The sequence below is a fragment of the Niallia sp. Marseille-Q9988 genome (assembly GCF_976954375.1).
On the sequence record NZ_CDRJSZ010000004.1, the window covers coordinates 1 to 115,343 of the forward strand.

Genomic DNA, 115,343 nt, shown 5'->3' on the forward strand with positions numbered 1-115,343 from the left:
GAGGCCACTGAAAAAGTCCTCCAAATGTTCATAATCTAAAAGGTATAGTCCTTCATTATTTGAAGGAACTATCCTTTTTTTATTGTATAATTATAGTATCAATTTCAGTGTGGGTGGATACTATGATTCAAAAACAACAGTCTATGATTCTTTTTAGCCCTTTTATGGCTCTATATGATTTAGTCGTTCCAAAAGATAATCTGTTACGAAAAATTAATGACTTAATTGACTTTTCATTTGTTTATGATGAAATCAAGAAAAATTATTGTTTTGATAACGGTCGAAATGCCATCGATCCTATTCGTATGTTCAAGTATTTATTATTAAAGACGATTTATGACTTGTCTGATGTTGACGTTGTTGAACGTTCAAAATATGATATGTCTTTTAAATATTTTCTTGATATGGCACCCGAAGATTCGGTGATTGAACCAAGTTCTTTAACCAAATTTAGAAAGTTGCGTTTAAAAGACGTAAAACTTTTAGATATGCTTGTTAATAAAACCGTAGAAATCGCTATTGAAAAGGGAATTATCAAAAGTAAAGCTATTATCGTAGATGCCACTCATTCGAAAGCTCGTTATAATCAGAAATCACCTAAAGAAATCCTAATGGATCGTTCGAAAAAGCTTAGAAAAGCTGTTTATAAAATAGATGAAAGCATGAAAGATAAGTTTCCCACTAAAACTTCAACGGATATTTTGGAGGATGAAATGGAGTATTGTCAAAAACTGATTGAGGTGATTGAGAAGGAAGATACGCTTGTTCCATATCCAAAAGTAAAGGAACAACTAAACCTTCTAAAAGAAACGGTAAATGACGATATCGAATATCTACAAATTTCAGAAGATAAAGATGCTAAAGTTGGTCACAAGAGTGAGGATACCTCATTTTTTGGATACAAAACGCACATAGCCATGAGTGAAGAAAGGATTATTACAGCCGCAACAGTCACAACTGGAGAAAAGAATGACGGAAAACAATTAGAAACACTGATTGAAAAAAGTATGACAGCCGGCATGGAAGTTGAGGCAGTGATCGGGGATGCAGCTTATTCGGAAAAAGGAAATATCGAGTTCACAAAAAAGAATGGAATGAAATTGGTAGCCAAATTAAACCCTTCTGTAACACAAGGATACCGTAAAAAAGAAGATGAATTTGAATTTAATAAAGATGCTGGAATGTATGTTTGTAAGGCTGGACATATGGCAATAAGAAAAGCAAAACAGGGCAAAAAAGGAGAAGGTAGAAATCAAGTTCATACGTACTATTTTGATATAGAAAAATGTAAACACTGTCCGTTTAAGGAAGGATGTTATAAGGAAGGGGCTAAAAGTAAAACATATTCTGTAAGCATCAAATCAAACGAGCATACAGAGCAGGCAAAATTTCAAGAAAGTGACTATTTTAAAGAAAAGTCGAAAGAACGATATAAAATAGAAGCTAAAAATAGCGAATTAAAACACAGACACGGGTACAATGTTGCAAAATCCTCGGGTCTATTAGGTATGGAATTGCAAGGTGCCATGGCAATATTTACGGTGAATTTAAAAAGAATCTTGAAATTAATGAGTTAAAAAAGATAGGAATTCATGAGAAAATGGATAAAAAAAGACGACTCTACATTCAAAAAATTTAATGAGGGTCGTCTTTTTTTATGCGGCCAGCTGATTATTTAGAAATGACCTCAGTTTGTCAGTGGCCTCAAAAGTAACTGGCCTCTTTTTCTAAGAAAATTACTTGCTATTTACTTGCCTTGCAGCTTCTCCCAAGCAGATACTGCAATTGGTGTGCAAATGTCACCAACCACACTTAAAAGACCAAGCACAAGCTCTATCACTAGCAACCATCTCCTTTATGTTTATAATACCATAAAATGGCATACCTGAGATGTTGTTATCTATAGAAAAGAAGCAGAAGAACCGTTCCTCTGCTTCTGCCTTGCTCTTATCTCTTAGGGAATGCAACAGCATATTGCTTAGGCATTTCTGTTTCTTTGCGTAGCTGTGCAGCAGCTTCAATTGTCCAATATGGATTACGAAGCATGCCTCTTCCCACTGCAACAAGATCAGCATCTTCATTGCCAATGACAGAGTTTGCTAATTCTGCTGAGTCCAATCTTCCAACAGCGATAACTGGTACACTTAACTCTTGTTTAAAGGCACGAGCTAAAGGAACCTGATAGGCAACGTGTGTGCCAGGTCGTCCCGCTGCAGCAATTGGACCTTCTCCACCTGCACTAACATGGAAAATATCTACGCCAGCTTCTTCATATTTTTTAGAAAATGCAACACTTTCTTCCATATCATATCCGCCTTCAACGTACTCTTTTCCAGAAACTCGCATGATTAACGGCATATCAGCTGGCATTTCTTCTTTAACTGCTTTAATGATTTCCACACCAAACTTCGTTAAATCTTGGCCATATTCATCTTCACGCTTGTTAGTGTATGCAGACTGGAACTGATGAATTAAGTACCCATGAGCCCCATGCAACTCGATTGTATCAAAACCAGCTTTAATCGCACGAACAGTCGCTTTGCGGAATTTTTCTACCATTTCTTCAATTTCTGCAGTAGTTAATTCTCTTGGTGTTTTCGATTTATCATCAAATGGAATAGCTGATGCAGAGACTGGCTGTGGTGCATCTTCTGCCTTTCTGCCAGCATGAGCAATTTGGATACCCACTTTTGCACCGTATTGATGACAAGCATCAACAATTCGTTTTAGTGGAGCAATATGCTCGTCAGACCATAAACCTAAATCGTTATCTGTAATGCGACCGTCCGGTTCTACATCTGTCATTTCAATAATGATTAACCCAGCACCACCGATTGCACGACTTACATAGTGAACATAGTGCCAATCTGTTGCGATTCCGTCCTTTTTCTCCACTGAATATTGACACATTGGAGGCATTACAACACGGTTTTTTAATTCTAGTCCTTTATATGAAAAAGGAGTAAATAAATCCTTCATAACCAAGCCTTCTTTCATTGAAAATTATATTGTTTGTCTAAAAAGGTACCACCAGCTAGAGCTTATTTCAACTATTATGCTTCCCGATAATATGATTTTTCAGAACTATTATGTATAAAAAAATGTAACAAATTCGAATGAGTTTCAAAAGAAAGAAGAATCGAAAAAGCTAATAGTAAAAAATTAATCATTAAAAATATTTATTATCGAAAAATATAGTGCCTAGGTTTTTTCAAAATGAAAATTTTAGGAATCAGTGGAAGCAATAAGAATTTAGCTGATTCTGATGACGGATATGTCGAAAAATATGTCAGATTTTCATTATAGAAGAATAAAGTTATTGATTGAATATTTTGAAAATAAAGAAAATTATATGATTGTTCAACTTTACCGTAACAAAGTATCGCTATATAATAATTTTAATATTCAGACAAATTGATAGGGAATATGACAAAACTAACGATAAAATAACTACATACTAAGAATAATGTGATATTTTCTGACAAAACAACTAGATTATTCCATTAATGTACTAGATAGAAAAAGAAAGATGTAGTAAAAAACAAACTAATACATAAGGAGAATGAGAATGAAAAGGAATCACTTTAGGTATTTTATTTTTAGTATTTTGATGGTCTTATTTTTAAGTGCATGTACTGACGAAAGTAATCCTACAAGTTCTACTGAGGACGATACGACAAGTAGTAATGAGCCAACCCCTGGTGGTACGTTAGTGAGGGCTGCTATTTACGGGGATCCACAAAATTTGGATCCAATGGCCAGGTCTCATGGTACTTCGACATCCATGGTAACTTGGAATATCTTTGAACCACTTATTCGTTATGACGCGGTAGCTGGAGAATTCAAAGCAGGAAATGCGTCGGAATGGGAAATTAGTTCAGATGGTTTAACTTATTCTTTTACCCTTAATTCAGATGTTACCTTTCATAATGGAAGAGTGGTAACTGCCGAAGATTTTAAGTATTCGATGGAGAGAGTAATGAATCCTAAAAATGCTTCTCCCAATGCAGGAAACTTGCAAGCAATTAAAGGATCAAAGGAGTTTATGAGTGGGAATGCAAGCGAAGTAACAGGTATTAAAGTAATAGATGATACGCATATAGAAATTAGTTTAGATAAGCCAGACAATACTTTCCTTTCCGTCTTATCTTTACCATTTACAGCTGCTGTTCCTAAAGAGGTAGTGGAAGAAAAAGGAGATAAATTTGGCGAAGAACCAGTTGGAGCAGGTCCTTTTAAATTTTCTAGTTGGGTTCGAGGTAGTGAAATTGTTTTGGAAAAAAATGTAGACTACTTCGCAGGTGCACCTTATCTAGACAAAGTTGTCTATAAAGTTATGGAAGACCAAACAGCGAGAGATAATTCATTCGCTTCAAGACAATTGGATATGATGGTACTGGGAGATGCTCAGTATGCAAGATATAAAAATGATCCCACTTATGGTGATTTGATAGTAGAAGTACCAGAATTATTTACAAGGAATTTGAAGTTTAATCTTGAAAAAGATGGTCCATGGCAAGATGTTCGTGTTAGACAAGCGATAAACTACGCAATTGATCGAGATACAATTATCCAAACTGTAATCCAAGGGAAGGCTTACCCAGCGGTTGGAGTACTCCCTTCGTCCATTCAAGGCTATAACGAAAAAGTAACTACTTATCAATATGATCCAGAAAAAGCAAAGGCTTTATTAGAAGAAGCAGGATATGGTGATGGATTTACACTAAACATTCTTACGACCTCTCACCCTGCATTCGGCTTGCCAGCAGTAGAGGCATTGAGTGGATATTTAGAAGAGGTCGGAATTACGGTTAAGACAGAGCAAGTCGATTTTGCTGCAATGACAGACCGATTAAACAATGGAGATTTTGAGACGGCGATGTCTTCAAATGGAGGGATGACGCATCCTGTAGAGTTTTTATCTCGTTATTTCCATAGTAAAAACGCTGGTGCATCCGGTAATACAAGTCATTATACCAATGATAAGGTAGATGAATTGCTAGATAAGGCGTCACAAACAACAGATGAATCGGAAATGATTGCATTAGCTCAGGAAGCAGAAGAAATTATTGTAAATGATGCACCTTGGTGGTTCTTTAACTATAACAAGGCAGTAATTGTTCATCAGCCTTGGGTGAAGGGTCTGCAGGAAATGCCGACAGATATTGACTATCAAGACTTAACAAAGGTTTGGATTGATGAAAGTCTAAAATAGTATTCTAGCTAATTAATGATTTTTAAATAAAAAAGCTTTTGAGTAATAGCAACAAACTTTAAGAAAACAGCCAAAATAAATAATGAGAGGTGGACAATGCTAAATTACACGATAAGACGGCTTTTGGAAGCTATTCCAATATGGATTGCAATTACCTTAATTGTATTTATTTTGATGAATATTATTCCAGGTGACCCAGTAGCTCAATTAATGGATGCGAGAAGTGGTGCGTTGGATGAGAATGTGATAAAGCAAATAAGAGAACAGTGGGGGCTTAATGATCCCCTGCCTCTCCAATATTTACATTTTCTTCAAGGGGTAGTTCAAGGTGATTTTGGCACTTCCTATCAATCTAGAAGTTCTGTAACGGAGCTGCTTATGGAAAGAATCCCAGTAACCTTGCAAATCACCGTTCTTGGATTAATCATTGCTATCGTAATCGGAATTACTGTTGGAACCATTGGAGCTTTAAAAAGAGGTACTTGGATTGATTCTTTAGTAAGTTCCTTTTCCGTATCTGGCGTTTCCTTGCCATCCTTTTTTCTAGGATTAATTCTCATGTATCTGTTTGCAGTAAAAATTAGGCTGCTTCCGGCAACAGGCTATGTGGCGGGGGATATAAGGTATTTACTATTACCATCCCTAACCCTAGCTCTTGCTGTAAGTGGTGTAATTTCAAGAATTACTAGATCAGCAATGATTGATATTTTACGCATGGATTATATGACAACAGCTATTTCAAAGGGAATTTCCTCAGGTAGAATTATTATTTTACATGCATTAAAAAATGCAATGCCACCTATTTTAACGATAATTGGGGTTCAAATGGGATTGTTATTATCTGGAGCAGTTATTACAGAAACAATTTTCGGATTGCCAGGTGTAGGCCGATTGATGATCGATGCGATATTGCAGCGAGATTTACCAATTGTGCAAGGCTGTGTTGTTTTTGTTGCTACTGTTTTTTTATTAGTGAACTTACTCACTGATATAGGATGTAGATTAATCGATCCGAGAATCAAAGTAGAGTCTTAAAAAGGATGGAGGAATATAAATGGAGACCGTAAATTCTCCCACAATAAGTGCTGATAGAGGCATACTTATTAAGAAGAAAAAGAAAAGAAGGATGAAATTTTCTTTTTCTTATATTGGAATTGGATTAATGCTTGTTATTGTATTAGGCACATTATTGGTACCCTTTATTTCTTCGTATAATCCAAATACCAATGATTTAACACAGACATTACAAAAGCCTTCTGCGACTCATTGGTTTGGAACAGACCATTTAGGAAGAGATCTTTTTACAAGGGTTTTATATGGAGGGCAGAAATCTCTAATTATTGCAATCGTGGTTCAGCTTTTATCTATATCTATTGGTACTTTATTAGGCTTGCTGTCTGGCTATTTTTCAGGAAAAACAGATAAGGTAATCATGGCAATTACCAATATTATGTTTAGCTTTCCTGGACTGTTATTTGCCATTGCGATTATGGCGGCATTAGGACCAGGGATATTTAACTTAATCCTTGCGTTAGGGATTGTAAGCTGGCCAGAAATATGCCGATTGGTTCGGTCACAAACTCTATCCTTAAAGGAACAGGAGTTTGTGGAAGGTGGTCACGCTCTTGGCGCAAGTATCTTTCGCATTTTATTTCGTTATATTTTACCTAATTGTTATGGACATATTGCTGTTATTGCTACATTAGGTATGGCATCTACCATTCTCGCAGAATCATCGTTAAGTTTTCTTGGTTTAGGTGTACAGCCACCTGATCCTAGCTGGGGATCAATGGTCAATCAAGGAAAGGATTATATGTTTAATGCTCCTTGGTATTTATTTATTCCTGGTGCAGTGATGTTTATTGTCATATTAGGAATAAATTTAGTAGGAGATACATTTAGAGACTATTTTGATCCAAGAATGAAAAATTCACGATAAAAGATAAAGGAGGGTACTGCAATTGGGGATGATACTAGATGTTCAAGATTTGAAAGTAGGATATAACAAGAACGGTGATATAGTTCATGTTTTAAAACAAGTAGACTTTTCTTTAGAAAAAGGAGAGACGCTTGGCATAGTTGGGGAGTCAGGCTGTGGAAAAAGTATGACTTCCTTAGCAATAATGGGACTTCTAAAAAACAAAGGTCTTCTAGCTACGGATGGGAAAATAGTTTGGGAAGGAAAAGATTTGCTAACATCTACAAACACTGAATGGAAAAGTATTCGCGGAAAAGAAATATCAATGATTTTTCAAGAACCGATGACAGCACTTAATCCTTTATTAACAATTGGAACGCAAATAATGGAACAATTAGCTGCACATGATCGATTAAGTAAAAAGGAAAGAATAGAAAAGGCGATTGAAATGTTGAATTTAGTAGGAATCCCTTCCCCTGAGCTACGGATGAAGTCATATCCACATGAGCTTTCTGGAGGAATGCGGCAAAGAGTAATGATTGCGATGGCTATTTCTTGTCAGCCGCGTCTATTAATTGCAGATGAACCAACAACGGCTTTAGATGTAACGATACAAGCACAAATCTTAGATTTACTTGCTGATTTAACAAAAAAACTAGATATGGCGATGATTTTAATTACACATGATTTGGGAGTTGTCGCTAATAACTGTCAAAAAGTTATTGTAATGTATGCTGGTCGAGTGATGGAGGAAGCAAGTAAAGACCAGTTGTTTGAAAAGGCATATCATCCCTATACACAAGGATTATTACAGTCTGTTACTTCCATTGAAGAGAAAATAGACGAATTATATTCCATTCCTGGTCGAGTTCCCATGGCGGATGAGGAGATACAAGGATGTATTTTTCAAGACCGTTGTCCATTTGCTGGCCAAAAATGTCAGATGCAGCAACCGCCACTAACTGAGATAGAAGGTAATCGCAAAGTCAGTTGTTGGAGATACAAGGAAATTGCAGAAGGGGTTGCATCATAATGGAGCATGTTGCCGAGAAAGAAGTGTTATTGGAAATAAAATCGCTTAAAAAGTATTTCCCAGTAAAAAGAGATATTCTTCAAAAATTAACAAGAAAAAATCAAAAGGTCGTTAAGGCAGTGGATGATGTCAATTTTAAAGTTTATAAAGGAGAGACATTAGCATTAGTTGGAGAATCAGGATGTGGGAAGAGTACAACCGGTCGATCTTTATTGCGGCTAATTGAACCAACGGCAGGAAATGTTTATTTTGAAGGAAAGGATATTGTTACCTATTCAAAGCAAGAATTAAAAAATATTAAAAAGGATATGCAAATAGTCTTTCAAGACCCCTTTGCATCCTTACATCCAAGAATGACGGTAGAAGAAATCATTGCGGAGCCTTTATCTATTCATAAAGTTGGTAGTCGAGAAGAAAGACGCAAGAAAGTGGAATATTTAATAGAAAAAGTTGGTTTGTCCCCTCAAATGAAAAAAAGATATCCCCATGAATTTTCAGGAGGACAAAGACAAAGAATTGGGATTGCAAAGGCATTAGCGCTAAATCCTAAGTTTATTATTTGTGATGAGCCTGTATCTGCATTAGATGTTTCTGTTCAAGCACAAGTTATTAATCTCTTTAAAGAGTTACAAAAGCAATTTTCCCTTACGTATCTATTTATCTCTCATGATCTTAGTGTAGTAAAACATGTCTCCGATCGAGTAGGGGTGATGTATTTAGGAAAAATAGTGGAGATTGCTAATACGGAGGATCTATTTTCACGGCCAGCTCATCCCTATACGCAAGCTTTGTTATCTGCAAGACCAGTTATTGATGAGAAAAATAGAATGGAACGGATTGTATTAGAAGGGGAATTGCCGACCCCCCTTAATCCGCCAAGCGGTTGTCGTTTTCATACAAGGTGCCCATTTAAAATGGAAAAATGTATGCAAGTAGAACCGACAGTAAAGGATTTAGGAACTAATCATCAAGTAGCTTGCCATTTACATTCATGAAATACTATTAAAATAATACGAGGTGAACAGATTGTATATTCTAGTTAATGAAGGAATCATTCCAAGAAGTTCTTTTTCCGTTGATATTGAAGATCGAGGCTATCAATTCGGTGATGGAATCTATGAAATGGTAAAGGTATTTGAAGGAGTCCTATTTGAGTGGGAAGCTCATTTGCAAAGGCTTTTTCGGAGTGCTCGGGAGCTAAGGATTACTATTTCGATGAATAAAGAAGAGTTAACGGAGCAGGTTCAGCGATTAATAGCTATTGAGGATTTAAGAGATGGTTATGTCTATATTCAAGTTACAAGAGGGGTAGCCTCACGTATTCATCATTTTCCTGAAGGTGTTTCTTCTGTATTAGTAGCTTATACAAAAGAAGGGAAAGAAGAAAGAAAAGAAGAGCTAGCAGGAATTCGAGTAATCACTACAGAGGATATTCGTTGGCAACGTGTGGATATTAAAAGCCTTAATTTACTAGGAAATGTACTTGCAAAACAAAAAGCGGTGGAAGCAGGCGCTCAAGAAGCTGTTTTTGTTAGAGATGGAATGGTGACTGAATGTAGCAGCAGTAATATTTTCGGCATAAAGGATGGTGTTTGTTTTACACATCCAGCCAATCATTTGATTTTAAACGGAATAACAAGACAAGTTGTGATTCGTTTATTAGAAAAGGTTTCATTAGAGTTAGAAGAATCACCGATGAAATTAGAAGCGTTATATGGAATGGATGAAGTATTTATAACCAATACAGGTCAAGAGGTTGGTCCAGTTATTGAAATAGATGGTAGAAAGGTTGGGAATGGAGATATAGGAGTATATAGCCGCAACCTTTCGATCGAGTTTCAGCGATTAATTGACTCTGTTGTACCAAGCAAACGGTAAATTTGATGTAATTTTAATATGCTTATGCTTGGTGTTTTTTCATAGAGTTATTTAAAGATAAGGAGCCAGCCTGACTAAATGCATGAAAACAGAAAAATATAGGAGGAAATATATGGAGTTAGTAAAAGATTATCCATTATCAAAGAGGTTTCCAGAATTGCCTTTATTATCTGCAGCTAATACGAAAAAGCATTCCGATTTGATTCCATTTGCCTTTGGTCATCCTGCGCAAGAATCATTTGATGTTCCACTATTGTCTCAATCAGCTGTGTCAGCATTACAATTAGATGGTCCAAGGGCTTTGCAATATTCGGGAGGATCCGGTCCTGACTTTGTTTTAAACTGGATCCAACAAAGATCAAAACATGTATCTATTTCAGTAGAAACACAAAATATTCTTGTTACGGCTGGTTCTATGCAAGCTATCGACTTAGCCACGAGAACCTTAACAGATCCTGGTGATCATGTTTGGGTAGAGGCACCGACTTTTTTTGGGGCAATAAGACAATTCTCTCTAGCTGAATTAAAGATTTCCTCTATACCAGTGGATCATAATGGATTATTGACAGACGAGCTCGAAAATAAATTGAAGGAAGCAGTTAAGAATAATGTGCCTATACCCAAGTTTATTTATGTGATGCCAAACTATCATAATCCTACTGGAGTTTGTTTATCGATAGATAGAAGAAAGAAGCTTGCTGAACTTGCCTATGAATATAATTTTTATGTGCTTGAGGATGATGCTTATGTAGAGCTTAGTTTTTCAGGAAAGAAACTACCCTCCATTTATACCTTTGGACCGAAAAGGGTTATCTATTTAAGTACTTTTTCCAAAACAATTGCACCAGGAATTAGAATGGGCTGGGCTTTAGCTGATGATGAACAAATAATCTTGCGAATGAAAATGTTAAAATCCGATGGATCCACAAGTGTCTTTGTCCAAGAAATTATCTCCCATTTCTTGTCAGATGTTAAATTTGACTACCATATGAAAAGAATAAATGAATTATATTGTACTAGAAAAGATGCAATGATTAGTGCTGTGAAGGAATGCTTTGGCAAAGAAGTGACATATACAGAGCCAGAGGGAGGATTCTTCCTTTGGTTAAGCTTTCCCGAAAAAGTAAATACAAGTGAATTTGCAGGTGATGCACTTGCAAGAGGGGTTAGTTTTATTGAAAGTAAATACTTTTATATAGATGGTGCAGAAACAAATCACATCAGATTAAGCTTTACCTTTACAAATGAAGAGGAGATTAAAAAAGGGGTTCAGCGAATTGCAGAGTCGTATTACCGATACAAAAAAAGCATCGAAGTATTAAACGAGGTGTAAAAATGGAAAAAGTAATAGTAGAGAAAAAGCAGCCCAAAGTTTATTTTAGACGAAATGTTCCAGAAGAGTTCTTGTCGAAATACAAAGAAATTTCCCAGGTAATAATTGAACCTTGGGATTTTAAAGGAGAACAACCAATTCCAACAAAGGATTTAGAGGATTGTGATGTGTTATTTACGGTGGGACTGAAGGACGATTTAGAAATTTTAAAGTATGCACCTAATATTAAATGGATTCATTCCGTTAGTGTAGGAATAGATGCGATGTTAAACGAACAAATTAAAAATAGTGATATCGTAATCACGAATTCAAAAGGAGTTACTTCTATTCCAATTGCAGAGCATACTATCGCTTTGATTACATCCTTTGCAAGGGGACTTCCTAAACAGTACAAAAATCAGGCAAGGCAATTATGGACCGATATATCTGTCATTGATTTAGATACATCAACTGTTGGAATCATTGGATATGGAGAAATAGGATACCAGATCGCTAAAAGGTGTAAAAGTTTAGGGATGAAAGTAATTGGCTGTCGTCGGAATTCTAATGGGAAAAGAAGAGAAGATTGTCCAGCAGATTCTGTTGTCGATCTTTCCGAAGTAAATAAAGTAATCGAATGCTCTGATTTTATCGTGCTTGCATTGCCGGCTACAGAAGAAACCATTCATTTTATGGATAAGTCACGATTGAAAAAGATGAAGAAAAATGGCTATTTGATAAATATAGGAAGAGGAAATACTATTGTGGAAAAAGATTTATTAGATGTTCTTAAGGAGGGAGAAATAGGAGGAGTAGCCTTAGACGTCTTTGATAAAGAGCCACTACCTAAGGAACACCCATTTTGGATGCTCGATAATGTCATTATTACTCCTCATATAGCATACAAGTCTGCTAGACATGCAGAAAGAGTATTTATGATGTTTTTGCAGAATTTACAACTCTATTCAGAAGGAAAACCATTATTAAATGTAGTCAATAAACAGCTGGGATATTAGGAATCAGATGATTGAAAGCTATTATCATAGAGGGGAAATAGCTTTCTTAACATTAATGTTTTTTCACTTAGAAAATGAGATAGATTGTATGAGTAAAATGTTTGTGGGTAGAAAATAATTTACCCTCTGGTTTGGTTGGTGGTCGTTAGACCGCCAACCAAACGCAAGCGCGGTAGTATGAGCAAAAATAAAGAAAAAGGGACTTTCTTTTTGTATAGTAGTGTTTGCGGACAAAACATACAAAAGGAGAAAGTCCCTATGAAACAAAATACCATAAAACTACCTACATTAAAAGAAATAGAAAGTGATTTATTTAAAACATTACAGGAAACTTTTTCGGAAGTTCTCGAGGAGCTGTTAACTGGGTATGACAGAGAAATAGCTGAACAACGAGATAAAGGAAGATATCAACTCAAAGATAAGAGAGCGATTCAGATGGACACCTTATTTGGATCTGTTTCAATTAAGCGAAATTACTATTGGGATCGTATCGGCAACAAATATGTCTATTTATTAGATCAATATTTACAGTTTGAGGGCGGTAAAGGATTTAGTCCAGTTGTGGAAGAAATGGCGATGGAATTGGCGGTTACTGGGCCATCATACAGACATGCATCTTCTACGTTAGAAAAATTACTTGGATACTCTGTAGCTAGTCATGAAGCGATTCGTCAACATTTATTACAAACAGAAGTTGTACCGAGCTTGCCAATCGAACCAAAAAGAAAGGTATTATTTATCGAAGTAGATGGCTTATTTATTAAACGGCAAGGTGGTAAGAAGCGCGGACGAGAAGAAAAGATCGCAGCTATCCATGAAGGTTGGTCTATGAATGGAAAGAGAGCCAGTCTTGTGGGAAAACGGCATTTTATTCATAAAGCAGAAGCACCTTTCTGGGAAGAGTTAGAACAATTTTTAATGGATACGTATCATTACGATCCAACTACTCATCTTTTAGCTATCAATGGGGACGGAGCTAGTTGGATAACTGCGTGCAGAGAGTATTTTCAAAAGAAAGCTTTTTTCACGATAGACAGATTCCACGTAGCTCGAGAAATCCAACGTATTTTTAAAGAACATCCTAGATATAAAGCGATACGAAAAAAGCTAGCTAAGTATGATGGAGAGGGATTATTAGTAGAGTTAAATAGTGCAGTGGCGACCCTGGATACAGAGAAAAAAGAAGAACGATTAGAAGCATTAATTAACCAGCTTTCTCCATATCCCGAGGCACTTGGAGACTATAGAATTTGGTTACAGGAACAAGGAATAGATACGAGTGATATGCGTCCGATGGGCAGCGCAGAAGGAACCATGAGTGTGTTTGCCAAGCGTCTGAAAAACGGAAGGGCATGGAGTGAAAAAGGAATAGATGCATTTATTCGATTCATGGTTGGCTTAAAAGATGGATTAGATATTAAAACACTGATCGGAACAATGACGAAACGATTGGAAGAGAAGGAATCAAATCATATAAAACCAAAATACTACCGTGAAAAACTAACCAAAACAGCAGGACAGGCAACAAGACAAAACATTGCCTATTTGAGTCAAACAACAGGAAAGCCACTATATCATGCGTTAAAAGCATTACAAGGATTTTAAAAAGGATTGTCGACGTTTAACTGTAAACTGTATTCTAAAAGGTTATGGATTTTAACAACATAGAAAACGCAGAGTGGATTGGAGCGAAAGGCACTTGACTCCTGCGGGACATAGAGGAAAGGTCGAGACCCCACAGCCGGAACGGCGAGGAGGCTCGACTTCCTCCCCGCGGAAAGCAAGTGCCTGTAGCGGAAAGGAACGGTCTATTGATCCCAAAAAATTTTACGAAAACAGCCTGACTATAAATAGAGTAAGTATAGAAAGCGTTAACAATAGAGATAGCAAACACACTGAAAAAGAGAGAAATTCCGACGATAAAAAATTTCTCCCACAAATACTTGACTCAAACAGATAGATTGATTGATTTGTTATATTTTGAAGAATGATGGATAATATTTCTAATAGAATGTTGACATGTGATTACTTCGAAAATTTTCCTTCATTTACAAAAAATATCAAAATTTGTTGAATCTAAATTCTTTTCTTCATCCATATTTTTATAATAAAATAGTACAAAGAATATAAAATAGTCAGTATAAAGGCAAACTTTCCTGAAAAGGAGGGACGCAAAGTCACAGATCTAAGGCAACAGCTATGATGGCTGGATTACCAGATTATTGGAATGGAGATGAGGAAATGAAATTTGGTGCTATTATTTGTTTTTTTAAAAGACACCATAAATTTAGCTATTACTCCAATAAATGTGTACGATGCGGAAAAAAAAGAAAAGTTTAAATGTTGAATCAGCTATTGGATAATATTTTTTGACAGAGCAAGACTCTATATGGGTCTGGCTCTTTTTATATTAAATAGAACTTGCAAAAACAAATGGTATTAGTTTTTGTGTAAGGAGGTTTAACCAATGAGTACTATTCATCACAAGTTTTTATATCAATTAACTTTTTTGTCAAAGATTTTCCCGGTAAACTGCTTTTCATGAAGAAAAGTATGGAGAAAGGCATTTAAGGCATTTAACTGGTTCAAAGTAAAGGAAGATGATAAAATAGTTCAGTCACTTAACTAAATGCAAGGAATACGTTATATTAATATTAGCTAAATTATTCACAAAAGTAAAAGATAAAAAAAGGATGCTCGTCTCATTTGATGTAGCATTTTGCTAGTACAATGCTGCACTTTATGAAGGGAGAAATTATGTCAATAAGGACGATTATAGCTGATGAAGACAACCGAATGAAAGCATGTATTCGTTATTATCTAAAGGCTTATAAACAAATAGAAGTCATTGATGAATGTAACAATGGAATGGAGTTAGTGGATAAGCTTTTGCAGTGGCAGCCAGATTTAGTTATTACAGAAATAGATTTACCATTATTAAATGGACTTGAAGTGATGAAACGATGTAGTGTACAAAATTTGGATATTCCTTTTATTTTTCTTGCAGATTCTGAAGAATTTGCATTTTCTGCATTTGAATTAGGAGCAACGGACTATCTTGTAAAACCAATAAAGAAATCCCGATTATATAAAGCAACTGAAAAAGCCAAGCGAAAAATAGCTTGGAAAAATAAGAATAAGGAACTGGTTTCTTTTAATAATTTACCAGTTAAATTTAGTAAAGGGATGCATTATATAAAAAAGGAGGACATTCTTTTTATTGAGAAGATAGAAAGGAAATCTTATATATACACAACGGATAAAGTATTTGAAACACAGGAAAACATCGGTGATTTGCTATATCAATTAAATGACACCTTTCTGCTATCACATCGTTCTTATATTATTAATCTAGAAAAAGTAGCCGAGGTTCGTTCTTCCAAAGAATCTTTTATCGCATCTTTTAATGGGGTAGAAAGAGGTGCGAAGATATCAAAGCTAAAAATTAATGAAGTAAAAAGAAGAATGGGCATACAATTAAAAATGTAATTCCTTTTGCCTATTAAATAGGAATCGAATCTAGTTATAGTATGACAAATCGTGGACGTTTATGTCGAAAAATAGGATATTTTGCAGAAGGTTTAAAATGTTGATTATCCTGTTTAAAAAGTACTTAATGGATTCCAAAATGGCTCTATTTATGTCTGAAATGCTACATATTAAATAGACAATTAATGACAAAGTAGGTAAATTTACAGATAGGATAGAAAAATGGAAATAATCATGATTTTTGCCCTATTTTGGAGGAAACCTACGTGGATGAAATAACCGTATTAAAGGATAAAAACTATTATCATGTGTATCAACCGATCTGGAATATTAAAGAGTGGGAAATAATTGGATATGAATCATTATTTCGAATTGCAAATGATCAAGAAATGTCGATTGAAACATTTTTTGAAGAGGCGAGAGAAGAAAATCATCTATTTGAATTAGATACCTTTCTAATCCATAATACAATTGAAAACTTCCAATCTCTTTCACTAAGAAGAAAAAGGCCCCTATTTGTAAATATTTTTCCATCTACCATTTTAAATAAAGAATTTAAAATGTTTGTTTCAACATTAATAAGGAATTTTCCAACGATGAAAGGAAAGATAGTCTTTGAAATAAATGAAACCATTTTAGAAAGAGCATTATGGGATATGCCATTATTTAAGGAAGGACTCTCGATTCTAAAGGCTAATCAGTTTCAAATAGCTATTGATGACTTTGGAAAAGGAGTGGCAAATTTCCAAAGTATTATGGAGATAACTCCTGACATTATTAAAATAGATCGCTATTTTTCAAATAATTTAGCATTTTCACCGGAAAAGCAAAAATTCATTAATCATTTATTAGATATTGCAGATGGAAAGACGAAAATTATCTTGGAAGGAATTGAAGAAGAAACAGATCTAGCAATGACAAAGGTGTTAAGGGTTCCTTTTGCACAAGGTTTTTTGTTGGGGAAACCAGAAATTCTTGTTTAATATACTGGTTTAGAAATAAACAGAAGAATGATCCGACTATCAACTAGCCAATTTAGTGGATGGAACAAAAGAAAATATTATATTATATATGGGAGAAACTAGCGATTTATTCTATCGTCATTGGAAAAGTTACAAAATTAGTTATAATTCATTTAGTGGATTTACAAGAGAGGAGGATTGGAAACGCATCCTGTTTCTTGTGAATTGGAATAAGGATTTATGATGTAAAGATGGTTTGCTCCATTAGTAATTCCTTACCTATACATTAAGTACAAGATGAATGGGAAGTGTTCTTTTATAGAAAGGAGAGAGAATGGAAACGCTAACGATAGCGGTAGCTGATAAGGATTCCGATATAATTGTTTCTATAAGGGAATCTATTGCTATACATTCTAATTTTGAAATAATAGGTGAAACAAAAACTGGTGAAGATTTAGTAGAATTGATTTTTTTAAAACAACCGAATGTAGTTATTGTCGACTATGACTTGCCATCCATCCATTCCACTCTTTTTAACAGCGAATATAAAGAGTTTCTTCCCGCTTTTCAACTAATCCTAATAGGAAGGGATAAGAGCCTTGCAATAGAAGCATTTAATTACTCAGCAGTTGGTTATTTACCAAAACCAATTGACTTTCCGAGATTATTTTCCTGCTTGTATAAAGTAAAAGACTTTCTTTCTATGAATATACAGAATGCAACGGATAATAGAATCCTGATTAAATTAAATAATGGTTTTGTTTACATACAGTTGGAAGATATATTATTCATAGAAATAATAGCAAGGAAAACGATCATACATACAGTCAAGAATATGTATGAAACAACTGATACCCTTCAATCCTTTGTAGACCGATTGCCATGGTATTTTTACCGTACCCATCGCTCCTTCCTGATAAACCTAAAAAAAGTCGAACGCATCGAATTATTTGGTGAATCCTACCTAGGCTATTTTAAAGGAACCAATAAGTCAGCAGGCATTTCAAAATTAAAAATCCGCAAAGTTCATGCGCTTTTGATTAGGTAAGGGTTAGGAAATCCACAGAGAGACGGTTCTACTGAGGAACGTTGTTCAACTAACAATCCCTTCTAATATATATTTTCTTCTACGACGTTGAAATAATTGATCTAAATTATGTAAAAAGTCAAAAGTCTTGGATAAATAGTTCCTATAAAAACCGTCCTTCTATTTCCTCTCCTTTGCGGAATTTGGAAGGTGTGTATTTTTTTTGGCGTTTAAACATTTTGATGAAATAGCTTGGGGTGTCAAAGCCAACTTCCATTGAGATATCGATAATTTTTCTATGGAACCGGATTCATCTTAGGATTAATTTCCGTGATGCTAGCAGATACTGTAGACTTTGGTGAGTGGAAAAATAATGTACGCGCAGCAGGACTGTTAACATCTGCATCGAGCTTTGGTGCTAAATTTGGCATGGGGATAGGCGGTGCTATAACTGCAGCAATCCTTTCTGCAAGTGGTTATGTTGCTAATCAACAACAAACAGCGACCTCTCTACATGCCATAGAATTTAACTTTATATGGCTACCAGCAATCTGTAGTACTCTAGCCATTATCGCACTACTATTTTATAAATTTGACAAACAAGAACAACAAATTATCAGTGAACTACAGAAAAAGAGAGGGGCTTGAGGTGTAAAAAAGGACGAATCTAACTCTAGAAACTCCAGAGGATTCCAGAAGCATGTAGTATCGATCAAAAAATGCCTCACTCCATGGTAGGATAAAATTGGTTTCCCGACCACAATATCTCACCAAGGAAGGAGGCATATCCTATGAAGGACAAAAATAGTATAACATATTCAACGTGTAATGATAAAGACCTCTAGTATTTGCACCAAACTATAATTTTTTCCAAAAAGAGTTAATAACTATTACTCCTTAATAAGAAGATAGATAAAATAAGGTGCTCCTAAGCAGGAGAGCACAAGGCCGACAGGGATTTCTGAGCCAACCATTAGGCTTTTTGCGATTATATCTGATGTTAATAAGAGAAGGGCTCCTATTAAAGCTGCAACTGGCAGGAGACGTTGGTTTTTTGGGCCAACCAGCATTCTTGCTAGATGTGGGGCAAGGAGTCCTAAAAAGGATATCCCACCACCAACAGAAACACAAGCGCCTGAAAGTCCTACAGCAATTAGTAAAAGTAATCCTCGTTCTCTTTCAATGGATACACCAAGCCCTTTGGCGAGATTATCTCCTAGCTGCAATAAATTGATGGATTGAAATTTACTTATAGCAATTGGAACAAGAATTAGTATCCAAGGTAAAAGAGCAAGAACATAGCTCCAACTAGCACTCCATATACTCCCCGATAGCCAAATAGTCGCTTGCGTAAAATCGCGAGGATCCATCATCAATTGAAAAATAATAATCAAGGCACCAAATGCAGCGTTAATTCCTATTCCAACCAATACTAAACGAACTGGTGTAACCCCATCCTTCCAAGCGATAACATAAATTAATGCAGCAGCAATTAATGCTCCAACAAGGGCGGAAAATGGCATAATATAAACAGATAAAGGTCCTACTTGAAAAACACTTCCTTGAATAAAGAAGATATAAAGAATAACGGCAAAACCCGCTCCAGAGTTAATACCAATAATCCCTGGATCCGCTAAACTATTTCTCGATACTCCTTGCAAAATTGCCCCAGCAATAGCCATTCCGATTCCAATTAAAATCGCGATTACTGATCGGGGTAGCCTAAAATTATATAAAATATTAAAAGTTTGGGTGGAGCCTTTGCCTGTAAAGGCCTCGATAATCTCAATCGGACTAATTTTAATTGTCCCCATATTTAGACTAAGAAAGAATACGCAAATAATCGCCACAATAAGAATCGTACTAACGATAAATAATTTAGTCTTACTTGATTTGGAAGGAAACATTATAGACCTCTCCCTTCTCGACGTGCTAAATAAAGAAAGAAAGGAACTCCAATTATTGCGGTGATTGCCCCTAAAGGTGTTTCAAAAGGAGGGTGAACCAAACGGGCGACTACATCGGACAATACTAATAGAAGAGCACCTACGACCGCAGAACAAGGAATGATTAATCGATAATCTGATCCTACAATAAAACGAACGATATGGGGGACAACAAGTCCAACAAACCCGATGGTTCCGCCGACTGCAACGGCAGCTCCGGTTAAAAGCAAGACTACAATGGTGCCTAATAGCTTTACAAAACCGACCTTTTGCCCTAAACCAGAAGCAACGTCCTCTCCTAAGCTTAAGATTGTAATCGATTTGCTAATGAAAAACGCCAAGATCAATCCTATAATTGCTACAGGGATAAGCAATTGGACATTAATCCATTGTACTCCTGCCACTCCTCCTGCATACCAAAAACTAATATCTTTTGCGACATCAAAACGAAGGGCAATTCCTGTTGAAATAGACCCAAGAAGTGCACTAATGGCTGTACCTGCCAGAGCTAATTTCATAGGCGTTAATCCTCTTTTTGAAAGAGCACCAATTAAAAAAACTAAGGCTGCGCCTAAACCTGCACCGACAAAAGCAAATAGCATAATAACTGTATTAGAAACGACAGGGATAAAGGCAAATGCGATAGATACCGTGAACATAGCACCAGAAGTAACCCCCATAATAGAAGGGGAAGCAAGTGCATTTCTCGTCATCCCTTGCATGATTGCACCAGAAACAGCAAGACTTGCGCCGATAAAAGTGGCTGCAAGTGCTCTCGGTAAACGCAAACGATAAATGATTTGATGGGCGGTTGAAGTGCTATCAAAATGAAAAATTCCTTGTAAAACGGTTGATAGATTAATGTCTGCTACGCCTAAAATAATGGACAAACAAATAGAAATTAAAAGGAAAAGGATGCCGATTCCGAGAACTAATGTTGCAGATTTTGGTCTATATATTGTCTTTTTATCACTTTCTAAAGAATGGCTTTTAGTCATGAAGAACCCACTTTCCGGTAAATAGAGATAATAAAATATGTAAATTGACGAATAATAAATTACGATGGTAAACTTATCAACTAATTTTACTATAAAATTAGTTGGAAATCGATGTTAATATTGAAAGTGATAATCGTTTTCAATTATAATCAAGTTATAACCAATTAGGAGGATACATAATGAAAAATCGCAACATGAAATCAATATTATTTATTTGTTTACTACTGGTTATCACTGTTCTAGCAGCATGTGGAAATAATAATAGTCAAGAAGAAAATGACAATACAGAGAACGGATCTTCGGAACGTACACTAACTGACGCGATTGGAAATGAAGTGACGGTTCCAGCAGAGCCTAAAAGTATTATCGGCTCCTATTTGGAAGATGATTTAGTAGCATTAGGTGTGACACCTGTAGCTCAATGGTCTATTCAAGAAGGTAATGGAGTTCAAGATTACCTACAAGAATACTTAAAGGAAGTTCCAACAATTGACTCAACTCTACCATATGAAGCAGTATCTAGCTTTACGCCTGATTTAGTATTAATGTCTTCCGCATCAGCAGTGGAAGGGGCGAAATATGATCAATATGCGAAGATTGCTCCAACGTATGTAGTTGCCAAAGAAAATAATAATGATTGGCGCACAAGATTACAAACAATTGGTGAAGTTGTAGGGAAAAAAGAAGAAGCAGAGAAGGTATTATCAGACTATAACCAAAAAGCTGAAGAGGCAAAAACAAAAATTCAAGAATCCATAAAGGATGAATCAGCTGCAGCAATCTGGCTTGTTTCTAATCAATTATTTATTGTTGGAGAAAATGTATCTAGTGGCGCTGTACTATATGGAGATTTGGGATTGAAGGTACCAGAAGTAGTAAAAGAAATTTCAGCTACAGCTACAGGTAACTGGTCCACCATTTCATTAGAAAAATTAGCACAACTTGATGCAGATCACTTATTCTTAATTAACAGTGACGGAGAAGGAGCAGAATTACTTAAAGATTCCTTATGGTCTAATATCCCGGCTGTGAAAAATGGAAATATCTACGAATATGGACCAGATACAAGCTGGCTATACTCTGGACCAATTGCTAATACGCAAATTATTGACGATGTTGTCGAAAGCTTAGTGAAATAAGAAGAGAGATGAGACAGTTCCGATAATAATCTTTTCTCTTAATAAAAACAGTAGAAAAGCGACCAGGCTATTTCTACTGTTTTTATTTTGTGATGATTTAAACTCAAATATATTTTTAGATGATTTATTTCCTACTTCATTTTAGACAATAACCAGTTGTTATTACCATCTAATCTTAATTGACCGTTAATGGTTGAACTTTCAATAGTCTGTCCATGAAGCTTTCTGTAATCTCGAGGAGACATAGAAAAATGTTTCTCAAAAGTATTGCTGAAATACTGTCTGCTATTAAAACCAGCTTGAAAGGCGATTTCCGTTATCCTTTTATTTGAGTTGATTAGTAAAAAGCAGGCTCGTTCAAGTCTTTTTTTAGATATAAATTCATTAATAGAATAGCCTGTATAATCTTTGAAAAGCTTGTGGAGATAAGACTTATTAATCCCCACTTCTTCGGCTATTTTAGGAACATTGAGGTCGTCTTCTAAATTAGCATGAATGAATGTAATTGCCTTATTAATGTAGCGCATTCCTTTTGCATTATTATCTATGGTAAGTGCGTGAAATAGCTCCAGTATCATTCTTTGAAAGAGAATATTTGTTAAAAAAGTAAATTCAGATGTTTTAGCATGAGTATTGGTCATGAGATTAATTAAATCTTTAATAGCATAGCCTAAACTTCGAGAATCGTTCGATACTATACATATTGGCTTTGTTAATGAAATTTCTTTATATGATTCAGAGGCATTCTTTAGTGGCTCTAAATCAAAGTCACTAACCTCAGATCCAATTGAGAACTCAATATTTAGTACAGTACAGGGTTGGGTAACTAATAATTTATGAGGAATGAAGGAATCAAGGAAAATAAACTCCTTTTCCTTTAATAAAAATGTTTGATCATTTACTGTTATTTCACAACTACCAGTTGTTACATACATAATTTCGCAGGAAGAATGCTGATGTGTGTCCATATTAAAACTTGATAAATTAAGAGCATAAAATGCAGTCAGTCTTGCGTAACGACAATCTTTTCTATAGATACTCATATGATCACCTTTCTAAATAAAAAATGCGACAATATCTTTCTTTTAGCGTTTATTTAAAAAATAGGTTAAGCCTTTTTTCTTCTATTATAATATCATTGTTAATGAAATCGTTATCAAAATATTTTGGGGTGAAAAACATATGACATTTTTAGATTTTGCTAAGACTCCGCCTATGGGCTGGAATAGTTGGGATTGTTATGGTGCTTCTGTTAGAGAAGAAGAAGTGAGAGAACATGCTTTATTTATGAGCAAGCATTTGAAACCGTTTGGGTGGGAGTATATCGTAGTTGATATCCAATGGGCAGAGCCAGAAGCTAAATCGACTAAGTATAATCAATTTTTCCCGTTAAATATGGACGAATATTCAAGGTTAATTCCTGCAGAGAATCGATTTCCTTCCTCTAAGCAGGGTCAGGACTTTAAGGCTTTAGGGGAATATATTCATCAATTAGGATTGAAATTTGGGATTCATATCATGCGTGGAATTCCTCGGCAAGCTGTTCATCAAAATACTGCTATTAAGGGAACAGATAAACGGGATAGAGATATTGCCATGAACAATATTTGTCCTTGGAACTCGGATATGTATGGGGTTAACGTTGATTTGCCAGAAGGACAGCTTTATTATGACTCTTTAATGGAGCTTTATGCCTCTTGGGGAGTGGATTTCATTAAAGTGGATGATATTGCTTATTCAAGATTATATGATGATGCCCATAAAAAAGAGATCGCGGCTATTCGTAAAGCAATAGACAAAACAAAACGACCGATTGTTCTTTCTTTATCACCTGGTCCAGCACAAGTAAAAAATGGAACATTTTTGCAAGATCATGCTAATATGTGGAGATTAACGGATGACTTTTGGGATCACTGGGATGCTTTATATTGTATGTTTGATCGAGCAGCAGAGTGGGTTTCCTATGTTCGAAAAGGAAATTGGCCAGATTGTGATATGTTGCCATTAGGTCATATTGGGATTCGTGCTGTTGATGGAGGCGGGGGAGATAACTGGACAAGGTTTACAAAGGACGAACAGTATTTGTTAATGAGTTTATGGACCATTTTTCAATCTCCATTAATGTATGGAGGAACATTGCCAGATATTGATGGTTTTACTTTAAGCTTATTTACAAATGAAGAAGTATTAAATATGTATCATACCTTAAATTATCGTCGACAAATTTATCGTGATGATAATTGGGTTGTTTGGGAAGGGCGTAGTGACAAAGAGGAATACGTCGCTTTCTTTAATATAGGTGAGGCTAATCTGGATATCCCCAGAGATTTATCTGATAGATTTATAGGGGAGAGTAAAGTAGTGCGAGATTTGTGGGGAAAAAAAGATATTCGATTGGAAGAACAAATAGTAAACGCTCATGGAGCACTATTAATTAGAAAATAAGAAACAGATAAAAAGCCTCAAAGTTATAGACAAAGGGAATCAGAATGAAAGAGCTGTCCCTTTTTTTTGCATTCTGATAATTTGATAGATGTTGATTCAGCAGTTCTTGTATACGTCAATAATATTTTAATTATTTTGATATATTTTTAATAGAAGCATAATAATGGTAAAATCAGATCAATCAGTGAGGAACTCGGAACTTCTATTACTGATTGGTCTTTGGGCAGAAAACAATGTCAGAGAGAAAAAAGAAACTACTTTTCCAAATACTCCCCTAAAAAAGATTCACCGTTACGGTAAAATCGTGGGTCATATATACCAATTCTATTATTATCCTCTACTACTACAACAAATGGTGACCATTGATATAGAGTAGCTGCAGCAGGATTTTCTGCAAATAACAAATCAAGATCAACATTATTGCTAGAGGTAATTCGCTCCACAAATTCAGCATTTGATAGAAGAGAATCATTAATTATATCTACTGTATCACCATTTTTGCCAACAATAGTAAAGTGCCATGGGATAAAGCTGGCGGAAAGTGCTAGATCTTGATAATCTTCTTGATAATATTTGTATAAAATAGAGCCTTGTATAGATTGAAGGGCGATATGGAGCACAATTAATATCCAACCGATGCGGAATAATAGATGTGTCTTTACTTTTGGATAAATCTTAGTCGCGACAAAAGCAAGTAAAAAGATAAACCAGATAACTAAATCAACGATTGGAATTGTTCCAAAGGTTAGTCGAACAGTAGAAAAGGGTTCAAGGTAGCCTGTTCCCCATGCATTAAACACATCACTAGTATTATGGATGAATACGGCAAGAAGTGCGATAAAGAACGATTGGATTCCTTTGATTTTAAAAATATAACGATTGATGATGTAAAACAATAATGCCCATATTGGAGCTAGAAAAACAGAGTGCGTAATTCCTCTATGCCACATTTGGTATTGACCAGTGGTATCCCATAGTTGTGAAATAACGTCAATATCAGGAATTTGACTTGCTCCTATGGAGGTAAGGAGAAGAGCATATTTTTCTTTTTTACTCATTTGTTCCTTATTAACACTTTGGTAAATTCCGACACCGAATAAAGTATGTGTGATAGTATCCATATTTCCCCCGTTTTAAAATGAAAGTAGCTTTTTTATAGTAAAATAGTATCTTTGCTTTTTTTCCTGTTAATAATCTCTTTTGCTAATGAAAATTCGAGGAAGATTGGTGGGAAATTAATTGTCCATAGAGGTCTGATTGGATTACCTACCCATCATTGAGATTAAAGGTCCCTCCACTGATGGGTAGGTTTTTTATAGTTTTTCTAATATTTCAATATATAGCTCATTTTTAGTGGATGTACCCTTATTCATTTTGACTAGATGATGCATCACAATAATAAAAAAGAATAACCACGTAAATAGTTTTACAATGAAATCGAATGTTTCATTTCCCATTACTTCTGTGTTAAATAGTCCCGGATTTTGAATAAGGTATAAAAGGATGCCACTAAATATCGTAGAAAAGATAGCCATAAAGGTAGTGTTAAGAGTGACCGCGTTTCTTTGTGCCTTGAAGTATGCTAGTAATAGTTCTCTTTTTTCCTTATCGATTTTTGTAAATGTCTCTTGGATAAGCTCGAGATTATCGATTAGATTAAACTTTGGCTTGATGTCCTTAAAAAGACTTTGTTCTAGCCTCTTATCCCCAATTCCTCCATTATCCATCCATTCTAAAAGGCTTTTATAATGCTTTTTTTTCCAACTAGTTTCTCTATTAGAGAGTAAATGTAAAAAGCTATCTAATAGAAAAATAATAAAAATGGAAAGTAAAATCGAGAAAATGCCTTTGACAGCGGATTGATTTAACATTTCTGCTGCACCAATTATTGCCAATCCTGAAAATAATACAATAAATATAAAAGTAGCCCATAATATTCTGTTCATTAGATCATCACCAATACATATATGTAATTTAAGTAATATTTAACTTTATTTCCATTATAGCAATTAATTGGATGGAAACATAGGAAGGTTATTCTGCTTTTTATAGAAGAACGAGAAAGTACTGTCTTATATTATTGGAAGGCTATAGTGACGGGGAACTATTATTGATTCTTTGGAAGAGTTGTTAACTTTATTGGGTATTTACTGGTAAGAAGAAAAATGAATTTATACATAAGAGTAAAAGGCTGTGATAAAACAAAATATAGAATGGTTAAAGTCGAACAATCTCTATATAAATAATGGCTAATTTTAGATATTTAGATATGGTTATTTTTGTTTAAAAAAACAAGTCGAGAAACCAATTCGTTCCATTGCGAAACAGACACTAGATGAGTAGAGGAGCAACCTAAGCATTCTCGACTAAAAGGAGACCACTGAAAAACTGCAATATCATTATAATTGTTGGTGGCTGACTTTTAAATTTAGGTATTTCATTTGTTTTCCGAGGCGACAGCTCGCTTTCCATGGGGCGAGCGCCGAGCCGCTTCGTCACTGCGTTCCTGCAGGGTCTCGGACTTTCTCGCTGCTCCCATAGGAGTCGAGCTATCGCCTCTCCAAACCAACTTAATATTTGCTCTCATATAAATAAATCCTTATTTAATTTGGAAAATCTATACTTTTTCAGTGACCTATATAGTCGCAATAAGGAGTCATAAAACGGCTTGAAAGTTGATATTCCAATAATTTCAAGTGGGAGGCATAAGGGAAGCCCTATGGAAAGTGAAGTGCATTCTGTTTGCAGGTGATATCCTAAAATCGTCTTTTCTTAATAATTTATAAACGCAAACAATTATAGGGATTTTTATTAACATCTCCGTATAATTGTTCTCGGGTTTATATTCATTTTGAATCTTATTTCCTAACCCATACATTTTAAGATACGAAATTAGATACAGTTGAATCGTTAATAAAAATTGTAGCATTGTAGAGTGCTAGATTTGATGATAGGTTCTCTCTATTCTTATCTAGAATTCTTTCAATATCGTTTCTCCAGTAATGCTTTAGAAGATCTTTATACTTCATTGCCTTTTGAATAAGTTTCCACTGGGCATCTATTGCTAGCTCAAAAAAGTCATCAAGTTGAATTAACCATTTTATTTTTTCAAGTTTATCCGTAGTTAGTCGGTTTGGATGGCGAGTTTTTAATACAGCTTGTTTAAATAAATTGTATTGAATACAGGAGCTAAGAGGAAGTCTCCGAATTTTTTCTAGATTAATAAAGCTTCCATGATTCTTTTTTGCTAGCTGAATAATATCCTTTGGAATATCAGGATGTATGAAATAAGATTTTACAAGAGATTCACTAATTCCTAGTTTGTTGGCAATTGTTTTAGTAGATTTATTTTGATCTATTAATTCTGCGATTAATTGATGTTTATCCATCCATTTGGTGACCTGGTGATGGAACATTCTTTTGAGTAATGTTATTCTTTGTTCGGTTGTATCAGTATAATTGCGAATAATACAAGGGATGTAGCTAGAAGTTTTTTTGTTATTCATTAGAGATTTGTATGCTAGATATTCTGGATATCCTCCTACTAGCCAATAAAAATTTTCTACTGGATCTTTTTCGAGAATCATATAACTAGTTAAGTAATCACCAGCATTAAGAATGCGTACTAGCTTATTTAATTTACTTTTTGAAATTTCTTCTAAATAAATAGGTTGTATTGAAGTAAATTGCACGTTGTCCAGAAGAATCCCATCAACTTGCATTCGCATCCCTCCATGTATTTTCTAACAATATATGTAATCTGAAGTTTGTCTTAGTACGAAAGAGTAATTATTCATGAATGTAAGAAGAGAAGGATAGCTGAATTAATATAGAATCATCTAAATCTCTACAGAAAAAAGACCGCAAAAAAGAGTTCTCAAAGTCATGAGAACTCTCTTGAAAATTGATATGGGGTAAAATCACAAAAGTACAACAGAAGTTATCCTTTGTCACAATAACTCCAATTCCCTTAAACCTCAAATGAAACAACTTTTCCTTCATTTACCGCAATTAACCCATAATCTGTTATCTTTAAGGCTGGGCTTACTGGAAGGGAAAGGGTGCTGAGGGACATGATTACATTGTAATGCCCGTAGCCTAGCGATTTTAAAGAGAGTGTTAATTCTTCAACTTGCCCTGCAATCACTTCTAATGGTTCTTCAGAGAGGATGCCTCCGACTGGTAATGGGACCATCGAAAGGATCTCTCCATTATGCACACAGCAGATACCACCTTGGTTTTTAATGACTTCATTTGCAGCAATCTGCATGTCCTTTTTATTTTTCCCTACAACTAATAGGTTATGATTGTCATGGGAGTAGGTAGTCGCGACAGCACCTCGTTTTAGGATGTCTCCACCGATTAATGCAGATGCTTCATTTCCATTTTTCCCATAGCGCTCAAAGGTTTTTACTAAACTATAAACGCTATCTGCCCATTGTAATCTACCAGCATGGACAGGCAGTGTGTCTTGTTTTTCTTCTGTAAAAGTGGAGCCATTTTGTACATGAATGGTGCGAACGGTCACATTCTTTTTGTCTGTATCCATTTGAATCTCGAAGTTTTCTGCATTTAATGGAGATAGCTTCACACTTTCATAGAAGGATGCAGGGAATTGTTTAGAAACAGCATCCTGTACATATGGTAGTTTTTGATCAAAGACCTTTTCGCCATTTTTATAAACAGCATCAATAGAAAATTCATCCAAATTGCTAACTATTACAAAATCAGCTGTTTTACTTGGTGAAATGACACCTCTGTCGTACATTCTCATTCGCTTGGCAGGAGTATAAGTACATGCATAAATCGCATCTTCATAAGACATTCCCATTGAAATAGCCTTCTTTAGCAATACATTTAAATGACCTCTTCTTTGAAGTGAATCTGCCATCACATCATCTGTCACAAAACAAAAATGCTCTTTTACTGGATTTGCAATGAGAAAATCGATTACTTCTGGAGTCATTGATTTCTCTTGGATTTCTAAAAACATGCCGATTGCGATTCTTTCTTTCATTCCTTCGACTGTTTGGTGCGTGTGATCAGAGCCTACTCCGGCAAATGCGATTCCTTGTAGCTCATCATCCAATAGCTTTGGTACATGTCCTTCGATAATTAGTTCTGGATAGTGCTTGCGAACATATGCGAGGATTTGATTGGTTTTGCAATCAGGCTTTGTGAGAACATCATAGTAATTCATGATTTCTCCTAAGCATTTAATTGATTCTGTCTGCAGTAATTCTTCAATATCCTCTATTTCAATTGCACCGCCTGTTGTTTCCATAGAAGTTGCAGGAACAGAGCTTGGAATGCCGTAAAACATATCGACTATTTCATTTTTACTTGCTTTTATCATTTCTTTCACACCGACAATGCCAAACACATTGGCCATTTCATGTGGTTCTGGAACAATCGTTGTTACCCCATTTTTAATTAAAGCATAGGAAAAAGTCGCAGGGCTTACCATTGTACTTTCGATATGCAAGTGAATATCAATTAAGCCTGGTACAATAAATTTTCCATTCGCATCAACAATCTCGTTTGCTTGGAAATAGTCTTTGCCTTTTTTTCCGATATAAAAGAACTTTCCATCTTTGATGGCAATATTTTCTTTTCTAAATTGTTTAAAATAACTGTTATACACCGTTCCATTTAATACAAGTGTATCTACTTGCATGAAAAACCCTCCTCTATTCCACAAGGACCATTTGATTCTTTGGAATAATCACCGTTACTTCTTGTCCATTTTTAAATGGCTGGACCATTTCTTTATTGATTGTAAAATCACCTAGAGCGGTTTGCACAACATATTGATAGCTTCTACCGAGGAATGTTGTGATTTTGATTGTTCCAGTCATCCCATTTGTAGGAATAGCTGTTGTGCTTTGCTCCATGATGAAATCATCGGGACGGATTGCACCAATCATTTTATTTAGATTTTCCATATGTTCATGACGGTCTATCGTAAATACCAATCCAGCTTTTTCAAGTTCGATATAATCTTTGTGATCTATTCGCTTATCAAAAGAAATAAAGTTTTTAAAGCCAATAAAGTCAGCGACGAATTTCGTTTCTGGATATTTATAAATGGTCGCAGGGTCGCTTAATTGTTCAATAATCCCTTTATTCATAATCGCAACTTGATCGGAAATAGAGAAGCATTCCTCTTGATCATGGGATACGTAAACAGTCGTAATTCCTAGTTCTTGTTGAATTCTGCGTATTTCGACTCTCATATTGACTCTTAGATTTGCATCTAGATTACTTAATGGCTCATCAAATAATAGAATGTCGGGTTCGATAACTAAAGCTCTCGCAATTGCCACGCGTTGTCTTTGTCCGCCAGATAGCTCTCCAGGAAACCGTTGTTCGAATCCTCTTAGATTAACGATTTCCAGCATAGTAAGAACACGTTTCTCGATTTCCTTTTTGCTAATTTTACGTAAGCGCAAGCCGTACGCAATGTTGTCAAAGATGGAAAGATGGGGGAATAGGGCATAGTTTTGAAAAACAAAGCCAAAGTTCCGTTTGTTCACAGGAACCTTCGTATAATCTTTATCTTGGAAAATAAATTTTCCATTACTTGCTTCTAAAAACCCAGCAATCAAGCGAAGGGTTGTTGTTTTTCCACAGCCACTGGGACCTAATAAGGAAACAAGCTGCCCTTTTTCGATACTTAAATTAAAATCTTCTAATATATTTTTCTTCTCATAAGCGACAGATACATTTTCTAAAGTAAATAATGCCATTTTTATCCTCCATTATCTTTTCGTGAAATAAGACAGGCCCATTAATCTTTCGACTGCAAACATAAAGATGGCAGTAAGGAACATTAATAGAACAGAGATTGCTGCAACAGTAGGATCAAAGTAATTTTCTACATATAGCAGCATTTGAATTGGAAACGTACTTACACCAGGTCCAGTCATATAAACAGAAATATCCACATTATTGAAGGACTCTAAAAAGGCAATCATGACTGCTGCAATAATGCCTGATTTAATATTTGGCAATACTACGCTAAAGAATGTCCCAATTCTAGTCGCGCCAAGGCTGAGTGCTGCTTCTTCTATAGAAAAATCAAAGTTTGCCAGACTAGAAGAAATAACGCGAATAATAAATGGTAGCATGATGACCGTATGCCCGATAAATAGGGATAAATAAATAGGAAGGTTGTAGGTCACAACAATATAGCGTAAAAAGGAAAAACCTAGAACAATTCCTGGAATAAGAATTGGAGATACAAAGATAGCATTGATAATGCCCTTGCCAGCAAAGTGGAAACGACTAAGCGCATAAGCTGCTGGGACGCCAAGCAATAATGCTAGAATGTTTCCTGCTATAGATACGATAATAGATGTCTTAAAAGTGCTTAAAAACATCTCTACCTTAAAAATATTTTCATACCATCTAAAGGAATACTCTTCTGGAGGGAATTTCAGAATGCTTCCACTCTCAAAAGAGGTAATCGATATTATTACAAGTGGCCCAAGTAAAAAAATAAAGACGAGGATTGTAAAGAGGGCCAATCCTCTATGTTTCTCTTGCATACACGTTTACCCCTTTGGATTTAGTTTTTTTGCAACACCATTCATGATAGAGATAATGATAAAGGTAACAACAATCATTATCGTTGCCACAATAGAGGCAAGTTTCCAATCATTTAGTGTAATGGCATTTTGGTAAAGAAAAGTGGAAATCACTCGTTGCTTACCACCTAGTAAGGCTGGTGTTGTATATGCGGTAAAGCTGCCAACAAATACTAAAATACTCCCAATAACAAGACCTGGAACACATAATGGCACAATAATTTTCATAAAGGTCGCAATCTTTGAAGCGCCTAGACTTTCCGATGCGCGTAATAAATCACCGTCGATATTCTCCATTACACCAACAAGTGTTACGATAATTAATGGAAGAAAAAGGTGAATTAATCCGATAATAATGGCATTTGGTGTATATAAAATGTTTAAAGGCTCCTGGATAAGCCCTAGGCTCAATAACGTTTTATTTAACACACCATTTTTTCCAATGATAATCATCCAGCTAAAGGAGCGGACGACAGGGCTTGTCAGCAATGGAAAAATGGTAAACAACAAGAGTATGGCTTTTCTTTTGCTAGGAAGCTTAGCGATATAATAGGAAACTGGAAAGCCAATTAATATACAGATAAAGGTAGTTAGTAGACTTACTCGCAAAGTAGTAAGAAGGATATCGATAAAATATTTATCTTTAAAGAAATCGATATATCCTTGTAAACTAAAGGTTCCTTCGTCGTGAAAGGTTGTACCAATCATCGAAAGAATAGGAATCACTAAAAATATTGTTAAAAATAATACACCCGGTAGTAAGAGTAAGTATAAATATCGTTTCTTCAAGACGTCACTCCCTTTCCTCAAAGTGACCATTTAAAATGTCTATAAACATCTGGAAGAAGGCATGATCATCCACTTTTAAGGAAACTAGTAAATTTGCTTTTTTATTAAGGCGATTTTGAAAGTCACAAATAAGCTGACCATCACATAATTCGCTTTTGGTTTCTATATCGACGAAATACTTTTCCGTTTCCACGATTTTTTTATTTATCGCAATTCCAACAGCTAGTGGATCATGCATAGCACAAGCATGAATACCATAACGGCCAAAATACTTCTGTTGATAATCGTTTGTGCTTTGACTAATATATTCTCTTAATGTGACATCTTTAATGAATTCGAGATGTTCTTTCGTCAATAATGCTTTTCTTGTTACATCTAAACCAACTTGCGTGATAGAAGGAAAGCCTGCGTGTAAAACGATTTTGGCGGCTTCTGGATCCACATAACTGTTAAATTCAGCTGTTGGGGTAACATTTCCTGGTCCTTTTACTACACCACCCATGAAAATAACCTCTTTTACGTGTTTCGTAATTTGCGGACATTTTTTAACAGCTAATGCTAAATTTGTTAATGGTCCAGTGAACACTAATGTCACCTCGCCGGAAAAGCTAAGAATTGAATTAATCAAAAAATCTGGAGCGAAGCCATCACTCACAGGATGAGTGACAGCTGCCTCCTTTAGTGCTCCGCCTAATCCATCTTCTCCATGGATGCGGTGTTCGAAGAAGGGCTCCCGAAGTAGAGGAGTGGCGGCACCTTTGATAACAGGAATATGATCTGCTTTTAATAAATCTAGTATTTTGCATGTGTTTGTTGTTGCTTGGTCTAGAGAGACATTGCCGTTAACGGTTGTAATCCCTAAAATATCAAATGCGTTGCTCTTTACTGCTAGTAGAATACCAATTGCATCATCAATGCCAGTGTCTACATCCAATATTAGCTTCTCTTTCATGATGACCCTCTTTTCTATTATTGAACTAGCTCACGATTCCAGCGATCGATCCAATCTTTTAAATTGTCGTTGATAAATTTCATATCTAATGTGTGTAAGCTTGCGATAACATCTTCTCCATATGTTAAACCTTCTGCTTCTTCCTCGGTTAATTCAACTTGTGTATTAACAGGTGAATCGACTTTGTTCTTTGCAGATTTTTCTTGTGCTTCTTTTCCTAAAATATAGTTGATGAATTTTTCGGAAAGTTCTTTTTGATCGGTATCTTTTACTACGTTCATTGTGTTCATAACAGCATAGCCGCCTTCAGCTGGTGTAACAAATTCAGCATTAGGCACTGCTTCTTGTAAATCAGCAAAATACATTTCCATGATTGGTCCAGCAGCTATTTCACCTTGAGCAAACATATTTACATATTCAGAGGTTTGTCCATATTCTTTCACGACGCTTGGCATTAATGCCTTTAATTGTTCAAAAGCCTTATCTTCGTTAAAAGCTTGTTCGCCGCTAACTAGGGATGCAGCATCTACAATCATTGGTCCTGTTGTGGATGTAATGCTAGGAATGGTTATTTTTCCTTTTAAATCCTCACTCCATAGGTCTTTCCAAGAAGTAATTGGCTTTGCTACTTCATCAGGATTATAAGCAATTCCAAACTGAGCAATGGTATAGGCTGGGCCATAATCTTCTCCTAGTGGAGCTTTTGCTGCTTCGTAAATATTATCTAGATTAGAAAGCTTGCTACGGTCAATTGTTTCAAATAAATCATCTTCAATTCCTTGTTGTGCATAATAGTCAGATAGGAAAATGACATCTATATCTGAATTTCCTTGTCTTACTTTATTTAATCGATCTGCATTATTGCCAGTATCTAAAACGATTTCTACATTATTTTCTTCTTCGAATGGTGCATATATTTCGTTGCGGAAGAAATCTTCGTTAAATCCCCAAGTGGAGATAACTAATTTTTCTTTTGTTTCTTTGCTGCTGTTTGCTGTGTCATCTGAACTACAAGCGGCTAATAGTAAGAAGGATGAAGCTGTAACTGCACTAACTAATTTTTTCATTTTCATTTTTGAACCCTCCAAATGATTTTGTTTGTTAATGGTTAAAAGACTATCTTTTTTGCTAGCGTTGATAATAATAAAAGGCTATTTTCTAAAGTTTGTCGCTATGGCCCGCAGCCGGAATACACTTCGCTTTCCGTGGGGCTCGCGCTGAGCCGCTTCGTCGCTACGCTCCTGCAGGGTCTCAGACTGTCTCGCTAATCCCACAGGAGTCTACGTGTATTCCGACTGCTAATTGTTTCCAACTAATTCTTTTTTCCCATTGATAAAACAACAATCTTTTAGAAAACAGCCTAATAAAAAAAGACAAGCTTAAATAGAATTATCCTTCTACTTAAGATTGTCTTTTCTTTGTAAACAAAGATTAAACTTATCTTTTGTATATGTCGGCGTTCTGCTTAGATAAATCCAAGAAGAAATCCAAGTTTAATTTTTAGATAATACAATGTTTGTAAAAGCAAGCTGTGTGAAAGAATCATAATCCCTAAGAATCGCTTCGATATTCCAATTTGTTGTTTCTTCTAGTTGTTCTTTAAGCTTTTTCTTAAAAAGTAAGGACAGATGAAAGTCAACTTCTTGTTTAAGGCTGGGTACTTCTCCTTCCAGAGCAGCAGAGCGTGATGCACGAGGATGCTTTGCGTGAAGGGTGATAACATTTTGTTCGATTGTTACCTTCAATAATGTTGTACCAGCACCAAATAACTCCTTAGAAATCTTGTTATACACATGAGATAAAAATTTCTTCATTTCATTTGCATCGATGATAAATCACCTGCCAAACTATTGATATTGGTTATTATACATATTATTTTTTGTTATTTCAATAGAATGTGCGGATTTTGACGAAAAAAATATTAATTTGTCGTATATTGTAAGAATTGGATAGTAAAAAACGAACTTTTGATTTAGGGAGGAATATTAATAAGGGAAGTGATGGAGGGCTAATGGAATATTGCTAAAATTATATATATTCATAACCTTATTATATTATCTTTGATATTACTAGTGTTTTGTAAGGTTTTTTAACATTTTTTCAGTAGGGGAAATAAATGGACGGTTCTTCCAAAGAGGAAGAACCGTCACAATGCTTACTTTTTCATCACATCTTCCATCTGATGATATTGCTCTTCTATTTCTTTTGATGGCTTTTCAGTTGCTAAGCTGACTAGTATGACTGCAATGGTGCTTAATAGGAAGCCGGGAATCATTTCATAAAGTGTTTCTTGTAAGACGGAAATATTTGCCCAGATGAGAACCGTTACAGCTCCCACAAGCATTCCTGCTAAAGCTCCCCATTTTGTCATCCTTTTCCAATGTAAACTTAACAAGATTACAGGACCAAATGCTGAACCGAAGCCTGCCCATGCGTAGCCAACCAGTCCTAAAATCGTATCATTTGGGTTGATAGAAAGAGAGATTCCAACCAATGCTACAATCAATACAGTTATACGTCCAATAAGAACAAGCTCCTTATCGCTAGCATCTCGACGGAAAAATGTCTTGTAAAAATCTTCTGTTAACGAACTAGCAGTTACCAGTAGCTGAGAAGAAATGGTACTCATGATAGCAGCTAGAATTGCAGCTAATAAAAATCCAGTAATCAATGGATGAAATAGAGTAGTAGAAAAAGCAATAAAAACTGTTTCAGGATCGGCTAACTCCTGTCCTTGAATAGAGTAATAGGCAATCCCAATAAGACCAGTCAACATGGCACCAATGATAGAAACAATCATCCATCCCATACCAATTCGACGTGCTGTCTTTAATTGTTTAATACTACCTATAGCCATAAATCGAACAATGATATGTGGTTGCCCAAAGTAACCTAAACCCCATGCTAATAAAGATAGTATTCCTAAAAAGGAGGTTCCTTTAAAAAAATCTAAGAGGGAAGGATCCACATTTTTAATTTCTTGAAAGGTATCCTGTACGCCACCTATATCTGTAAAAGCTACAACAGGAACTAATATGAGCGCAATAAACATAATGACACCTTGAATAAAATCAGTCATGCTTACTGCTAAAAATCCGCCGAATAAAGTATAGGCAACAACAACCCCAGCTGTTATAAATAAGCCTACTTTATAGTCGGTATTAAAAGAGCTTTCAAACAATCGGCCACCAGCCACAAGGCCTGATGATGTATAAAGAGTAAAAAAGATTAAAATAACGAGCGCTGAAACAGAACGGAGTATTTTCGAATAATCATTAAAGCGATTTTCTAAAAAATCTGGAATGGTAATAGAATCGTTCGCCACTTCTGTATAAGTGCGAAGTCGTGGGGCAATGATTAGATAGTTTAAATAAGCACCAATTGTTAATCCGATTGCTAACCATAAGCTTGAAATTCCAGAAGCGTACATCGCACCTGGTAATCCCATTAACATCCAACCACTCATATCAGAAGCGCCTGCAGACAATGCAGTTACAGCCGGCCCAAGACCACGCCCTCCTAACATATAATCATTCAAATCAGATGTTTTTTTATACGAATAATAACCGATTAACAACATACCTACTAAATAAATTCCTAAAGAAATAAATACTTCTACCTGCACCAAATCTCTCCCTTACAAATTATAAGTCTTGAATACTAAAGTGTTGACAGCTGTCTTTTATATTCTTGTATCTGATACATTTACCTACCTTAACAACAATTGAAAAAGCTTGCAAGGAAGAATAGGCATCTTGCCAAACTGAAAAATGGCGATGATTCCTAGCGTTTTAATAATGAAAACACATTCATAAATAATTATATTTCTAATATTCAGAAATTAATTAGAGGGACGACTTTGCTTTTTGAAAAACTGGAAGGGGGGAGAATTGTCCCTACCTGTCCATCAAAAAGCATCCGGATATTCTTCTTGGAAATATTGCAAAAGGGCAGACTGATTTTTTTGAAATGCTATGCAAAGCTGCTGGCCTAATGGTACGGGTAAAATCTTTTTCTGGCAAAATGGACAGATAGCCTTTTCCTTAAATACATGTTTTACGTTTATAGGAAAAGGATTTTTGGAATTACCAATTAGAAATTGATAATTATGATTGCTAACGCGAAATAATATCTCCATTCCGTCAAAGCTATTGGATGGATAAATAGTAATTGCTTCAATAGGTAGTTCTCGAATCACTAGCATAAATAAATTCCGCCTTTATTGTATAGACTTTTGATATAATTAAACTATACCATTAATTGATAGCGTATTCAATTATCGGAAATGGAACATCCCCTAAAAAACCTTTTCTGATAATGCATTGGGTTCTCGATAAAATCTACTGCGTTTTTCAAAATAAAAAAGAGAGCGGATATCCGCTCCTTATAAACAATCTTTCGTTATCCATCCTAGCATGCCATCTTTTTTAATCAATGTGTATCCTGTGCAAGTGTCATCAATAATGGATACATGATCATCTTTATGTACGGTAAGCTGAGCACAGGATACGTCCGTTTTTACTTGGTATTTTCCATCGTTAAGTAGGTGAATGTATTCGTTTTTCACAAAAATGACGCGATTTGTCTCTAACTGCTTGCATTGTGTAAAGTAATCATTTTTTGCTAATGGCTGAATAGAGTAATAGGGATAATTAATCGCACCAAACTTAGTAGAATCGGCATAAAAGTCTTGGCGGACTTTCCTAGTAGGGAAATGGTCAACATATGTATAAGAAAGTGTATCTCCTTCTATCATTAATGCATTTAGCTGGCCAGTTGGTTTCACCATATTTCCACCGTCAATGGCGATTATTTTTTTGTCCTCATTAATAATTGGATTGTCAGAAGGAAACTCAGTTAAATAGTTTACAACTGGCCAATGTCCAACAACAACGTATTTATTCGCTTGATGGTTCTTTTCTAAAAAAGAAGGAATCGAAATGGCGAGTTCTCTATCTGTTTCCTGCCAATTGTTGATATTCTCTAAGCCTGCATGAACAAAGATAAAGTGTTCTGTTTCAATAGCGGTGTGGAGATTTACCAGCCAATCGATTTCATGGCTAAAATGTTTCATTAGTAGCTGTTTTATTTCTTGAACTGTTGTTTGCTCTGTAATAATAAAATCTAGTTCTTCCAACCACTCATTTACGAGAGAATGTTTTTGTCTTGCAAGATATTTTAATAGAGCAGGATTCTCATTCAAAAGTTCCTCTATCAACGCATCGCAGTTTCCCTCTGTTACATAGACATTTGGATGATTACTAGAAAGGTCCATAATATAACGAATCACTTCTTTACTACTAGGTCCTTTTTCACACATATCTCCATTTATCATTAAGTAATCATCTTGACGATAATTCACTTTATGTAGGAGCTTTTTTAATAGATTGACTTCTCCATGTATATCGGAAATAACGATGATACGCTGGTGATTTGGAATGGCTATTTTCTTTATTTTTTCCACTGTAATAAAACTCCTTCCATTTATTTCTATTGATAGAATTGTTTGAATTTACTATATGATCATTATATAAATGAAGACATGAGATAGATAGTATTTTTAAAAGAGAGTAGTTTCTCCTTCAAAAAAGGTAGTATATTTTAATCACTTGCTTGATTAAGTTCGAGTAAATGACTTTAGTCAAAAAAAAACCACAAATCGGCTAATTTTGTGGTGTCAAAGAAATTTATTTTTCCTTAATGAAATTCGTAATCTTGTTCTGCAAATTTCCGATACTTGTATAAATAATATAATTATCTGTTTTGGTATGTATGATGACCCTGTCTGTGTTTCCATAAGGAAAACCAATTCTTATTCCGGTTATTTCTTTCCCAGCATATGTTTCGTCATTTGCTACTGCTGTAATGTCTGATAAGGGAATTTCAATGGTGCTTAGTTGCCATTTTATGTGTAAATGGTCGTTGTGTTTTTTACCTTAACTTCCAACATTGCCCTATCACTCCTTTTAACGATGTTTACGGATTTTATTGGGAAAAGTTTCAAAAAAACTAGGGAAGGAGAATTAGAAGAGTGAGAGAACAGCTGGAGCGGAAGCGAGTTCAAATGAAATGCTATTTTCTTCTATTATAATAGAAAAAGGCAATTCTCCTGCTCCCAAAATGGATGGAAAAGAACCGCCTTGCTATTAATCTTCCCAAGCACGATAATCGTGCCTTGTCTCCATATCTTTTAGTCCCTGTTGTAACATCACTTCCATCGCTATTCCCTCCATTGAAAATAATATCGTACTATCTCCTTGTCCTACATTAATAAGGTGTACCTGCAGCTTATTAGCAGCAGATGCAGGTGATACAAAAACAGTAGATAGAAGTAAGATAAATACTGGCAATAATGATTTTAGTTTTTCCATATACATTCTATTCCTCTTTATGCCAAGAAGAAATATAGCATTATTTAAAAGGGAATGTAGAAAAAAATACCAAAATAAAAACAAAGGGATGATACTTTCTAATTATTTTTTGTGAGGCAAAAGAACTTATGGTGACAAGGCAGAAAAGAGGGGACCTGGCAAGCTTGTTTTAGAGAGTGATGCAGCAGCAGAAAACAAAAGAGCAATTTATTTTAAGCCGGTCAAATTTCAAATGTATCGAATTATTCTTCTATTTAATTATGAATGGTATTATAATCATTTCCATACAATAAATTAAGTTTTAACAAAGGTGGTCTGTTTTTTGAAGAATGCATTTACTATTTATCGAAATGATTGGATTCGTATTTTTAAAGCTCCAGTAGCTGCTTTTTTAATAGTGGCTCTTATGATTTTGCCTTCTCTTTACGCATGGTTTAATTTGAAAGCTTCATGGGATCCATATTCCAATACGAGTGGGATTAAAATTGCTGTGACAAGTGAAGATGATGGAGCGGTTATTCGCGATAATTCTGTCAATATTGGTGATGAAATTGTAGCGAGCTTAAAGGAAAATAATAAGCTTGGCTGGGAATTTGTAAGTAAAGAAAAAGCGAAGCAGGGGGTTAGGCAAGGAGACTATTATGCAAGCCTATACATACCAGATGATTTTTCTGCTAAAATTGCCACGATTTTAGATGACAAACAAGTAAAGCCTGAAATTGACTATAGTGTTAACGAAAAATTAAACGCAATCGCGCCAAAAATGACATCAACTGGTGCTTCTACCATTGTACAACAAGTGAAAGAAAACTTTATACATACCGTAAGTGAGTCTGTTTTGAGTGTTTTTAATGACGCTGGAATTAAACTGGAAGAAGAATTGCCGACGATTCGAAATATAGAAGAGAAAATTTTTGCGTTAGAAAAAGAAGTTCCTAAAATAAATGAACTGGGAGAAAAGGTGGTAAAGCTTGAAAGTAAATTTCCGGAAATCAATAGACAAGCGCAAAAAATCTTAGCGTTAGAAGCTGCATTTCCGGAAATTAATGAAGCCAGTAAAAATATCCTGTTATTAGAAGAGAAGATTCCGGAACTAGAAAAGGTAGGAGAAGGTGTACTTCTATTACAGGAAAAGGCGCCAGAGATACAAAAACTAGGTGATCGAGTAACGGAGCTAGATGCTCACTTTGCTGATATTAGTGAAATGGTAACAAGTGCATTATCGAATGTAGAAGATATGCAATCCTTTCTTGAAACAGCAAGTGGTTCATTAGAGCAAATAGAGCAAGGGATAAATAATGGTAAGCAAATTGCAGACGTACTCCCAGCGTTTATGGAAGCAAATGGGCAAGCACTTGATGCTGTTGGTCCAGTTTATAAGCAAAATCTTCTGCTTTATCAAAAAACAGCTGATGCTGTTCATCAATTTGCAGCGTCAGTAAAGGCAGGAGCACTAACAGAAGAAGAAGTTTCAAAAACGGCATTGACTTTACAGGCACAAGTGCAAACAAGCATCGATAGTTTAACACGGTCGATTTCATTATTTACTACTCTAAACAGTGCAACCTCAAATGGAGAGGAAGCTTTATTAACAGAAATAGAAGACTTACAAGCATTGCAAGTAAATTTTCAGCAAGAAAAAGAGAAGCTTCAGACGATTAAGGCAGATGATGAGGAAGAAGCAAGCACTTTAATGGCATTATCACAAGAAGCAATAGAGCTTAGTACTACCCTCATAGATCGATATGATCAGCAAACAGAACCAGCGATTAATCGTACATTAGAAGGGATAAAGGATTCTGCGCAAAATGCAATGAATGATTTAGAAAGTGCACAAGAGAATATACCAAAGCTAGAAGAGATAATAAAAAATACAGAAGAGTCACTAACTTTCGCAAAGGAAGAATTATCCAAGCTAAACGCTAATTTACCTAAAATAGAAAAAGAAATTCATGAAGCGACAAATCTAATACAGGAAAATATGGATAAAGTTATGGAAGGTATTAATGACGCAGCAAATTTTTATAAAGATTCCTTTCCAGCTTTAAAGGAAAAGCTTCATGCAGCAGCAGACTTTGTTCGTGATGACCTTCCTGCGGCTGAAGAAGATATTTCTAAAGTGGCTGCATTTATTGAGAATGATTTGCCAAGAGTAGAAGATGCTGTTCATAAAGCAGCAGATATGGTCCAAAATGAACTGCCAAATTTAGAAGCTACATTGACTAAAACAGCAGATTCTATTCGGACTTTTGAAGATGAATACGATCTAAGTGAGATTATTTCTTTGTTGAAAAATGATATACAGCAAGAAAGTGACTTTATATCTGACCCTATTGTATTAAATGAAAATTCTCTGTTTCCAATTCCTAATTATGGTTCAGCGAATTCTCCTTTTTATACAACCTTAAGTTTATGGGTTGGTGCCTTATTGCTCATTTCTTTATTAAGAGTGGATGTTCGAAATCCTGAAGGCATGTACACGTCTAATCAAATATACTTTGGAAGATGGCTCACTTTTGTAACAATCGGATTATGTCAGAGTTTGATTGTTACACTAGGAGATATATTTATCTTAAAGGCATATGTAGCAGAACCAGTTGCATTTGTGTTGTTCAGCATGTTTATTAGCATAATATTTATGACTATTGTTTACACATTGGTTTCTGTTTTTGGCAATCTTGGCAAAGGATTAGCGATTATTTTTCTTGTGTTGCAGTTATCTGGTTCTGGCGGTACATTCCCTATTCAAGTTGCACCACCATTTTTCCAGACCATTAATCCCTTCCTGCCCTTTACACATGCTATTAATCTGTTAAGAGAAACAGTAGGCGGCATGGTGAAAGAAACAGTACTATTTTCAATTAGTATGCTTCTCGTTTTTAGTGCAATTGCCTTCATTATTGCTCTCTTTTTAAAAAAGCCATTGGAAAAAGGAACGAAAAAAATGACAGAAAAGGCAAAAGCAAGCGAGATTATTCATTAATAATATAACAAAATATAATACTGGGTTAGAGGACAAAAAATGCGTAAGGACTGTTTCATATTTCCAATTAGGAAATATGAAACAGTCCTTTTTGCTAATTGTAACGAATAATTAGGAAGCGATAAGGGAAAAAGAAGGAAGATATAAATTTTTAGTAAGAGTATTTACTCTAGTTGCCTTGCAAACTGTAGTTAATCGTGAAGGAGGAGAAAAAGTAAAATGACACCATGGAATCAAGTATATCACCCATTAAATAATTTATGGATTTCAGCATTGGTTGCTGCAATTCCCATCATAAGCTTTATCTTATTATTGACGGTGATGAAACTAAAAGGATATATCGCTGGTGCATATAGTATGGTTATTGCTGCATTAGTGGCTATTTTTCTTTATAAGATGCCAATAATCCTTGTGATAATGGCAGCTTTTTATGGAATCATAGCTGGCATATGGCCGGTAGCTTCTATCGTATTTGCTGCAATATTTCTTTATAAAATAACGGTTAAAACAGGAAAATTCAAAATAATTGAAAATAGTATTTCTTTTATCACTTCTGATCAACGATTACAAGTACTTATTGTAGCTTTCTCTTTTGGAGCATTTTTAGAAGGGGCTGCTGGTTTTGGAGCTCCAGTAGCTATTACAGCAGCAATTTTAGTAGGTTTAGGCTTTAGTCCTGTATATGCAGCAAGTCTCTGTTTAATCGCAAATATAGCTGGTGGTGCATTTGGAGCAATGGGAATCCCAGTTACCGTCCCTTCTATACTAACAGGGCTAGATAGCTTAATGGTTGGTAGATACACTGCAATGGTTATTCCGGCTATTAGTATACTTGTTGCGTTCTTATTAATAGGTATAATCGATGGATGGAAAGGAATGAAGCAAACTTTTCCTGCTATTTTAGTCAGTAGTATGTCATTTGCTTTCACACAGGCAGTGGTGCTTTACTTTGTTGGTGCTGCTTTAGCCGATATTTTTGCTGCGATTGTCAGTTTGATAGCTCTTGCATTATTTTTACAAGTCTGGCAGCCAAAAGAAATATATCGAATAAAAGAAGAAGGGGATTCGCAAAAAAAGAGCTATTCTTTCGGTTCCATTGCTTACGCGTGGTTGCCTTTTATTTTTTTAACGATTATTGTTACGTTATTTAATCTATCCATTGTAAAAGACTTATTTAGTCCGGGAGGTCCATTAGAAAAACTGGTTTTTTTACTTCCCATTCCATTTTTAAATAATAATGTTATAAAGTTACCTCCTATTGTTCCTGTGGAAACACCATATCCTGCAGTATTTAAATTTGATTTATTTTCATCAACAACTACGGCAATCCTTATAACTATTATAGTTGCATGCTTTCTTTTTAAATGTAGTAAACAGCTATTGGGAGAAACATTGACAGAAACTGCAAAAGAATTATTTTCTCCTGTACTAACAATATGTAGTGTGTTAGCTTTTGCTTATATTTGTACTTATTCGGGTATGTCTTCCACTCTTGGTTTGGCGTTTGCTTCTACTGGAAATATCTTCCCATTATTTTCTCCTGTTTTAGGATGGTTAGGTGTATTTTTAACTGGTTCGGTTGTAAATAGTGGTTCGTTATTTGCACCATTGCAAGCCGTAACAGCATCTCAAATTGGGATAATTTCTGAAAAAATGGTTGCAGTGAATGTAATGGGCGGTACAATGGCAAAAATGATTTCTCCACAGTCTATTGCCGTTGCAGCTGCAGCAGTAGGACTTTCAGGACAAGAAAGTAAATTATTTAATATCACCATAAAATATAGCATCCTATTACTTGTGTTAATTGGCATAATTAGTTGGCTATTGTTTTAGGTTTAGGTGGTCGATATAAAAGTATTTCTGAGTTCTGGAATAAATAAGTGAGTGTTCTATAGAGAGAAGCTTTAGTTAATATACTTAATATGATTGCAATTTAAGACACAATTCTTAGTGGGAATTGTGTCTTTTTTTAGCTCTTTATAAACGTATCATTATCTTTTTCAATGGTAATATAGGAATTTGATGTGGGTAAAAATACAAATATTGCCTTTTTAGATAATGAATCATTCATCATTTTAACCATTATACAATCAAACTAAAGAGAAATATTATTAGAATGATGGGAACTATTACTAGTTGGAGTTCAAAAAAATAAGACAAATTAAATATATCCCCCAAAATTAGTAAAATCTCTATAGAATGTATGGATGAAAATAGCGCTTACATTTGTTATGGTAAGAATGTAAAGAAAGCGTTTTCTTTGTGATTAGGAAAAGGAGGAGGATAAGAAAGTCCTATTTTTTATTTTATCTGAATGAAAGCCTTTATTAATTTTATTGTCTGAAATTTTATATGGGGGTGTAAAAATGAAGAAGATAATATCCGTTTTATCTGTATTTTTAATAGGTTTATTAGTGCTCTCAGGATGCGAATCTGATAAAGAAACATCATCTAATGTGGACGAAAATGGAATAAAGACCTTTACTGCATTTATGGCTGTTCCTGGTAAGGAATTGCCTGATGATAATAGAATGATGAATAAAATTGCTGAAAAAATAGGAGCAAAGGCAGATGTTACCTGGTTAACAGGACAAACAGCTTCTGAACGAATCGGTGTAATGATTGCAGGAGGAGAATATCCTGATTTCATTGATGGTTCAGATGGAACAGCCGCGTTAATTAATGCTGGTGCATTAATTCCATTAGAAGACTATTTAGACGATTATCCAAATATTAAAAATTTGTATACAGATGCTCAATGGAATCAAATTAGAAATGAAGATGGTCATATCTACATTATTCCTCAATTCGGTATCGTCAAAGGGGAAAATATGGCTGTACAACATAATGATGAAGCATTTTGGATCCAAAAACGTATTTTGGAATGGGGTGATTATCCAGAAATAACCACTTTAGATGAATATTTTGACCTTATTGAAAGCTATTTGAAAGAAAATCCTACTTTGGATGATGGACAGAAGAATATTGGCTTTTCTATTTTATCTGATGATTGGAGATATTTCTGTTTAGAAAACCCACCGCAATTTTTAGCTGGATATCCGAATGATGGAGCTGCCGTTATTGATCCTGTAACAAAGGAAGCAAAAGTTTATGATAAGATCCCTGAAGCAAAAGAATATTACAAAATACTTAGTGAGAAATTTGCGAATGGAATAATTGATCCAGAGACTTTTACGATGTCTTATGACCAATATATTGCAAAAATTTCTTCTGGGCGTGTATTGGGAATGGTTGATCAACATTGGCAATTCCAGGATGCTGAAAATTCACTTAAGTCACAAGGGTTAGAGGATCTTACTTATGTTCCCCTTGATTTAGTTTTAGATGAAAGTGTTACACCACAATATTTTAGCCCACCAACATTAAATGTTGCAAATGGTCTTGGTATTAGCATTAGTAATAAGGATGTGGAAGGCTCTCTGAAGTTCTTAAATGACTTACTTGATCCAGAGGTAATGGTTATGAGAACCTGGGGAGAAGAAGGTGTTGATTATGAAGTAGATGATAAAGGAGTATTCTATCGTACAGAAGAGCAACGTAATAACGCAAAAGATCAGAATTATGTAACAAATAATTTTTCTGATTATAATTATTTCCCAACTTACGGTGGAATGATGGAAGACGGAATCAATGCTGTTTCACCTGGGGAGCAACCAGATGAATTCTATGCCACTTTATCTGATTTGGATAGAAAGATTCTAGATGCTTATGGCTATAAAAAATGGACGGATTTCTTAACACCAGTGGAGGAAAATGCACCTTGGTATCCGATCTATTCAGCAACTAATGGTTGGACTGCAAGCACACCAGAAGGAATTTCAAAAGAAAAAATGACGGAAGTAAAGCAACAGTGGTTACCGAAAGTTATTATGACATCACCAGATAAGTTTGAAAGTGCATGGAATGATTATATGGATGCTTATGATTCTCAAGTAGATGTTAAGGCATATGAAGATGCCTTAACGAAGGAAGTACAGCGAAGAATCGAAGTGGCTGAATCTACTAATTAAGAAATAAAAATATTAGATAACGAATTATTTGGGGATACGGCCTAGAATTTAGGGCGTTTTCCCAAATAATTCGTTTTAATGAAAGGTGCGTGTTAACGTTGCAGCAGGAGAAACCGGTGATGTTAGAATCTGTCGTTCAGCCATCTCCCAAAAAGGTAAGTTCATTAAAAAAACTATTTAAGAAATGTCGAGAACAAAAGGAATTAGTGTTACTGTCTATCCCTTTTGTTATTTATGCATTAATTTTTTATTACGCCCCCCTCAGTGGTTGGTTAATGGCTTTTCAAAATTATCGGCCAGGAAGAGGGATATTGGATCAAGAATGGGTGGGGTTAAGCAACTTTAAATTTCTTTTTTCCGATCCAACATTCATTCATGTAGTTCGTAATACGTTAGCAATGAGTATTATAAACCTTGTGCTAGGATTTGTTTTTTCAATTGGATTTGCCATTCTATTAAATGAAGTAAGAAATAAAACGGTCAAAAAGTTTATGCAAACCGTGTCATATCTTCCTCACTTTTTATCCTGGATTATCGTTACAGGAATTGTAATGGAAGTATTATCTCCTGAAACAGGAATTATCAATCAACTATTATTACTATTTGGAGCTATTGATACACCAATTAACTTTTTTGCAGACCCTAAATACTTCTGGTGGATTGTAGGCTTTGCGAATGTGTGGAAATCAACTGGATGGGGAAGCATCATTTATTTAGCAGCAATGGCATCCATTAATGATGAATTATATGAAGCTGCATCTATTGATGGAGCGAATCGCTTAAGAAAAATTTGGCATGTTACATTGCCAGGTATTAAACCAACTATCTTTATACTCTTATTAATTAATATTGGAAATATATTGAATGCTGGATTTGAAGTTCAATATCTATTAGGAAATGGATTAGTTCAAGGGGTATCGCAAACAATTGATATCTTTGTTTTAAAATATGGAATTAGCTTAAATAACTATTCTTTAGCTACAGCTGCTGGAATATTTAATGGAATAATTAGTCTTACCTTAATCTTTATTGCCAACCATTTAGCGAAAATGGCAGGAGAAGAAAGACTATTTTAAAGGAGGATCGAGAGCGATGAAAAAGGTCTATTATTCTGATGTTCTTTTTGATATACTCAAATGGATTTTTTTACTATTTTTTATTCTTGCAACACTTTACCCAATTTTAAACACGCTAGCAGTGTCCTTTAATGACGGATTAGATTCGATTAAAGGAGGAATTTACCTCTTTCCAAGAGAATTAACACTTGATAACTATATCACTGTATTCCAAAAAGATTCGCTTATTCAAGCTTCTATAATTACTGTTTCCCGAACGGTAATTGCTACCATCGTCCAATTATTTCTAACAGCTCTTTTAGCTTATATTTTAAGTAGAAAGGAATTTGTATTTAGAAAATCTATCACATTGCTTTATATCTTTACCATGTATTTAAATGCAGGTTTGATTCCCAATTATTTATTGATGGGTAAATTAGGATTGTTAAATAGTTTTTGGGTATATATCATCCCAGGAATGATCAGTGCATTTAACATGTTGGTCATCCGTACGTATATTAATGGATTACCAGAGAGTTTGGTAGAATCCGCCAAAATGGATGGGGCATCGCATTTTAGAATATTCATAAGTATTATAATGCCACTGTGTAAACCAGTTTTAGCAACTGTTGCATTATTTATAGCAGTATATCAGTGGAACTCTTGGTTCGATGCCATGTTATATAACGGATTTAATGACAGATTGACCACATTACAATATGAATTAATGAAACTGCTTTCATCTGTGACGAGTCAAGGTGCAAATGTAGATTCTATGAAAAACTCGTCTTCAATGGTTACACCTACATCAATCCGAGCAGCTACAACAATTATTACTGCATTGCCGATTGTCTGTCTTTATCCATTCTTACAAAAGTATTTTATGAGTGGATTAACAATAGGTGGAGTAAAAGAATAATAGTTAAAAATGAAATAGTGGAGGTGACACTACTTGACTATCAGGGAGTGATAGTTCAGTAGATTAGTATGGGAAAAGCGTTTCAAACCGGGGAATATACGAATTTATTTGCAAAATATGGTTATCAGGAACAGGAGATTAATGATCGTTTAGCACTGATTTGGCAAACATTATTTTTTGGAAAAGATGATGAACGTATTTATAATGAGACGGATACCGAGATGGGATACGTTGTGGACACAGGAAATAATGATGTTAGAACAGAAGGTATGTCCTATGCCATGATGCTAAGTGTGCAATTAGATCAAAAGGAAGTATTTGATCGATTATGGAAATGGACGAAAACGTATATGTGGATGGATTCGGGAGTTCATGCAAACTATTTTGCTTGGTCTGTTTCACCCGAAGGAGTAAAAAATGCTTACGGTCCAGCTCCAGATGGAGAGGAATATTTTGCAATGGCTTTATTCTTTGCTTCCCATCGATGGGGAGATGGCAGCGGAATTTTTCAATACTCCGAGCAAGCCAAAGATATTTTACACCATTGTATTCATATTCATAAAGGAGAAAACAATGATGGTTTTCCTATGTGGAATCCTGAAAATAAACTCATTAAATTTATTCCAGAAGTGGAATACTCTGATCCATCCTATCATTTGCCTCACTTTTACGAACTCTTTTCCATCTGGGCAAATGATGAGGACCGCGACTTTTGGAAGGAAGCTGCTGAAGCTAGTAGAAGCTATTTATTAAAGGCGTGCCATCCTGCCACAGGTCTTACAGCAGAGTATGCTGATTATGATGGGAATCCTTATTATGACAGTGAGCATTTTCATTTTTACAGCGATTCGTATCGAGTGGCGGCTAATATTGGTCTTGATTATGAATGGTTTGGGAAAGAGGAAAAGCTAAGAATTTGTGTGGCAAATATCCAAAAGTTCTTTTGTGAAACAGTTAAAGGAGAAGAAGATTATGTCTACGCCATAGATGGAACAAAAGTAGAGCAGAAGGTGTTACATCCTGTAGGGTTATTGGCAACAAATGCTATGGCTTCACTTGCAACAGAGGGGAAATACGACTATGCAAAAGAATGTGTAGAAAAGCTATGGAACACACCTCTTAGAACAGGAAATCGCAGATATTATGATAACTTTCTTTATAGCTTTGCATTTTTAGCGTTAAGTGGAAATTTTAGAATTTGGTAAATTTATTTGATAAGAAGGGATGATTAGTAGTGCAGACTTTTCAGAATCCGATTGTAAAAGGATTTTCGCCAGATCCATCTATTTGTGTTGTTGGAGACGATTATTATTTAGTAACTTCTACTTTTTCTTATTTTCCAGGTGTTCCAATCTATCATAGTAAGGATCTTGTTAATTGGGAACTGATTGGAAATATCTTAGAGCGAGAATCACAGCTTCCTTTAGCAGATGTTACGCATTCTCAAGGTATTTTTGCTCCATCCATCAGATACAATAATGGTACTTTCTATATGATAACCACAAATGTTCCAAAAGGCGGTAATTTTATTGTAACTGCCACTGATCCAAGAGGACCTTGGTCAGATCCATATTATTTAGATGGAGCAGAGGGAATCGATCCAAGTTTGTTTTTTGATACGGATGGAAAGTGCTATTACGTGGGAACTAGACCTAATCCAAAGGGAGTTCGCTACAATGGAGATTGGGAGGTATGGCTACAGGAATTAGATCTATCTTCCATGAAATTAGTAGGAGTCAGTACAAAACTTTGGAAAGGTGCATTACGGGATGCAATTTGGCCAGAAGGACCCCATTTATATAAACGGAACGGTTATTATTACTTAATGATTGCAGAAGGCGGCACTGGATTTGATCATTGTGTTACGATTGCAAGAAGTAAGAAAGTTGATGGTCCGTATATAGGGAATCCATGTAATCCAATTCTTACCCATAGGCACCTAGGAAGTAATTATCCTGTAAGGAATGTCGGACATGGCGACTTGGTTGAGACATCTGATGGAAGCTGGTATATGACTTGTCTTGCTAGTCGTGTTTTTGAAGGATATAGCAATTTAGGAAGAGAAACCTTTTTAGCAGAGGTGATTTGGGAAAATGATTGGCCAGTAGTTAATCCAGGAGTAGGAAAGCTCGAGCAAGTGCAGGAACACAAACTTCCACTTTCTCCAGTAGAATCGCTAAATCCACAAATTCAATTGGATCAACCTTTAGATAAACGATTATTATTTTTACGAAATCCGAATATGGAAAAGTACGCTTTTGATGAAAGAGATGGCTGGTTAAGAATATATGCTTCACAACATACGATTGCTGATATTGCGTCTCCTTCGTATATAGGTGTTAGACAACAATCAATGTGGTATACGCTTACAACTAAGCTTGATTTTGTTCCGCAGCATAATGGAGATGAAGCTGGGCTTGTGATTCTTCAAAATGATCGTTACTCTATTCGTTTTGTAGCGGGGTTATTTGATGGACAAAGAGAATTAAGAGTCATAACAAATTATGACGGGGAAGATAGGCTGGAGGCACGAGTAGTAGAGGACTCTAATAGTCTAATCTTAAACATTAAAGGTGATTGTCAAAATCTACATTTCTATTATTCTAAGGATGGAAAAGATATAGAAGTGGCAAAAAATATAGACGCACACTTCCTAAGCACGGAGATAGCAGGAGGGTTTGTTGGATGTACCATGGGAGTCTATGTTACTAGTAAAGTGGATGTAACAAACAGTTGTTATGCAGACTTTCAATGGCTGAAGCAAATAAACATGGAAGCGGAATCACATGAAACAAAAAAGGTGAAACTGCATGAATAGATTAATGAATGGAATATATATGAGAAGATTGACGAAGATAGCCAATTTATTATATTTAAGCATTCTTTGGGCAGTTTTCTCCTTACCTATCATTACGATTGGAGCATCAACGGCTGCATTGTATTATGCAGCCCATCATGCTGTTAGAGAGGAAGAGGGATATATATTTCCGCAATTTTGGAAAGCAATGAAAAGTAGCTTTAAACAGGCTACTATTACTTGGTTATTGTTTGCTACTGCTATTTCTGTGTTTTATTACAATAGCCTATTTTTAGGAGCACAGGCAAATGGCAGTATAGTAGCTATAATAGGGCAAACATTTTTTCTTCTTCTTATTCCATTTTTATGTTGTTGTTTTATCTATGCTATTTCTTATATAGCCAGGTTTCACTCCCCATTAAAAATTGTTTGGAAAAATGCAGCTATATTAGCTATTAGCAATTTGCCTAGATCACTATTTTTTTTAATTCTATTTGTGATTTTTGTATTTAGTATATGGTTATTACCAATCTTAATTGTAATCCTTCCTGCTTTCTTCGCATATAATGTCGGTCGCTATATGGAAAATATATTTTCTAGCTATTTGCAAGAGAAATAATAAGAGATGGATGCAAAAAAAGGTAAAAGAAGCGATGATATAACTAAATATCATGGATTCATAGTAAAAGATGATTTTTATTGAAAAATCTCTATATTTTAATGGGAAAAGAATGGTAGAATACAGGTTATAGAAAGCGTTTTCAATTAAGGGGTAAATATAATAGGTGCTATTGTTCATTATTACTTTTGATTGCAATAGATAGTAGCCTTTTTGCTTTGCATGATTTATGGAGATTGGTTTGGAAGGATGGGAAAAGAGCTTGCTAGCTTTGCTACTGAATAACATTAAAATAAGTAAAAAGATGTTTTTAATTTATCTATTAGCTGTGGTTATTCCTATCGTTCTTACCAATTTAATCATTATTCATTCCATTCGAGAAAATGAGAATATCCAACAAAATAAATTAATGGAAATTACGATAGAACGGATGAAATATCATCTTAACGAAAGCCTAAATGAAATTACGGAAGTATCGAATTATATTAGTAGAGACATGAAGATTAATGAATTTCTTCAAAAAAAATATAAGGATAATGTAGATTATTATAGTGACTATATATCTCTTATTCAAGAAAATATAATTAATAGTTTTTATGTATCTCAAGCTTTGGAAAGTATAGAAATATATACTACTAATCCAACTATTGTTAACGGTGGGGTTTTTTGGGATTTGCGAGCGGTCGAGAACACGGATTGGTATAAAATATACAAAGAAAATAACCAAAACATGATTTTATATCCTTATTATGAGGAAAATAAGCAGTTCCCTCCAAAGTTAGAATCAAGTCGAACGATCAGTTTTATTAGAGAATTACCAAATGGGAACAATGGATATAAAAGTATTGTAAAAATAAATATTAATTATTATCGATTATTAGCAAATATCAAAAATGAAGATCTAAGTAATACTATTGTAATAGCCTATAAGGATCAGATTATATTTAGCAATCATGGTTCGGAGAATAAGAATGCAATGTTTCGTCCATTAGAATCAAATGAAAAGCCTGCCTTTAATCTATCCGATTCATTTCTAGCGATTAATGATCGGTGGGATATCTATATATCTAACAATCAAACGAATATTTTTGATTTAATTGAAAACAAGAAAACTGTACTCCTTGTGTTAATCATCTTCAATTTTTTGTTTCCCACACTTATTATTTTGCTCATTAATAAATCGTTTCAAGATAGAATTGCTCTCACGGAACAACACTTATTAAAAGTAGAAAAAGGGATATTCGAAAGAATAAATATCAATGAAGGAAAGGATGAAATAGGTGATTTAATACGGAGTTATAATTTCATGGTGGTGAAGATTGATGAATTATTAGGTGAAGTATATAAGAAAGAAAGAGAACAGCAGAAAATAGAGCTAGCCAAAACGAAAGCGGAGTTGAATGCTCTTCAAAGCCAAGTAAACCCACATTTTCTATATAATACACTAGATAGTATTCGCATGAGGAATTTATTAAATGGTGATAAAGAAAGTGCAACTGTTATTAATGAATTAGCACTCCTTTTTAGAAGAATGACGAAATGGAGCGATTCTTATTTTGTTACTGTAGAGGAAGAAATAGCATATGTACAAAGATACTTGAATATTCAAAAATATCGTTTTGTAGATAGATTGAATTTTTCCATCTATGTGGAAGAAGAGTGTAAGGCGTATTATATTCCAAAGATGCTGATATTAACGTTTGTGGAGAATGCTTGTATTCATGGAATTGAGAAAAAGAAAGATGGCGGGGAAATTAGTATTATCGTCTCTAAACAAGACGAAGCTATTTATATAGAAATTTTAGATAGTGGAATTGGTATGGATGAAAAGAGATTAATGAAAATAAAAGAAAGTCTGGAGAAAAATGATATAACAACATCCAATTGGGAAGAAAGCACAGGGATTTTAAATGCGTATTTACGCTTGAAAATGCATTATCAACAGGAGGTAGAATTAGTAATGGAAAGTCAGATGTATAATGGTACCGAAGTATGTATTAAGCTACCAATTATATAGAAAATCTCTCATAATGAATTGGAAGGTATCGTATTGGGAGCTTCTAGGGATTCATTGTTTCTTTCACAATCCAGTTGGCATGCGAAAGATCATTTTAGGAGGAATGAATAATGTTAAAAGTCCTTATTGTTGATGATGAACCATATATTCGAGAAGGAATTAAAGTCATGATTGACTGGGGGAACTATGGTTTTGAAATTTGTTATGAAGCAGGAAATGGAGAAGATGCTCTTCAAATTATTTTAGACCATGAAGTTGACATTGTTTTGACTGACATAAAAATGCCTGTTATGAGTGGGCTAGAATTAATGAAACAGGTAAAGAAAAGCGTTGATAAGGAGATACGATTTGTAATCTTAAGTGGATTTTATGAATTTGAATATGCAAAGAAAGCGATTCAATATAAGGTCACAGATTACTTGCTAAAGCCAATACAGGAAAAAGAGTTAATTGATTTACTAGAAACGATTAATAAAGGATTTATGTTACTAAAGAGAAAAGAAAAAGAGGAAGAGAAAAAGAATAAAGCAATTGTTGATTATCATATGAAAAATATCTTATACGATAAATTTACGTCGAAGGATATTGAATTTATCAAGGATAGACATGGGGAATTTAAAAACTACACCTTTATTAATATGGATGTCGTGCCTGAAAATAAACAGGATCGTGTTACAGTAGAACAAAAAAAGAAATGGAGAGATAGGTTATATAGTGTAATAGAAAATATGGTACAGGAAGAGAATTTTCTTATTCTTTATGATATAGAAAATACAAATATGGAATTCTCGGTAAGCGTTATATGGCAATGCTTACGTTCAGAGGTCTATAGAACGAATTATCTAGCAAAACTTCAAAAAAAATTAATGAGTGAAGTGCCGTTCAAGGTGAAAATATATATTGGAAGTACAGTAGAAAATATAGAAGACATTAACGCTTCCTATAATAATGTAGTTTTAGGAAAAGAATATGAATATTTTTATTGTGCAGATAAAGAAATAATCGATTGCAAGAAATTACCTACCTTCTCTTTAGAGCAATATCACTTGTCCCAAAAATGGATAAATCAATATATTAATAGCATTACTGAAAATAATGAACAAAGAATAAAAAGTGTTATTGAGCAAATATACGATAAATTTCATCAGAAATGTTTACATCCTCAATTGATAAAAAACAATCTAACTCTATTAATTTACCAACTATCAGACTTATGGAATAAGAATAGCAATAAGCATTTTTCTGATGATGAATACTCCCTCTTTATTCATGATCAGAAAAATCTGTTATCAGGGAAAATTTCGATGGATGAGTTTTTAACCTACTCCTTAACTTTTGCCCATTATTTATATAGTATCAAGAATTCCTCTTCTAAAGATATCTTAGTGAAAATCGAACAGGATATTGAAGAGTGTTATATGGAAAAGTTAAGTTTGAGGAAATTAGGAGATAAATATAATATAAACAGTGTATATTTAGGTCAATTATTTAGTAAGAAGTATGGGATAGCGTTTAAAGACTATCTAAATGAATATAGAATAGAAAAGGCATGTCAGCTATTAGAACAAACAGATGATCGGATTTATCAAATAGCAACTAATATAGGCTTCCAAAATCCAGATTACTTTATAAAAAAATTTCTACAAGTTAAGAAGGTAACGCCTCGAAAGTATCGTGTTACGTCTAGAAGTATAAAGGAAGCGTAAAGAATACTATGTATTATTTTAAATCGTAAAAAATCACTACTTTATTGGGCTTATGGCAACAAAGTAGTGATTTTTTTATAGGAGTAATCTAAGCCACCCCTCCTAAACCCACTTCACCACATCATCAAATACCTTCCGTGTTTTCGGATAAGGCTCTTTCCCGCGATAGCCAAATGCTACCATAACAGATATTCCAAAATGCCCGTCTTCTAAAAGCCCTTCTGCATCTAATAATTGATTCATTTTTTCGATATTAAACCCTTCAATTGGACATGAGTCGATACCGATTTGAGCAGCTGCAGTCATCATATTCCCAAGCGCAATATATGTTTGTTTAGAAGCCCAATCGAATAATGCCCGATCTCCGTCTAATAAATGAAAATCATCTTTTTGAAATTCTGCAATTCGTTCAATCATTTTAGGAATTATTTCTGCAGGAAGCTTTGATACATTTGTCAATTGATCTTTTAAATAGGCAGAATCATATACTGTATCTATTTTTGTACGTGCTAATAAGATAACAAACGCACTTGCCGCTGGAATTTTTGTATAGGCACCCCAAGCGGATTGTTTGATTTTGTCTAGTAGTTCCGGTTTCTCAATCACGAGAAACCTCCATGGCTCTGTACCAAATGAGCTTGGGGATAGACGGCCCGTTTCTAAAATAAAATGCATGTCATCTTCTGGTATTTTCTTCGCTGGATCAAACTCCTTTGTGGCATGACGAAAATGATAAGCGCCAAGAATTTCTTGTTTTAACTCTTCTTTATTACGCATTCTAGTGCTCCTTCCAATATACCTACTTTGATTACCTACCCATTCCTCTTTTAAGATAACCAATTTAGGAAAGAGTATATCAAAAGCTAGGAATACTTTCTAAGAATTTGTTTGGTGATTTTTAATAAGAACTTTTCCTATATGTTTGAAAACACTTACTTTTAAAAATAGGTATAGAATCAGTAATTTTTGTATAAAAAGGGAGTAAAAATCACATATTATTTTCTTGACACTTCTAGAATCCCACATTAATATTATGTAGACCAGTTGTTATAATTTTTTAAAAAGAGATGATTCTAAATGAAAAAAGGCAACAATAAAAAAGAAGCAATTCTAACTACTGCAACGAAACTATTTCAGCTGCAAGGATTCCATGCTACAGGACTCAATCAAATTATTGATGAAAGTGGTGCACCAAAAGGATCCTTGTACTATCATTTTCCGAATGGGAAGGAAGAAATAGCTTTAGAGGCAATCAATCGGATGAGAGAGCTAGTAGTGGAAAAAATGAAAGAAGACTTATATGGTGGCGATACACCTGTGTCTGCTTTTCAGCTACATGTCAATGCCATTGCAAATGAATTTGATCAAATGGGCTGTAGCGCACTAGAAGGATTGCAAATTAGTCTGATTGCCTCGGAAACGGCGTTAACTCACGAAACGCTGCGCTTGGCATGTGATGCTACCTTTACTAATTGGCAGGCGCTTTATACAGATAGGTTAGAGGAGTTTGGCTTTGAAAAAGGTCTGGCAAAAGAGCTGGGCATTACGCTAAATGCAATGATAGAAGGCGGATGCATGCTAACATTAACAAATAAGAGTAGTATCCCTCTGCGTTGTATTTCGAATCAAATAGCAGTGCTGTTAAAACAGTAATTTTTTGGATTTAAAGGAGGAAAAGCAATATGACAATGGATATTCCTGCTAAAGGCAATACAATTGGGAAATCGGAGTTTAGAACGGTTCCAATTATTGCATCATTTTTAATTGCGGGCTTTATTGGTTTATTTAGTGAAACGGCACTGAATATGGCATTAAAAACAATCATTACGGATTTTAGTATTAACGAAACAACCGTACAATGGCTAACAACAGGTTATTTATTAACACTTGGAATTTTAGTTCCTGTATCTGGTCTTATTCTACAATGGTTTACGACAAGGCAGTTATTTATTACATCTCTTATTTTCTCGATTTCAGGAACAATAATCGGGGCAATCGCGCCAACCTTTACGATTTTAATGATTGCACGTATTGTTCAGGCAATTGGCACAGCGCTATTATTACCTCTTATGTTTAATACAATTCTTGTATTAATCCCACCGCATAAGCGCGGAAAAGTAATGGGAATGATGGGGTTAGTTATTAGTTTTGCTCCGGCAGTGGGGCCAACTATTTCTGGGCTAATTCTTCGCTCCCTAACTTGGCATTGGATTTTCTGGATTTCATTGCCACTTCTCTTGGTTGCTCTTGTTTTTGGTAGTATATTTATGCAAAATGTAACAACATTAACGAAGCCGAAGATCGATATTTTATCTATTGTATTGTCAACAATTGGATTCGGTGGCATTGTTTATGGATTTAGTAATGCAGGAGAAGGCGGCGGATGGGGAAGCATAGAAGTGATTACTTCTATTGCTATCGGACTAATAGCATTAATTTTGTTTGCTATTCGCCAAGTAAGAATGGAGCAGCCTATGATGAATTTAAGTGCATTTAAATATCCAATGTTTGTTATAGGATTAGTGCTTGTAATCATGATTATGATGGTGATGCTTTCATCCATGATTTTATTGCCATTATATTTACAAAATGTTCTAGCATTAAGCACGTTCACTGCAGGATTGCTACTTCTGCCAGGCGGTCTAATCAATGGATTGCTTTCACCAATTATGGGCAGTCTTTTTGATAAATTCGGGCCAAAATGGCTAGTTATTCCAGGTCTTGCGCTAGCGACACTTGCATTATTCGGATTCTCAACGATTGATATTGATACATCATCAGGCTTTATCATTGTTCTTCTGATTGTATTAATGATTGGTGTCTCCATGGTAATGATGCCGGCACAAACAAATGGTTTAAACCAATTGCCGCCTGAATTATATCCACACGGAACAGCAATTATGAATACTTTGCAGCAAGTTGGTGGTGCAATCGGAACAGCAATTGCTATTTCTCTTTTAGCTTCAGGTTCTGCTGAATATTTAAGTAGTACAACAAATTTAACAAATCCGTTAAATCCATTGCTTGCTTTTACAGCAGGTGTCCAAAAATCATTTAGTTTTGCTATTATTGTGGCCATCATTGGTCTTGTTCTATCATTCTTTATCAAACGAGTGAAAGTAGATCATCCATCACATTAATACAACAATGATTTAAATAAAAGCTGTTTTTAAAGATTGTTGTTTTTCAATAGGAAAAAGCACCACAACCTAGAATATGAAAAAGGTGAGAAAGTCCGAGACTGCAGAAGTGAACGAGAAGCGGCACGTCCCACGTTCCATAGAATATGAAGTGTATTCATAGCAACAATCTTTATGAAAGCGGCCAAAGAAAAAAATCGATTGGAAGAATCGATTTACACCATTCAGTGTGAATCCTATTCTTTCAATCGATTTTTTATCTATTAAACCATTCCACCATTTACTCGAATTGTCTGTCCAGTAATCCAGCGAGCGTCGTCGCTTACTAGAAAGGCAACAACTTTGGCAATATCTTCTGTTTCTCCAAAACGACCAAATGCATTGAGCCTTTTTAGATTTTCTAGTTGTTCAGGACTTTTGCCATTCATAAACAGCTCAGTGTTTGTAGGGCCGGGAGAAACGGTATTTATCGTAATATTTTTTTGCCCAAATTCCTTTGATAATTGTCTTGTAATCTGTTCAACAGCCCCCTTTGTTGCAGCATACAGGCTATATCCAGGGAACATCATTCCAGCTACAGAGGTAGAGAAATTGACGATTTTTCCATTTGGCTCCATATGTTTAAGTGCTTGCTGGCATGCAAAATAAGTGCCTTTCACATTGATGGAGAAATGGAGATCAAACTCTTCTTCTGTAACATCCCTTAAAGGAATTGTATGCATAACCCCTGCGTTATTAACTAAAATGTCTATTTTTCCGAAATGATGAAGACTTTCTGTAAATAAACGTTCCACTTCTTTGATTTTGCTGACATCTGCTTGAACTGCTACTGCTTCTCCCCCTTTTTGCACGATTGTTGCAACAACTTCTCTTGCTTTCTCAGCACTATTTGCATAGTTGATAATCACCTTAGCCCCTGATTGAGCAAGTTCTTCTGCAAGGCTCCTACCGATTCCTCTAGATGCACCAGTAATAATGGCAACTTTGTCTTTTAACTGATTCATATGATTCCTCCATTAGTTATTTCTTTCATCCTTTAGGCTGATGTGAGTTAATTATATATAGGCATGAGACAAGATGGATAGAAGATTCATGTTTCATCTTTGCCTAATTCTCCAAATAAGATGTAAAATGAATGAAAAATCGAAGGAGGATTTATGGAAAATCCACAAAGCCAGCTATTACAATTAATAGAAAAGCATATTAAAATAGATGGCACACATGAAACAAAGATTGACCATTTAAGTATTATTCGAGCTTCTACCTTAACAGAGCCACTGCATTCTATAATAGATCCATCGGTTTGTTTCATCGTACAAGGGGCCAAAATAGTCATGCTCGGTGAGGAGATATTTCGTTATAATTCCAGTCAATATCTTATCACATCTGTTCATTTGCCTATTAGTGGGAAAATTACAGACGCTTCGAAAGATAATCCATATTATTGTATAAGGCTTGGATTTACGACGGAACAGATTTTAGAAGCAGTCACTCAAAAGGAAGGAGACTCCCTTCTACCTAAAAGGGCAATGCTAGTAAATAAAACTACCCCAGATATGACAGATGCCTTAAGTAGATTGCTGAAGCTTCTCGACTCCCCAAAAGATATTTCTGTGCTTGCACCACTCTATCAAAAGGAAATATTATATCGTATTTTGCAAACAGAGGATGGTTATCAGATGAAGCAATATGCGATTTTAGGAAGTCATTCACAATCCATAAAAGAGGTAATACAAGTGATTAATCATAATTATGCGAAGCCCCTTCGCATAGAGGAATTAGCTAAATCTGCTAATATGAGCGTTTCTTCTTTTCATCATTATTTTAAATTAATTACAGGAATGTCTCCTTTGCAGTTTCAAAAAGTGATTCGATTACAGGAAGCGCGTAGGTTATTGCTTTCTGAAGGATTAGAAGCTGCAGAAGCAGCCTTTCAGGTTGGCTATGAAAGTCCATCTCAGTTTAGTAGAGAATATAGCAAGCTTTTTGGACTACCACCAAAAAGTGATGTAAGGCAATTGCAAATAAATCTTAGTAACAGAAGACCTGCTAATGTGTAATCCAACTAGCAGGTCTTTTTCTTGTTTTATAATTAGTATTTATAATAATAGTTATCATTAATATATATTTTACTAATAATAAAAATTCTTATAAGGTAAGTATGAAGGAACTAATTTAGAATGAAGGGTCCATATGGAGACGAACGAAAAGGCACAAGTAAAACCAAGTGGATGGATAATGGGGGTTGGAATCACCTTTGTCATTGCTATTTTTGCAAAATATTTAGCAGATGCACTGCCAATCCTATCTATTATGGGACCATTAGTGCTTGCGATATTGATAGGCATGGGTTGGCGGGCAATCTTTGGGTTAAAGGTAAAATTCGAAAAAGGGATAGCATTTTCGAATAAGCAGTTACTGCGGCTAGGAATCATTCTTTTGGGAATGCGACTTAACTTAGTTGATATTTATCACTCTGGAGTAAATGTTGTTATTGTAGCAGTAGTTGTAATTATCTTTACCCTATGTTTTGTATATGGTTTGACTCGATTTTTTAAAGTGGATAAAAAATTAGGAATATTAACCGCCTGTGGTACCGCTATTTGTGGGGCAGCAGCTGTAGTTGCGATTGCTGCTCCATTAAAAGCGAAAGAGGAGGAGACGTCTGTTGCAGCAGCTACTGTAGCTATTTTAGGTACCATTTTTACATTAATCTATACGGCTCTTTATTCTGTTTTACCTTTGACTCCAACAGAATATGGAATATTCGCAGGCAGTACACTTCATGAAGTAGCTCATGTTATCGCTGCAGCTTCCATCGGGGGAAAAACGACGGTGGATATAGCGGTTATTGTAAAATTAACACGTGTCGCCTTATTAGTACCAGTAGCGATTATTATTGGAATGATCTTCTCTGATAAAAAAGAAGGAAGCACATCGAAAAAAATATCTCTTTCTGTTTTCCCTTGGTTTATTTTTGGATTTCTATTTATGAGTGGAATAAATACGCTTGGTATTGTTACCAAAACAATTACTGCAAACTTAGTCGATTTAGCATATATTTTTATTGGGATGGCAATGGCTGGATTGGGGCTCTATGTAGATATAAAAACCTTTAAAAAACTCGGTATAAAACCGTTTATAGCTGGTTTGATTGGTTCAATAGTATTATCTATCTTAGGATATGTACTTGTAAAGCTCCTTTGGTGATGCTAGCCCTGAAGAAAAGGCTGATCTCTAATTAGAAATTACTGAGCATAGAATGAAGAAAGTGAAGTTGTTTTTCTAGACTTTTCCTTTTAAAATAATTATATTATATACCATCTATTCTAATGGAAGGAATTATGGTAAATGAATAATAAAACAAACTTTCTCATCTTTCTTTTAGCGATTAGCTGTGGAGCGGTTGTCGCTAATATTTATTATGCTCAGCCAATTATCCAATTTATTTCTGCAGATCTACATATATCTTCTAATTCTTCCGGACTTTTAACAACTTTAACCCAAATAGGATATGGTGCTGGTTTATTTTTTTTAGTCCCAATGGCAGATTTATACAAAAGTAAGAAAATAATCATCTTACTATTAGGAGTGACAATCCTTTCATTAATTGGCGCTTTATTCTCAACAAATGGCTTTCTCTTTTTGTTCGTTGTTACCATTATTGGGATTGGTGCAAGTGCAGCACAAATGTTGGTTCCGTTAACGATGAAAATTGTACCAAGAGAAGAAGCAGGAAATTATATCGGGAAAGTAATGAGTGGGCTTTTAATCGGAATTATGATTGCGCGCCCATTTTCTATTGCTATTACAGATTGGCTAGGATGGAGAATGGTCTATCTATTTTCTTTTCTGCTCTTAGTTACTATTTTATTATTACTATTAAAATTTTTACCAGACTTTGAAGTAGAATCCAGCCTTGCTATAACCTATCCGGGTTTATTGCGTTCGATGGTAAGAGTATTACTTGATACAGCACCTCTACAGCAACGAGCATTTTATCATGCCTGTGTATTTGCTACATTCAGTCTATATTGGACAGTGATGCCGATACTCTTACGATCTGAGTCTTTGCATTATTCCAATAATGAAATTGCACTCATTGGTTTTGTTGCCATTGCAGGTGCATTATTGACACCTTATATTGGGAAGTTAGCAGATAAAGGATATATTTATATAATGACAAATGTTTCAATGGGGCTAGTTATTTTTTCTATCCTTCTCCTCTTTTTTGTAAAGGACCATTCTTATATAAGTATAGGTCTTATCGTAATCTCAGGAATTGTGCTAGACATCGGTGTATCAGGTAATATGCTATTAGGACAAAAGGTTATTTATAGCTTAAACCCATCAATCAGGAATCGATTGAACGGTTTATATATGACAATCTTCTTTTTAGGAGGAGCCTTTGGTTCCTGGATTGGAAGCTATAGCTATTATCAATTTAGTCCAGAAATTTCCCTGCTTTTTGCTATTGCCTTTCCGATACTTGCGCTTATAGTTCATATGTGGAAAGGGAATAGTACTTCTCATCTGTCTACAATAGCGTAAAATTGAAAACACGATAAAAAAATGCTGAGGACATAATAAGTATTCCAGCCGAAGAAAGCCAACCATTCACACGAATAGTTTCGTATGGATGGTTGGTTATTTTTAATAGAAATAACCAATTTAAAGCGTCATAATGTATAGCTAAATTAAAAAATGTCCATACGCTATTATATTTCAAAAGAATGGTATAAGCGCGATATAATATATAATAGAAAAATAGAGATAGATCTTTGGAGAGAAGGGGTCAAAATGGTAGGTGAAAGAATAAGGCAGCTGCGAATACATAAACAGTTAACGCAAAAAGAGCTTACGGAAGGGATATGTTCCATCACTTATTTAAGTCGAATTGAAAATGGACAAATTAATCCTTCTGCAGAGTTTCTAAGAAAAGTTTCGAAAAGACTAGGGTATGATTTAACCGAGTTAAGTAGCCCGAATAGAGACGAAAAAACGTTGGGAATTGTAGAAAGTTATAAGCAGAAAGGAGAAATAACAGAAGAAGATCTCTCTTATTTACATATACAAACGCTAGAATTGAACTCTACAAAAGTAAACCTTCACCTTTATGGTGTACTGTTACGGTACTATACGACAAAAGGTGAAATAGAGCAGGCAAGAAGTATTTATAGCCTATCCAAACGATTTATTTCAGGAGAAATGAGTGAAGGGTTAGAGGATGAATACTTTTACTATTTTCTGGCGTGTGGAAACTTCTTTTACTATCTTCAAGATTTTAATTATTCGGTTCATTATTATACAAAGGCAGATCATTTATTAAAAGAAAGGGATAGTCTGGATGCTGCAAAGCTTTATTATAATCTTAGTTTGATAAAGCAAAGAACTCACGCAAATCAAGAAATTAGTATGTATTATTCTAATAAAGCATATGAGATTTTTGAAAAATATGAGGAAAAAGAATATATCATTACTGCATTAATTACATTAGGCGTTCAGTATCAACTAAATAATGATTTAGATAATTCAATGGAATGTTTAAAAAAAGCAGAGCGTATTATCATAGAAATGGAAGGACATGAAAAACTTACTAGCTTCAAAGGGATGATACAGCATAATATAGGGAGAGTCTATGAAAGAAAAAAGGAATATGGGTCAGCGATTAACTATTATTTAAATAGTATTAATATTTTTGAAGACCCTTCATTAGATTTACAAATTGTTCACCCACTAAGAAGATTAGTGGAAATCTATATTGAACTAAAAGATTGGGTACTAGTGGATAAATATTTAGAAAAAGCATTAACGATTACAGAAAAATTTCAGCTTAAGCATGACAATATTTTATTATGTTTATTAAGGTTATCAGTGAAGAAATTACAGGGAAATGAAAGTTTATATGAAAAAGGAATGCAAAAATGCTAGATTCTGCTATTCATTTAAATCAAGGAATTTTGATTAAAAGAATTACGAAAGAGCTTGGTAATCATTTTTATGATAAGAAAGCATATAAAAAGGCTGCCGACTATTTAATGAAGGCGCTAGAATATGAGGAATGATTTAGCAGATAAGTAGTAAAATTGCAGGTTAAAATTACTTATTAAATGATAGAAAAAATAGTATAATTTTACCTATTTTTATAAATAGGTTATTTGAGATAAACTTTCATTAACAAATACAAATAGATAAAAGAAAAGGAGTGTTTCAAAGAATGAAAAAAATGATAGTATCTATAGTTGTTCTCGTTACTTTAACATTGGGAGTAAATCTTGGCAATGCATTAGCAGGACATGAATGCCAACCTGGGGCACTTAGTATTGGAAACCAAGAAACGGAGTAACAGATTAATGATGGAGATGAATAATCAATTAATGCAACGGATATTTGGAACCTATCAAGATCAAATGAATCGAGATTATTTACAACCATCAACTTCTCATATTGTCTCGTGTTCCATTGAAAAACATCATAAAAACATAGGGAAAACACAAAATTCCCTTTTTCACAAAAATACGCTTGCGCAGATTTTATTTGAGGTATTTGACAAGTTTGAACCAGAATTTATTCAAGCTATATCGCCCTTGATTATTAAATTGAACCAAGATGTTGTTACAGGAATACCTAATAATGGAGTTTATAAGTTAGACGCAGATAATGAAATTTTTGTGCAACTAGACCAGATTGAGAGTAATCAATTTCAAGAGGTTGCAGTCCATCAAAAGCAGCTTGGTATCAAGTCTAATTTAGGAATTTCTTATAAACTTTTAAGAAAAGATAAAGAGACATTGGATACCTTAATTAAGGTAATGAAACAGCTAAATTACTTCCTATCCTTGCATGGAGGAGTAGAATCTACTATTGCAATAGCGGATTTTGTATCAGAACACCAAGAGAAAAAGTTATTATTGCCCCCTTATATTTTTATACAGTGGTTGTACCCCACAAGTAGTTTTAGAGATTCATATATCTCTTAGTAGGAAAAATGAATAGTTATCAGGTTAAAAAGGCGAGCATTGGTAAATCGCCTTTTTTCTTATGAGTAAAATCCTGAGGTTTGTTATAGAGACAAATATTTAGGTGTGTATAGGGGAGAATGTATGGTTACTTAGACTGAAGTTTTAATTTTCAAAATATTACAAATTATAATTGACCTCCATAATGAGGGGCAGTATAATAACTTTATGTTATAAGAAGTAACATCTAATGACTTTCATCCATTTTTTGATTTTGTTTTTGTCAGAAAATATAACATTTTTTTGTTGTGTACATGCTATATACATAATAAGGGGGAAAACAATGCGAAAATGGTGGATGTTAAATGTGTCAGTACTTGTAGTATTAGTGCTATTGCTTAGTGGTTGTGCAGGCTTTAGCTCAAGTGAAGAAGAAAAATCTAGCAATGAAGAAGTTAGTTCATTGAATCTGGCATTAGAATCAGATATACCAGATTTAAATCAAACGAAATCAACGGATGGAACATCTTTTACCATCTTAAATAATGTACTTGAAGGGCTTTATCGACTTGATAAGGATAATAAACCTCAACCTGCTATGGCTGAAAGTGTAGATATATCAGAGGATGCATTAACCTATACCTTCCATTTAAGAGAGGGAATTAAATGGAGTAATGGAGAACCTGTTACAGCAGCAGATTTCAAATATGCTTGGTTAAAAACGTTAGATCCTGATACAGCAAGCGAGTATGCTTTCATTATTGCTCAGTTTGTAAAAGGAGCAGCAGAATATAATGCTGGCGAAGCAGATGAATCAGCTGTTGCGGTAGATGCACCAGATGATAAAACACTGGTTGTGACATTAAACCAGCCTACGCCATTCTTTCTTGATTTAACTACATTTGTAACTTATTTCCCACTAAATCAAAAGTTTGTGGAAGAAGTGGGGTATGACAAATATGCACTGACAGCAGACAGCATTCTTTATAATGGCCCCTATGTATTAACCTCTTATGATCAAGGAACAGGCGTTTCATTAGAAAAAAATAAAGAATATTGGGACAGGGAAAATGTCGCAGTAGATAAAGTAAATTTAGATGTTATTAAAGAAGCAAGTACCGCACTAAATTTATATGATTCTGGGAAACTTGATAAAGTTTATTTACAATCATCGGATGTAAATAGTTATAAAGATAAAGAAGGCTATGGAACAGAAACGATGTTCCGTACTTATTTTACACAAGTGAATTTACAAGAAAAACCATTTGATAATGAGAAAATTAGACAAGCATTTCAATTAGCATTCGATCCGAAAATTTTAACAGACACTATTTTAAATAATGGTTCCCTGCCTGGAACAGGGGTAGTTCCTTCTGGAATTAGCGGAAATAGTTCCTCCACTTATCGTGAAATTGCAGGTGATATTTTTACACCAGATCCTGCTAAAGCAAAAGAGTTGCTTGAAGAAGGAATCAAAGAGAGTGGAGAGTTACCGCCTATCGAACTATTGGCATCAGATGATTCTGTTTCTAAAGATACGGCTACATTTTTACAAAGTGAATTTAAGAAGAATTTAGGGGTAGATGTTTCCATCGTCACGAAGCCGTTTAGTGGAAGATTGGAAGCGATGCGTGAGGGAGATTTCATGATTGCGGTAAATAGATGGGGAGCAGATTATAATGATCCGATGACGTTCATCTATGAATGGTTTGGACAGCCAGCTTCCGCATCACGAGGCTATTTTGAAGACAGCAAGTATCAAGAATTAGTACTAGCTGCTCAAAAAGAAACAGATGTAGATAAACGTATTGATTTATTTATCGAGGCAGAAAAAATACTGATTGATAAAGGGATTGTTGGTCCACTTTACTTTGATGGCAGAGCATATATGATCAATCCTAAAGTAAAAGGGTTAGAATTACCGCCTGGTGGTTCACTAGAATTAAAGTATGTAACAATTGAAAAATAAACATGGAGGAGTTAGGAGGGATATTTTTCCCTCCTAATCTATTAGATTGTTCTCCAACTAGTTAAGGAGGAACTTCTTTAGAAGAAACTAAGTATCTTTTCATGGGAAGAGGTGTTTTTATGGGGAAATTTATTGGCATAAAAATCTTAAATATAATCATTACATTATGGATTATTGCAACAATCACTTTTTTTCTGATGAAGCTGTTGCCGGGCTCTCCTTTTAATGAAGAAAAATTATCGAGTCTCACTGATGAAGCAAGAATGGAGTTTCTTGCAAAATATGAATTAGATAAGCCTGTTTATGTACAATATGGAAAATACTTAGTGAATCTAGTAAAAGGGGATTTAGGAATTTCCTATTATTACAAAGGACAGTCGGTTAACGAGCTTTTATCTAGTCGTATTCTCCCTTCTGCATTCCTTGGTGTGCAAGCTATCATACTTGGATTATCTATTGGGTTAATTCTAGGGATGATTGCAGCTTTAAAGCATAATACGGTTTGGGATTATGTCACGATGTTCGTTGCAGTAATTGGTGTTTCTGTTCCCAACTTTGTATTTGCTGCCCTATTGCAATATGTAGTTGCCTTGAAATGGGGGTTGTTTCCAGTGGCGTTTTGGGAAGGATACGATAGTTCTATTCTTCCATCGATCGCCTTATCTTTAATGATTATCGCACTTGTTTCCAGGTTTACGCGAACAGAAATGCTAGATGTTCTGCAGCAAGATTATATTTTAACTGCTAAGTCGAAAGGGCTCAGCCAATGGGGAGTTATTATCAAACATGCTGTTCGAAATGCGATGATTCCAGTTATCACGATTCTCGGGCCGGTTGCGGTTAGTATTTTAACTGGTTCATTGGTTATTGAAAATATCTTTAGTATTCCTGGTATTGGTAGTCTCTTTGTGGACTCTATTAAGTTTAATGATTATACAACCATTATGGGAGTAACACTATTTTACAGTGCCTTTTTTATTCTAACAATGCTTGTTATCGATCTATTATATAGTGTGATAGATCCAAGAATTCGAATTAGCGGATTAAAGGGGTGAAGATAAATGGCAGAACCAAATCGTAAAATAGATCAGCTGCCCGATGAACTTTTCGAAGTCGTTGGAAGGAAACAGGAGGAGCTAGAACAAATATCGCAGCACTCTTTTTCTTTTATGAAAGATGCTTGGATTCGTATAAAAAAGAACAAGGCGGCTATTGCTAGCTTAGTTGTTTTATTACTAATTCTTTTGCTTGCGATTTTTGGCCCCTATCTGAACGGCTATACCTATTATCAAACGGATTATGATAAAACCTATCAACCTCCTAATGGAGAACATTGGCTTGGGACAGATAAGTTTGGAAGAGATCAATGGACAAGAATTTGGGAAGGGACCAGAATATCTTTATATATTGCCCTTTTAGCTAGTGTTCTTGACTTAGCAATTGGAGTAACCTTTGGTTCGATTTCTGCATTAATCGGTGGGAAAGTGGATAGCTTCATGCAGCGAGTTATTGAAATTCTTATGGGAATTCCCCACTTAGTTATTGTCATCCTATTAATCATGATGATGAAACCGGGGATTTTTACCATCACGGTTGCGATGGTTATTACAGGTTGGGTTAATATGGCTAGGATTGTAAGAGCACAGATTTTAAAATATAAAAATCAAGAGTTCGTTCTTGCTGCCCGTTCTTTAGGAGCAGGCAATAAACGTATTATTGTCAATCACATGATTCCTAATACGATTGGCTTAATTATTATTAATATGATGTTTACCATTCCGAGTGCTATTTTTACTGAAGCATTTTTAAGTTTTATTGGACTAGGATTACAAGAACCGGCAGCTTCCCTTGGAGTTTTGATAAATGATGGTTTCCACTCCATGCGGAATCAATTTTATTTATTGATATATCCGGCTATTGTCATCACCGGATTAATGGTGAGCTTTAATCTTTTAGCAGATGGATTAAGAGATGCTTTTGATCCCAAATTGAGAAAGTAGTTTCAGAGCGCAGTACATAATGAAGAAGATAGACTTTTTGGGGAGGCATAGAAAATGGAGACAATTTTAGAAGTGAAGGATTTACATATTTCCTTTAAAACATATGCCGGGATAGTTCAAGCAATTAGAGGAGTTGATTTCACTTTAAAGAAGGGGGAAACATTAGCAATTGTAGGAGAATCTGGATCAGGAAAATCTGTGACGTCAAGAGCGATAATGAAATTGTTACCAGAAGGAATCTCGAATATCAGTAAAGGAGAGATTTTATTCTATGGGCAAGATTTAGTTTCCTTATCTGAAAGAAAAATGCAAAACATACGTGGTTCGGAAATTTCGATGATTTTTCAGGATCCAATGACTGCCCTTAATCCAACGATGAAAGTTGGATTACAAGTAGTAGAAAGCGTCAGAAAGCATCGGAAAATAGCCCAAAAGGAAGCAAAGAAAATTGCATTAGAACTATTTGAGCTAGTTGGAATCCCCAATGTTGAGCTTAGATATAATCAATATCCACATCAATTTTCAGGCGGTATGCGACAAAGGATAATGATTGCATTGGCATTAGCTTGTAATCCGAAAATTTTAATTGCAGATGAGCCGACTACTGCACTAGATGTTACTATTCAAGCACAAATTCTTGATCTATTAAAAGATATACAGAAGAAAACAGGTACTGCAATCATATTAATTACACATGATTTAGGAGTTGTTGCTAATATTGCAGACTCTGTTGCTATTATGTATGCCGGGAAAATTGTTGAAAAAGGAACGGTTGATGAAATATTTTACGACCCAAGGCACCCTTATAATTGGGGGTTGTTAAGTTCAATGCCAAACTTAGATACAAAAGGAGAATTAATCTCTATTCCAGGATCACCACCTAACTTAATGAACCCTCCAAAGGGTGATCCATTTGCTGCAAGAAATGAATACGCTATGGCTATTGATTATCAATTAGAACCGCCAATGTATCAAATTACTGATACACATTATGCAGCAAGTTGGTTACTGCATGAAAAAGCTCCTAAAATTGCTCCTCCTGTTAGTGTAAATGAAAAGGGAATTTCGTTAGTTCAGAAATCTGTGGAAATAGAAGAAAGTAGGGAGAAGCGTTTTCTTTCTAGTGAACCAATTATGGAAGTGAATAATCTTAAAAAATATTTCCAAATAGATAAAAATCAAACACTAAAAGCAGTAGATGATGTTAGCTTCCATATTATGAAAGGGGAGACACTTGGGCTTGTCGGTGAATCAGGCTGTGGAAAGTCTACAACAGGCAGAACCATATTAAAGTTATATGAGGCAACATATGGAGAGGTTATTTTTCAAAAAAAGAAAATTAATGGTAATGTAAGGAATGAAGAAAAAAAGGCAATTCATCGGAAAATGCAAATGGTATTCCAAGATCCATATGCATCTCTTGATTCTCGAAAAACGGTGGAAGATATAATTGCTGAAGGAATGGATATTCATCAATTATATCAGACGAAAGAGGAAAGAACGGAAAAGGTGAAAGAGTTACTGGAATTGGTTGGTCTTCCAAAAGAGCATGCGAGTAGATATCCCCATGAATTTTCAGGTGGACAACGACAACGGATTGGAATTGCTCGTGCCTTAGCAGTAGATCCAGAATTTCTAATATTAGATGAACCTATTTCTGCCTTGGATGTATCTATTCAAGCACAAGTAGTCAATTTATTGAAAAAGCTCCAAATGGAAAAAGGATTAACTTACTTGTTTATTGCCCATGATTTATCAATGGTGAAATATATCAGTGACCGAATAGGCGTGATGTATTTAGGGGGCCTTGTAGAGCTTGCTCCTGCAGAGGAGTTATATACTGAACCATTCCATCCATATACAAAGGCATTATTATCTGCAATCCCAATCCCAAATCCTAAAGTGGAACGACGGAGAGAGCGTATTGTATTAAATAGTGATCTTCCAAGTGCGATTGCTCCCCCAACAGGGTGCCGATTTCGGACTCGATGTCCGATTGCTACAGAAAAGTGTCAGGAAGTACCGGAGTGGAGAGAGGTAAAGGAAGGTAGATGGGTTGCTTGTCATTATAGTGAGGCGATGAAAGTGATGGTTTAAAAAGCAAGGAAGCAGGGGGATTTTATGTTTCCTTGCTTTTTTTTTGATAGAATGGAAACTTTTTTCAATACGTAAAAAGAGGAAGAATGTTTCCCTAAGTATTCCGATAGATACAATGTAGTAGCTTAAAACAAAAAATCCCGTCTTAATAGGGACACAAAATCCATCATAATTTTGTAATTGTGTATCCATTTTCAATCGAATAAGATAGTAGCATAGAGATTAGAAAAGAGGTGAAGTAATTCGTGAGTGAGGTCATGAATGAGCGTCATCAAATGATTCTTAATATCTTAAGAAAGGAGAAATGTTATGTAACAGCTGCTGAGTTAGCGGAAGTACTAGAAGTTTCCAAAAAAACAATTTATAGAGATATCCAACAAATAATTGATGCAAATTCAATGCCGTTTCGGATAATAAAAAAAGAAAATTTTGGTTATTATTTAGAAAATAATAAGAAAATACTAGAAAGTGAAACTACAGTATTTGATTATCCAGATGAACGTCGTTTGAATCTATTATTATTCCTTCTGTCGATTGCACCCTGTAAAACCTCAATTCAGAAAATATCAGAGAAATACATCGTAAGCCAAAGTTCTATCCTCAATGACTTTAAACATATTGAAAAAGAATTAATGCCATATAACTTAAGACTAATAAGAACAAATGAAGGAACATTTATAAAGGGAGATAAACTATCGATTTATCGGTTAATGGCGGTGATTATTGAAAAATACTTAACTCAAATGGGAGATCCTTTTAGTCAATATGATATTCCTGATTCTATAAAAAAAGTAAAAGTGAAAAATAATAATTTATTAAAAATTAAGAAATTACTACATGATATACAAGTACAGCATGATTTAAGTTTAGATCAGCCCTATTATTTAACATTATTTTGTTCCCTTCTCTCGATCATAGAAAAACAAAGGAATAAGCTTATATTAAACGAAGAAGTAGTATTTGAAGAGATAGATAATAACGCTAGTATCTATTATGTATGTAAAGATTTGGTTGATGATATAGAAAAGTGCTTTTCTATCCAATTAAAAGCATATGATATTTATTCTCTATACTATATTTTGAAAGCGCATAAACTTAATTCACGCTTTTTATTGAATCAAGATACAGAACATTACCAAAATGAACAGGTAATTCTTTTAGCAAATAGGTTAATAGCGAGAGTTACAGAGAATAGTTGGTACCAATTTGATACAGATGATGAGTTATTTTATTAGAAAGATTAAATTTGCACATGCATGCAATGATATATAGACTAAGTCATCGGATATATATTATTAATCCAATTTTAAAGTCGATTAAATCTAACTTTACCAATATATTTGGCTTAATAAAGGTTAGCATAAATGAGTTAATAGAAGAAGGGCATTGGGTGAGGTATATAACGGATGAAGAAATCGGCTATATTACTTTATATTTTCAGATATCTTATGATGATCATTTTGCTAACCAGATTCCTTTATTAATAGAATGTACAAGTGGAATTGGTACTTCTCATTTGTTAAGTGAAAAAATAAGAAGAACTTTTCCTGATATCCATATAAAGAAAATTATAGCTCAACAACGAATAAAACAGACAGACTACGAAGATGTAGAACTAGTGATTTCGACTGTGAAAACACATAGTATTATTGATAAACCAACCATTCTTGTGAGTCCTATTTTAAACCAAGAAGATAAATTTAAAATAGATCAATTCATTAAGGACTACTACAACCAACAAAGTAATAACGGTTGAAAATGGAAAGATAGGAGAGTGTAAAGTGGACATGAGAATAGAAGAATTGGATTTTAATAGGGTTGTAACTGAAGACCTTATAGACTTAAATTTACAAGGCAATACGAAGGAAGAAGTACTTAACGAGTTAGCCGAGTTATTATTTAAAAACGGTTGTATTTCTAATAAAGAAGGATTTATAAAGGATGTGATGTTTCGCGAAAATGAAGGAGTAACAGGTCTAGAAAAGGGGGGAGCCATCCCCCATGGCAAATCTGAGCATGTATTAAAGACATCCATTGCAATTGGTAGAACAAAAACATTAATAGAATGGGAATCACTAGATGGGAATCCTATTAATATTATTATCTTATTTGCAGTCAAAGACACTGATAGAACAACTATTCATATAAAATTATTGCAAAAGGTCGCTGTCTTGTTAGCTGAAGAAGAGACAATTGCAAAGTTTCAAACACTTCAAACGAAGAGTAAATTTTTAAAGGTATTAACTAAAAATTAATAATAAGGGAAAATCTTGATAAATACTTTTTTATTGGAGGAGGATTAGGATGAATATTGTTGGAATATCTGCGTGCACTTCTGGAATTGCCCATACGTATATAGCTAAAGAAAAATTGATAAAAGCTGGTCAAGAAATGGGACATAAGGTTCGAACTAAATCCTACATGAATAGCCCGCATAATATCGTCCAAATTCCCACCGTGATCTAAATGTAGCACAAATGGGACATGACTATTCTTTATTCTTGATAACACATAAGCAAAGAACTCATCCTTTACAAAATCCAATTCAGTTGGATGTACAGCAATAATAGTTGGAGAATTATTACTTTCTGCCTCTTCTACTACTACTCTAAGAAAATTACTATCCGCTACATTGAATGCTCCAACAGCAAATTGATGTTTTTGCGCAACTTCTAATAATTGCTTCATATTTAATAACATAATATACTCCTCTTTTCCTTAATTTTATAAAGATTTCCCTTCAGATCCTGCCACTTGAATATAATATTTAACTAAATCTTTCCCAGTAGCGATGGTCTGATGGGAGCATGTGAGTGGTACCATTGAAGGAAAGTCCAATAATGGAAGAATATCCATGAAAACAACTACATTAAATCAACCCATTCAATTAGAAACGAATAATGGATGAATCGAAATTGAAACAGAAAATGAGCCGACAAATGTCACTTTTGTTGTCCAAGTCGATAACGGTAGCATTAACATTTTGGATAAATATAAAGGAAGCACAGTGATTGGCAATGGAGAGAATCTGGTAAAATTGAAAACGAATAATGGAAAAATTCAGGTGTTAAAATAATATAAGCATTTTTAAAAAAATAGATTGATTAATTGATTTTCTAAAAGGGCAACTTTATTCAGAAGTTGTCTATTTTGTATGTTCAGAAAAGTATTGGAACATCTTTTATAAAAAATACTTATTTAAGAAAATTGGTATCGTATACAAACTATATAAAAACTAAATGTCTCCGATATATAGTAGGTACATAGCTAAGAAATAAATGATAATCAAAATAGCTTTGTGAAAAGGCAAGTAAAACTCAGGGGGATAAAATGAAAATAAAATATCAATTAGCGCTAATTTTCTTCATTTTAATTATATCTATTTTAGGAATAGGCATATATACCAATACTAGTCTGCAAGCTTTACTAACAAAAAGTAAAGAGCTTACGAATGCAAAAGAGATGCAACGTCTTGTTACGCATTTGCAATATCGTATTGCTGGAATTTCTAATGATGAAAGAGGCTTTCTTCTTACAGGCAATAATGAATATATTGATGGAATCAATAGCAAAAAATCGGATATAAATGAAACTTTGAAAACAATGGAAAATCTATCGAATTATCGTGTATATGAAGAAGGGATCAAGGCTTTTAACTCTAGTCTTCAATCGTATTTAACGACAAGTGATCAAGTGTCCACGGTTTATAGGGAGGATAAAGCTTCAGCAGAAAAGCTCCATTTTGAGGATTTACGTACATTGAGAAAAGAAGTACTAGATCCAGCTGTGAATGAATTAGTAGAACATATCAATCAAGATGTCATTCTACTTGAAGAACAAAATCAAAAAAATAGTGAAATAACAAAAATGATATTGATCGTTATTATTATTATTGCAACTAGTTTAAGTATCGTTTTAGGCTTTATTTTACTCAAATCTATTTTGGGTCCATTAAATAAAATAAATAGTCAATTGCAAAATATCGCATCCGGTGAAGGTGACTTAACACAAAGAGTGTACGTAAATGGGAAAAATGAATTCGGTCATTTAGCAAATTCGTTTAACACATTTGTTGGATCGCTTCAGATGATGATAGGCAGTGTAGGTCAAACTTCTAAAAACGTGGCACTTGCATCAGATGAATTAGCTTCTAGTATGGAACAATCAACTGTAGCTGCAGAGCAGGTGGCGTATGCTATACAAACCATTGCAGAGAATGGAAATAAGCAAGATTCACTTACTCAAAACAGTTTAATAGAGGTTAATAATTCCTTGGAAAATATTAAGCATGTAGCAAATACCGCTAGTGAAGTTGCCACTGAGTCCCTACTTATTAAAGAAAAAGCAAAAGATGGGGAATTAGCGTTGGTAGAAATGCAAACACAGATGGAGGCAATTCATGCATCTGTTGACTTGGCTGGCGATGGGTTAAAGTCCCTTGTTTTAAGTACAAATGAAATCGATCAGGTACTAGCAAGCATTGAAGATATATCAAATCAAACGAATTTGCTAGCATTAAATGCATCGATTGAAGCAGCAAGAGCAGGAGAACATGGAAAAGGCTTTGCAATTGTTGCAGAAGAAGTCCGAAAACTTTCAGAAATGACAGGTACTTCAGTTGGTCAAATTCATTCACTTATTAGCTCGATTCATAATCATTCCAATACGACGGAAAAAAATATGTCATTAGTAAAAGAAAATGTAGATGCTGGAACGAAATTATCTGATACTACAAATGAACATATAAAGGAAATCCTAGATCGTGTAGAATCCATCGCAGATCATATTAAAAAGATGGCTGAAACAACGCAAGAAATTACGGCAGAAGTTCAAGAGGTACAAGAGTCTGTTGGGGAAATTGCTCATACTTCTCGTGAAACGTTAGAAAAAACAGAGAGTGTTGCTGCAGCAACAGAAGAGCAAACCGCTTCCTTCCAAGAAATATCAAGCTCAAGTATTGCATTATCTAAAATGTCAGAAGAACTTCAGCAATTAGTCTCTCGATTTAAAATTTAAGGAAGAACACTTTTTATTTTAAAAGTAACTTTTTTGAAATAAAAGAAGAGCACTTTTGTGACTTCTCATTTATTAATTTAAATTTAAGGCTGTTTTCTAAAAGATTGTTGCTTTTTAATAAGAAAAATAAATTAATTAATTAGAAAATACTTAGCAGCCTGAATACATGTAGACTCCCATGGGTTAGCGAGGAAGGTATGACCACAAAGGCGAAGCTGAGGAGGCTCAAGCGTAGCCCCATGGAAAGTAAAGTGTATTCAGGCTGTGGGTCATAGCAACAAACTTTACGAAAACAGCCGAATTTAATTAAAAGAAATGGCTATTTGCCTGAATAAAAAACTGGGACTGCTGATAATTATAAGTGACTTTTGAAAAGTCAAATGGCTGGCCATTCGTTAAATGAAAGATGCTTTCTACTAATAATTTAGGAGCATCTTTTTCTAATCCTAAAAAAGTTGCTTCTTCCTCATTTAACTTATCCACTTGTAAATAGACATCAGAAAAACCAACTTTTAATCCCAATCCTTCTGTTATGTAATGGAAAATGGATTCAGAAACGATTTCTTTATTTAGATAGGTAATGATCGATTTATTATACCAAGACTCCTCTAAGCAAAGGGTTTGTCCGTTTATATAGCGGATTCTTTTCACATAATAAACATCCTCGTTAAGCTCCATATTTAAATTTATAGAGACTTCTTCTGTTGGTTTTCTTACCTCTAATTCAATTATCGTCGAAGTTAGTACATAATCTTCTAAATCCTTTTTAAATCCTTGATTTGAAAGTAAGCTAATATAGCCTTTTCGATTTTGCCTTCTTACAAATATACCGCTGCCCCTTACCTGAAAAATAATCCCTTTTTTTTCTAAAAGCTCCAAGGTTTTTATAATGGTGCTTTTACTAACCCCATACTGTTTCATTAAAGCCTCAATGACGGGTAGCTTGCTGCCTTGTTTAAGTCCATTTTCTTCAATATATCTTTCTATTTTTTCTGCAATTTGCTGGTATTTTAACATGTACATACCTCAATATCTTTAAACTTTATAGCTGGATTATAGCATATCTGTTATAAAAACTCATTAAAATTAACAGGGTATAAAAATATAATATTGTATTTATAATATTATACCGGTACAATTATAGTGTTGAGGTATGGTGTTTTGAATGTGATACAGAAGAGTAATAAACAAACGAATAATGCATGATAAATTAGAAGGAGGAAGAAGCGATGAGTAAAATGCCAAAGGATTTCCTATGGGGTGGTGCTTTAGCTGCCCATCAATTTGAAGGGGGATGGAACAAGGGAGGAAAAGGTCCAAGTGTTGTAGATGTTATGACAGCAGGTGCTCATGGTGTGCCAAGAAAAATAACAGACACCATTGAAGAAGCACAATTTTATCCGAACCATGAAGCGATTGATTTTTATCATCGATACAAGGAAGATATTGCTTTATTCGCGGAAATGGGCTTAAAGTGCTTACGAACCTCGATTGGATGGAGCAGAATTTTTCCAAAAGGGGATGAGCTAGAGCCAAACGAAGAAGGGCTACGCTTTTATGATCAAGTATTTGACGAATTATTAAAGTATGGCATTCAGCCAGTTATTACGCTATCTCATTTTGAAATGCCGTTACATCTTGCGAGAGAATATGGAGGTTTCAGAAATAGGAAAGTAGTAGACTGTTTCGTGCGATTTGCAGAAGCATGCTTCCATCGCTACAAAGATAAGGTGAAATACTGGATGACATTTAATGAAATTAATAATCAAATGGATGTCTCTGGCCCGTTATTTTTATGGACAAATTCTGGGGTAACCATACAAGAAGGGGAAAATGCAAAAGAGGTAATGTATCAAACCGCCCATCATGAGCTAGTTGCAAGTGCATTAGCTGTGTCTGTTGGGAAAAAAATAAATCCGGATTTTCAAATTGGTGCAATGGTTTCGCATATTCCGATCTATCCATATTCTTCTAATCCAGCAGATGTTATGCTAGCTGAAGAGGAAATGAGACAAAGATATTTTTTCCCAGATGTTCAAGTTCGAGGATATTATCCTAAATATGCTTTAAAGGAATTTGAGAGAGAAGGCTATTCTATTACAATGCATACTGGTGATGAAGATATTTTAAAAAATGGGACAGTGGATTATTTAGGTTTTAGTTACTATATGTCTACAACAGTTAAGAGTGATGTGGCTAATAATAATGCAGGGGACATTGTAAATGGAGCATTGCCGAATGCGGTAGAAAATCCCTTTATCAAAGCAAGTGACTGGGGCTGGTCTATTGATCCGACAGGTCTTCGATATGTATTAAATCGTTTATATGATCGTTATCAAATCCCATTGTTTATAGTAGAAAATGGGTTTGGAGCAATCGATACGGTTGAAGAAGATGGAGCTATCCATGACCAAGAAAGAATTGAGTACTTAAAGGCTCATATTGAAGCTTTAGAAAAGGCTGTTTCGTATGATGGGGTCGATTTGATTGGCTACACACCATGGGGAATTATTGATATTGTATCCTTTACAACAGGAGAAATGAAAAAGCGTTATGGAATGATTTATGTTGATCGTGATAATGAAGGAAACGGATCGATGAATCGTTCAAAAAAGGACTCCTTTTATTGGTATAAAGATGTTATTCAATCGAATGGGGAAAAGCTATAATATGGGAAAAGGAAGAGGATTTTTTTGATTTTCTCTTCCTTTTTTCTATGTTTGTCTATTGCTCCTTCATGAAGTGAGAAGTAAAAAAGGCTCGTTTTAGGGTAAAAATATCATTCCATAATGTCAACAACCCACGACTGAAGTCACGAGGGTTCTCGGCTAAAGCCTAAAGACGATTAATAACTAGACTCTAATTCATCTATTAAGCTTCCAACATAGGCCACTGCTTTTTGGATTGGTTCTGGTGTGGACATGTCGACATTCGCTAATTTCATTAGTTCAATTGGTTTTAATGTGCCGCCAGCTTTTAGTACTGTTAACCAGCGATCCACTGCTGTTTTTCCTTCCTCTTCAATCATTTGAGAGACAGCAGTTGATGCTGTTAGGCCCGCAGAGTAAGTATATGGATAAAGCCCCATATAATAATGTGGTTGGCGCATCCACGTTAGCCCAGCACCTTCATCTATTTCCACGCTATCTCCCCAGAATGACTTTAAGACTGCGAGGTTTTGCTCACATAAAACTTTTGCTGTGATTGGCATTCCTTGCTCTGCTAACTCATAGATTCTTCTTTGTAATGCACCCTCAAGTATATGGGTAACGAAATTATGATAATATGTGCCTAGCGATTGAAGGATTACCCATCTTCTGATTTGGACATTAGTAGATTTTTTTATAATATGCTTACTCAAAAGCATTTCATTCATTGTAGATGGTGCCTCGACAAAGTAACGGGATGGTCGAGTATTGGAGATAATTTGATTTCTTCCAGCAAGAACGAAATGTCCTGCATGTCCAAGTTCATGGGCAAGTGTAAAAGTATTTCGCATGGAATTATGCCATGTCATTAATATATATGGATGTGCACCATACGGGCTGGAGCAGAAGGCGCCAGAACGTTTCCCATGGTTATCGGCTAAATCTACCCAACGATCCTTTAAACCTTTTTCCATAATCTCCATATACTCTGGACCCATCACATCAAGTGCCTCTAAAATAAGCTTAGATGCTTCTTCATAGGTGATTTCAGGATCATAGGTTGTATCAAGCGGTGCCTTTAGGTCACAATAATGAATTTTATCTAAACCTAAAATGCGTTCTTTTAATCTCGCATATCTCTGCATATGTGGTGCTAATTCTGTGAGAATGGTGTCCAGCTGGTTATGGTACATTTCTTTTGTCACTTGCTGTTCTTGTAAAAGCATATCGGTTACAGATTCATAGTTACGTAGACGAGATTCGATTACTTGTTTTTTCACTTCTGTTCCATAGGTAGCTGCATACGTATTTTTATAGCGATTTAGCCCTGCGGTAAAAGAGTCGTATGCTTTTCTTCTAATCTCTTTATCAGCAGATTCTTCATACTTTTCAAAGGAATTGAATGTTAACGGATATTCAGTCCCATTATTTGTAACAAAAGAAGAGAATTCCATATCTGATGTTTTGCTTCTTTGATATATCATATAAGGGGAACCATGGATTTCGCCAAAGGCCGCTAATACTTCTTCTGCTTCTGGTGATAACATATGAGGCTTTGCTTCCATTAGGTCATTTAGTGTTTTGGAGAAAACCTGCAATTCTTCTTCAGATTGCATATATGTATTTATTTCATCATTTGATAGTGTAAGAATTTCAGAATCAATAAACGAAAGGCTTGAACTCACTTTTGCATAGAGTGAAGAAACAATCGCATCGTTCTCTTGATATACAGGATTTGATCCATCTGTAGATTGATTAAGATTTGCATAGGTAATAGCTCTCGTTAATCTTTCATTTAGTGCATCTCGCGCTTTTAAGCATTCCAATAACATTGTAGCATTCTGATGAAACTTGCCTTTAAATTGAGTAACAGTAGGAATACTCTCTTCAATCGATGCTATTTCTTCTTTCCATCCTTCTTCTGTTTCAAATAAATCACGTAGGTCCCAAGTATGTTCTAAAGGAACTTCTGAACGGTAAAGCGTCTTTTCCATCTCTGTATTCATTTTTCATTCTCCTTCTCTAACAAACTATTTCGTTATTCGAAACGATTAGTTTGATTATACAATAAACCTATTAAAAGTGGGAATATTTTGTTTATTTAATCATTACATTGTTATTAAATAAGAAAGGAAGGAAAAAAATGCTACTCTTTACTAGAAGAATAATTGTATAATGGAAAAACATCTTACTATTTCACTAAATTTTACAATTTTTTAATAAAGTGAATGGCTGAAAATCGATTATATAAAAAGGAATGAATGTAAATTGCCCCTGAAAATTTCCCGTAAAAAAAGATTTAATCTATTAGTGTTTATTTGTATTGCTTCTATGCTCGTTATTTTTTTCATCTCCCATATGCCATATCAGGAACAAGATATTAAGCCATTTTTACGAGATAAAGTGGATCTTTCTAATGTCCCTTTACCATCTATTCAATTTGAGTACGATGGTCAGCTTGTTTCCACTGATGCAGATCCATATGGCTTTATAGAATTTCTATTTCGTAAAGCAGGACATGTTATCGGCTATTGTTTATTAAGCCTTCTTCTTTTTATAACACTCATGCATACAAGGATAGAACGAAAATGGGTATATGTAATAAGTGGCGCCCTTGCCCTCCTTTATGCAATCTCAGATGAATGGCATCAAAGCTTTGTGCCTGGTAGAACAGGACATTGGCAGGACGCCATTATTATTGATGGAATGGGAGTAGTTTTGGGATTACTTGTTGGATACATTTGTACATCTTTAATAAAACGTAAGGGTACAAACGGACGGTTCTTTTAGATGGTAGCAACTAGAACGACCTTAAATCCTGAAGTGGTATAGAATTCAAATTTAGTTTTTGGAAAGAAAATAATAAGATGGCGTGGAAAAAAAGTCGACATTCAAGTAATCATCATAATCTGGAGTTTGTCATCGATTGAGCGATCCATTGGAGGTAATGAAGAGAGAGGAGCTGGTAACATTGTATCAAGATAAAGAATTGATAGTAAGACCAATTAAAGAGGAGGATCTCCATCGTCTTTGGACATTGGCATTCAAAGAGGAGTCACCTGAATGGAAAAAATGGGATGCACCGTATTATGCACATAAAGCGATAACCTACGAAGAATTCTTAACAAAAAAGGACCGCTACCTAGAGAGAGAAGATTACTGGGCCATTGTTGTAGAAGGAGAGTTGATTGGCACTGTCGGCTATTATTGGGAACATGAGCCATCCAAATGGCTAGAGATGGGAATTGTTATTTATGCTCCGAATTATTGGAGCGGTGGATATGGAACAAGAGTAATAAAGCTTTGGATCGACCATTTATTTAAGAAAATGCCTTTAGTCCGGGTCGGGTATACAACATGGTCTGGCAATGAGCGGATGATTAAGATTGGAGAAAAGCTTGGTATGACGATGGAAGGACGAATGAGAAAGTGCCGTTATTATAATGGAGTATACTATGATTCAATTCGTATGGGAATTTTAAGGGAAGAATGGGAAGAGAATCAAGTAATATAATTCTAATATAGGGAAAAGATGCATAAAATTATGTACTGCTAATCATGTACTACATTCATTTTAGGAGTATAATGGAAGTAAATAATAATGGATAAAGGCAAATTGTTTAAAAGTATAGGCAGCAATGGAATCGAATAAGCATGGAAAATGAATGAATGGAGTGAGGTCCATGAAGAAAAAGGGTGAGTACGTATTTTTCTGCCAGCATTGTGGATTGCCTCAACGTATTCCAGCATTTGTGTTAAAAACGTACTTATGTGATGACATGGTAAAGCAATACTATTGTCACAATTGTAGCCGTGAAAATGTAATTCCTCCCTATATAAAAAAACTTAAATCTGAGCTCTAAGGGTATTTTTTTAAAAGCCAAGTGTATTAAACGCTTGGCTTTTGCTTTTTAAGACAAACTTGCAAGTTATATAAGCAATTCCATTATTTATGAGTATTTGTCGATATATTGTACAAACTATTTAAGGAGGAACATTATAATTTGTTGGTTAGTGAAGGAAACAATTTTTTTAACCTTATTATGAAGATGGTTACTAACCCCCCTCTTATAATGGAAACTTTAAGTAGGAGATGAATGAAGTGAACTACAAAGAAATTTGGGAAAAAATTAATGAACAGAATGACATATTACATTCTTTATACATTTCTTATTGGGATAAATTTTCGGATTATACGACATGGCAATTTTGGCTCATTGTTATTTCTTTAATTTTCCCATTAATCATTCTGTTTATAGCTATTGATAGAAGAAGATTATTTGAAATATTGTTCTTTGGCTATACTGTTCATTTACTTTGGGCATACATAGATCTTACTCTTAGCAGAGGGAATTTCTTAACACATACATACTTTCTATTTCCGCTTGTTCCTAATGCGTTAAATATTACAGGTTCTTTTCTTCCAGTAGGATATATATTAGTATATCAATATGCGACAAATCATCAGAAAAACTTTTATATACTAACAATACTATTAAGTGCTCTAAATGCTTTTGTTTTTGCCAATATTGAAGAAGCAATTGGATTAGTGACTTTTCATAGAGGAGTGAATGCCTTTCATTTATTCCTTTTGGATTTAGTGATAGTGTTTGTATCATTCTGGTTTACTAAATTACTGTTGAAATTTAGGATTAATAAGAGTGAAGAGATGTAATAAATGAGCATGTGTTTTACAGCACATGCTTATTTTTATAGAAAAGAAAACCCTGGGCTATGCCTAGGGTTCCAAAAAGCTTACAGCGTGGTATTAAAAAAACTTCCTCAAGGTGCTAAAATATTTTTGGTTCGCCAACCGAAAATAAATAGCCAGGAGGAAGTCCTTATGTCAAAAGACAATAATAGTTTAGCACACACAACTTGGAATTGTAAGTATCACATAGTATTTGCACCAAAATATAGAAGACAAATAATTTACGGGAAAATAAAGAAAGATATTGGACAAATCTTACGTACCTTGTGTGAGAGGAAAGGCGTGGAGATAATAGAAGCAACAGCGTGTAAGGATCACGTACATATGTTAGTGAGTATTCCGCCAAAATTAAGTGTATCAGCATTTGTAGGATATCTAAAAGGAAAAAGTAGCTTGATGATATTTGATCGACATGCACAACTGAAATATAAATATGGAAATCGAAAATTTTGGTGTACAGGATATTATGTAGATACGGTAGGAAGAAACAAAAAGGTAATAGAAGAATATATACGTAATCAAATACAAGATGATATAGTCGCAGAACAATTAACGATAATGGAATATATTGATCCATTTACAGGGGAAGAAGTGAAGAAAAAGAAACGAAATAATTAGGAGAGAAGGCCTTTGAGGTCTGGCCAGTAGAAGTAGTACAAATGGCGAACCTTTCAGTAGCCCTTTAGGGTTTGGTCAGTAACAAAGGCTTTCAGCCGCAGAGAAAACCACCCGTTCTCACGGGTGGTCCTTATTTTTGCAAAAATTCTAGTGCAGAGAAAGGTTTTAAGCAATCGAAATGCTAAATCGATGCATTTGAGCAAAAATGTAACGAGGTGTATACTTGCGAGTAAGAGTATTAAAGGGGGATTTATTTTGTTACAAAAACCAAAGGCTATTTTTCTAGATATGGATGGTACGATTTTAAATCATCAGAATCAGGTAAGTCTGAAGACAAAAGAGATTATTGATGATTTACGAAAGGAGGGTTTCTTCGTTTTTATAGCAACAGGAAGATCCTTTGACGAAATTACATCTGTCGTACCAGAAGGATTTGAAGTAGATGGTTATGTTACTTCCAACGGCATGGCTGGATATATAGGAAAAGAGCCGATTTTTCAACATACACTACCTTTACAATTAGTTGAAACCATTATTGAAAAGGCAAGAGAGTATAAAGTATATTATGAGCTTTTCCCATATGGAGCTTCTCGTATAACATTAAATCAAGATAAGGAGTATGTTATGCACGAAATCAGGGAACCGAAGCCGGAAAGTGTTGGGATCAATGAATGGCTTTCTCGAAAAGAAGCAATTAATGGAAAAATAGATTGGAAGGATACAATAGAGGGAAGCAAATTTTCGAAGTTTTATTTCTTTGCTCGAACGAAAGAACATATTAACCAGTGGAAGCAAGTATTAGAAGAATTAAGAAAGGAAGTCGACTTTACTGCTTCTACATCCTCTGGACATAATGTAGAAGTAATGGTTGCAAATGTAAATAAAGCAACAGGCATTAAACAAATGCTAGAGAAGTTTAGTCTATCAGCGAAAGAGACGATGGGAATTGGAGATAGTGATAATGACATCCAAATGCTGCAATTCGTTTCCATGCCAGTTGCTATGCAAAATGCACCAGAACACATTAAAGAAATAGCAAAAGAAATAACAGAGTTAACTTGTGATGAAGATGGAGTTTGTCATTTCCTAACATCTAGATTTAAGTAACGAATAAATTGCTTGTTTTTACCATATTAGTCATAGCTCCATCTGGAAAACCTATTTAGAGGCAAACAGAAAGGAGTGTTAAAAATGACGAAAAAATATAACAATGGAAGTAAGAATCAAAACTCACCAAAGGGAAATCAAACTAGTGTTAGTGGCGATAACAGTAAAGGGAATAAACGGAATAAAAATCAAAGTGATAAAACAGAAGACTAAGAGGCTGGGACAAAAGCATCTCAACTAACAATACACACGAACACTTACAAAATTATTTGTGTAAATGTTCGTGTGTATTATTTTGAAAAAAGGTTTAGAAACGAAGTGGAATGGAGCGGAGGACACTCGACTCCTGCGGGAAATAGAGGAAAGGCTGAGACCCCGCAGGCGTGCCGAGGAGGATCAGCTTACTCCCCGGCGCATCGTGCGTCTGTAGCGCAATGGAACGACTTAGTTTTTACACTTAACTATATAAAAAAAATAAAGTAGCTTTATTTAAGAGCTGGATTAAAGATTGTTCGTCTTTAAAGATTAATTATTTAGTTTAGTCCCAGCCTCTTTTATATAATTGGTTAAAAAATAGTATTTTGTAATTTTTGAATATTTGCACTGTGAAATGGGGAATTGATTGGTTCATCCACCACACTAAATGGATTTCCATCTAGATCAAAGAAATCAAAGTATTTCATTCCACCAAAATCCTTTATTTCTGTCGTTTTCACACCGTTTTTATTCAAATACTCATATACCTCTTCAATATGATCTACAATAAAATTAAAGTAGGAATTTTTTTCTTCATTTTTTACTATAAATTCAGAGGATTGGGGTATATCCACTTGAATTAATGCAAGCTGAGTGGAACCGCTTGGAAAATAAAATCCGACCCCTTCTTCCCAGCTATCAATTTTCTTTACACCTAGCATTTTTTCATACCATTTACTTGCTTTCTCTAAGTCTGTAACGGGGATAAAAATACTTCCAATTCTAAACATAACTTTCTGTCTCCCTTCTAGATTTATGATATTTATGTTGATGGAAATTTCTTAATTATGTTAAATCGAATAAATATCTTTCATTCTATTATACAATAGGAAAAATGGAGAAATGTTTTTTGGGGAAATTTAAGAGCGCTCTGAATTTGTCGAGGATTAACTTGGTATTTTTAAAGGAATTTAGCGGAAAAGCTCGAATAATTAAGTAGCTAAATCTACTTAGAAGGGCTGGTTACTAATATTGTTAGCTTTTCCGACCGTTGAACAATTATCTTATCATTTGTTAGTGATTATCTTACCAATCGTTTGGTATCTATTAGTTAGTAAAGAAGAAATTTCACAGCGAAAAAAAATAATGTCAAATTTTTCTTTCAACCTTTTTTTGATGCTTGTTCTCAGTATGGTGCATCCAATTGAGATTGGAGAGGGAGTTTATTATGATCTTAAAGTAGTTCCCATTCTATTAGCATTTGTCTATGGTGGCTTAAACACGAGTATCCTTTTAACCTTAATTTTAATAGGATATAAATTTTTTATGTTAGGGAATGCTTTTTATATGAATTTCTTTAATTACACTATTGCTGCTACCATTATTCTTATTTTAAAAAATAAATTGGTGACGCTTACCTTTAAAAAGAAATGGATAATAATTATGAGTGTTTACTGGCTAAGCGCCCTAACTCGAATTATAAATATATTCATTACCAATCAATTAGCCCAACTTCCTTTTACTTTGGTTTATACGTTTTCTACTTGGGGGGCATTATATATTGTTATCATCATGATCCAATATAATGAAGAGAAAATTCTTAATCAAACTAAAATTCAAATGGCGGAACGAGTAAATGCAGTAAGTCAATTGGCTGCATCTGTTGCACATGAGGTAAGAAACCCGATGACATCTGTGAAGGGATTTCTGCAACTAATACGTGGAGACAATAATTTATCTGAAAAACAAAGAAAATACATAGAAATATCGTTAGGAGAATTGGAACGTACAGAAACGATCATCAATGATTATTTATCAATGGCAAAACCTGTTTCGAGAGAAGAAGAGGACAATTTAAATATTACAGCTGAACTGAGGAGCATTATTGAAGTAATAACTTCTTATACAAATAATCATACTATTATCATCGATGCGGTGATCTCTAACCACCTCTATTGTAAAGGGAAAAGGAATGAATTTAGGCAGGCGATGATTAATATGATGAAAAATAGTGTAGAAGCTATGAATGGGAACGGTATATTAGCAGTCCGTGCATATGCTTTTGGAGAAAAAATTTATATTGAAATTGAAGACAATGGAATAGGAATGACGAGTAAACAGGTGAAACAATTAGGAACACCGTATTATTCTACCAAAGATAAAGGAACAGGTATTGGCCTTACCTTGGTATATCGTATTATAAGAGATATGAAGGGAGAAATAACGGTTGTCAGCAAAAAAGGACAAGGTACAATGTTTAGAATTGCCTTAGCAAAAGCAATCGCTTGATAAAGTGTGTCGATTCTTTTAATTAGAATCGACATTTTTATTATATTTTCTAATTAACTCGATGATAAAAAAGTCAATCCAAGAAATAATCGGAATGAATAGTGGCAGTACATAGATAGAAGTATGTCCTAATCCAAATAATTTAGCCTCTTCATTACATAAATAATATATCAGCGTAGATCCCACTAAAAAGACTGAATTCCAACAAAAAGCAACCAATAATGCTACCCATTTATTTTTTGTTTTTGTAAAAGTAAGAATAGATAGGATAGCAGAAAGGAAGAAGGATATAAAAATTAAGGTGCTAACCAATAGATTCCCTCCAAATCTTTCATGTTAGATGTATTTTAACATAAGTTACTTTTGATGATAGGTGAAAAATTTACATTACTTTACTAAAAATATAAAAAAGATTAAAAGAGAATAAATAGTAAAGCAATATACTAAAGATATTCTGAATAGAATTGCCTTTTTATTGATTAATATAGAGCAAGTTTGGTCTCTAATTTTTTACATAAGGAGATTGTAGAATGAATATCACAGTGGCAGGTACAGGATATGTTGGATTAGTGACAGGTGTTTGTTTAGCAGAAGTTGGTCACCAAGTTACGTGTGTGGATCCATCCCAAGAGAAAATCGTTCTATTAAACTTAGGAATTTCGCCGATTTATGAGCCGGAATTAGATGGATTAATAGAAAAAAATACGAATGCAGGGAAATTAACATTTACCACAGATTATGAACAGGCTTATGCTCAATCAGATGTTATTTTCATTGGCGTTGGAACACCAGAGAATGAAGATGGGTCAGCTAATTTACATTATGTATTCCAAGTTGTAAAGCAAATTGCCGAAAGTATAACCCGTGATTGTCTGATTGTCATTAAATCAACGGTTCCAATTGGAACAAATGACCGGTTGGAAACCTATATTAAGCATCATTTAAAACATAAAGTTGCTGTTGAAGTTGCTTCAAATCCAGAATTTCTTGCACAAGGAAGTGCGATTAAAGATACATTATATGCCTCTCGGATAGTAATTGGGGTAGAGAGTAAGCGGGCAAAAGACATATTAACTTCTATTTATGAACCATTTAAACAACCAATTTTAACGATGAATCGTCGCAGTGCTGAAATGGTTAAATATGCATCAAATGATTTCCTTGCATTAAAGATTTCTTTCATCAATGATATTGCCAATCTATGCGAGGCAGTTGGAGCAAATATCGATGACGTTACAAGTGGGATGAGCTATGATGAGCGTATAGGAAAAAAATTCTTAAATCCTGGTATTGGGTACGGTGGTTCGTGTTTTCCAAAGGATACTAAAGCTTTACATTGGCTCGCTGAAGAAGAAGGTTATGTCTTGCGTACAGTGAAGGCAGCGATAGAGGTAAATGAAAAGCAAAAATTCAAGCTAATTTCAAAAGCGAGGACCGAGTTTTCATCCTTCCATGGGCTAAAAGTGGCTGTGCTCGGACTAACTTTTAAGCCTGGAACAGATGATTTACGAGAAGCTCCTTCTATTCCTAATGTGCGGTTATTATTAAATGAAGGCGCAAAGGTACATGTATATGATCCAGTTGGAGCAGAGAACTTTAAAAAACTCTTTCCTACTGACGTAGTTTACGAAAAAATACCAGAGAAGGCACTTGAAGGGGCAGACATTTGCTTCATTTTTACCGAATGGGAAGAAATTAAGGCGATTGATTTAACCATTATTAAGGAGAAGATGAACGAACCGTTTGTTTTTGATGGGCGTAATTGTTTTCCACTGGAGGAAGCAAGAGAGGTAGGCATTAATTATTTCTCCATCGGTCGACCACATGTAAAAGGGATGAGGGCTGGAGGCAGAGATGGGGATGGCTTCCTTGTTTCATAGTCTACTTGATAAAATATATTCAATTTGCAAAGGATTCTCCAGGTTCGTTGAGAGTCCTTTTTTTTGACTAATTTAACTGTAAAATTGCTTAGCTGCACGTAGTAAGGATCCTATATATCGTCATAGGAACAGATGACAGCGTTTGTCATAAAATAAATCATAACACCAAAATAGGGAGTGAAGAAGAATGGTGAAAATCTTTATCGATCCAGGACATGGTGGGACTGATTCAGGAGCAGTAGGTAATGGGTTACAAGAAAAAGCATTAACATTAACTATTGCTAAAAAAATAGAAACTTTATTAAAAAGTTATGAAGACGTTAGTGTAAGAATGAGCCGCACTAATGATACTACTTTATCATTAACGCAACGTACGAATGCAGCAAATACATGGGGAGCTGACTTCTTTCTATCCATTCATATTAATGCTGGAGGAGGTTCTGGCTAAGAGGATTACCGTTATAATACTTTATCTGCAACTAGCAATGCTGGGAAAATCCAAGCAGCTATCCATACAGCTGTAATGAATGAACTAAAAGCTTTTGGTGTCTTTGATCGCGGGGTTAAATCAGCAAATTTCCATGTGCTAAGGGAGAGTAATATGAACGCCATGCTAACGGAAAACCTCTTTATTGATACGAAAGCGGATGCTGATTTGCTTAAAAGAAATGATGTGTTAGACGCTATAGCTCGTGGACATGTAACAGGTATTGCGAAAGCATATAATCTTAAAGTGAAAGCGACTCAACCAACTCAATCAACGCAACCAGCTCCAAAGCCTGCGACTACTTCGTCTACTCCATCTATTATGTATGATGCACATATACAAGGAATCGGCTGGCAAGGGTGGAAAAAAGATGGTCAAACAGCTGGAACCACTGGAGAATCAAAAAGGCTAGAAGCGTTAACTGTTAGATTGGTAAATACAGATGCTGAATTAGAGATGCAAGGACATGTACAAGGGAAGGGCTGGACAACGTTAAGAGGTAATGGCGAAGTAATTGGAACAATCGGTTTGGGGTTGCGTATGGAAGCTATTCGAATAAAAGTTACAGGTTTAAATGTTCAATACAGAGTCCATGTGGAATACGAAGGATGGACAGAGTGGAAAAGAAATGGAGAGGACGCAGGTACGACAGGACAGAGTAAACGAATTGAGGCAATAGAAATCAAGTTTGTTTAGGAAATCTACAATAATGTTCATTTGAATAGGAAATCGAATGAATGAAGGATAAACCCCCTAGAAAATTTGTTTTATTTATTTTCTAGGGTGAATGTATAATGATTAGCAGCTACTTAGTAATGTGATTTTGGTAAAGTAATCGTAAATGTTGTGCCAACATCAACTTCGCTAGCTACACTAATGGTTCCTTGATGACTTTCAATTATTTGAAAGCTAATCATTAGACCAATGCCCGTTCCCTTTGCTTTGGTTTCCTTCCATTTCAAATCTCACTCTTTTAAATTTACAGGTTGACTATCCTACTGATTATAAGATAATGAGTGTAGTCGAAATTTTAGAAATTATCTTACAAGGAGGTATTCTATGTTCTGGACAGAGAAAAAATTAGAAGCAAGAATAAAGGAACTAGATAAATATCGTTATCGAGATTCCATTTTCTTAGAGTCCTTTCATATACAATTAGATGAAGAAGGAAAAATTGGTGCAAGACCACCGGAAGATGGGGAATGGACAACCATTAACGTAGGAGCTAACTGGGCAGGAAGGGATCAATATGCTTGGTTAAAGACAGAAGTTGCGATTCCTGCGAGCTGGAGGGATAGAAAAGTACTAGGATATTTTGACTTTGGTATAACAGATGGAGGGACCAATTCAGGATTTGAATCATTGTTATATGTGAACCAGGAAACGTACCAAGGAGTAGATGCTAACCATCGAGAAGTTTTTCTTAAGAAAACGCATTGTGGAACAAATGTAAGCCTGATTTTTCGGCTATGGTCTGGCTTAGAGGGAGGCGGAATTCCTCAAGTTCAAGAGCATAAGATCAAGACTGCCAAGATTGGCTGGCTTGATGAAGCAACGGATGATTTATATTATACGGCAAAAGCAGTGATTCAAACGATACATATTATAGATGAAAACCGTGCGGAATACCAAGCTCTTCTTACTTCATTAAATCAAGCTTTTATGGAAATAGACTGGGTGGAGCCAGGTTCTGCTGTATTCTATGAATCTATCAACAAAGCAAATAATATTTTGAATAATGCCTTAGATAAAATGGAAAAGCAATCTGCTGTCACAATCCATGCCATTGGCCACACACATATTGATGTAGCGTGGTTATGGCGATTGAAGCATACACGAGAAAAAGCAGCGCGTTCTTTCTCAACAGTACTGCGTTTAATGGAGCAATATCCAGAATACATATTTATGCAATCACAGCCACAGCTTTATGCCTATATCAAAGAGGATTATCCAGAAATTTATGCTCAATTAAAGGATAGAGTGGCAGAGGGCAGATGGGAGCCAGAAGGTGGAATGTGGCTTGAACCTGACTGTAATTTGCCATCTGGGGAATCTTTCGTCCGACAATTATTACACGGAACAAGGTTTTTAAAAGAAGAGTTTGGTGTAACAAGTAAGTATCTATGGTTGCCAGATGTTTTTGGTTATAGCTGGTCATTGCCGCAGATTTTAAAGCAATCAGGTATTGAGACTTTTATGACGACAAAGATTAGCTGGAATCAGTATAATCGGATGCCACATGATACATTTCAATGGCGAGGTATTGATGGAACGGAAATTTTAACTCATTTTGTAACAACTCCCTATCCGAACAGCAGAGGCTGGGCTTATGACTACAATGGAGAAATGCAAGCAGATGTCGTTCAAGGTGTTTGGGATAACTATAAAGACAAAAATATTACGCAAGATTTACTGATGTCCTATGGCTATGGAGATGGTGGGGGCGGAGTAAACCGAGATATGCTGGAAATGCGGAGAAGATTTGACCGAATTCCTGGTCTTCCTCATGTGAAATCAACAAAAGCGGGCGATTATTTTGAAGCGCTTCATGAAAAAGTGAATAGCACAGATGAGTACGTCCACACATGGGATGGCGAGCTTTATTTAGAATTTCACCGCGGAACCTATACAAGCCAAGCCTATAATAAAAGAAGTAATCGAAAAAAGGAATTATTGTACCGGGAAACAGAGTTGCTAAGTGTTTTAGCAAGTGTGTTTACAGAGGATTGGTCCTCTTATCCACAGGAATCTCTTTCATAAAGGCTGGACAATTTTATTGCGAAATCAATTCCATGATATCATTCCTGGCTCATCCATTCGGGAAGTGTATGAGGATAGCATTCTAGAATATGAAGAAGCAGAGAAACTTGCATATGAAGTGCAAGAAAAAGTTTCAAACAGCATAGTAGATAAGAACGCCTTCCAATATACAGTGATGAATGATTCCTCTTGGACACGTTCTGGAATAGTAGAAATTCCGGTTAAGGACGGCTTGGAAGAGGGGCAATGGGTATCAGAACAGGAAAAAGTACTACAAGCTGAAAAAGTGAATGAGAAATGGCTTGTACAAATGAAAGATGTTCCATCCCATGGACTAGCTAATATTGCCTTTATATCTGGTAATATTGGAGGACAGGATAAACAATCCTCTTTTGTGATAAATGAATCTGGGATTGAATCATGTTTTTATAAAATTAGTTGGAATGAAAAAGGACAATTAAGTCGTATTTTTGATAAAAAGGCACATAGAGAGATCTTAAAAGCAAAGCAAACAGGGAACGTACTGCAAGTTTTTGAAGACAAACCTTTGAGATGGGAAGCCTGGGATATAGACATTTTCTATCAAGAAAAGCATAAAGAGATTTCAGCCCTTGAAAATATTGAAGTGGTAGAGAATAACTCCTTACGTGCAGTAATACGGTTTATGTGGACGTATCATCATTCTAAAATAGTGCAGGAGCTTATTCTTTATTCAGAAAATCCGAGAATGGATTTTAAGACAGAGGTTGATTGGCATGAACAACATCAGCTATTAAAGGTTGCATTTCCTGTAGAGATTCGATCTACACAAGCAACCTATGATATTCAATTTGGAAATGTCCAAAGACCTACTCATTGGAATACAAGCTGGGATTATGCTAAGTTTGAAACAGTTGGACACCAATGGGCAGATCTATCAGAACATGGCTATGGAATTAGTCTTTTGAACGATTGTAAATATGGCTATGACATTAAAGATTCTACGATGCGTCTTTCCCTAATTAAATCTGGAACTTATCCAGATTATCTACAGGACCAAGGAGCTCATACGTTTACTTATTCGATTTTGCCCCATGAAGGCGACTGGAGAGAAGGTAGAACTGTCCAAGAGGCGTGGGATTTGAATCAGCCGTTAAAAGGATTAGAAGGAAAGTTAAAAACCACTGATTTCTCTTTATTCAAGGTAGCGTCCAGTCATTGTCTAATTGATGCAGTCAAAAAAGCAGAGGATGATAATAAAATCATTGTTCGTTTACATGAATTTATGGGGAAAAGGGGAATGGTAGAGCTAACATCAGATTCCCTTATTCAATCTTGGCGAGAATGCAATATTATGGAGCAACCAATTGGCGATAAACAGGAAAATGCAAAGCTATCATTTGAAATTAAGCCATATGAAATTAAGACGTTTTTAGTGGAAATCTAAATTTTCTAGGCAGGCTCTAAAGTGTTAAATATACTTTGAAGTCTGCCTTTTGCATGTTTTAATTGAAGGAAGCTTATACTTGGCCTTTTCTTATGTAACTCACAAATAATCGCTATTTTAAAAGACTTGTCTAAAGAAGGGGCAATATAACTAAACGAAAAACAGCATTTAATATAACAATTAGAACTTTTGGAAAAATTATTTCGTGCCCAGTATATAGGGACAAAGAGAGAAGGAGGAATAAAGGATAAAGTATTTATTGTACAAAACCCTTTCCCATTAGAAATACAATGCTACAGAGGTGCAATATATATAGAAATGAGAAAACTTTTGATAGAACCACTAAAAGAAGTTAGGGTCTATTTTTCTTTGTTATTTTCAATGCTTTTTCTAAAGGGATTATATCTTTCTCGATTGCCTTTAAATCAGACTGACACTTTTTTAATAGGTTTTGAATTTCATTCCATTTTTTGTTTTGAATCATAATAGCTTCTCCTTACATAATTGTGGTAATAATAAAAATTATGTGCAGTAAAGAAGAAGTATTCGTATTAAGAGTTGTTTCTTAGTTATTTTATGATAGAGGAAGTTACTTAGCAGGAGATTTTATATAAATTAATCTTAGTATAGATGAACATAGTGCAGAATTTTGCTGCGGAATGAAGATGTGATTTTGGAATGGAAGGCGAATACATGAAAAACGGATATATAATCCAAAAGGAAGTGGATATGATCCAAATCTAATTTTCAATCCCAAACCACCTGCAATATTAAAATTGAACTGGACTGCCAATAATGACAGACCAGTTCAATTTACCACAAATCATTTAATCAAATCTAAACAACCTCTTTAATCGCCTTGTTCTTCCTCAATGGCCAAGCTTCTACTCCCTTAAGACCCTTGATATCATTTCGGTAGAAAACAGGTTCTTTTCCTAGCTTTCTCTGTTTCATATAATGATCAAGTGCTTTAAAGGCAATAGGTCCGAGAATGGCGATAGCAGCTAAGTTTACAAGAGCCATTATTGCCATCGTAAAGTCAGCGAGATCCCAAACGATTTGCAGATTAGCTACTGCACCAAACATTACCATTCCAAGTGCTAATACTCGATAAAAGTTTAAGAAATTTTTGCTTTTACTAATAAACGGTAGGTTTGCTTCGCCGTAATAGTAGCACCCGATGATGGAAGTAAAGGCGAATAGGAATATGGCAATACCTAAGAAAATGCCACCCCATGTGCCAAAGTGTTCTGCCATCGCAGCTTGTGATAATTCAATGCCTGTTAAGCCTGATCCATATGCATCAGAAGTTAGGATAATAAAGGCAGTTGCAGAACAAACGAGTAAAGTATCAAAGAATACACCGAGGGCCTGAATAAATCCTTGTTTTGCCGGATGGGATACAGATGCGGTTGCAGCCGCAATGGGATCTCCTCCAATCCCAGCTCCATTGGAGAAGAGACCTCTTTTAACTCCATTCATAATAGCTGCAGCAATTCCGCCGCCAACTACTTGTTCCATACCGAAGGCACTTTTAAAAATTAATGCTAAAACATGAGGAATCTCTGTAATATTAGTGATTACTACAAAGATTGCAAGAAGAATATAGCCTAAGGCCATAAAGGGAACGATAAGAGATGAAATATCAGCAATACGTTTAATACCACCAAAAACAACTAAACTAGTAAGAATGACCAAGGCAACTCCAGCGATAATGGGACTAAGGCCAAATGAGTTTTCTAATGCAACAGCAATCGTATTACTCTGTACTGCATTAAAGGTAGTACCATATGAAAGAATCATCATGACAGCGAAAAGGGCACTCATCCACTTTTTATTCAGCTGCTTTTTCATATAGTAGGCAGGACCACCTTTGAAACGGCCATTGTCTTTTGCTTTATAAATTTGTGCCAAAGTATTTTCCACAAATGAGCTTGCACTGCCGAGAATAGCTACCATCCACATCCAAAATACTGCTCCAGGTCCTCCAATTGCTAAGGCAATGGCTACTCCTGCAAGATTGCCTGTACCAATTCGAGTACCTGCCCCTACGAAAAATGCTTGTAGAGAAGAAATTTGTTTTTTCTCTGTGTGTTCAGGTGGCTTCTCTTTCACTTTCAGTAAACGAAACATTTCTTTTACATACCTGATTTGTGCAAATTTCGATCCAATGGTGAAGTATACCCCTAGTCCGAGCAGGACGGCTATCAACACATACCCCCAAAGTACCGTATTTCCACTTGCAATTAACTTTTCAATAATATTCACGCAACCCCTCCCAAAAATTTTATGGTTTCGATTATCTCGAAAAATGTTGCACCTGTCAAATAAAATTGGTCGTTATCACTGTCAAAAAACCGATGTGGATATTTATGGAATCGTCTGTATCCCTTATTATTATTGGCTTTAATTGATAGTGCTAAATAATTAAATTATTTAAAAAATTATTTTAGAGTGTACGAGAAGAAAGCAGTTAATAATTACTTTTATAGACAGGGTAGAGCTTCATTTTATCTGTATGCTGCTTCATTAATTATTGTTAATAAACCATACAATAGTGGTACTTATGTCATGTTGGAAAAAATTCAAATCGTCCCCTTTGACAACATCTACTTACTAATGGTAAGTTAGTTGTTGTCTATAACGAAATAGAAAGTTGGAGGGGAATTATGTCACAATTAGAACAAGTTATGAAGAGTCGTAAGTCAGTTAGAGTTTATGATTCTACTCACAAAATGGATAAACAGGAATTAGAAGAAATCATAGAGATGGCTACAAGTGCTCCATCTTCAAGTAATCTACAATCTTGGAGATTTATTGTTATACAAGATCAAGAAATCAAAAAAGAGTTACGAGCAATTGGAAACAATCAAGCGCAAATTGAAGATTCTTCCGCAATTATTGCAGTATTAGGAGATACAGAAGCTTATAGAAACGTAGAGAAAATCTATGAACAAAATGTTTCTCTTGGTTACATGGATCAAGCTATTGCAGATAGAACAATTAGCAATACACAAAGCATATACCCTAATCTTCCAAAACAAACACTAGCTCAAATTGCTAGCTATGATGCAGGATTAATTTCTATGCAAATTCTATTACTAGCCAAAGAACGTGGATATGATACGGTAGTAATGGGAGGCTTTGATAAAGCAGCATTTGCCAAACGGTTTGATTTGCCTGAAAATCAATTTCCAATTACATTAATTGCTATAGGTAAAGCCACTGCACCTGCTTTTAATACAAGTAGATTGCCGGTTGACAAAATTACGAAATTTTATTGATTAATAAAGAAAAAGTGCCTTGATTCTTGAAAGAAAAAAGGCACTTTTCTAAAAAAACTAGTCTATCTCATTTGCTGAGGTTTCACCAGCTATACGGCCAAATACGATGATGTCAGCAACAGCATTTCCGCCAATTCTATTTCCTCCATGAATACCACCCGTAACTTCACCAGCAGCATAAAGTCCCTTAATTTTATTGCCCTTTTTATCTAAAACATGAGTCTGTGTATCAATTTTTAATCCACCCATAGTATGATGGATACCTGGAGTTACAGGAATAGTATAATAGGGTCCTTCCGCTAATGTTTGGGTTAGATGAGTTCGGTCAAACTCTTCGTCATTATTATTATTAACGTATTTCGTATAATTTTTTAAAGTAGTAGCAAGGGTGCTGCTGTCTATTCCAATTTCGCTTCCAAGCGCTTCTATTGTCTCCCCTTTTGTAGCGTAACCATCTTCAATATATCCCGATAAGGAGGCGTTTTCATCTGCCATTTCTTGATTTACGACAAGATAAGCGATTTTATCTGTTTGTGCCAAAATATTTTTGGAAACAATGTCACGTGTCAATAATTCATTAGTAAATCTTTTTCCTTCTTTGTTTACTAAAATAGCTCCGTCACCGCGTAGTCCTTCCGTAAATAGGTAACCTGTTTCTGGATCGGTTGTTGGATGTATTTGAATTTGGTCTATATCGACAAGATCAGCCCCAACTTCTTCTGCCATAGTAATTCCTGATCCTGTTGCTCCAGCATGATTTGTTGTGGAGAAACCTTCCAAATTTTCATTGTATTCAATAACCATTTCAGCATTTGCGCCAAAACCACCAGTTGCTAAAATAACAGATTTTGAATTAATGGTGAATGGATTCATATTTTTATCGGTAGCTTTTACTCCTACGATAGTACCATCTTTTTCAATTAAACTATCAGCTGTAGTGTTTAATAGAATAGGAATATTTAATTCTTTCAATTTATTGGATAAGACTTCCACAATAACAGGGCCAACAGGAGATCCGTCTTCCGGCTGATGAATTCTTGGATTTGTTTGCCCTCCTGATAAAGTTACCTTGGTTAACCCTGCTCCCATATCATTTAGCCATTCTAGTGCGTCAGGGGCATTATCTACTAGAGTTTTTAGCAGCTGTGGATCATTTAAGTTCTTGCCGCCTTTCATCGTATCATCATACCATGTTTGTTTGTCGTCTTTTATTCCATCTGCTTCTTGGTATTTTGTGCCGGCAACATTCATTCCGCCTGTGGCTCTATTGGTGTTTCCACCAATAATAGGCATTTGTTCCAAAATGACAACAGACTTACCAGCTTCGCTCGCTTTTAAAGCTGCTGAAAGCCCAGCCCCACCTGCACCTATTATTGCAATATCAACATCTAAGTCTTCCTGTTGTTGTTCTTCTACAATTACTTTATTTGCTGCATCTTTTAAGGCTTCTATATCTGCGCCTGACTTTTCCAAGGCTTTTGTAACAGCTTCAATAATCCCGTTACTAGATTCACTTGCTCCAGACACTACATCAACCGCTAAACTTTGTGACGATATTATATCATTTGTTAATTGTGTAGTTGCCCCATCACTTATACTACCTGTTTCTTTATCTGCACTGATTTCAATCTTTTCAATCTTATCTTTTGAAACCACTACAGTGGCTTTAATTTCTCCTCCATGACCAGTTGAAACGCCTTCATATGTACCAGCATTAAATTTTCCTTTTTCCTCTGTATTCGTATTGTTACTACATCCTGCTATTATGAGCATGAATATAGCTATAAAGACGAATGATATACTAGTTAATTTTTTCATAAAAGTTAACCCCTCTCTCTTTATAATGTTCAATTATTCACAATGTTTATCATAGGTGAAAATATCCACCAACCGTTATGAAAATAGCAATGTTCAAAATAAGTTCATAAATCTATGAATATTTTGTGAATATAATTTTGGTTTAGAAAGTCGTTCTTTTGAAATTCTATACAATTCAAGCTAAACTAAAAGAGAATTCAAAAAGAGGAGTGTGGAAAGATGAACGATGTTACATTAAATAATGGCTTAAAGATGCCCCAACTAGGATTTGGCGTATGGCAGGTTCCTGATGAGGAAGCGGCTGTTGCTGTTACGAATGCCTTTAAAGTTGGCTATACCTCTATTGATACAGCGATGGTATATCGAAATGAACAAGGCGTTGGAAAAGCAATTAAAGATTCGTCTATCCCCCGTGAAGATTTATTTATCACAACAAAGGTTTGGAATAGTGATCAGGGCTATGCGAATACGCTAAGAGCATTTGATGAAAGCTTAGAAAGATTAGGCCTTGATTATGTTGATCTCTATTTGATTCACTGGCCAACTCCACAATTTGATGAGTATGTTGATACATATAAGGCATTAGAAAAGTTATATAGAGATGGCAGAGTAAAGGCCATTGGTGTTTGCAACTTTGAAATGGAACACTTAGAGCGCATTTTAAATGAATGTGAAGTAAAGCCTGTTTTGAATCAGGTTGAATGTCATCCGTACTTAGCCCAAAATGAATTAAAAGAATATTGTGCAAAGCATGATATATTTGTTGAAGCGTGGAGTCCACTTGATCAAGGAGGAGAAGTCCTTCAAGATGCAGTCATCCAACAGATAGCAGTAGCAAAAGGGAAAACACCAGCACAAGTAGTACTACGTTGGCATTTGCAAAATAATACGATCGTCATTCCGAAATCAGTTACACCATCTCGTATTGAGGAAAATTTTCAAGTATTTGATTTTGAATTAACAAATGAGGAAATGAAACAAATTAATGAACTAAACCGCGACAGACGAAAAGGTCCACATCCAAATGATATGAATAAACGATAATAAAGAAAAGGAAATAGAGATGCTAAAAAAACTAGCAATTCTATTTCCTCTTACTTTGTTTACAGTTAGGAGAATGTTTATGAAGCCTCATTCCTCTACCGAACACTCCTAAATCGATACTCTTAATTACTTTCTTTTCACAGAACCTTTAAAAAGGATTTGTTCCGATTACAGTAGCTGCTTTTACATAGATTCTTGGATGTAATTTTAATTGAGAAACAATAAGTTCAGCAATATCTTCTGGCTGCATATACTTCTCTGCACTGCCTTTGATTAAATCAGTTTGAACAGCTAGCTCTGTTGCAACAGTGCTTGGTGTTAAGGATGTAACGCGAATATTGTTTCTGCGTACCTCTTGTGCCAATGATTCTGTCATTCCAATTAGACCGAATTTAGAAGCACTATAAGCACTAGATGTTGCTGCCCCATTTAAACCATTTGTGGAAGAAATATTGATAATATCTCCACCATTTTTTTCAATTAATTGTGGCAGAACTGCTCGAGTTACATAGTATGGACCCATTAGGTTTACATCAATGATTTTCTTCCATTCTTCAGGATTCATGTCCAATAGAGACTCAAATTTTCCAATTCCAGCATTATTAATCAAAATATCTGCTTTTCCAAGCTCTTTTGTTAATGTCGCGACTGCTTCGTTTACTTCTTCTAAAGAAGAGACATCAACAGTTGCATAAGCAGCTTTAACACCAAGTGCTTCAACCTCTGTTACTACTTCTTTTAACGCTTCTTCTGTACGAGCGAGTAAGCCAACATTTACTCCTTCATTTGCTAATGAAATTGCTACAGCTTTCCCAATTCCTCTTCCAGCTCCTGTAATGAATGCAATTTTTCCTTTTAAAGCTTGTGCCATTATAAGCAACTCCTTCCAAGATAAACTCCTCTTTAAATATCTTTTACTATTTTATAATTTTCTCTAACCATAAGCAAGAAAGCCGCTTAGAGAAAAAGACCCCTTCCCTTTTTCATTGTGTAAGAGAGGAAAAACAAGGATAATAAAGTCAAGTTGTTCCTACAAAAAAGGAGGATTAGATATGTCTTTTTCCTTGTCTCCTATTGGTTTGGTTATTGCTATTGGATTACTTTTACCGAATATCCTGTTTATTATTTTTTTTCCACCGAAAAATATACCTTCTAAAACGAGAAGCACCCTTCTTATCTTTCCTTTTATGGAAAGGGTAGGACAAATAGGCTGTCTATTTCTATTATCTACTACTAATTCGGTAAAAGTAATAGACGAGTGGTTGATTTTATCCTTTCTTTTTCTCCTCTTGTATTATCTTCTTTGGATAAGGTATGTAAAGAATGACCGAGACTACAGCTTTCTTACAAAGTCTTTTCTGTTTGTTCCTATTCCATTGGCAATTTTGCCTTGCTGTATTTTTTTCGTATCAGCTATTTGGGGACATTCTATATGGTTAGGAATAGGTACTATTATTTTTGCAATTGGTCATTGGAAAGTAAGCTCGGATAGTGCGGAATGATTCTTCAGTTGTTTCTTTCTATTACTATTTAAATAGACTATTTTTCTTTTGTTGTGGGAATTTTCCCGTTAGTTGGGACGTTTATCTATAAATGACAGCGTTTACCTAAATGGTCCGGTGTTATTGAAACAGCTTTCATACGATGATTAAATAGAGGTAGAAGTTAATAATTAAAGAGGAGGGATTCATATGATGCAAAAGCTTCAACGATTTGGTGGAGCGATGTTTACACCAGTACTATTATTTGCATTTTCAGGTATTGTTCTTGCCATTACTATTATGTTAAATAATCCTCAAATTGTCGGTAGTATAGCAGATGAAGGTACCACGTGGAATAGTATTTTAACTATTTTGGAAAATGGCGCATGGACAGTATTTAATCAGATGGAATTGCTTTTTGTAATCGGCATTGCACTTGGATTAGCTAAAACAGCTAATGCAAGAGCAGTAATGGAAGCAGTTGTTGTTTATCTTACTTTTAATTATTTTCTATCAGGCATATTAGAATTCTTTGGACCAACATTCGGTGTTGACTTTACTCAAGAAGTTGGCAGTACTAGTGGAATGAAGCTAATTGCTGGCATAAAAACATTGGATACAGGAATTATCGGAGCAATACTAATTTCTAGCATAACGGTCTGGCTTCATAATAGTTATTTTGAAAAGAAGTTACCCGAATGGCTTGGGATATTCCAGGGATCTACGTACATTGTCATTTTAGGTTACTTTATAATGATACCTATCGCAGTTGTTGTAGCATGGATATGGCCGATTATTCAATCTGGAATCGGTTCTCTTCAAGGATTTTTAGCTAGTTCAGGAACATTAGGTGTATGGTTTTATCATCTTTTTGAAAGGGCTTTAATCCCAACAGGGTTGCATCACTTTATTTATACACCATTTATGTTTGGTCCAGCTGTTGTAGAAGACGGGATCGTTAAATATTGGATGGGTAATCTTGGGGACTTTGCACAAAGTACGGAATCACTAAAAACTTTGTTCCCAGCTGGTGGCTTTGGATTATATGGAAACTCCAAGATGTTTGCGGCGCCAGGTATTGCATTAGCAATTTATTTCACAGCAAAAAAAGAAAAAAGGAAGAAAGTAGCAGCTCTTCTAATCCCAGCAACCTTAACCGCTGTACTAGCAGGGATTACAGAACCGCTAGAATTCACTTTCTTATTTGTTGCACCTGTATTATTTGCTGTTCACGCTGTACTAGCGGCTACTTTGTCAGCAGTGCTATATACGTTCGGAGTAGTAGGAGATATGGGTGGCGGTTTGATTGAAATAATGTCTAAAAACTGGATTCCATTATTCGGTAATCATTGGGATGTTTATGTAACTCAAATTGTAATTGGGTTAATTTTTACCGGTATATACTTTTTCGTTTTCCGTTTTCTTATCTTGAAGTTTAACTTTGCTACACCTGGAAGAGAGACGGATGAGAAGGAGGTTAAACTATATAGAAAGAAAGATTATCAAGAAAAACAAAAAGGCAGAGATAAAAAAGATGAGGTTGCAGCAACTGTTGTGGAGAACAGTTATAGAGAAAAAGCGGAGATATTTCTTCATGCATTAGGTGGTACAGAAAATATCGAAACAATAAATAATTGCGCAACAAGATTAAGAATTAGTGTAAAAGATCCAACTCTCGTTATGCCCGATAGTGCCTTTAGAGAAGGTGGTGCTCACGGAGTTGTTAGGAATAATAAAGGAATTCAAATTATTGTAGGTTTATCCGTTCCGCAAGTAAGAGAAGAGTTCGAAAAATTAAAAAATGAAGAATAGGAGAGATTATCTATGAATAAATTTTCAATTACAGTAGCAGGTGGAGGTAGTACTTTTACGCCAGGAATAATATTAATGCTTTTAGAAAACTTAGATAAGTTTCCGATAAGACAAATTAAATTTTACGATAATGATAAAGAACGTCAACAGCAAGTGGCAGATGCGTGCGCAGTAATCATTAAAGAAAAAGATCCTGAAATTAATTTTTTAGCTACAACAGAACCAGAAGAAGCTTTTACTGACATTGACTTTGTAATGGCCCATATTCGTGTAGGAAAGTACGCAATGAGAGAAAAGGATGAAAAGATACCATTAAGATATGGGGTAGTAGGTCAAGAAACATGTGGTCCTGGAGGTATTGCCTATGGAATGAGATCGATTGGAGGCGTATTAGAAATATTAGATTATATGGAAAAATATTCACCTAATGCATGGATGTTAAATTATTCAAACCCAGCTGCTATTGTTGCAGAAGCTACTAGAAAATTGCGACCTAATTCAAAGATACTTAATATTTGCGATATGCCAATAGGAATTGAAAATCTGATGGCAAAAATAGTAGGTCTCCCATCTAGAAAGGATATGACGATTCGCTATTATGGTCTGAATCATTTTGGCTGGTGGACAGATATTCGTGATAAAGATGGAAATGATTTAATGCCAAAATTAAAAGAGCATGTACAAGAATATGGTTATGACTTAGCAAAAAATGAAGGCCAACATGCCGATGAAAGCTGGCAGTCTACTTTTAGAAAAGCGAAGGATGTATATGCAGTTGATCCAGATACCTTACCGAATACGTATTTAAAATACTATTTCTATCCTCAAGACGAGGTAGCGCACACGGATCCTAACTATACGAGAGCAAATCAGGTTATGGATGGAAGAGAGAAATTTATATTCTCTCAATGTAATAGAATTGCAGATTTAGGTGCCACAGAGGGCTCGGAGTTAGAAATAGATGAACACGCTTCCTATATTGTAGATTTAGCCCGTGCAATAGCATATGATACCCAAGAAAGAATGCTTTTAATTGTCGAAAATAATGGAGCAATCCAAAATTTTGATCCGACTGCAATGGTAGAGGTACCATGTATTGTGGGAGTAAATGGTCCTGAACCATTAGTGCAAGGAACTATTCCACGATTCCAAAAAGGGTTAATGGAGCAACAAGTAGCTGTAGAAAAATTGGTAGTGGAAGCTTGGGAAGAGCAATCTTACCAAAAACTTTGGCAAGCAATTACCTTATCTAGAACTGTTCCAAATGCTAGAGTCGCTAAACAGATATTAGATGATTTAATAGAGGTAAATAAAGAGTATTGGCCAGAACTTCATTAAGGAATAGAAAAAAGGGTGTTTAGTACCCTTTTTTCTTCTATTTTTAGAAATATTTTCTCCACAAACACTTATCCCTTATAATGATAATAAGGGAGGAATTTGGTGATGCTGAAAGACTTAATGAATAAATATTATGATGCTTTATCTGAAAATGATTTATATCTCATAAACTATGTTCTCAATCATATAGAAGAATGTAAGAATATGAGCATTTTAGAGTTATCCGATACATGCAATATTTCCAAGTCTTCTATTCTAAGAATGACCCAAAAAATAGGCTTTAGCGGTTATAGTGAGTTTAAGTACTTTTTGAAAAATGAGCCTAAACAACTGGACACAAATCTAGATTATTATACGATGCAAATAAAAGAAATAGAAACGACGAGAAAGATATACAAAAATATACATACAGAAGTAATTTATGAACAGATTAGTAATGCAGATACGATATATGGGTTTGCAAGTGGCTGGGGACAAAGAAATGCATTGGAAGAAATGTCGCGTCAATTTATTTCTAATAATAAAAAAATGTACATTATCCCTGCAGAAACAGAGTTTGATTTTCTTCTAGACAAAATGAAGCCAACAGATCTAGTAATTGTTATATCTTTAAGTGGAGATGTTAAGAATATAATAGCTCAATTAAGACAGTTGTCCGTAAAATCCATTCCTACACTGTCCATCACTTCCTTTCATAACAATCATCTAGCAACATTATCTACATATAATATTTATTATGAATCATTTGAGTTAGGTAAGCATTTTGGTATTGAACATAGATCATTGCTTGGATTATTTACAGTTATTGATTCCATTTATAGAGGCTATTTAGAATATACCATTAGAAAGAAAAATAGAAGAATTATAGGAGGTGATTAACATTGGCAAAAACGATTGTCGAAAAATTAAATTTAAAAAAATATAAAAAAATGGCGATTCTTAATAATCCAAAAGAAACTGATTATTTTTTAGGATTGGATGAGTATGATGATGAGCTACTATCTAAATATGATGCTATATTTGGATTTGTACTAGATATGATTGAGATGCGAGAAATGGTTGATACGATTATTCGAAAAGAATCTTTAAATAAGAAAGGCTATATTTTTTTAGCGTATCCAAAGAAAGGGAATATAGTCTACTCAACATATATTCATCGGGATGAACTATTCTCGGGATTAAATACAGATTCAGAAGGGTACGTCGGGGAAAGTACGATAAAATTTGCGCGAATGGTTGGATTAGATGATGTATTTACTGTAATTGGTTTAAAAGAGGAAGAAAAAAAGAAGAAAGTAGCAGTTTCCTCAAAAGCGAGCCAGCGTGTAGATGATTACATAGAAAAAATACCAGATATTGAAAAGGATTTAACAGATTCGCCGGAGCTATTATCCTTCTACCAATCCCTAACACCAGGGTATCGCAAGGACTGGGCGCGGTATGTATATAGTGCAAAGCAAGAAGGAACGAGAGAAAAAAGGAAAGCGGAAATGAGGATAATTCTTCAGTCTGGTTATAAAAGTAGGGATATTTATAAAAGAGGGTATGGAAGAGAAAAATAAGCATTTTTTTTAGAGGCTGGGACAAAACTAAATAACCAATCTTTAAAGACGAACAATCTCTAATTTAGCTCTTAAATAAAGCTACTTTCTCATGATGGTTATCTATGTTTTTAAATATAGTTAAGTGTAAAAACTAAGTCGTTCCATTGCGCTACAGACGCACGATGCGCATGGGAGGAAGCTAAGCCTCCTCGCATGCGCTGCGGGGTCTAAAGCGTTTCTATTTCCCGCAGGAGTCGAGCGTCCTCCGCTCCATTTCACTTCGTTTTTAAACTATTTTCAAAACTGAAAAACACGAACTTTTATGTATATTATCTATACGAAAGTTCGTGTTTATTATTAGTTGAAATGCTTTTGTCCCAGCCTCTTTTCACTATTTTACTTTTGTCGCATCAACTATTCGTATTTCTCCATTTTAAAAAAGTGCTTTCCATTAAATCAATAAGTACAAAAAGAAGAAAACCTACTAAGCTTAAGACGATAATTCCGCTATACATATCAAGGTAATTTATGCGCATCCAAGCGTCCATTATATAATAGCCCATTCCATATTCCGTTCCGTATATTTCTGTGAAAAATAGAATGGAGGTAGCTGTTCCTAATGCAATACGAATAGAGCTAAGTATAGAAGAAAGCGCAGCAGGTAATGTGATTTCTTTAAATTCTCGCCATCTACTAGTGCCAAGACATCGAAGGATATAGTAGGTTTCTTTGGGAATATCTTTAACACTATCTCGAACAGCTATAATAATTTGGAAAACGATAATTAAAACAATCATAATAATTTTTGATGACTCTTTTAAGCCGAATATTAGCATGACAGCTGGCAGTAAGGAAATCTTCGGAATGGGATAAGTAAAATAAATAATGGGATTTAATATCTTATTCCATTGTTTAGATTGCCCCATCAATACACCAACTAGTAAACCGATACATACAGAAATTGCTATTCCAACAAAAATTCGAACAAGACTATAGCCTAAATGAATGTAAATATCTTGTGATACTAAAGAGTAAAGATTAGAAAGAACCTCTTTAGGTGCTGGCAATATTGGTTTGTTGATGATGAGAGAAGCGGCATACCAAAGAAGAATAATGGAAATAAAGCCAAATAAGAAATCCTTCCATTTATCAATGATTTTCATTTTTTCCATTCCTTTGTCATGATATTTCGAATATCCGTTGCGATTTGTAAATACTCTATGGATGTTCGTTTGTTGTCAACCTTGTGAACAGGATTATCTAAAATGGTGATTATTCTTCCAGGAGAAGGAGACATAATCACAATTTTAGTCCCTAAATAAATGGCCTCTTCTATACTATGAGTAATAAGCAAGGTTGTAATATTTTGTTCCTTCCATATCTTCAAAAATAGCTCTTGAATACTTTCCCTCGTCAGCGCATCCAATGCAGAAAATGGTTCATCCATTAAAAGGATATCAGGTTGTAGAACAAAAGCTCGTGCAATCGCAACTCGCTGTTTTTGACCGCCGCTCAAGTTATTTGGATATCGCTCTTTTAGTGTCGAAATTTCAAGTTTTTCCATTATTTCTTCGATGTTGTTTAAGGTTGTTCTGTCTATGTGACGACCTTTTACTTTTAAGGCTAGTAGGATATTGGCGAAAACTGTTTTCCAGGGTAGCAGTCCATAGTTTTGGGGAATTAGCCCGATTGTATGATGTTTTGCCGAGATATTCTCTTTATTTAGCAAAATCGCTCCTTTACTATAAGGAGTTAAACCAGAGATAGCCTTTAGCAATGTTGATTTCCCACAGCCTGAAGGACCGATAACAGCATAGATTTCACCTGTATTGATTTGTAAACTAATATTTTTTAAGACTGCGGATTTAGTTTTATCATAGAAGACATCTACATTTTTTATTTCTAACATTATAAACTCCTTTAAATAAAACTTTTAGCAATGGAAGCTGAACAACCCATTGGCTTCTAGTTCCTTTTAGCCAATAGCAGATTTATCCATTTCGAATTTTAATTAGCAAGAGGTGAGAGTCTTACTGAAATTAACGAGTGGGATAAAAAATAGGGGGAGCTCCCCCATAATATTTATATGAAATGCATAAGGAAGGATAACATCCTTATTTAATCGCTATATTTGATAGTACATCTGCTGGTTTTAATTCTTTTGTTAATAGTTCTTTGCTTTTTAACCAGTCGAAAGCTGCTTGTATATCTTCCTCTTTCGCAAGGCTGTTTTTTCTGAATTCTGGCAACTGGATTTGCTCTTTTAGCTCCTCAGGATAACCAATTTTATCAATAACGATATCCATATATTCATCAATTGCATGTGTATTTAAATAATCAACCGCTTCATCATAGGCTTCATAAAAGGCGATAATTTCAGGACATTTCTTCTCAATAGATTCTTGCGTAAATGCAGTAATAAATGGATCAATCTTTAGTGAATCTGTAGATGTTAATTCCTTAAGTCCTGCATGTATTCCCATGGTGACAAAAGGTTCTGGAAGAACAGCAGCATCTGCTTGGTTATTAGTAAGTAGCTCAAGTCTAGTTGGAATGGAAGGAACCTCTTCTTTTGTTACATCCTCAGCTGTTAATCCCACTGATTCTAATGCTTTATCCAATGTATATTCAATCGAAGTATTTTTGGAAACAATGACATTTTTCCCTTTTAAATCATGAATATCAGCAATGCTTGGATTGGCAAGAAATACAAAGCTTCCAGTTGTAGAGCCGGTGATTTTTACATCGAATCCTGCTTCGTTATATAAACCAATGGCTATTAAATCGCTAATAATACCGTCTAAATTTCCACCTTGGAATGCGGCATCTCTATCTTTAGCGCTTTTAAATGTCTGCAATTCTACCTCTACATTATGTTTTTGAAAGTAGCCCTGTTCTTCGGCAATTATCATGGGGATGGCATCAATCGAACCAATTAAGCCAAAGGTGATTTTATTGGAACTACTTTTGGTAGATTCAGTAGTATCCGAACAGGCGGTTACGGTCAAAAGAATCATTAACATAAAGGGGATGAGTAAGTATTTTCTTGCAAATTTCATTTTATTAGCTCCATTTCTTGAATAAATTATTTTCAATTTGTAAGGAATCAAGTATTTTACCAACCATAAAATCAATTATGTCGTTCAGTGTAGTTGGCTTACTATAAAAGCCAGGCGAAGCTGGAAATATCGTGGCACCTGCTTTTGTTAATGTCAGCATATTTTCTAGATTAATGAGATTCACTGGTGTTTCCCTCGCTAAAAGAATAAGTGGACGTCTTTCCTTTAAACAAACATCTGCTGCACGGTCAAGGAGATTGTCGGAGATGCCATGCGCAATCTCAGCAAGAGTCCCCATTGAGCATGGTGCGATAATCATTCCATCTGTATGATAAGATCCACTTGCAACGCTTGCGAAAAAATTTGTTGCATCTTCAAGAACAGTCTTGTAGCCTTCTTGCTGTAAATTTTTTAAAAAGGTCTCTAAATAAATATCTGTTTCAAAAGTAATTACTTGTTTCGCCGTATCTGTGGCGATAACGTGAACCAAATAGTCTCGTTTTGCAAGCTCTTCGATTAGTCGTAAACCGTATATACTGCCGCTAGCTCCAGTAAGACCAACTATAAATGTCTTCATTTTAGTCCTTCTTTCAAGATAGAATTATTTTATTTGTGATGAAAATCACAAATAAATGTCGACGATAGGAAAAAGAATAAATACTACACTAACTATTTCGTTAATACTATAGGAAGCGATTTTTGCATGAGTCAAATTCGTCGGTTTAACAATAAGATGTTCAATGATTAAGAGAACGGTGATAATTAATATGCCAATGAAGTAAATCCATCCAAACGTTACGGTAAGGAAGCCAACGAAATATAAAAACAAAATCGCAACAAAATGTAGGAAAGCTGAAATATATAAACCATTCTCTAGACCAAATTTTGCTGGAATCGAATGAATACCATTGGCACGATCAAATTCCACATCCTGTGAACCATAAATAATATCAAAGCCTGCTACCCAGCATGCGTTAATGACAGATAAGAATATGGGGATGAAAATAGTGTTTTCCATGCTAAGTCCTGAAATAAATAAATGTATCGTATGCTGAAATAGCTGTCCTACTTGAGCAAAGTTTCCAAATAAAACAGATTTTAATAAATCAACTAAAGCTACAAACGCTGGCGTAAAGTCACCTAAATCGCCGGTAACCGCAATCCAAGCTCCCATTGGTGCAATGGCACAGGTCACTCCAAGAAAGAGATGGCATAGAAAAGTAAATCGTTTCGTGTAAGAATAGGCCACCAGAAAGATAAGTGCTCCTGGAGAAAGTAATGCACATAATGGATTAATAAAGAAAGCGGAAAGGACCATTATGACAAAACAGAAACAGGAGAATAGGATAACTTCTTTTTTTGACAATACTCCCTGAGGAAGCTGCCTAGATGATGTTCGTGGATTTTTTGCATCTATTTCTGCATCTATTACTCTATTAATTGCATTTGCTCCCGTCCTTGCACTTAATAGTGACAGAAAGATTAAGCTAATCTTCCAAGGAGGCAAAAAGCTATTTTCTGTAAGTTTGCTAGCTAGTATCATGGATACTAGACCAAAGGAAAGAGAGAAAATCGTATGCTGGAACATAACTAAGGTGCCGTATTGCTTTACTTTATGGAGGGCTTTAGTCAAGACCATATTCTTTCCATCTCCTTGATACAAACTCTTTCATCTCAGTAGTCATTTCAATGTCATCTGGCCACTCTCTTGTATGCCCTTCACTAGACCATTTTTTGGTTGCATCGACACCTAGTCGATAGCCTAAATGCGACATATTGGAAGCATGATCTAATGCATCAAGTGGCCCTTCGCTAATGACTAAATCGCGTTTTGCATCAATATTATTGAAGACCTTCCAAGCAACTGTAGAAAGATCATGTGGATTAATGTCTTCGTCTACTACAATAATCATTTTGGTATACATCATTTGACCAATACCCCATAAGGAGTTCATTATTTTTTTAGCATGACCAGGAAACCGTTTCTTTATCGAAACAATCACACAGTTATGGAACACTCCTTCTAGAGGAAAGTTATAGTCCACTATTTCAGGGTATTGCATCTTAATAAGAGGAAGGAAAATTCTTTCTGTTGCTTTTCCTAAATAACAATCTTCCATCGGTGGCTTCCCTACAATAGTTGTTGGGTAGATAGCATCTTTTTTATGTGTGATACATTTCACATGGAAAGTCGGATAGAAGTCTGCTAATGAATAATATCCAGTATGATCTCCAAAAGGCCCCTCAAGACGAAGTTCTTCGTTTACATCTACATAGCCTTCTAAAATAATTTCTGCATTTGTTGGAACATAGATATCATTTGTTTTACTTTTTACGAGCGTTACAGGGCGTTTACGCAAAAAGCCTGCAAACATCATTTCATCAATCATTTTAGGAAGGGGAGCAGTGGCCGCATAAGTTATTGCTGGATCACAGCCTAAAGCAACAGAAACAGGCATTTTTCCGCCAAGCTTTTTATACTTCTCATAGATTTCTCTTCCATCTTTATGTAAGTGCCAATGCATGCCCGTTGTATTTTTATCATAGACCTGCATGCGGTACATCCCCATATTTTGTTGGCCTGTTTCAGGATCTTTTGTCATTATAAGTGGAAGTGTAATAAATTTCCCCCCGTCCTTTGGCCAACATTTTAATATTGGTAATGTATTTAAATCAGGATCCATTTCTACAACATCCTGACAAGAACCTTTAGGGATTTTCAAAGGAAAAACATTGACTAGTCTACTAAGCTTTGGAAGTGCCTTGAATTTATTCATAAGCCCTAAATAAGTGGTCATATCGATAAAATCCCCAATTTGATTTCCGATGATGTCCAAGTCATCAACTTCCAAAGCCATATTCATTCTTTTATAGGAACCCATCGCATTTATTAAGAGCGGAAATTTAGATCCTTTCACGTTATCGAATAATAGAGCAGGACCATTTTGCTTGGAGATTCGATCGGTTATCTCGGTTATTTCTAGTTCTGCATCCACCTCGACTTTTATCCGTTTTAGTTCTTGTTCCTGATCTAAAGCGGCGACGAAATCATGTAAATCTTTGTATGCCATAATACAATCTCCTTCTAAAAGAATAGTATGTGATAAAAGTAACATAGTTTATCAGCAATTTAAAGACAGTCCATTCAAGTAAGTGTGACAAATTAAGGACAGTACCTAAAACTCTCGTAAAGGAAGAGGAGGTACTGTCCTTTCTAGGATAAGGAATGTTTTTAAAGCAGAAATCATAGTTTAGTATATATAACAAATTTAAGAAGGAGAGGACTATATTGAAATTTGTTAAATTAGCAGATCATTTTTGGAATGGCATGACTTTGACTTTTGTAAATCATAAAAGCATTATTTATCCATATTTGTCCTTTATGATAATAGCTTTTCTCTTTGAGATATTTCTTACAGTGCTAATAGGTATATCTATTTATTTCTTTTATCAATTTGGATATTCCCCAGAATTTTCTTTTTACATTGGATGTTGCCTTGTCTTCCTACTACTAGCTATGACAATCATTACAATTAAATCTATTTTTAGAAAGATAAATATGTATCAAAATGTTATTAAATGAGCTCTCTCTTCTTCCGTAAATAGTAGAATAAAATGACACAGCAAATGGAGCAAAGTAGGGATAGAAGTGCAATAAATCCATAGCCTGCCTGTTGTCCAATGACACCATTACTCGTATGGAACAAACGATTTATCCCTTCTATAATGACTCCAATCAGCAGGTTTCCGAGTACACTTGCAATTCCCATTAATGTAACTGTAAAGGTTATAGCTGTACCAGTTCCCTTTGGATACCTTTTTGCCAGCAATGCCATGACAGTCGGATAAATGGGAGCGATGCCAATTCCAGCGATTGCAAACAGAATGGCCCCTTTTTCTCCAATGATAATGGCAGCAAAACTGCAAATGCCAGAGAAAGCAGCAAAAATCATAATGGAAAGAGTATAGCCGATTCTATCTGTTAACGGGCCAAAGATTAGTCTTGAAAGCATAAAAAATAAGAAGAACATTGATAGCATGCCAGAAGCTGTTTCTATATTCCATGAATACGCTTTAATTAAAAAGTTAACTAACCAGCCTCCTACAGCTAGTTCAGACACTACCCCAAAGGAAAGTATCATTACAATGAGCCAAGCAACTGGATCCCTAAGTAAAATTCGATAAGATACATTCTCTTCGCCATTTGTTTCTTCTTCTGGAAATTTTCCGAAAAAAGAAGGGATGATAGGCAGAAGGGCTAATAGCAATACAATAAAATACATCCCTCGCCAGCTTAATTCTCCTCCTGCGATAGTCCATTTCATCATCCAAGATGCAATAATTGGTGCTACCATCGAACTTAAACCATAGAAAAAGTGTGCAAGATTCATCATAAATCCTGTATTTTTTGTGAAAATACGAGCAGCCATTATCCCTAGGCCAATTTCAAGCATT

The 115,343-nt window shown here is 35.0% G+C and carries 97 protein-coding genes, 5 pseudogenes and 1 riboswitch (1 of these 103 running past the window's edge); of the genes and pseudogenes, 63 read left to right on the forward strand and 39 right to left on the reverse strand.

All coding sequences use genetic code 11. The features are described 5' to 3' along the window. Positions 1–122 precede the first annotated feature (122 nt). Positions 123–1,577, forward strand: coding sequence for an IS1182 family transposase (locus ACWNMZ_RS07090; protein ID WP_449598610.1), 1,455 nt, complete (start codon positions 123–125; stop codon positions 1,575–1,577). A 370-nt stretch (positions 1,578–1,947) separates the two neighbouring features. On the opposite strand, the gene ACWNMZ_RS07095 is transcribed toward ACWNMZ_RS07090, so the two are convergent. After that, a complete protein-coding gene (locus ACWNMZ_RS07095) occupies positions 1,948–2,979 on the reverse strand; it encodes an NADH:flavin oxidoreductase/NADH oxidase (RefSeq protein ID WP_251630122.1) in 1,032 nt (343 codons plus the stop codon). A gap of 589 nt (positions 2,980–3,568) precedes the next feature. Here ACWNMZ_RS07095 and ACWNMZ_RS07100 point away from each other — a divergent pair. From ACWNMZ_RS07100 to ACWNMZ_RS07155, 12 genes are all read left to right on the forward strand, one after another. After that, a complete protein-coding gene (locus ACWNMZ_RS07100; RefSeq protein WP_031538505.1) occupies positions 3,569–5,215 on the forward strand; it encodes an ABC transporter substrate-binding protein in 1,647 nt (548 codons plus the stop codon). A 96-nt stretch (positions 5,216–5,311) separates the two neighbouring features. Beyond that, entirely contained in the window at positions 5,312–6,250 is a 939-nt protein-coding gene (locus ACWNMZ_RS07105) for an ABC transporter permease (RefSeq protein WP_031538507.1), read from the forward strand. Positions 6,251–6,269: 19 nt separating this feature from the next. Continuing rightward, positions 6,270–7,154: an ABC transporter permease subunit gene (locus ACWNMZ_RS07110; RefSeq protein WP_109769104.1), complete on the forward strand. Its 885-nt coding sequence runs from the start codon at positions 6,270–6,272 to the stop codon at positions 7,152–7,154. A gap of 28 nt (positions 7,155–7,182) precedes the next feature. Then, entirely contained in the window at positions 7,183–8,166 is a 984-nt protein-coding gene (locus ACWNMZ_RS07115; protein ID WP_031538511.1) for an ABC transporter ATP-binding protein, read from the forward strand. Further along, on the forward strand, positions 8,166–9,161 hold the full coding sequence (locus ACWNMZ_RS07120; protein ID WP_031538513.1) for an ABC transporter ATP-binding protein: 996 nt from the start codon (positions 8,166–8,168) through the stop codon (positions 9,159–9,161). The genes ACWNMZ_RS07115 and ACWNMZ_RS07120 overlap by 1 nt, the downstream gene beginning before the upstream one ends. 31 nt (positions 9,162–9,192) lie before the next feature. After that, positions 9,193–10,044 carry a D-amino-acid transaminase gene (gene dat / locus ACWNMZ_RS07125; protein ID WP_031538515.1) on the forward strand — a complete coding sequence of 284 codons (852 nt, stop codon included), beginning with the start codon at positions 9,193–9,195 and terminating at the stop codon, positions 10,042–10,044. 112 nt (positions 10,045–10,156) lie between these two features. Then, positions 10,157–11,377: an aminotransferase class I/II-fold pyridoxal phosphate-dependent enzyme gene (locus tag ACWNMZ_RS07130; RefSeq protein ID WP_109769106.1), complete on the forward strand. Its 1,221-nt coding sequence runs from the start codon at positions 10,157–10,159 to the stop codon at positions 11,375–11,377. 2 nt (positions 11,378–11,379) lie between these two features. Further along, on the forward strand, positions 11,380–12,372 hold the full coding sequence (locus ACWNMZ_RS07135) for a D-2-hydroxyacid dehydrogenase (RefSeq protein WP_031538519.1): 993 nt from the start codon (positions 11,380–11,382) through the stop codon (positions 12,370–12,372). 258 nt (positions 12,373–12,630) lie between these two features. Beyond that, positions 12,631–13,977, forward strand: a complete 1,347-nt coding sequence (locus ACWNMZ_RS07140; protein WP_048717475.1) for an ISLre2 family transposase — start codon at positions 12,631–12,633, stop codon at positions 13,975–13,977. A 530-nt stretch (positions 13,978–14,507) separates the two neighbouring features. Then, positions 14,508–14,591, forward strand: a riboswitch (cyclic di-GMP riboswitch). 538 nt (positions 14,592–15,129) lie between these two features. Then, positions 15,130–15,861, forward strand: coding sequence for a LytR/AlgR family response regulator transcription factor (locus ACWNMZ_RS07145; protein ID WP_349205404.1), 732 nt, complete (start codon positions 15,130–15,132; stop codon positions 15,859–15,861). 266 nt (positions 15,862–16,127) lie between these two features. Further along, positions 16,128–16,844, forward strand: a complete 717-nt coding sequence (locus ACWNMZ_RS07150; protein WP_031539876.1) for an EAL domain-containing protein — start codon at positions 16,128–16,130, stop codon at positions 16,842–16,844. A 313-nt stretch (positions 16,845–17,157) separates the two neighbouring features. Next, positions 17,158–17,871: a LytR/AlgR family response regulator transcription factor gene (locus tag ACWNMZ_RS07155; RefSeq protein ID WP_349205405.1), complete on the forward strand. Its 714-nt coding sequence runs from the start codon at positions 17,158–17,160 to the stop codon at positions 17,869–17,871. 142 nt (positions 17,872–18,013) lie between these two features. On the opposite strand, the gene ACWNMZ_RS07160 is transcribed toward ACWNMZ_RS07155, so the two are convergent. After that, positions 18,014–18,160 (reverse strand): helix-turn-helix domain-containing protein, encoded by a 147-nt coding sequence (locus tag ACWNMZ_RS07160; protein ID WP_331280235.1) that lies wholly within the window; start codon positions 18,158–18,160, stop codon positions 18,014–18,016. Between the two features lie 2 nt (positions 18,161–18,162). Here ACWNMZ_RS07160 and ACWNMZ_RS07165 point away from each other — a divergent pair, with 2 nt between their 5' ends. Beyond that, a complete protein-coding gene (locus ACWNMZ_RS07165) occupies positions 18,163–18,498 on the forward strand; it encodes an MFS transporter (protein ID WP_269320398.1) in 336 nt (111 codons plus the stop codon). A gap of 242 nt (positions 18,499–18,740) precedes the next feature. Here ACWNMZ_RS07165 and ACWNMZ_RS07170 read toward each other — a convergent pair whose 3' ends face one another. Beyond that, positions 18,741–19,757: a FecCD family ABC transporter permease gene (locus ACWNMZ_RS07170; RefSeq protein ID WP_031539881.1), complete on the reverse strand. Its 1,017-nt coding sequence runs from the start codon at positions 19,755–19,757 to the stop codon at positions 18,741–18,743. Beyond that, positions 19,757–20,794, reverse strand: a complete 1,038-nt coding sequence (locus ACWNMZ_RS07175; RefSeq protein WP_109768516.1) for an iron chelate uptake ABC transporter family permease subunit — start codon at positions 20,792–20,794, stop codon at positions 19,757–19,759. Before ACWNMZ_RS07175 ends, ACWNMZ_RS07170 begins: the two co-directional genes overlap by 1 nt. Before the next feature lie 179 nt (positions 20,795–20,973). Between ACWNMZ_RS07175 and ACWNMZ_RS07180 the strand changes: the two genes are divergently transcribed. Next, positions 20,974–21,933: an ABC transporter substrate-binding protein gene (locus ACWNMZ_RS07180; protein ID WP_109768517.1), complete on the forward strand. Its 960-nt coding sequence runs from the start codon at positions 20,974–20,976 to the stop codon at positions 21,931–21,933. Between the two features lie 131 nt (positions 21,934–22,064). On the opposite strand, the gene ACWNMZ_RS07185 is transcribed toward ACWNMZ_RS07180, so the two are convergent. Continuing rightward, on the reverse strand, positions 22,065–22,976 hold the full coding sequence (locus ACWNMZ_RS07185) for a helix-turn-helix domain-containing protein (protein WP_109768518.1): 912 nt from the start codon (positions 22,974–22,976) through the stop codon (positions 22,065–22,067). 139 nt (positions 22,977–23,115) lie between these two features. On the opposite strand from ACWNMZ_RS07185, the gene ACWNMZ_RS07190 reads away from it, so the two are divergent. Next, a complete protein-coding gene (locus ACWNMZ_RS07190) occupies positions 23,116–24,378 on the forward strand; it encodes a glycoside hydrolase family 27 protein (protein WP_449598512.1) in 1,263 nt (420 codons plus the stop codon). A 254-nt stretch (positions 24,379–24,632) separates the two neighbouring features. On the opposite strand, the gene ACWNMZ_RS07195 is transcribed toward ACWNMZ_RS07190, so the two are convergent. From ACWNMZ_RS07195 to ACWNMZ_RS07265, 15 genes are all read right to left on the reverse strand, one after another. Next, positions 24,633–25,499 carry a metal-dependent hydrolase gene (locus ACWNMZ_RS07195; RefSeq protein ID WP_109768520.1) on the reverse strand — a complete coding sequence of 289 codons (867 nt, stop codon included), beginning with the start codon at positions 25,497–25,499 and terminating at the stop codon, positions 24,633–24,635. Between the two features lie 192 nt (positions 25,500–25,691). Beyond that, the gene (locus ACWNMZ_RS07200; RefSeq protein ID WP_349205407.1) at positions 25,692–26,324 is read right to left on the reverse strand and encodes a hypothetical protein; all 633 of its coding nucleotides are present in this window, start codon (positions 26,322–26,324) and stop codon (positions 25,692–25,694) included. Positions 26,325–27,257: 933 nt separating this feature from the next. Beyond that, positions 27,258–28,100 carry a ParB/RepB/Spo0J family partition protein gene (locus ACWNMZ_RS07205; protein ID WP_349204988.1) on the reverse strand — a complete coding sequence of 281 codons (843 nt, stop codon included), beginning with the start codon at positions 28,098–28,100 and terminating at the stop codon, positions 27,258–27,260. Between the two features lie 248 nt (positions 28,101–28,348). After that, entirely contained in the window at positions 28,349–30,055 is a 1,707-nt protein-coding gene (locus tag ACWNMZ_RS07210) for an adenine deaminase C-terminal domain-containing protein (RefSeq protein ID WP_349204987.1), read from the reverse strand. A gap of 13 nt (positions 30,056–30,068) precedes the next feature. Continuing rightward, positions 30,069–31,127 carry an ABC transporter ATP-binding protein gene (locus ACWNMZ_RS07215; RefSeq protein WP_235252296.1) on the reverse strand — a complete coding sequence of 353 codons (1,059 nt, stop codon included), beginning with the start codon at positions 31,125–31,127 and terminating at the stop codon, positions 30,069–30,071. Between the two features lie 12 nt (positions 31,128–31,139). Beyond that, positions 31,140–31,928: an ABC transporter permease gene (locus ACWNMZ_RS07220; RefSeq protein WP_031540039.1), complete on the reverse strand. Its 789-nt coding sequence runs from the start codon at positions 31,926–31,928 to the stop codon at positions 31,140–31,142. Between the two features lie 6 nt (positions 31,929–31,934). Then, positions 31,935–32,756, reverse strand: coding sequence for an ABC transporter permease (locus ACWNMZ_RS07225; protein ID WP_031540040.1), 822 nt, complete (start codon positions 32,754–32,756; stop codon positions 31,935–31,937). A 4-nt stretch (positions 32,757–32,760) separates the two neighbouring features. Beyond that, entirely contained in the window at positions 32,761–33,708 is a 948-nt protein-coding gene (locus ACWNMZ_RS07230) for a nucleoside hydrolase (protein WP_349204986.1), read from the reverse strand. A gap of 17 nt (positions 33,709–33,725) precedes the next feature. Next, on the reverse strand, positions 33,726–34,775 hold the full coding sequence (locus ACWNMZ_RS07235; RefSeq protein WP_349204989.1) for an ABC transporter substrate-binding protein: 1,050 nt from the start codon (positions 34,773–34,775) through the stop codon (positions 33,726–33,728). A gap of 426 nt (positions 34,776–35,201) precedes the next feature. Beyond that, positions 35,202–35,522: a Na-translocating system protein MpsC family protein gene (locus ACWNMZ_RS07240; protein ID WP_031540043.1), complete on the reverse strand. Its 321-nt coding sequence runs from the start codon at positions 35,520–35,522 to the stop codon at positions 35,202–35,204. Positions 35,523–35,863: 341 nt separating this feature from the next. Then, a complete protein-coding gene (putP, locus tag ACWNMZ_RS07245) occupies positions 35,864–37,333 on the reverse strand; it encodes a sodium/proline symporter PutP (protein WP_235252297.1) in 1,470 nt (489 codons plus the stop codon). 282 nt (positions 37,334–37,615) lie between these two features. Continuing rightward, on the reverse strand, positions 37,616–37,912 hold the full coding sequence (locus ACWNMZ_RS07250) for a hypothetical protein (protein WP_031537293.1): 297 nt from the start codon (positions 37,910–37,912) through the stop codon (positions 37,616–37,618). Between the two features lie 180 nt (positions 37,913–38,092). Then, positions 38,093–39,172, reverse strand: coding sequence for a metallophosphoesterase (locus ACWNMZ_RS07255; protein WP_349204985.1), 1,080 nt, complete (start codon positions 39,170–39,172; stop codon positions 38,093–38,095). A gap of 223 nt (positions 39,173–39,395) precedes the next feature. Beyond that, complete coding sequence (locus tag ACWNMZ_RS07260; protein ID WP_081836625.1) at positions 39,396–39,617, reverse strand: SunI/YnzG family protein; 222 nt, start codon at positions 39,615–39,617, stop codon at positions 39,396–39,398. A 237-nt stretch (positions 39,618–39,854) separates the two neighbouring features. Then, a complete protein-coding gene (locus ACWNMZ_RS07265) occupies positions 39,855–40,085 on the reverse strand; it encodes a hypothetical protein (RefSeq protein WP_349204984.1) in 231 nt (76 codons plus the stop codon). Between the two features lie 316 nt (positions 40,086–40,401). Between ACWNMZ_RS07265 and ACWNMZ_RS07270 the strand changes: the two genes are divergently transcribed. The 10 genes from ACWNMZ_RS07270 (at position 40,402) to ACWNMZ_RS07315 (ending at position 56,206) form a co-directional block, all read left to right on the forward strand. Further along, the gene (locus ACWNMZ_RS07270) at positions 40,402–43,062 is read left to right on the forward strand and encodes a YhgE/Pip domain-containing protein (protein WP_349204983.1); all 2,661 of its coding nucleotides are present in this window, start codon (positions 40,402–40,404) and stop codon (positions 43,060–43,062) included. A 219-nt stretch (positions 43,063–43,281) separates the two neighbouring features. Further along, positions 43,282–44,895, forward strand: coding sequence for a lactate permease LctP family transporter (locus ACWNMZ_RS07275; RefSeq protein ID WP_031537288.1), 1,614 nt, complete (start codon positions 43,282–43,284; stop codon positions 44,893–44,895). A 533-nt stretch (positions 44,896–45,428) separates the two neighbouring features. Next, positions 45,429–47,093: a type 2 periplasmic-binding domain-containing protein gene (locus ACWNMZ_RS07280; protein ID WP_349204982.1), complete on the forward strand. Its 1,665-nt coding sequence runs from the start codon at positions 45,429–45,431 to the stop codon at positions 47,091–47,093. A gap of 119 nt (positions 47,094–47,212) precedes the next feature. Beyond that, positions 47,213–48,169 (forward strand): ABC transporter permease, encoded by a 957-nt coding sequence (locus ACWNMZ_RS07285; protein WP_349204981.1) that lies wholly within the window; start codon positions 47,213–47,215, stop codon positions 48,167–48,169. A 16-nt stretch (positions 48,170–48,185) separates the two neighbouring features. After that, a complete protein-coding gene (locus tag ACWNMZ_RS07290) occupies positions 48,186–49,067 on the forward strand; it encodes a carbohydrate ABC transporter permease (protein WP_349204980.1) in 882 nt (293 codons plus the stop codon). 68 nt (positions 49,068–49,135) lie between these two features. Continuing rightward, positions 49,136–50,272: a glycosyl hydrolase family 8 gene (locus ACWNMZ_RS07295; RefSeq protein ID WP_349204979.1), complete on the forward strand. Its 1,137-nt coding sequence runs from the start codon at positions 49,136–49,138 to the stop codon at positions 50,270–50,272. 29 nt (positions 50,273–50,301) lie between these two features. Then, positions 50,302–51,885, forward strand: coding sequence for a glycoside hydrolase family 43 protein (locus tag ACWNMZ_RS07300; protein WP_349204978.1), 1,584 nt, complete (start codon positions 50,302–50,304; stop codon positions 51,883–51,885). Beyond that, the gene (locus tag ACWNMZ_RS07305) at positions 51,878–52,483 is read left to right on the forward strand and encodes a YesL family protein (protein WP_235251620.1); all 606 of its coding nucleotides are present in this window, start codon (positions 51,878–51,880) and stop codon (positions 52,481–52,483) included. Before ACWNMZ_RS07300 ends, ACWNMZ_RS07305 begins: the two co-directional genes overlap by 8 nt. Positions 52,484–52,712: 229 nt before the next feature. Continuing rightward, complete coding sequence (locus tag ACWNMZ_RS07310; protein ID WP_449598521.1) at positions 52,713–54,500, forward strand: sensor histidine kinase; 1,788 nt, start codon at positions 52,713–52,715, stop codon at positions 54,498–54,500. Positions 54,501–54,610: 110 nt separating this feature from the next. Beyond that, positions 54,611–56,206 (forward strand): response regulator transcription factor, encoded by a 1,596-nt coding sequence (locus tag ACWNMZ_RS07315; RefSeq protein ID WP_235251618.1) that lies wholly within the window; start codon positions 54,611–54,613, stop codon positions 56,204–56,206. A 102-nt stretch (positions 56,207–56,308) separates the two neighbouring features. Here the strand turns inward: ACWNMZ_RS07315 and ACWNMZ_RS07320 are convergent, their stop codons facing one another. Next, on the reverse strand, positions 56,309–56,983 hold the full coding sequence (locus tag ACWNMZ_RS07320) for a nitroreductase family protein (RefSeq protein ID WP_441131636.1): 675 nt from the start codon (positions 56,981–56,983) through the stop codon (positions 56,309–56,311). A 300-nt stretch (positions 56,984–57,283) separates the two neighbouring features. Between ACWNMZ_RS07320 and ACWNMZ_RS07325 the strand changes: the two genes are divergently transcribed. Further along, a complete protein-coding gene (locus tag ACWNMZ_RS07325; protein WP_031537270.1) occupies positions 57,284–57,859 on the forward strand; it encodes a TetR/AcrR family transcriptional regulator in 576 nt (191 codons plus the stop codon). Positions 57,860–57,888: 29 nt separating this feature from the next. Further along, a complete protein-coding gene (locus tag ACWNMZ_RS07330; protein ID WP_035416394.1) occupies positions 57,889–59,346 on the forward strand; it encodes a DHA2 family efflux MFS transporter permease subunit in 1,458 nt (485 codons plus the stop codon). Between the two features lie 263 nt (positions 59,347–59,609). Here the strand turns inward: ACWNMZ_RS07330 and ACWNMZ_RS07335 are convergent, their stop codons facing one another. Then, on the reverse strand, positions 59,610–60,350 hold the full coding sequence (locus ACWNMZ_RS07335; RefSeq protein WP_031537267.1) for an SDR family oxidoreductase: 741 nt from the start codon (positions 60,348–60,350) through the stop codon (positions 59,610–59,612). A 153-nt stretch (positions 60,351–60,503) separates the two neighbouring features. Here ACWNMZ_RS07335 and ACWNMZ_RS07340 point away from each other — a divergent pair, with 153 nt between their 5' ends. From ACWNMZ_RS07340 to ACWNMZ_RS07410, 15 genes and pseudogenes are all read left to right on the forward strand, one after another. Further along, positions 60,504–61,406: an AraC family transcriptional regulator gene (locus tag ACWNMZ_RS07340; protein WP_235251613.1), complete on the forward strand. Its 903-nt coding sequence runs from the start codon at positions 60,504–60,506 to the stop codon at positions 61,404–61,406. A 133-nt stretch (positions 61,407–61,539) separates the two neighbouring features. Next, a complete protein-coding gene (locus tag ACWNMZ_RS07345; RefSeq protein ID WP_235251612.1) occupies positions 61,540–62,556 on the forward strand; it encodes a YeiH family protein in 1,017 nt (338 codons plus the stop codon). Positions 62,557–62,697: 141 nt separating this feature from the next. Next, positions 62,698–63,897 carry an MFS transporter gene (locus ACWNMZ_RS07350; protein ID WP_235251611.1) on the forward strand — a complete coding sequence of 400 codons (1,200 nt, stop codon included), beginning with the start codon at positions 62,698–62,700 and terminating at the stop codon, positions 63,895–63,897. A gap of 249 nt (positions 63,898–64,146) precedes the next feature. Continuing rightward, positions 64,147–65,277 (forward strand): helix-turn-helix domain-containing protein, encoded by a 1,131-nt coding sequence (locus ACWNMZ_RS07355; RefSeq protein WP_449598526.1) that lies wholly within the window; start codon positions 64,147–64,149, stop codon positions 65,275–65,277. Beyond that, positions 65,271–65,411: a hypothetical protein gene (locus ACWNMZ_RS07360; RefSeq protein ID WP_449598528.1), complete on the forward strand. Its 141-nt coding sequence runs from the start codon at positions 65,271–65,273 to the stop codon at positions 65,409–65,411. The genes ACWNMZ_RS07355 and ACWNMZ_RS07360 overlap by 7 nt, the downstream gene beginning before the upstream one ends. A gap of 152 nt (positions 65,412–65,563) precedes the next feature. Then, positions 65,564–65,692: a hypothetical protein gene (locus ACWNMZ_RS07365; RefSeq protein WP_268817860.1), complete on the forward strand. Its 129-nt coding sequence runs from the start codon at positions 65,564–65,566 to the stop codon at positions 65,690–65,692. 7 nt (positions 65,693–65,699) lie between these two features. Next, the gene (locus ACWNMZ_RS07370; protein ID WP_031537262.1) at positions 65,700–66,326 is read left to right on the forward strand and encodes a hypothetical protein; all 627 of its coding nucleotides are present in this window, start codon (positions 65,700–65,702) and stop codon (positions 66,324–66,326) included. 322 nt (positions 66,327–66,648) lie between these two features. Then, positions 66,649–68,274 (forward strand): peptide ABC transporter substrate-binding protein, encoded by a 1,626-nt coding sequence (locus ACWNMZ_RS07375; protein WP_031537261.1) that lies wholly within the window; start codon positions 66,649–66,651, stop codon positions 68,272–68,274. A 119-nt stretch (positions 68,275–68,393) separates the two neighbouring features. Continuing rightward, positions 68,394–69,329, forward strand: coding sequence for an ABC transporter permease (locus ACWNMZ_RS07380; RefSeq protein WP_031537260.1), 936 nt, complete (start codon positions 68,394–68,396; stop codon positions 69,327–69,329). Positions 69,330–69,335: 6 nt separating this feature from the next. After that, positions 69,336–70,274: an ABC transporter permease gene (locus ACWNMZ_RS07385; protein WP_031537259.1), complete on the forward strand. Its 939-nt coding sequence runs from the start codon at positions 69,336–69,338 to the stop codon at positions 70,272–70,274. Between the two features lie 54 nt (positions 70,275–70,328). Continuing rightward, the gene (locus tag ACWNMZ_RS07390; protein ID WP_035416393.1) at positions 70,329–72,371 is read left to right on the forward strand and encodes an ABC transporter ATP-binding protein; all 2,043 of its coding nucleotides are present in this window, start codon (positions 70,329–70,331) and stop codon (positions 72,369–72,371) included. A 245-nt stretch (positions 72,372–72,616) separates the two neighbouring features. Next, entirely contained in the window at positions 72,617–73,606 is a 990-nt protein-coding gene (locus ACWNMZ_RS07395) for an HTH domain-containing protein (protein ID WP_031537257.1), read from the forward strand. A 26-nt stretch (positions 73,607–73,632) separates the two neighbouring features. Then, the gene (locus tag ACWNMZ_RS07400) at positions 73,633–74,127 is read left to right on the forward strand and encodes a PRD domain-containing protein (protein ID WP_160314273.1); all 495 of its coding nucleotides are present in this window, start codon (positions 73,633–73,635) and stop codon (positions 74,125–74,127) included. 31 nt (positions 74,128–74,158) lie between these two features. Then, positions 74,159–74,626, forward strand: a complete 468-nt coding sequence (locus ACWNMZ_RS07405; protein WP_031537255.1) for a PTS sugar transporter subunit IIA — start codon at positions 74,159–74,161, stop codon at positions 74,624–74,626. Between the two features lie 49 nt (positions 74,627–74,675). Next, positions 74,676–74,789: pseudogene (locus tag ACWNMZ_RS07410) on the forward strand (PTS fructose transporter subunit IIB); the annotation flags it as partial. Here ACWNMZ_RS07410 and ACWNMZ_RS07415 read toward each other — a convergent pair. Next, positions 74,748–75,071 (reverse strand): annotated as a pseudogene (locus ACWNMZ_RS07415) (class II fructose-bisphosphate aldolase); the annotation flags it as partial. The pseudogenes ACWNMZ_RS07410 and ACWNMZ_RS07415 sit on opposite strands and share 42 nt — an antisense overlap. A 630-nt stretch (positions 75,072–75,701) precedes the next feature. Here ACWNMZ_RS07415 and ACWNMZ_RS07420 point away from each other — a divergent pair. Further along, positions 75,702–77,387, forward strand: coding sequence for a methyl-accepting chemotaxis protein (locus tag ACWNMZ_RS07420; protein ID WP_251627673.1), 1,686 nt, complete (start codon positions 75,702–75,704; stop codon positions 77,385–77,387). Positions 77,388–77,693: 306 nt separating this feature from the next. Here ACWNMZ_RS07420 and ACWNMZ_RS07425 read toward each other — a convergent pair whose 3' ends face one another. Then, positions 77,694–78,404 (reverse strand): GntR family transcriptional regulator, encoded by a 711-nt coding sequence (locus ACWNMZ_RS07425; RefSeq protein ID WP_251627671.1) that lies wholly within the window; start codon positions 78,402–78,404, stop codon positions 77,694–77,696. A 212-nt stretch (positions 78,405–78,616) separates the two neighbouring features. Here ACWNMZ_RS07425 and bglA point away from each other — a divergent pair, with 212 nt between their 5' ends. Continuing rightward, on the forward strand, positions 78,617–80,056 hold the full coding sequence (bglA, locus tag ACWNMZ_RS07430; RefSeq protein ID WP_251627669.1) for a 6-phospho-beta-glucosidase BglA: 1,440 nt from the start codon (positions 78,617–78,619) through the stop codon (positions 80,054–80,056). Between the two features lie 176 nt (positions 80,057–80,232). On the opposite strand, the gene pepF is transcribed toward bglA, so the two are convergent. Next, positions 80,233–82,041 carry an oligoendopeptidase F gene (pepF, locus tag ACWNMZ_RS07435; protein WP_251627667.1) on the reverse strand — a complete coding sequence of 603 codons (1,809 nt, stop codon included), beginning with the start codon at positions 82,039–82,041 and terminating at the stop codon, positions 80,233–80,235. 304 nt (positions 82,042–82,345) lie between these two features. On the opposite strand from pepF, the gene ACWNMZ_RS07440 reads away from it, so the two are divergent. The 6 genes from ACWNMZ_RS07440 to ACWNMZ_RS07465 all read left to right on the forward strand — a co-directional run bounded on the left by ACWNMZ_RS07440 (position 82,346) and on the right by ACWNMZ_RS07465 (position 86,684). Next, a complete protein-coding gene (locus tag ACWNMZ_RS07440) occupies positions 82,346–82,825 on the forward strand; it encodes a VanZ family protein (RefSeq protein WP_152910802.1) in 480 nt (159 codons plus the stop codon). 181 nt (positions 82,826–83,006) lie between these two features. Then, positions 83,007–83,549 (forward strand): GNAT family N-acetyltransferase, encoded by a 543-nt coding sequence (locus tag ACWNMZ_RS07445; RefSeq protein WP_031537246.1) that lies wholly within the window; start codon positions 83,007–83,009, stop codon positions 83,547–83,549. A gap of 588 nt (positions 83,550–84,137) precedes the next feature. Then, positions 84,138–84,710: a hypothetical protein gene (locus ACWNMZ_RS07450; protein WP_031537245.1), complete on the forward strand. Its 573-nt coding sequence runs from the start codon at positions 84,138–84,140 to the stop codon at positions 84,708–84,710. A 168-nt stretch (positions 84,711–84,878) separates the two neighbouring features. Next, on the forward strand, positions 84,879–85,364 hold the full coding sequence (gene tnpA, locus ACWNMZ_RS07455; RefSeq protein WP_235252072.1) for an IS200/IS605 family transposase: 486 nt from the start codon (positions 84,879–84,881) through the stop codon (positions 85,362–85,364). A gap of 255 nt (positions 85,365–85,619) precedes the next feature. Continuing rightward, complete coding sequence (locus ACWNMZ_RS07460; RefSeq protein ID WP_031540475.1) at positions 85,620–86,471, forward strand: Cof-type HAD-IIB family hydrolase; 852 nt, start codon at positions 85,620–85,622, stop codon at positions 86,469–86,471. A gap of 84 nt (positions 86,472–86,555) precedes the next feature. Beyond that, positions 86,556–86,684 carry a hypothetical protein gene (locus ACWNMZ_RS07465; RefSeq protein ID WP_268817858.1) on the forward strand — a complete coding sequence of 43 codons (129 nt, stop codon included), beginning with the start codon at positions 86,556–86,558 and terminating at the stop codon, positions 86,682–86,684. Between the two features lie 353 nt (positions 86,685–87,037). On the opposite strand, the gene ACWNMZ_RS07470 is transcribed toward ACWNMZ_RS07465, so the two are convergent. Then, positions 87,038–87,457: a VOC family protein gene (locus ACWNMZ_RS07470; RefSeq protein ID WP_031540474.1), complete on the reverse strand. Its 420-nt coding sequence runs from the start codon at positions 87,455–87,457 to the stop codon at positions 87,038–87,040. 400 nt (positions 87,458–87,857) lie between these two features. Here ACWNMZ_RS07470 and ACWNMZ_RS07475 point away from each other — a divergent pair, with 400 nt between their 5' ends. Next, positions 87,858–88,955 (forward strand): ATP-binding protein, encoded by a 1,098-nt coding sequence (locus tag ACWNMZ_RS07475; RefSeq protein ID WP_449598536.1) that lies wholly within the window; start codon positions 87,858–87,860, stop codon positions 88,953–88,955. Between the two features lie 18 nt (positions 88,956–88,973). Here ACWNMZ_RS07475 and ACWNMZ_RS07480 read toward each other — a convergent pair whose 3' ends face one another. Further along, entirely contained in the window at positions 88,974–89,267 is a 294-nt protein-coding gene (locus ACWNMZ_RS07480) for a hypothetical protein (protein ID WP_031540471.1), read from the reverse strand. 218 nt (positions 89,268–89,485) lie between these two features. Here ACWNMZ_RS07480 and ACWNMZ_RS07485 point away from each other — a divergent pair, with 218 nt between their 5' ends. The 3 genes and pseudogenes from ACWNMZ_RS07485 (at position 89,486) to ACWNMZ_RS07495 (ending at position 92,018) form a co-directional block, all read left to right on the forward strand. Continuing rightward, entirely contained in the window at positions 89,486–90,835 is a 1,350-nt protein-coding gene (locus ACWNMZ_RS07485) for a UDP-glucose dehydrogenase family protein (protein WP_031540470.1), read from the forward strand. Between the two features lie 187 nt (positions 90,836–91,022). Beyond that, positions 91,023–91,880: pseudogene (locus tag ACWNMZ_RS07490) on the forward strand (N-acetylmuramoyl-L-alanine amidase); the annotation flags it as partial. Further along, positions 91,863–92,018 carry a hypothetical protein gene (locus ACWNMZ_RS07495; RefSeq protein ID WP_231512619.1) on the forward strand — a complete coding sequence of 52 codons (156 nt, stop codon included), beginning with the start codon at positions 91,863–91,865 and terminating at the stop codon, positions 92,016–92,018. The pseudogene ACWNMZ_RS07490 and the gene ACWNMZ_RS07495, both read left to right, overlap by 18 nt. A gap of 113 nt (positions 92,019–92,131) precedes the next feature. Here the strand turns inward: ACWNMZ_RS07495 and ACWNMZ_RS07500 are convergent. Further along, positions 92,132–92,269: pseudogene (locus ACWNMZ_RS07500) on the reverse strand (ATP-binding protein); the annotation flags it as partial. Positions 92,270–92,381: 112 nt separating this feature from the next. Here ACWNMZ_RS07500 and ACWNMZ_RS07505 point away from each other — a divergent pair. Continuing rightward, positions 92,382–95,508: pseudogene (locus tag ACWNMZ_RS07505) on the forward strand (alpha-mannosidase). Between the two features lie 352 nt (positions 95,509–95,860). On the opposite strand, the gene ACWNMZ_RS07510 reads toward ACWNMZ_RS07505, so the two are convergent. Both ACWNMZ_RS07510 and ACWNMZ_RS07515 read right to left on the reverse strand, forming a co-directional pair. Next, complete coding sequence (locus ACWNMZ_RS07510; RefSeq protein WP_268817857.1) at positions 95,861–95,992, reverse strand: hypothetical protein; 132 nt, start codon at positions 95,990–95,992, stop codon at positions 95,861–95,863. A 353-nt stretch (positions 95,993–96,345) separates the two neighbouring features. Beyond that, positions 96,346–97,776: an alanine/glycine:cation symporter family protein gene (locus tag ACWNMZ_RS07515; RefSeq protein ID WP_031540468.1), complete on the reverse strand. Its 1,431-nt coding sequence runs from the start codon at positions 97,774–97,776 to the stop codon at positions 96,346–96,348. 401 nt (positions 97,777–98,177) lie between these two features. Between ACWNMZ_RS07515 and ACWNMZ_RS07520 the strand changes: the two genes are divergently transcribed. Next, a complete protein-coding gene (locus ACWNMZ_RS07520) occupies positions 98,178–98,792 on the forward strand; it encodes a nitroreductase family protein (RefSeq protein WP_031540467.1) in 615 nt (204 codons plus the stop codon). A 57-nt stretch (positions 98,793–98,849) separates the two neighbouring features. Here the strand turns inward: ACWNMZ_RS07520 and ACWNMZ_RS07525 are convergent, their stop codons facing one another. Beyond that, positions 98,850–100,610 carry a flavocytochrome c gene (locus ACWNMZ_RS07525; RefSeq protein ID WP_031540466.1) on the reverse strand — a complete coding sequence of 587 codons (1,761 nt, stop codon included), beginning with the start codon at positions 100,608–100,610 and terminating at the stop codon, positions 98,850–98,852. Between the two features lie 219 nt (positions 100,611–100,829). Here ACWNMZ_RS07525 and ACWNMZ_RS07530 point away from each other — a divergent pair, with 219 nt between their 5' ends. After that, positions 100,830–101,654, forward strand: coding sequence for an aldo/keto reductase (locus ACWNMZ_RS07530; protein WP_031540465.1), 825 nt, complete (start codon positions 100,830–100,832; stop codon positions 101,652–101,654). A 148-nt stretch (positions 101,655–101,802) separates the two neighbouring features. Here ACWNMZ_RS07530 and ACWNMZ_RS07535 read toward each other — a convergent pair whose 3' ends face one another. Then, on the reverse strand, positions 101,803–102,525 hold the full coding sequence (locus tag ACWNMZ_RS07535; protein ID WP_031540464.1) for a 3-ketoacyl-ACP reductase: 723 nt from the start codon (positions 102,523–102,525) through the stop codon (positions 101,803–101,805). Positions 102,526–102,706: 181 nt separating this feature from the next. Here ACWNMZ_RS07535 and ACWNMZ_RS07540 point away from each other — a divergent pair, with 181 nt between their 5' ends. The 5 genes from ACWNMZ_RS07540 (at position 102,707) to ACWNMZ_RS07560 (ending at position 107,847) form a co-directional block, all read left to right on the forward strand. Further along, positions 102,707–103,156, forward strand: a complete 450-nt coding sequence (locus tag ACWNMZ_RS07540; RefSeq protein WP_449598540.1) for a hypothetical protein — start codon at positions 102,707–102,709, stop codon at positions 103,154–103,156. 189 nt (positions 103,157–103,345) lie between these two features. After that, entirely contained in the window at positions 103,346–104,947 is a 1,602-nt protein-coding gene (locus ACWNMZ_RS07545; protein WP_031540462.1) for an alpha-glucoside-specific PTS transporter subunit IIBC, read from the forward strand. A 12-nt stretch (positions 104,948–104,959) separates the two neighbouring features. Continuing rightward, a complete protein-coding gene (locus ACWNMZ_RS07550; protein WP_031540461.1) occupies positions 104,960–106,285 on the forward strand; it encodes a 6-phospho-alpha-glucosidase in 1,326 nt (441 codons plus the stop codon). A gap of 105 nt (positions 106,286–106,390) precedes the next feature. After that, the gene (locus ACWNMZ_RS07555; protein WP_031540460.1) at positions 106,391–107,164 is read left to right on the forward strand and encodes a MurR/RpiR family transcriptional regulator; all 774 of its coding nucleotides are present in this window, start codon (positions 106,391–106,393) and stop codon (positions 107,162–107,164) included. A 2-nt stretch (positions 107,165–107,166) separates the two neighbouring features. After that, a complete protein-coding gene (locus ACWNMZ_RS07560; protein ID WP_031540459.1) occupies positions 107,167–107,847 on the forward strand; it encodes a YdeI/OmpD-associated family protein in 681 nt (226 codons plus the stop codon). A gap of 392 nt (positions 107,848–108,239) precedes the next feature. Here the strand turns inward: ACWNMZ_RS07560 and ACWNMZ_RS07565 are convergent, their stop codons facing one another. From ACWNMZ_RS07565 to ACWNMZ_RS07595, 7 genes are all read right to left on the reverse strand, one after another. Then, complete coding sequence (locus ACWNMZ_RS07565; RefSeq protein WP_449598543.1) at positions 108,240–108,992, reverse strand: ABC transporter permease; 753 nt, start codon at positions 108,990–108,992, stop codon at positions 108,240–108,242. Then, positions 108,989–109,738, reverse strand: a complete 750-nt coding sequence (locus tag ACWNMZ_RS07570) for an ABC transporter ATP-binding protein (protein WP_031540457.1) — start codon at positions 109,736–109,738, stop codon at positions 108,989–108,991. The genes ACWNMZ_RS07565 and ACWNMZ_RS07570 overlap by 4 nt, the downstream gene beginning before the upstream one ends. Positions 109,739–109,943: 205 nt before the next feature. Continuing rightward, on the reverse strand, positions 109,944–110,888 hold the full coding sequence (locus tag ACWNMZ_RS07575) for an ABC transporter substrate-binding protein (RefSeq protein ID WP_031540456.1): 945 nt from the start codon (positions 110,886–110,888) through the stop codon (positions 109,944–109,946). Positions 110,889–110,892: 4 nt separating this feature from the next. Then, positions 110,893–111,465, reverse strand: a complete 573-nt coding sequence (locus ACWNMZ_RS07580) for a UbiX family flavin prenyltransferase (protein ID WP_031540455.1) — start codon at positions 111,463–111,465, stop codon at positions 110,893–110,895. 45 nt (positions 111,466–111,510) lie between these two features. Further along, positions 111,511–112,527 (reverse strand): 4-hydroxybenzoate octaprenyltransferase, encoded by a 1,017-nt coding sequence (locus ACWNMZ_RS07585; protein ID WP_035416843.1) that lies wholly within the window; start codon positions 112,525–112,527, stop codon positions 111,511–111,513. Further along, complete coding sequence (locus ACWNMZ_RS07590; RefSeq protein ID WP_031540454.1) at positions 112,514–113,959, reverse strand: menaquinone biosynthesis decarboxylase; 1,446 nt, start codon at positions 113,957–113,959, stop codon at positions 112,514–112,516. Before ACWNMZ_RS07590 ends, ACWNMZ_RS07585 begins: the two co-directional genes overlap by 14 nt. A 504-nt stretch (positions 113,960–114,463) precedes the next feature. After that, positions 114,464–115,343, reverse strand: the 3' portion of a protein-coding gene (locus tag ACWNMZ_RS07595) for an MFS transporter (protein WP_031540452.1). The gene runs 362 nt beyond the window's last position; only the last 880 of its 1,242 coding nucleotides appear in the window; its start codon lies beyond the right edge, outside the window; it ends in the stop codon at positions 114,464–114,466.

Coding starts and splice junctions, on each gene's coding strand:
- ACWNMZ_RS07555 (WP_031540460.1), top strand. CDS start 106,391: ATGCTGAAAGACTTAATGAATAAATATTATGATGCTTTATCTGAAAAT.
- ACWNMZ_RS07465 (WP_268817858.1), top strand. CDS start 86,556: ATGACGAAAAAATATAACAATGGAAGTAAGAATCAAAACTCACCAAAG.
- ACWNMZ_RS07540 (WP_449598540.1), top strand. CDS start 102,707: ATGTCTTTTTCCTTGTCTCCTATTGGTTTGGTTATTGCTATTGGATTA.
- ACWNMZ_RS07240 (WP_031540043.1), bottom strand. CDS start 35,522: ATGAAGAAATTTTTATCTCATGTGTATAACAAGATTTCTAAGGAGTTA.
- ACWNMZ_RS07375 (WP_031537261.1), top strand. CDS start 66,649: ATGCGAAAATGGTGGATGTTAAATGTGTCAGTACTTGTAGTATTAGTG.
- ACWNMZ_RS07215 (WP_235252296.1), bottom strand. CDS start 31,127: ATGGCATTATTTACTTTAGAAAATGTATCTGTCGCTTATGAGAAGAAA.
- ACWNMZ_RS07550 (WP_031540461.1), top strand. CDS start 104,960: ATGAATAAATTTTCAATTACAGTAGCAGGTGGAGGTAGTACTTTTACG.
- ACWNMZ_RS07210 (WP_349204987.1), bottom strand. CDS start 30,055: ATGCAAGTAGATACACTTGTATTAAATGGAACGGTGTATAACAGTTAT.
- ACWNMZ_RS07380 (WP_031537260.1), top strand. CDS start 68,394: ATGGGGAAATTTATTGGCATAAAAATCTTAAATATAATCATTACATTA.
- ACWNMZ_RS07265 (WP_349204984.1), bottom strand. CDS start 40,085: ATGTATATGGAAAAACTAAAATCATTATTGCCAGTATTTATCTTACTT.
- ACWNMZ_RS07135 (WP_031538519.1), top strand. CDS start 11,380: ATGGAAAAAGTAATAGTAGAGAAAAAGCAGCCCAAAGTTTATTTTAGA.
- ACWNMZ_RS07385 (WP_031537259.1), top strand. CDS start 69,336: ATGGCAGAACCAAATCGTAAAATAGATCAGCTGCCCGATGAACTTTTC.
- ACWNMZ_RS07545 (WP_031540462.1), top strand. CDS start 103,346: ATGATGCAAAAGCTTCAACGATTTGGTGGAGCGATGTTTACACCAGTA.
- ACWNMZ_RS07115 (WP_031538511.1), top strand. CDS start 7,183: ATGATACTAGATGTTCAAGATTTGAAAGTAGGATATAACAAGAACGGT.
- ACWNMZ_RS07220 (WP_031540039.1), bottom strand. CDS start 31,928: ATGCAAGAGAAACATAGAGGATTGGCCCTCTTTACAATCCTCGTCTTT.
- ACWNMZ_RS07520 (WP_031540467.1), top strand. CDS start 98,178: ATGTCACAATTAGAACAAGTTATGAAGAGTCGTAAGTCAGTTAGAGTT.
- bglA (WP_251627669.1), top strand. CDS start 78,617: ATGAGTAAAATGCCAAAGGATTTCCTATGGGGTGGTGCTTTAGCTGCC.
- ACWNMZ_RS07335 (WP_031537267.1), bottom strand. CDS start 60,350: ATGAATCAGTTAAAAGACAAAGTTGCCATTATTACTGGTGCATCTAGA.
- ACWNMZ_RS07340 (WP_235251613.1), top strand. CDS start 60,504: ATGGAAAATCCACAAAGCCAGCTATTACAATTAATAGAAAAGCATATT.
- ACWNMZ_RS07130 (WP_109769106.1), top strand. CDS start 10,157: ATGGAGTTAGTAAAAGATTATCCATTATCAAAGAGGTTTCCAGAATTG.
- ACWNMZ_RS07110 (WP_109769104.1), top strand. CDS start 6,270: ATGGAGACCGTAAATTCTCCCACAATAAGTGCTGATAGAGGCATACTT.
- ACWNMZ_RS07200 (WP_349205407.1), bottom strand. CDS start 26,324: ATGAACAGAATATTATGGGCTACTTTTATATTTATTGTATTATTTTCA.
- ACWNMZ_RS07530 (WP_031540465.1), top strand. CDS start 100,830: ATGAACGATGTTACATTAAATAATGGCTTAAAGATGCCCCAACTAGGA.
- ACWNMZ_RS07175 (WP_109768516.1), bottom strand. CDS start 20,794: ATGACTAAAAGCCATTCTTTAGAAAGTGATAAAAAGACAATATATAGA.
- ACWNMZ_RS07105 (WP_031538507.1), top strand. CDS start 5,312: ATGCTAAATTACACGATAAGACGGCTTTTGGAAGCTATTCCAATATGG.
- ACWNMZ_RS07280 (WP_349204982.1), top strand. CDS start 45,429: ATGAAGAAGATAATATCCGTTTTATCTGTATTTTTAATAGGTTTATTA.
- ACWNMZ_RS07585 (WP_035416843.1), bottom strand. CDS start 112,527: ATGGTCTTGACTAAAGCCCTCCATAAAGTAAAGCAATACGGCACCTTA.
- ACWNMZ_RS07580 (WP_031540455.1), bottom strand. CDS start 111,465: ATGAAGACATTTATAGTTGGTCTTACTGGAGCTAGCGGCAGTATATAC.
- ACWNMZ_RS07205 (WP_349204988.1), bottom strand. CDS start 28,100: ATGCAAGTTGATGGGATTCTTCTGGACAACGTGCAATTTACTTCAATA.
- ACWNMZ_RS07535 (WP_031540464.1), bottom strand. CDS start 102,525: ATGGCACAAGCTTTAAAAGGAAAAATTGCATTCATTACAGGAGCTGGA.
- ACWNMZ_RS07355 (WP_449598526.1), top strand. CDS start 64,147: ATGGTAGGTGAAAGAATAAGGCAGCTGCGAATACATAAACAGTTAACG.
- ACWNMZ_RS07180 (WP_109768517.1), top strand. CDS start 20,974: ATGAAAAATCGCAACATGAAATCAATATTATTTATTTGTTTACTACTG.
- ACWNMZ_RS07510 (WP_268817857.1), bottom strand. CDS start 95,992: ATGATTCAAAACAAAAAATGGAATGAAATTCAAAACCTATTAAAAAAG.
- ACWNMZ_RS07590 (WP_031540454.1), bottom strand. CDS start 113,959: ATGGCATACAAAGATTTACATGATTTCGTCGCCGCTTTAGATCAGGAA.
- ACWNMZ_RS07310 (WP_449598521.1), top strand. CDS start 52,713: ATGGAGATTGGTTTGGAAGGATGGGAAAAGAGCTTGCTAGCTTTGCTA.
- ACWNMZ_RS07570 (WP_031540457.1), bottom strand. CDS start 109,738: ATGTTAGAAATAAAAAATGTAGATGTCTTCTATGATAAAACTAAATCC.
- ACWNMZ_RS07095 (WP_251630122.1), bottom strand. CDS start 2,979: ATGAAGGATTTATTTACTCCTTTTTCATATAAAGGACTAGAATTAAAA.
- ACWNMZ_RS07305 (WP_235251620.1), top strand. CDS start 51,878: ATGAATAGATTAATGAATGGAATATATATGAGAAGATTGACGAAGATA.
- ACWNMZ_RS07475 (WP_449598536.1), top strand. CDS start 87,858: ATGGTGCATCCAATTGAGATTGGAGAGGGAGTTTATTATGATCTTAAA.
- pepF (WP_251627667.1), bottom strand. CDS start 82,041: ATGAATACAGAGATGGAAAAGACGCTTTACCGTTCAGAAGTTCCTTTA.
- ACWNMZ_RS07285 (WP_349204981.1), top strand. CDS start 47,213: ATGTTAGAATCTGTCGTTCAGCCATCTCCCAAAAAGGTAAGTTCATTA.
- ACWNMZ_RS07350 (WP_235251611.1), top strand. CDS start 62,698: ATGAATAATAAAACAAACTTTCTCATCTTTCTTTTAGCGATTAGCTGT.
- ACWNMZ_RS07230 (WP_349204986.1), bottom strand. CDS start 33,708: ATGAAAGAGAAGCTAATATTGGATGTAGACACTGGCATTGATGATGCA.
- ACWNMZ_RS07170 (WP_031539881.1), bottom strand. CDS start 19,757: ATGTTTCCTTCCAAATCAAGTAAGACTAAATTATTTATCGTTAGTACG.
- ACWNMZ_RS07420 (WP_251627673.1), top strand. CDS start 75,702: ATGAAAATAAAATATCAATTAGCGCTAATTTTCTTCATTTTAATTATA.
- ACWNMZ_RS07360 (WP_449598528.1), top strand. CDS start 65,271: ATGCTAGATTCTGCTATTCATTTAAATCAAGGAATTTTGATTAAAAGA.
- ACWNMZ_RS07320 (WP_441131636.1), bottom strand. CDS start 56,983: ATGCGTAATAAAGAAGAGTTAAAACAAGAAATTCTTGGCGCTTATCAT.
- ACWNMZ_RS07250 (WP_031537293.1), bottom strand. CDS start 37,912: ATGCTAGTGATTCGAGAACTACCTATTGAAGCAATTACTATTTATCCA.
- ACWNMZ_RS07345 (WP_235251612.1), top strand. CDS start 61,540: ATGGAGACGAACGAAAAGGCACAAGTAAAACCAAGTGGATGGATAATG.
- ACWNMZ_RS07185 (WP_109768518.1), bottom strand. CDS start 22,976: ATGAGTATCTATAGAAAAGATTGTCGTTACGCAAGACTGACTGCATTT.
- ACWNMZ_RS07470 (WP_031540474.1), bottom strand. CDS start 87,457: ATGTTTAGAATTGGAAGTATTTTTATCCCCGTTACAGACTTAGAGAAA.
- ACWNMZ_RS07120 (WP_031538513.1), top strand. CDS start 8,166: ATGGAGCATGTTGCCGAGAAAGAAGTGTTATTGGAAATAAAATCGCTT.
- ACWNMZ_RS07190 (WP_449598512.1), top strand. CDS start 23,116: ATGACATTTTTAGATTTTGCTAAGACTCCGCCTATGGGCTGGAATAGT.
- ACWNMZ_RS07090 (WP_449598610.1), top strand. CDS start 123: ATGATTCAAAAACAACAGTCTATGATTCTTTTTAGCCCTTTTATGGCT.
- ACWNMZ_RS07495 (WP_231512619.1), top strand. CDS start 91,863: ATGGAAGCTATTCGAATAAAAGTTACAGGTTTAAATGTTCAATACAGA.
- ACWNMZ_RS07565 (WP_449598543.1), bottom strand. CDS start 108,992: ATGAAAATCATTGATAAATGGAAGGATTTCTTATTTGGCTTTATTTCC.
- ACWNMZ_RS07155 (WP_349205405.1), top strand. CDS start 17,158: ATGGAAACGCTAACGATAGCGGTAGCTGATAAGGATTCCGATATAATT.
- ACWNMZ_RS07290 (WP_349204980.1), top strand. CDS start 48,186: ATGAAAAAGGTCTATTATTCTGATGTTCTTTTTGATATACTCAAATGG.
- ACWNMZ_RS07390 (WP_035416393.1), top strand. CDS start 70,329: ATGGAGACAATTTTAGAAGTGAAGGATTTACATATTTCCTTTAAAACA.
- ACWNMZ_RS07400 (WP_160314273.1), top strand. CDS start 73,633: ATGATATATAGACTAAGTCATCGGATATATATTATTAATCCAATTTTA.
- ACWNMZ_RS07330 (WP_035416394.1), top strand. CDS start 57,889: ATGACAATGGATATTCCTGCTAAAGGCAATACAATTGGGAAATCGGAG.
- ACWNMZ_RS07405 (WP_031537255.1), top strand. CDS start 74,159: ATGAGAATAGAAGAATTGGATTTTAATAGGGTTGTAACTGAAGACCTT.
- ACWNMZ_RS07370 (WP_031537262.1), top strand. CDS start 65,700: ATGATGGAGATGAATAATCAATTAATGCAACGGATATTTGGAACCTAT.
- tnpA (WP_235252072.1), top strand. CDS start 84,879: ATGTCAAAAGACAATAATAGTTTAGCACACACAACTTGGAATTGTAAG.
- ACWNMZ_RS07325 (WP_031537270.1), top strand. CDS start 57,284: ATGAAAAAAGGCAACAATAAAAAAGAAGCAATTCTAACTACTGCAACG.
- ACWNMZ_RS07575 (WP_031540456.1), bottom strand. CDS start 110,888: ATGAAATTTGCAAGAAAATACTTACTCATCCCCTTTATGTTAATGATT.
- ACWNMZ_RS07365 (WP_268817860.1), top strand. CDS start 65,564: ATGAAAAAAATGATAGTATCTATAGTTGTTCTCGTTACTTTAACATTG.
- ACWNMZ_RS07525 (WP_031540466.1), bottom strand. CDS start 100,610: ATGAAAAAATTAACTAGTATATCATTCGTCTTTATAGCTATATTCATG.
- ACWNMZ_RS07235 (WP_349204989.1), bottom strand. CDS start 34,775: ATGAAAAAATTAGTTAGTGCAGTTACAGCTTCATCCTTCTTACTATTA.
- ACWNMZ_RS07315 (WP_235251618.1), top strand. CDS start 54,611: ATGTTAAAAGTCCTTATTGTTGATGATGAACCATATATTCGAGAAGGA.
- ACWNMZ_RS07145 (WP_349205404.1), top strand. CDS start 15,130: ATGTCAATAAGGACGATTATAGCTGATGAAGACAACCGAATGAAAGCA.
- ACWNMZ_RS07485 (WP_031540470.1), top strand. CDS start 89,486: ATGAATATCACAGTGGCAGGTACAGGATATGTTGGATTAGTGACAGGT.
- ACWNMZ_RS07295 (WP_349204979.1), top strand. CDS start 49,136: ATGGGAAAAGCGTTTCAAACCGGGGAATATACGAATTTATTTGCAAAA.
- ACWNMZ_RS07275 (WP_031537288.1), top strand. CDS start 43,282: ATGACACCATGGAATCAAGTATATCACCCATTAAATAATTTATGGATT.
- ACWNMZ_RS07100 (WP_031538505.1), top strand. CDS start 3,569: ATGAAAAGGAATCACTTTAGGTATTTTATTTTTAGTATTTTGATGGTC.
- ACWNMZ_RS07195 (WP_109768520.1), bottom strand. CDS start 25,499: ATGGATACTATCACACATACTTTATTCGGTGTCGGAATTTACCAAAGT.
- ACWNMZ_RS07425 (WP_251627671.1), bottom strand. CDS start 78,404: ATGTTAAAATACCAGCAAATTGCAGAAAAAATAGAAAGATATATTGAA.
- ACWNMZ_RS07140 (WP_048717475.1), top strand. CDS start 12,631: ATGAAACAAAATACCATAAAACTACCTACATTAAAAGAAATAGAAAGT.